The sequence below is a fragment of the Pollutimonas thiosulfatoxidans genome (assembly GCF_004022565.1).
Lineage (GTDB): Bacteria > Pseudomonadota > Gammaproteobacteria > Burkholderiales > Burkholderiaceae_B > Pusillimonas_D > Pusillimonas_D thiosulfatoxidans.
In genome coordinates this window covers 3,015,093-3,130,435 of the sequence record NZ_CP022987.1, presented here as the reverse complement: position 1 = coordinate 3,130,435, position 115,343 = coordinate 3,015,093, and the positions used below count along the sequence as shown (strand labels likewise).

The following is a 115,343-nucleotide window of genomic DNA, read 5'->3' as shown; positions in this document are numbered from 1 at the left end:
TGTTGAAGACATAGCCGTGACCCAAGCTTTCTCGTTCCTGGCTGTATAGGCGTAGCGCCTCCACACTCGCGTGCACAAACCAGCGAGACTCGGGCGACCAGTCCAGCGTGATTCGCGCCAAGTCCTTGATGCCGCCCACCTGCAAACTTTGAGACAGATAAGTGGGCTGATTGCGGCCGATGAAAATTGCCGGCCGGAAAGTGCCGTAGGGATTGATCTGCGCCATGAAGCTGACGGTATGGAAGGACTCCAGCGCCTTTCGATGGCCGACCGTCAAAGCAAGTTCACGCGCCGGCGTGATATCAGTCAGCGTCAGGTTCAAGCTGCGGTCATTGCGCGGCACCCATGCCAACTGTGTTGCATCCGTCGTCTCCTGGTGCTTGTTAAGGACTTCGAGGTCGGCACTGAGACGACTGGTGAGATTCATGCGGCCACTAATAGCTGTCGCCTGATACTCCAGCGGGTGGGTGGACACATGGGCGACATCCACACCCACAGCCTGGGGCGTCCGCATCAAAAGCTGCGTCAACTGGGCATGCCGCTCGTCGCTGTCGGGCGCGGCTTCAGCCAACTGATAAGCAATAGACTGAGCCTCCGGAATCCGGTCCATGGCGACCAGCGCGTTCAGCTTCGCCTGAGGCGAAAGACGATCGCTTTGAACCAGCTCGCCAACCACATCCCAGTTTCGACTTTCCGCTGCCAGGTACGCCTGCGTATCGATACGAGCGGGGTCATCAGCCTTATATTCCCGGGTCAGCCACGCGCGGGCCAGTTCGTTGTGACGGCCCGCCAAAGCCCAGTGCAGGATCAGCGCTTTCACTGCCACACGGTCGGTGACCGGTGCCCCGGCGTCGCGAAACACCTCGGTCGCGTTCATGGCGTCTGCCGGCTCTTCGGGCTGCATGACGACATCGAGCGGCGGCAAGCCGGGCAGATCGCCAAGCATGGATACTCGAACGGCCTGATCGTTCTTTGCGACGAGCTCTTCTTCCAGCAACTGGAAGACCATGGCTTTGTGATGATCGGCCAATGCAAACCGGGAGCCCAGTGTGGCTGCCGTTACACGCCGGCTTTCTGCCTCCTCGATTCCGCGCTGCAGGCGGTCTTCGTGCTGTGGCGCTGGCACTAAGGGTTCGCTTTGCAATGCCTTCCATGCTTCAAGACGCAATTTCTGGCCCAGGCCCGGACGCCCTGCGGACTCTTCAGCGTCAGCCAGCGCCGCAAGAATCACGGGGTTATGTCCGCTGCGCTCGGCCTCCCGACGCAAGTATTGCGAGGCTGCCGCGGCGTTGCCCAGGCGTAGTTCCCCGGCAGCATAGGGCCCCCAATACAAGGAGTTGCCTGCGGCATGTGCGCGAAATGCCATCAAGGCACTGCGCAGTTCGGGAATCGTCCCGTATGCCGACAACGCCCACAAATAGGCAAGCCGTATGTCATCGCTTGCATGGGGTAAGCGGGCTGCCTTGCGCATATCGCTAAAGGCAGCGTCCAGGTCGCCCTTTTTAATGTAGTAGCTGGCCCGCGCTATCAACATATCAGGCGTACTTTCCAATGCTGTGTGCTGCTCGGGTGTCAGTTCATCCAGCAAGAGCCCGACACGCGGCCATGCAGGACTTTGCGAATAAAAATACAGTGCTGACTGCAACGCGGCGGTCGCGCCGTTTTGGCGAAACTCGGCTTCTGCCGCCCTTCCCGCATCTACCGGGTAGTCCGCGTAGAAAAATGTGAGTTGGCGCAAATCATCCGTGGTCGCGCCCCCCGAAGAGATGAGTTGTCGGTGGGCAAAATGGGCCTCGTCGTCCAGATGAAGGTCGCGGGCCAGCCCTGCATACAGCCGCCAGTACGGAGCGTGCAAGGGATCCGGCCCCGCATGATCACGAACCCGCCGCAGGACCTCTATCGCCTCCTGCCTTTGGCCGCTACGCTGTTGGATTATGGCGATATGCATGGCGTACAAGGGGGCCTGCGGGTGCTCCGCCAAAAGCTCCCCATACGCATCCAAGGCTAAGTTGTCACGTCCGGCCCGTTCGGCCAACCCGGCATAAGCTTCCAACACTCTGGCGCGCTGCTTGCCCTGGGCATGGCCTTGCAGATACTGCAAGCCCTGATCAATCTGTCCCAGCTTTTCGTAAGTGGCAACCAGATCTTCCAGAAGCGCCTCGTCCGAGGGGTTGCGAGCGTAGGCACGCTTGGCTGCGGACAAATAGACAGTGGTGTTATTAGTCTGCCTGGCCATCACGGCTACCTTTTCCCAGGCGGTCTGCTCGCCCGATTCGAGCGCATACCGCAGCCAGTAGTGCAGCGCCTTCTCCGCCTTGCCGTTCCATTCAGACACCTGGGCGAGCCGCGGCAACCATATCGTAGGCGCCATGCCGCGCTTCAGGGCTAGCTCGGCAGTTGTCTCGGCCTCGTCCAACTGCCGGCTTTGAACCAGCGCTGTGAACGCAAGATCAAGGTCCGACTCCAGATTCTTCGGGTCGTCGTCGGAAGGCATGCTGCCCGGGTCCGACACCAATATGCGGCGCGGCTGTATGTCAGACCATTGAAGGGCGGAGCGAACAGGCAGCCCCTTGCCAGACCACACCGCGGCATATGCCCGCCATTCGCCCGATGAAGCGCGCTCGGCATGGGCCGGGCCGCCTGCCCCTGGCGCATTACCCTGGGCCCCCGCTGACCCTTTCTGCGTGGCTCCGATGAGCTCTCTTGCGTAGCCAGCCAAAAGATCTGCCCGCCCGGCCTGCCGCGCCAGGCCGATAAGGTAGCGCAGCGTCTCCAGGTCGCCGGCCAGCTCTTGCCTGTGCCGCTCTGCCGCAATGCAGGCCTGATTGACGTCGCCGGAGGCGACATAAGCCTGTAGACCTGCAATAAAGTACTTGCGCTTATCCGCCAGCTCACTGACCATCGCCTGCGCATCGAAATAGGCATCGGCTGCCTGCACATACTCGCCCCGCTGCAGCGCGGCCTCGGCAAGTTGAGCCTGCCACTGCACAGCATTGCCGCCATCCAGCTGTACCAGCTTTTGCAGCCATTGTTCCTGTAGCTTACCCGCCCCTGCCGCCTCCGCCCGTTGCGCCAGCCAGCTCAAGCCGGATACATCCCAGCCATCGTAGGCTGCAGCTTCTTCCAGTCGCTGGCGGAAGACCTCCATCGCGGCCGGGCGTTTTGGGTCATCCACCTGATGTTGATAGGCAATCTGCTCGGCGGCGGTCACGCGCAGCAGCAACAGGCGCGGTCTGTCGGCTTCCGGGCTGCTCTCAAGCAGCGCGTCGGCGATATCCAGAGCGGAGTTCCAGCGTGCCAGCTTCATGTAGCGGGCCAGTAGATCTTCTTGCGCCTGCCAGATAGCGTCCGGGCCTGTTTGGTCGGGGTGCAGAAACTCCCAGGCATGCATGAAGGCATCGGGCTGCTCTAGCTGCGCAGCCAGCTCCAGGACCTGCTCCCAGGCATGCGCGTCATTTTGTTCCCTGGCTGCCATCAACCAGTACCCTAAGGCTTTGTCGCGCTGATTTCGCCACAGGGCCAGTTCGGCAAGCCGAGGGGCCCATTGGCTGACAGGCTCGCCAGCCACCAGCGCCTGGCGTCCGGCCGCCTCGGCTTCGGCCAGCAGGCCGGTCTCCACAAAGGCTTGATACACCAGCTCGTACTCCGTGGGCGTATCGCGCTTGTCGAAAGCTTGGGGCCCGGTCACCGCGCTTATGTGATGTACGGCCGCGCCATCGGTATGTACGCCCATGGGGCGGCTGTACATCATATGGATGCGTGGCAGGACCTCGGCTTGCTGTGTCTGCCCCGCCACCCGCAGCAAGGCGCGCGCATAATAGGCAATCAGGTCGCGACGGTCAGCCTGTCGTGCCAGCACCAGCATATAGCGCAGGGTGGCTCTGTCCGCCTGTAGTTCGCCCAGATTGGCATGACCCAGTTCACAAGCCTGGTCCACCGCATTCGCTGCGACCAGCGTGTGCAAGGCACTCAAGAAGAAATGTCGCTGTCCATCAAGTGTCGTGCTGGCATGATATGCCGCGATATATGCCTTGGCCGCTTCTATCTCGCCGTTGCGCGCAAGCGCCGCCTGTGCCAGCTTTTCATGCCACTCCTGGGCATGGGCCGTGTCTGCCTCGGCGAGCTTGCCGTACAAGCGCTCGACGATTTGGTAGGCACCGACGTCCCGCGCTTTTTCTGCCAGGCTTGCCAGCGTTTCGACATCCCAGGTGTATTCAATTGCTTTTTCCAAGGCCAGCCTTACGTGTTTCAGCGCTTCGGCCCGGCGTGGGTCTGTTTGCGCATAGCCATAGGCCCACTGCTCGCTTGCTACGGCTTGCAAAAGCAAGGCCTGGCGGCGAGCGTCTTCATCACCGCCCATGCCTTGCAAGCGATCGGCGATCTGGAAGGCGGCATCCCATTGACCCAATTTAAGATGCTGAACAGCCAGTGCATTCAAATACATCGGCGTGTCGGGTCGCACGCGCAACAAACCTTCGAGATATGCCACCGACAATGCCGACGGCGGGGAAGCCGCAACCCGGCGGGACAGCGATTCCTCCGTCGGAAACGATGCCGCCAGGGCCAGCGTAATGCCGGCGCCCAGCAATGCGGTAAGCCAGACTGGGCACAGGTGAACTCGTTGTTTAGCCACAGTCGACCTCTACGGAGTGATAATTCACGGAAGGGGCGACATTGCCGCTGACGCTGATGCGGCGCAGCCCGCTCTTCAGAGGGGCCGACGTGTGCTGACCGTCAACCGCAACACGACAGTCCCTCGCGTTGGCCACCAGAATAAAAGGCTGGTAATAGCCGCCAAAGTCGAATCGCATGCTGTCGCCGACCCGAGAAAAATCCCGCACGAATCCCGATGCCGTATGGATATATGGCTGGGCGTTGCGATCCGGCGCCGACATGCTGAACTTCGCCTGGCGAGCCCCCATGTGGATGTACAAGCCGCCTGGGCCGGGCATATAGCCGGCAAGCCCCTGCGCCGCATCGATGTTGGGCACGGCGTTGCCGGGCCAGCGCAACTGACGCAGGTGGTCTCCCGTACGCACCAGCCAGGCATCGCCGTCACGCGCGACGACAGTCCGGCGCCACTCCAGCACTCGGCGTATGTAGTCGGACGTGTAGACGGGGACCACGGGCTGTTTGAGGGCCGAGTCGAACACCGCTCTGACCGCATCGAGCGCCGCCTTTTTGGTTGCGGAGTAAAAGTGGTAGTAAATATCCAACGCCTGGAAGCGGATGGGTGTGTCCGTCATCTCAAACGTTTCCAGTACGCGCTTGTAGCCGTAGAACGGGCCGGTCCAGTTGCCGGTATAGACGTTTTCATTCATGGTGGCCGCATAGATCTGGAATTCACCGGGATCAGGTCCATGAGCAATCCCGTAAGCGGAAATCTTCGTCCAGCTGGGTGCCTGGCGCGTAATGGTGGTGTCGCCGCCGTTCATGTTCAAGACGCCTGCCCGCGCCACGCGGCGCAATACCGAGGCCGACGGCATGGCATCGCCGGACCACAGGAAAACCTCTACTTTCTTTCCTGCCGGGGCGAGATGGCTATTGATATAGTCGATCGACCCGTCGACTTCGCGATTGACGTCCATCTCATAGCCCTCGATGGGCAGATTGAACGGGTAGCCATCATTGCCCGACAAACGGAAGCGTTCGTTAACCGGCTTGCGCGCTCCCAGATCACCATCGATTTCGGTCCAGAAAAAAGGATGAGAATAAGTATGGCTGGCGATCTCTACGTGGGGCAGGGAGAATATCTTCCTGGCCACGGGTTCAAGCTGTGACGACAGCGTTGGATAGACGCCTGTCTCACTGGTTTCACCTTCAATGACGGAGACCGTCATGGGGACCGGGTATCGCTTGAACACCCAGTCATAAAGAATCTGGCCACTGTATTGCTTAGTGGCTCCAGTGAACTCACCGCGAGAGGCAAAGCCATCACCGTCTACTTGCGTAAACATCAGGCGGCGTCCATTTTCCGAGGTCACATCGGGGACCGGCATGTCTGGCAAGGCCAAGGCCCTGCGGTAGAAATCCAATGGGTGCAAGGGCCAACGATATTGGTCTGCCGTATCCAGATGCATATGGTAAGGAGCCAGTGCAAACCCGCCCCATGGCGTCAGGCCGGCGACGTCGTATTGATGCTTTCCTACGCCCACACGTAACAAGGAGGTCGTTTCCGGCCCGGCTTCGATACCTACGATCGCACGCGGATCAGGCGCTGGCATCACTTCGAATCCGATGACCCCATCCTGAGAAATGACATGCGCACCCGTAGGCACTGTGGGGCGAGGCACGATCCTAAGCGACAATTGCCGCGCGGTGGGGCCATCCAATGCAAATCCAAACTGGCCCATGAACACCACCTTCGTGCCATTCCGTATCTGACTGAGGACCCACCGACGCCACGCCGTCGCGTTAGTGACCGAATTCTGCAGCGCTATGACGATGCCCGCATATCGATCGTTGTTGACCCGCAAGGGCAAACCCGCGTTTGCGTCGGCATAGTGCACGTCGTAGCCCAAATAGTTCAGTGGCATCGACATGGTGAATGCCCCTGTCGAGGTCTGCAAAGACTCGTCTTTTTCCAGGACCTGCACCATGAGTATTTTTCTGGGCATGACCTCGATATGCCCCACACCAATCGTATCGATGGCCGCGCTTGTCACATAGGGCGTCCAGCCATCCGCCTCGATCTGTTTGGCCCGCTCGCGGCGACATGCCCGATCGCCTTGAAAGCAATAATCCAGCGCGACGATCTGTAAGCCAGGGTGTCGATCCTGCAATACTTTCAGCGAGTCTCGCGCCGATTCTTTACTGGATAAACCTGCGGGGGTTCGCGCCGCTCCATACGCCGACGCCGAGGTATAGATGCTGTCCACGACTACAGCATCCAGCTCATCGGCAATCGCGCCTGCCAGGGCCAAATGATTGCGCAGGATGACGCTCGCTTCGGGGTAGGCTTGCTTGATGGCGGCGATGAGCTGACGCAACTGCTGGTTCGCGTCTTCGTTGGCTGCCCCCAGAGGCTGGCCGTCATCCACCAGAAAGCCGCGATATCCTTGTTTCCATAGTGGCGACACGACTCGTTGTATATAGTCGGGCGTCATCGCTGATGTGTCCACACGCAGGCGTGCCAGCCAGGTCGTCAGCGGAGCATCGGCCTGCGAAGGCGGGTTCGCACGGCCAGGATCAATCACCACCAGGTCGAAAGCACGGAGCTCGTCGACGGGAACATCACTTTGATAGTAAAGGGCAATATTGCTTCGCGTGGCTGACGAAGGGGCAATTTCAGCCTGTGTCGTCGGGGAACACACAAGGATGGCGGCGCAGCCGACTATCGTGGCCACGCCCCTTCTGCATTTGCTCCAAACGCCAGGCAACACTGATGCAACGCTGGCGCGCAGCGACAGAACCCCACATGTGGTACTCATTACCCCTTCCCTGTCGTCTTTTCCTGCCATCGAAGTTCGCGAGCACCGCCATTAAGGGCGGCTCGTTAACATCTGGCAACGCTTTGGATAATGATAGAGGGGCGGGTTACTAGACCACATATGACGAAAGGCGTAAAGCTACACAGCAAATGGCTTAGACCCTTTACTCGCTATTACAATTAGCAACGTGCCCAACAGATAACGCCATGAAGACGATCGCAATCTCCATCCTGCTGTCTACCCTTATCGCCTCGCCGTCCTTGGCCGTCGAGTACCACACCATCAGAAGCTCGACGGGACAAACGATATTCGAAGCACGCTTTTTCGATCCGGGAGACGGGCCCTTCGATATCGACGATGGCACACCTCAATCTTCTTCGTGGGCTTGGCGACCGGAGTTGAAACCCGAAATAGTTAATGGGCTGATCTATTGGGCAGAGGTCATACAATCGAAAGCAGTGGACGGAAATCCGACCATAATAAATATCGGTACGGACGACGAGCCGGACAACGCTTTTGGCGGGTCGCCGCTCGCCAACGGCGGCTTGGGACCGCGGACGCTATTGCAGCACAGCCTGCAAGGTCTGGACATAGACCCCGGTGATCTGAATGCTGGTTCTCACGGCGTTTTCGGCTTGGGTGACGCCACCTATCTCCCGTCTCGGCTCACGCAAATTCCGCTGTCTGGCCACGACGATCTATTTTCCACAACCATCCACGAACTCGCGCACGGCTTGGGCGCCACCAGCGGGGCCGAAGACTCTGCCGGAGCATTTACGCCCCGGTTTGGCACTATTTTGGCCGGCTGGGGCCCCTTGATGGTAGATGACAATGGCAACCCTGCCCGCCCAGGCCAAGCCGTCTGGTGCACTGGCTGTAATAACCAAGCCGACGCTGCCCCATTTGACGTAATGAGCGACCAAGGCCTGCTGGTGGGGCGCAACATTTCCGAGGTACTCGACGGAGGCCTTCCTGGCGTTCCTATCAAAATGCGCTACGAGATTGGTGACTACACGGCTGTAGATGACAACAATATGAGCCACATCGAGCTCAAAAACAGCGTCATGAGCCACCAGAATTATCGCAACTACAAAGTCTTCATGGAGGCGGAACTGGCTGTGCTGCAAGACTTGGGCTACACAATTGATCGCCGTAATTTCTTTGGGCGCTCGGTCTATGGCAGCGGTTTGGACATTCTGAATAATGACGGGTTTTTCGCGCGTGATGGCGAAGGCAGCCAATACCTGCATGGGCAGTACAACAAATCGTCTCTGGGGTTGGGGCTTCACGTTTACGGCAGCCATAATCGCGTGCGGCAAGCAGCCGATTTACTGGCTGCGGGCGCCGGAGGCGCAGGGATACGGGTGGATGGCGAGGGCAACACTATTGTTATTGAGCCCGGGACGAGAGTGCATGCAAATGGGCAGGACGGCCAAGGCGTCATGTTCACTTACGGCAGGAACCACGTGCTCGTTCACCGCGGCGACGTGGAGGCTTTGGGCGCAAGAGGCGTTGGGCTACGCTTTGATTTTGGTTCGAATGGACTCGGAGACGCCAAAGAGTATCGCGGATCGTATATACGTACGCTTAGCGGTGTCCCCGCCGCATTGCTGCCCGAACTTGACGGGCCGCTTGCCGACCTGGCGGACATTACCGGCAGAGTAGCAGGACGCGAAGCGGCCATTTACATTTCCGACAATGCTTACGTCGGCAGCATCAATATCATGCGGGGCGCCAAACTCGAGGGCGACATCGTTTCTGACTACGCGCAAACCGATGGGGCGGGCGACCGGCGCCTGACCACCATCTCTTTCGGGCAACGCGCCGATAAGCAGGGGCGGGCCACCGGCGTCGCGGATCCGGGCTTCAAGCTTGCACATGTCGGCAGCATCCGGGGCAAGGAGAATCTGACCTTGTCTTTCGACGGCGGTGAAACCAGCTTGAATGGCACGCACCAAGTCTATGGCGCGCTGCTCAACCCTGGTGCAAAGCTCTCAGGAAATTCCACCTTCGACATGACAGCAGGCAGTCTGTTCACTAACCACGGCACGCTGGCACCCGGTAACTCCATTGGGACCATCACCGTTAACGGCGATTACATGCAAACGTCTTCCGGACGGTTGATGATAGAGTTCGCTGCCAATGGGGATCACGATGTTTTCGCCGTAACCGGTAACGCCGCTCTTGCTGGCGCACTGACGCTTGCGCCAATGGCGGACTGGTACAGCAGCGCGTGGTCCACAGCGACGAATGACGTGGTTCAAGCCGTTGCACAAACTGGTGGCTTCGATAGCGTAACCCTCGCACGAACTTCACCAACGATAGGTTTCAGTGCTGTGCCGCTGGGCGGACACCGCTACATATTGGCAAGCAGTCGCTCCGAGAATGCGTACAGCCAGTATGGCCAGGACGCGAATGGGTGGGCCGCCGGTCAGGCGCTGCAGCGGCTTGCAGATCATGGACCGGTAGCCGCACAGTCTTTCTTCCGGGCGCTGGACTTCTCGGCACTAAATGGCAGTGAAGTCACCCAGGCCTTGAGTCTAGTGTCGCCGGCGAGCTACAGCGCTGGCCTTGCAGCATCGCTGCAGCGCGAGCGCGACGCAATGAGTACAGCGCTGCTAGGTTTCGGCCAGGCTGTGCGCACTGGCGGCTCAGCATGGAAAGGATACGCCGTCGCGTTTGGCGGTAAGGGCAAGCAAGACGCCCGCAGTTCCACCGTGGGTTACGATGCCGCTACTTATGGCCTGGTCATCGGCAGCGGCCGGCGCCTGGGTAGCCGATCGGATACATCCATGGCCCTCCATCTGGATATCGCCGATCAGTCCGTAAATCTGAAGTCCCCGCAGTGGGGCAAGGGCAAAAGCACCGCCTTCGGTGTCGGAGCACACCTGCAATACCAAGCTAATGAATTCGCTGGCCCGTACGCCTATGGAGGCATTCGATTCGGCATAGAGCAAGGCTCCATGGACCGCACAGTGGCGGTCGGCGACTACTACGCAGCCCACTCCGCTGACTGGACTGGCCATAGCATGTCGGCACATACCGGCCTGGGCTATCGCTGGCGTCTAAGTCCGGCCTGGTCGGCAGGCCCCTTCATGTCATTTAACTATGCCAACGTCTTCCGTCCTGGCGTGAATGAGTCAGGTCCCCCTGCCACCCGCCTGCATCTGGATAGTCAGCGGATGGACGCGCTGCGCTCCAGCATTGGCATGGACGGCAGCATGACGGTCCCATCCCGGCATGGCAAAGTGACGGCCCATGTTCGAATTGGCTGGGAGCATGAGTGGATGGGGCGCGATGTAACGCAGAACGCGGCGTTTGCGGTATGGCCTGCAGCCTCTTTCGAGACTACCAACGCCGTACTGCCCCGCAATAGCGCGAGTTTGCGTGCAGGGCTGAATTGGCAGCGCAGCGCCCGCTACACCGTAGGCGCCGAGCTTGGTGGTCTATGGGGCAGTGGGTACAAGGCGCTGCAAGGTCAGTTGTCGATGCGCTGGACTTTCTGAACGTTGCCTACTCGCCCTCAGCGCTCAAGCGCCTCCAGCAGCTGATCGACATTTTCCTGCAGGCTGTTTAGTCCGGCACCATCCAGCATGTACCAGTTATACGGGTCCAAATACACGATACGTCCATTTTTACCGGCAGCCGTCTTTTCCACCTGCGCATCGTCCAGCAGTTGTTTTGCTGACAACGCGTTGCGGCCTAAGCTGGCATCGCGGTCTATCACGTAAATCCAGTCGGGGTTAAGCGCTTGCAGCGATCCCGCGGTTAAGGCCACGCCTTTGCCGGCCGGGAAGACCGTCATGGCGGGCACGACACCAAAATCATTGAACAAGACACCAAACCGTGAATCAGGACCTTGCGAAATCAATTTGCCGCCTGTCGTAAAGACCAGCAATCCCTTGCCCGCCTTTGCCGTTTTGGTCTGTAATCTTTTCACCGAGGTGTTCAGCCTTTCAAGCAAGGGCTCGGCCACATCCTGCTTGCCATACAGCGACGCCAACGTACGGGTCCTTTGCATGACGCTGTCCACCAGGTTCCGCTGATCAAAAGCCAAGTTGATGGACGGCGCAATCTCGGCCACTGCGGGATAGGCTTTTGTCGACCGTCGACCTGCAATGATCAGGTCCGGTTCAAGGGCGCGTATCGCATCCAGATCAGGTTCGAACATTGAGCCGACTTTGGTGACGCTATCTGGACCGTAATGCGAAAGCGCCCCCGAGAAGCGTCCACCCGGAACCCCTGCAACCGGCACTTTCAGTGCATTCATGACGTCCAGCAATGCCAGGTCAAGCACCACAGTTTTCTGTGGATTGGTCCGCACGTCCGTCTGACCACCTGCATGCGTGACCGACACTGTGGCTGCTTGAGCAACAAGCGCTGTTGCGGCAGACACAAGCGTCGCCGCTACGATGATCTTCAGCTTTTGTCTGAAAGGCCCAAATACACGTTTACTGTTCACACTCTGCCCCGTACCCATGCCAGCCAGATGCCGGCATAACGAAGCGCAATTTACCATTAATTGCGTATGATTATCATTCACCCCCCCCCGCTTTCAGAGCAGGCCCCGGCAATTGGTCATTCCCGGCACTCTGGACGGGACCTACCCTGTTCTTTTTCCGCGCGTGCCAAGCAGGCCGCGAGGGCCAGACAGGCAAAAATAGTCACGGCATAGTCGGTCGTAAGCCGATCCATCAGCATGCCAAAGAACGGCGCCCCCGCAGTTTGACCGATAGCTATAGTCAGAAAGCCGATCGTCAGGCCTGTGGCGGGCCGATCGGGTAGTGCCATGACTCCCCAGATCAAATAGACGCCGGTAAGCATAATGTAGGCAGCACCAAATAGAATGCCACCGCACAGTGCCAGGGCGGTTGTGCCGCCGACACCGACCAGAAGGACACCCGCCGCCATTGTCGTCAGAAAGATGCGATGGATCCGGTCAAGTCCATATCGAGCAGTTAGAGTCCCTGCGCCCGCACCCACGATACCGGCGGCCCCAATACCCATCCAGAGTAGCCCCACGGCTGTGCTGTTCCAGGCGTCTCGAGCCGTAACGAGCTGCCCTCCAAAGGACCAGACCGCCGTGCTGGCGGAGCCCATCAGGAAAGAGGCAAACATCAGCCGCCTGAGCACACCGTTGAATGGTGGAATGCCGCCTTTACTTTTCGTGGTGCTCCTGATGTTCGCCGGTATGCTGAACGCTGCGGCTAATGCGAGGCCAACAGCGGCGGCGGCAAAGCCGGCGTACGCAAGGCGCCATTGATCTCCCATCATCAGTGCCACGGGCCCCGAAAGCACCACGCCGGCGCCTGTCCCTGCATTAATAGCCGTATTGGTGGCACCCTGTCGGCTCGACCGCACGACTACGGACACAGCAGCGGCCATGGGGGGCGAAGCCAAGCCGGTGCTTGATCCAGCCAGCATGACCGCGACCGCAAGCCATGTTGCTGAAGGTGCTGAGGCGATACCAGCCATGCCGCCCGCCGCGACCAGTGCCGCACCGACGGCAACTGGGCGGGCACCAACCCGTTCTGTGAGATAGGCCGACAGAACAATAGCGATGCAGTATCCCAGGAAAGCTCCAGCCGAGATCACGCCGCTGAGGGTGGAAGACAGGCTCAGCTCCGCGTCGATCTGCGGCAAAAACAGCCCGAAAGCGAATCGGGCAAATCCGTAGCAGACCGCGATCAGGGTGAATCCCGTTGCGCCCAGGCACAGGCTTGGGGTCATAATTGTGGCCGCTCAACACGTGCCGTAGCCGCAAAGTCGCAGATATCACTCCACATTGCCCACACTCATGCCCGTCCAGTGCGCAGCAAACGCCCACATGTCCGCTGTCTCCTGTATCGCCTTATCAGTCGGCTTGCCGGCACCGTGACCGGCACGCGTTTCGACGCGCAACAGGTGTGGTCGAGCGCCAAGATCGCAGGCCTGTAGCGTGGCAACATACTTGAAAGAATGGGCCGGAACGACGCGATCGTCGGCGTCGGCCGTGGTGACCAGGATGGCCGGATAGCGGGTACCGGACCGGATATTGTGCAAGGGCGAGTAAGCGAGAAGGTTCCGAAAATCTGCCTCGACATCCGGACGCCCAAACTCCTGTGTCCAAAGCTGCCCACCGGTGTAGCGCTCGAACCGCAGCATGTCCAGGACGCCGACACTGGCAATAGCTGCCGCGAACAGGTCGGGCCGCTGATTGACGACCGCTCCGATCAACAGCCCGCCGTTGGATTCGCCCTGAATGGCCAGCCCGTCCGGCGATGTAATGCCTTCGCGCTTCAGGAATTCGCCGGCGGTGATGAAGTCATCGAAGGAGTTCTGCTTCTTCTGTCCGCGCCCGGCATCGTGCCAAGCCTTTCCGTATTCTCCGCCACCACGAATGTTCGCGACGGCGTAGACGCCGCCTTGCTCGACCCATGCCATTGCGGCAGGCGAGTAGAAGGGAACCATGGAAATGCCAAAACCGCCATAGGCCGTGAGCATGGTTGGCGCGGGAGCCGACACATCGGCGCGTCGGACGATAAAGATCGGCACCCGCGTGCCGTCCCTGGACGCGTAGAAGCGCTGCTCCACCAAAATATTGCCCAGGTCGGTCGCCACCTTCGGCTCCGCCCAGGGTGTTCTAAAATTGGTAGCAACGTCGTAGCGATAGATGCTGGCAGGCACGTCGTGGCTGGTAAAAACAAAGAAGGCCTCATCATCGTTCGGCCGACCGTGGAAAGCGCCGGCACTACCGACCCCGGGCAACTCGACGACGCCGTCCGGCTTTCCGTCGATCTTGTAGCGCTCGACCTCGGTCTTTGCGTCGTGCATGTAAGAGACAATGAGACGATTACCTATGAGCGCAGCGAACTTCAGTACCCTATCGTGTCGCTCCGCGATAAGCTCTGCGAACACCGCCACGGGCCCGGCCAAGTCTGTCGTCACGACCCTGCCGCGCTCTGCGCCTTGCTGCGTCGACAGGAAGAATTTTGTGCCGATATTTCCAGCAAGCAGCCAAGCGTGGTCGAAGGTATCGACCATGGTCTTGATGGGCCAGCCGGGATTGCTCAGATCGGCTATCGCCAATGCGTTGCCTCCCGTTAGGGCTGTAGAGTAGATAACAGCGTATCGTCCATCTGCAGTGACCTCGACCGTATGGATCAGCGGTACCTCTGCTTCCGATGCATAAACAAGCCGGTCTTCGGCCTGCTCCGTTCCAAGCTTGTGGAAGTAGACCGCATGCCCGAGAACCGGCGCCACGAATGCGGCGTCCGATTCCGGCTCGGGATTGCGCGAGTAGAAAAAGCCCGAGCTATCCTTCGCCCAAGCGATACTCGTGAAGCGCGCCCGCTTGATCTCGTCGTTCAGGATCGTGCCACTGTCGACTTCAAGAACGCGGATCCGGCGCCAGTCCGTGCCACCTTCCTGGATTGCATAGGCCAGATAGGAACCGTCTTTCGACGGCGCCCATTCGGCCAGAGCGATGGTGCCATCTGCCGACCATGCCTTCGGATCGATGACAACACGATCCAAGCCATACACACCCTCGCGGAGGACCAGGACGGCTTGATTTTCAAGCCCAGAATTTCGCGTAAAGAAGTAGCGCTCACCTCGCTTTTCCGGCGTGGTCAGGCGCTCGTGATCGAACAGCGCAGTGAGGCGTACCCGAAAGACATCCCGTCCTGGCAGCCCGGCCAAATAGGAAGCGGATATTCCATTTTGCGCATCGACCCAGTCGGAAACAGCGGGGTCGCGGCGAATATCGTTCTCCAACCAACGATAGGGGTCGGCGACTTTCTGGCCGAAATATACGTCGGCTACATCTACTTGAACTGTTTGTGGATAGATCATTGAGGGCTACGGCTACGGCGGCAACGGAATGAACTCTTCATCATCCGCATCGGGCAGCTTCATCCTTCCCGCCCTCCAGTCAGATGCCGCCTGCTCGAGCCGGTCTTTCGATGAAGACACGAAGTTCCAGTAAAGAAACCGTTCTCCAACTGGCTCTCCGCCAAGAACCATAACTGCGGAGCGTTCCAGGGCCCGCAAGCTCGAAGCGGTGGCGTCAAGCACCAGCATCCTGCCAGCCTCGTAACGGCTACCTTCGAACTCCACCGCACCGGTCGCGATGTAGATCGCGCGTTCCTTGTGTCCACCTGGAATCTCGGCGGTCGCGCCAGGCGCCATGTCCAGATGGGCATAGAAAAGCGGCGAATGCGTTTCAACGCCGGCCGTCAGACCGTAGGCGCTGCCAGCGATTAGCTGTCCGTTCACACCAGCATCGCTCCATGTCGGCAGTTCGCTTGCTGAGTGATGAGAGAAGGACGGCGCGATTTCCTCCAGTTCAGTCGGTAGGGCGACCCAAGCCTGGATGCCATGCAGCTGATCTCCCTGCGTCCGTGCGCGCTCGAAACGTTCGCTATGCGTGATGCCGCGTCCAGCGGTCATCCAGTTCACTTCCTGCGGCCGGACCACCTGCTCGTAGCCGAGGCTGTCACGATGCATGATCTCGCCGGAGAACAGGTAGGTCACCGTTGCAAGACCGATATGCGGATGGGGCCGAATGTCCATGCTCCGATCGACGCCAGGCGCCAGATCGAGTGGCCCCATATGGTCGAAAAAGATGAACGGACCAACCATGCGCCGCTTTGCAAACGGCAGCACACGGCCAACTTCCATGCCGCCACCCAGGTTGCGACGCCGCTGTTCAATAACTTCGATCATGACGTCAGCCTGCGCTACTTGGTACCGGCGTGTTAAGCAGTTGCTGTTCCCACAGGTAGGCGATGCCGCTGCCAGCGGCATGCTGCTTCAGGATTTCGGTCAGCTCGGCAACATGCTCGAGCCGCGCCCAGTCGCGCTGCCATTCGGCGGCCACAGCCAGCCACGTCATCACGTTGGCACCGGCGGCAATCATGCGCTGGATGGCGACTTCGTGGGCCTCGACCGAAACACCGCCCGAGGCATCGGTCACCACCGTGACATCCCAGCCTTCGCCCAGCGCCTGGATTGCCGGCAAGGCAACGCATACCTCGGTCCAGAGCCCTGCAATAATCAATTGCTTGCGGCCCGTCGCCTTGACGGCGTCCACGACCTTCTTATCTTCCCAGGTATTGATGAAAGTCCGGTCGATCACCTCTTGGCCGGGGAACACGTCGGTGATCTGGGGGAAGATCACACCGCCTCGTTCAGCGATGACGCTGGTCAGGATAGTTGGCACGCCGAACGCTTTGGCGGACTTGGCCAAAGCGGTCGAATTGTTGACGACTGTCTGCGGATCGTGGCTGTTCAGGTTCGTGAGCTGGTAAGGCTGGTGGTCGATCAAAACGAGTACGGAGTCTTCGGGACGAAGAAGCGAATTGAGGCCATTACGAAAGGTCATGGTATTTCCTTTAATGGAGTTATGAGGCTGGGTTGTGTTCACTACGTGACCTGGCCGCCGTCAACGTTCAGGATGGCGCCGGTGATGTGCTTCGCGGCGGGGCTCGCGAAAAACGCCACTGCGGCCGCCACGTCTTCAGGTTCGCCAAAACGACCGAGCGGCGTGAGTGAACGCTGCCAGTCGGCGAATTCGCCATTGGCGGGGTTCGACTCGGTGTTCGTCGATCCCGGCTGTATCAGGTTTACCGTGACGTCTCGCGGCCCAAGCTCACGCGCGAGCCCCCGGGTAAATGACTGCAGTGCCGACTTCGTCATGTAGTAGACCGAGCCGGGCTCACCGCCGATACGATCGGCACCCGCCGACCCGATAGTGATGACGCGTCCGCCGGCCTGCAGGTGAGGTATGGCGGACTGCGCCGCCAGGATAGGGGCGCGCACGTTCACCTGTAGCATGGTGTCGATCTCATCGACGCTGATATCCGCGATGAGGTTGTATAGCGCTACGGCGGCATTATTCACAAGGATGTCGAGCCCGCCCAGCGTGCCAACCGCTACGGTGACCGAACGCTTTATGGCTGCGGGGTCGGCGTTGTCGGCCTGGATGGCGACGGCCTTGCGACCCTTTGCCTCGATCGCCTTGACGACCTCGGCGGCACGGTCGGCTGATCCTGCGTAAGTGATCGCCACGTCTGCACCTTTATCGGCCAGCCCCACAGCGATTGCCGCCCCGATCCCGCGCGATCCACCCGTGACGAGCGCCCGTTTTCCGATCAGATCTTTCATGTCTTGTTCTCCCGCCCTAGTGGGCATCCGTTAGCTTTGTAGCGATTTGAGCAACATGCCCCCGCGATGGGTTGAATCACGCTGTTGCCTGATGGTGGTATCACTATCTCGGAAATGACTATCCAATGATTGGACAGGCTTGCTGTTATGGAAGATTCATGCGATCCAGACGCCACGTCCGATGCCGCAGCACGCGACCATACCTACGTCCCATGAAAGCAGGCCTGTCCAATCCACGGGCGGCTGCTTTCGGTCACTATCGACGCGAGCATGCCCTATGGGAGATATAAGGTGACCGACACAAAATTCATGAAAACACGCTACGGATTTCGACAGCTTGGTGACGTTGAAGTCTTCTACCGTGAAGCAGGGCCAAGCGATGCACCGGTAATCCTGCTATTGCACGGCTTCCCATCTGCCAGCCATATGTTTCGCGACTTGATTCCGCTGCTGGCCGACCGTTTTCGGCTCATCGCACCGGACCTGCCCGGTTTTGGGCAAACCAAGTCGCCCCCACGCAGAACCTTCAACTACACCTTCGATGGCATTGCCGATGTGATCGAGGCTTTTACCGATGCCATGTTGCTCGACCGATACGCACTCTATATCTTTGACTATGGTGCGCCAGTAGGGCTCCGTCTGGCGACCCGTCATCCCGAGCGGGTGTCTGCCATCATTTCCCAGAATGGCAATGCCTATGTCGAGGGCTTCAGCGACAAATGGGGGCCCTGGGAAGCCTATTGGCGCGACCCCAGCGCAGCAAACCGGGAAGCCTGTCGACCATCGCTTGCTCCGGATACGATCCGCAACTGGCAATATGGCACCGGGGCCAACCCGCGGCGCTTGTCGCCCGACGGCTACGAGCTGGACATCGCTTACATGGCTCGACCGGGCGCGCAAGATATCCAGCTGGATCTAATTCTGGACTACCGCAGCAACGTCGAGCTCTATCCTTCCTTCCAGTCATACTTTCGCGAATATCGCCCGCCGTTGCTTGCTGTGTGGGGGCGCCATGATCCAGCGTTTCTGCCTGCCGGCGCTTATGCTTATCAGCGAGATCTTCCAGATGCGCAGATCCATTTGCTGGACACCGGCCATTTCGCGCTGGAGACACATGCACAAGAGATAGCCACGTTAATCCGCGCCTTCCTTTGCCGCACTGATTAGTTCAGGCAGCCCATCCAGGCCATTGACAATAGCGTGCGGCGCGGCACCCAGCTCTTCGAATGTGTTGTTATGCCGGTTAACCCAGCACACCGTGAAGCCAAAGTGACGCGCACCCGATGCATCCCATGCATTGGAGGACACAAAAAGAATCTGCTGGGGCAATAGCCCAAGCGCCTGGGAGGCGAGCGCATAGACCCGCGGGTCCGGCTTGAAAACTCCGACCCGCTCTACGCTGATCAGATGCGCAAAATGCTTCTGCAGCCCCGAGTTCTTGACGACACTATCAATTGAGAAAACCGATCCGTTTGAGAGGATCGCCAACGGTAATCCCAAGCCATTCAATTGCTGCAAGGTAGCAGGCACTTCGGGATACGGCGTCAGCTTCAGATAAGCATCACACAGTCGGGCGCAAGCCGCCTGATCGAGCTTAAGGTTCAGGTGCCGACAAGTGTAGACAAGCGCATCACGGGTGGCTTGCTCGAATGAAACATACTGTCCCATCAAGCTGCGCAACCAGGTATATTCCAGTTGCTTCTGCCGCCACATGGTGCTGATGTGGCTACCTTGGCCGGGATACACAGCATCGCACTGCTGAACGACCGAGTGGACGTCGTAAAGCGTGCCGTAAAGATCAAAGACAATAGCTTTAGTATTCGACATTAAATATTCCTTCAAAGAATCAGCGGCGCGCCTATTCTTTGGGGACGGGACCCCGCATCGACGCCACTTCGTCCGCCTTAACGGCACCAGGGTAATCATTACCGAAATGAGTGCGGATATAACCCACTACTGCGGCAATTTCCTCGTCCGCGAGTATTCCGTTGAACCACGGCATTGCACCCTGGCCGTTCAGCACAACATAGATCGGGTAGCCGGGTGCGATAAGTCTTGGGTTCTCCGCCAGTGCCGGGTAACGCCCCGCGCCTTCCGCACCCTTACCGCCCACCATATGGCAGGCCATGCAATATTGACGATAAACATCTTCCCCGGTAAGTGCCGGCGGATCACCCGCAGCCTGGACGCCGTCCATCCATACAAGACAGGTCAGGCCAACGATCAACGAGCGAAAGAAAGTCGTGAATGCTTGTTTCATGATCAAGCCTCCTGTGCACGTTGATGAAGCTGGGTAATCGCATCAAGCGAAGATAACAGCGCACCTTCCATCCAGCCCGGCATATACGAGACGTGATCACCCGCCAGCGCGATACGGCCATCCAGTGTTGCAAGCGTCTTGTAATGCATCTGGCGCTTATCTTCCGTCCAGCGCGCCCGGCACCCCAGCATCCAGGGAACACGATGCCAGGCCACCGATGCGCCACTAAGATACTCTTTGCGGTATTGAGGATGAATCTTTTCTCCCTGACTTAATGCCGCTTCAATACGCTCTTCTGGCGTCATGCGCGTCAGATTCAGACTGCCCTTCACGCCTGTTGTATAAGCCGACAGCAAGACAGCCGGCCCATCAGACATAAAACGATCACTCGGATACGAGATGAGTTCGATTTCCTGATTGGTGACCGACGTACCCCCATAAATGGCGTCGTCCTCTTCCCAGAAACGACGGCGAAATTCCAGGGCAACCTTGGTATACGAGCTATAAGGCACGGCGCGGATGGCTGACAGCATCGCCTGAGATGCCTGCACCGGCATCTGTCCCAGAACCGTCAGCGGTAATGTGCAAATACACCAGTCTGCGCTGACCTGTGTTGCCTTGCCATCCTGGGTGTCCTCATAGGTGACGCTAACTTGCCTTTCAGTCTGATCAATACGAGTCACGCGGGCGTTATAGCGAACAGGCAAATCCGGCAGGGCTCGCATGAAACCCCGGCTGATCTGGTCCATTCCTCCGACCGGCTGGAACATCGTTGGCTGCGCGTTGTAAACGAGCTGTGAGTTCAACCGCTGCCATACGGTAGGATGCAAGAGATCGTGCAGATCCAGAAGCGGCCCGGGCGTCGGCGGGCCCACCCGGCCACCACCTGGCATTTGATCGTAGCCGCGGCGCACCGCCGTGTGCAGGCTGGAACGATAGCGGTAATCCGCATCAAGCAGCCCCCAGCCTTGCAGGGCTTGCAGCAACTGGTCGCGCTCATCGGCCCCCATCGGCAAATCCATCTGGTTTTCGTTGACAGCCTTGGCCAGCAATTCGGTCAGATTGCCTTGCATATCCGACCACACTTCCCGGAGACGCTGCGGCTTGCCGCCGAAAGCCTCTGTGCTGTGCAGATAAGCGTTGTGGTTGAACTGATTGAAGGCTTCCAGTGGGACGCCCAGTGCTTTGCAATAATGCAGTACGGCTCGATGATGATGAGGAATACGCCAAGGGCCCGGGTTGAAATAGTTGCCTTCGGCAAACGCAATTTTTTGCGTGGCACCACCCAGTTCCGTATAAACGTCGCCGTTACGCAGGGTCCAGTTTCGTCCTCCTGGACGATTCTGATACTCTAGTATTTCGACCTCATAGCCGCTCTTGCGTAATTCGTAGGCGGCCAATAGTCCGGCCAACCCTGCCCCAAGAATCAGCACCCGGGCACCGGGCTTGGCGGGGGACAAGACGGGAGGGCCAGGAAATGGCGACTCCTGTGCATGCCCCAGTGCCGTCATGGCGTGATACATGGCTGTGGCACCGGCCGTCAGGCCAATCGCTTTTAATAGTTCTCGACGCGTTAGTGACGTGCTTATCGGCATGCTGGCTATTCCCCCGGTTATACAAGGTAGACGACACCCTGACTAGCCGCAGCCTAGCAGAGTGTCCTCGACAAAGCCAGGGACCGCCCACGCGGCTCATTCGGGCTAACATTACCGCTTATGGCTACAACACCTTTGCCCCTACTTGTAGAAGAACTCAGCTCCGAAGCCTTCGCTCCTTACGGGACGGTATGGGGACGGCCATATGGCGACGACAAGCCAGCCTTCACGGCCCCTGCAACCGATTTTTGGCATCAAGATTTTTTCGATTGCGGCGATCAAGGCGAGCCCGAAGTACTGTGGGTCAACTATCGAAAGAACGACAGAATCGTCAGCTCGCTGGAAGTGCACTGGCTAACGGAACAAGCCATCGTCCCCTTAGGTTCCCATGGGGTGATCCACATCGTTGCCTTAACCGACGCATCCGGTCCCCGGCCGGATCTTGCCACCTTGAAGGCATTTCACATCCCCCCAGGTAAAGGCATCTCTATGCACACGGGCTGTTGGCACGCGACGCAAGTTGCCGACGGCCAAGTAAGCTGCTTGATGCTCACGCGCGGATCGACAACTGCCGAACTGGTTGCGTACCTTGAACAGGGTGCACCAGCGATCGAAAGCGCAATGCACACCCTGCCTCAAACGTATTTGCTGCAGATCTGAATCGATCACTCCACCGTCACGCTCTTGGCCAAATTCCTTGGCTTATCAACATCGGTGCCGCGCGCGACCGCCGTGTGATACGCCAGCAACTGCAGCGGTATCGTGTGCAGAATAGGCGAGAGCTTGCCGTAGTTTTCAGGCATGCGAATCACATGTATGCCGTCACTATTGACGATCTTGGTGTCGGCGTCGGCAAACACATATAGCTCGCCCCCGCGCGCATGCACCTCCTGCATATTGGATTTCAGCTTCTCCAACAACTCGTCATGCGGCGCAATGGTGACCACGGGCATAGCCTCTGTCACCAGGGCCAGCGGGCCGTGCTTCAGTTCGCCGGCCGGGTAGGCCTCGGCGTGGATATAACTGATTTCCTTCAGCTTCAAGGCGCCTTCCAGCGCAATCGGATAATGCATGCCGCGGCCCAGGAACAGCGCGTGTTCCTTGCTGGCGTAGCGATCTGCCCAGGCCATGATCTGTGGCTCCAGCGCCAGCACGGCGGCGATTGCGACCGGCAAGTGGCGCAGCGACTTCAGCATGTCGGCCTCGCGCTCCTCGCTAAGCTTGCCCTTCACTTGCGCCAATGCCATGGTCAACAGGAAAAGCGCCGTCAGCTGCGTCGTGAATGCTTTGGTCGACGCGACACCGATCTCGACGCCGGCACGCGTGATGTAATTCAGCTTGCACTCGCGCACCATGGCACTGGTCGCCACGTTGCAGATCGTGAGCGTGTGCTGCATGCCCAGGCCACGCGCGTGCTTCAGGGCTGCCAGCGTATCTGCGGTTTCGCCGGATTGCGAGATCGTCACGACCAGGGTGCGCGGATTGGGCACACTGTCGCGATAGCGATATTCGCTGGCGATTTCCACGTTTACTGGAATCTTGGCGATGGACTCTATCCAGTAGCGCGCGGTCAGTCCCGCGTAATAACTGGTGCCGCAAGCCAGGATCAACACATTATCGATCTCTTTGAAGACCTTGTAGGCGCCGTCACCAAACAGCTCAGGCGTGATGCTTTCGATGTCTTGCAGCGTGTCGCTGACCGCCCGGGGTTGTTCGAAGATTTCCTTTTGCATGTAGTGGCGATAGGGGCCAAGTTCCGCAGCACCCGTGTGCACATGTACGGTATGCACTTCTCTTTCCACGGGTCTGCCATCCATGTCAACCACCCAGATACGCCCCAACTGTAGGTCGACCACGTCGCCATCTTCCAAATAAACGATCTGGTCGGTGGTGCCGGCCAGGGCCAGGGCGTCGGATGCCAGGAAATTCTCGTTGACGCCGCGGCCCACCACCAGGGGCGAGCCATGCCTTGCGCCGACTACGCGGTGGGGCTCGTCGCCACAAAATACGGCGATGGCGTAGGCTCCGGTGAGCCGGCGCGTGGCCTGCTGCACAGCTTCAAAAAGGTCGCCGGCATACAAATGGTCGACCAGGTGGGCCACGACCTCGGTATCGGTCTGGCTTTCAAAAACATAGCCGGCCGCCTGCAGCTCACTGCGCAAGTCATCGTGATTTTCGATAATGCCGTTATGCACCAGTGCGATGCGCGCGGAGCCTTTGCTTTGCCCCGAAAAATGCGGGTGCGCATTATGCGTGGCCGGCGCGCCGTGCGTGGCCCAGCGGGTGTGCGCGATACCGGTAAAACCGTCAATGGCGTCCTTTTCGACCTGAGCCTGCAACTCTGCAACGCGCTCGGTACTGCGGGCGCGGCGCAACTGACCATCGGCATGCACGGCAATACCGCAGGAGTCGTAACCGCGATACTCCAGGCGTTTGAGGCCCTCAAGAAGAATAGGGACGATATCCCGCTGCGCCACGGCGCCGACAATGCCACACATAGACTTGCTCCAATATTTGGTCTGATGTGCTATTGTGCGCAAGAATAGACGAAATAAGATTTCTTAATCTGCGCTTTTCCGCTCTATTATTTCTGTATCAAAACATCACGCAATATTCTTTCTTAAAAGTAGCAATCACGTAATTTATGGACAACATCCTGGCGCTGGACGACCTCGATCTGCGCATTCTTGAACAACTGCAAGCCAACAGCGCGCTGACGAACCAGGATTTGGCCGAACGCGTCCACGCCTCCGCCCCAACATGCTTGCGTCGGGTACGCCGCCTGACCGAGACCGGCGTCATCGAAAAGCAGGTGGCCATCCTGAGTCCCGAGAAGCTGGGCAGTCGGCTGACCGCCATCATCGAAATCACCCTGGATGTTCAAACAGCCGAACAGCTCGATGCGTTCGAGGCCGGCATCGTGACAGAGGCCGCCATCTTGCAGTGCTATCGGGTTACGCCCGGCCCTGACTTCATCCTTGTTGCGCAAGTGGCCGACATGCCGGCCTACCACGCCTTGGCACATCGAGCCTTTACCTCCAAGGCGAATGTACGCAATGTGCGCAGTTTCTTTTCGGTGCACCGCGCCAAGTTCGAGACGCGTATTCCGCTTAGCGACTAGGGGATTTGTTCAGAGCCCCGCGTATACGTTCAGATACCGTGCCCCCATGACGACAGCGTCATGTTCCTGGCGCACATAGTCGCGTGCAACCTCTATCATGCTGGCGCGCATCACGCGATCAGACAGCACGCGGTCCATCGCCATGGCCATGGCGACGTGATCGCCCACCGGGCACAATAGCCCGCGTCCGTCCGCAAGAATCTCGCTCAGCCCCCCGGTGTCGGTCGCGACGACGGGAACACCATACTGAAATGCATCCAATACGCTCGTGCCCAATGCTTCGTGACGCGAACTGAGCACGAAGCCATCCATCAGGCGGTATAGGTCTTCAATACCTTCCTGGAATCCGGTAAAGAGATACTGCTCTTCCAAGCCCAGTTCCCGCACCAGGGACCGCGCCTGCGATTCACTGTCGCCTCCCGCACCCAGGTGCAGAAAAACGAAGTCGTCCCGCCGGCGGCTTAGCTCGTGTACCGCCCGAATCAGTGTGCAGGGGTCCTTCTCTTTCGTCATGGCGGCCGCAGTGGCAAGCACCAGCCTGCCCCGCAGATTCCAGGCTTGCGAGAATGACTGCAAATGATCGGCATCCAAAGGGCGCGGCTGTATGGCGCTGGGAATCACCTGCGTGCTCACCCCCAGACGCTCAGGCTCTTGCGCCGCAGCCTGGCTGATGGCCACCATCAGGTCCACTTTGCGCCACTTCCAGGCGGTGCGCGCCTCGCGCTTGGCTGGGACGGGGAAAGCAGTGCGCCGTGTAAACACCACGGGCGCTGATAGATAAGGCTTCAGCAGCGCCAACCAGGTCAGCATATTGGCTGTTTGAGCGTGCAAGATGTCGTAAGCGCTGCGCTTGCGCAGCAAAAACGCCGCCACCCCCATTGCATTGCCGAACTCGTGTACGACAAAGCCAGCGGCGCGCGCGCGCAAAGCCAGTTCGCCACCGCGACGGGCCAGCAACGCGACTTCATGGCCGGCCGCTCGGAATTGCTCCATGCACAACAGGGTTTGCCTTTCTCCGCCACGCCATCCACGCTCGAAATTCAATTGCAGAATATTCATAGGGGCAGACTATAGGTCCAGATCGGGTACCGGGCTGCGATGCCGCGCTACGTTGATGCCCATGGCCACCAAAGCGCAAACAATCGAGGCAGACACCCCGATCACGGCGCCGTTGGCAGGACTGATGTTGAAGGCCACGGCAACCAGCGCCGTACCGAAACTCTGCCCGAAGACACGCGTTGTGGCCTGCATGCCCCCGGCCGCCCCGCTCCGATGCCGGGGCGCGCCCGCCAGCAGGGCCCGATTATTCGGGGTCTGGAAGAAACCGAAACCCACGCCGCCCAGCAGCATGAAACCCATCAGGGCAAAGAAGGCGGCCGTGGCGGGCAATAGCAGCAGGCCCAACATTCCAACGGCCATGCCGCCCGCGCCAATTCCGCAAAGCAGCGCTATCGAATACCGGCCCGACAATATGCCGGCCACCGGCGCCATGCCAGCCACACCCAGCGACCACGCACCCAGCAACACGCCAACTTCAGCGTACGAATACTGCAAGGTGTGGGTGAAATAGAAAGGCAACGCCACAAATGCCGACATCTGGGCGGCGAACGAGAACGCCGACGCGCCGACCGCATAAGCGATGGGTTTGATGCGCAGCAAGTCCACGGGAAAAACCGGCGCCACCTGGTCGCGAGAGCGGCGCAGCAGCACCCAAGCCGCCAACGCCGCCAGGATGAAACACAAGGCAGCCCTGGCCGGATCCTTGACGATCGCATCCAGGCCAATAATAGACAGGCCGAACAGGGGCACACTAAGCAGGCAACCTATCCAGTCGAAGCGACCGCGGTTACGGGGCACATCGGGAAAAAAACGCGCACCGAAGTAGGTGGCCAAGCCTATGGGTATGTTGACCAGGAACACCCACTGCCACGAGGCCAGCTCCAGGATAAAAGCCCCCACGGTGGGGCCCAGCACGGCCATCAAGCCCACGGTCATGGCATTGAGGCTTAGCCCCATGCCCAGCTTGTTCAGCGGATAAATATTGCGTACCAGGCCGCCGAACAAACACATCATCATGGCCGACCCCAGTCCTTGCGTCATGCGCGACAAGGTCAGCCAGGTCAGAGAGGTGGACGCCGCGGAAGAGAGCGACGCCAGCAGGAACAAGCCCATGCCCCATAGGAACATCCGCCTGAATCCGATGCGCTCGGCAACGGCAGACAGCGGCAGCAGCGAGACAACCACCGTCAGGTTATAGGCGATCACCACCCAAACGACCGCAGCCGGACGAATGCCCAGGGACTGTGCAATGGCCGGTAGCGCCACATTGACCATGCTGGAGTCCAGCACAGTAACGGTAATGGCCAGCAGCAGTGTCAGCGTCGCCCAGTGTCGCCGGGGCGCCTGCAGCCCATCTGCAGGCGCCCCGGATTTACGTGTGGAATCCTGAGCCCCCGGTGTCGTCATCAGGACTTCTTGACTGGCCGCTTCCAGTTCTCGATCGTCTTTTGCGTCGAACGGGACAGGGTCAACTGGCCGGCGGGCGCATCCCGGGACAAGGTCGTGCCCGCGCCCAGCGTAGCGCCCTTGCCCACGCGCACCGGCGCTACCAACTGGCTATCTGATCCGATGAACGCGTCGTCCTCAATAATGGTCTGGAACTTGTTGACGCCGTCGTAGTTGCAAGTGATGGTGCCCGCGCCGATGTTCACGCGCTCGCCTATCTGGGCATCGCCGATATAGGCCAGGTGATTGGCCTTGGAACCCTTGCCCAGCACGCTTTTCTTGATTTCAACGAAGTTGCCTACATGAGCATGCGGGCCGATGTCGGCGCCGGGCCGCAGCCGCGCATAAGGGCCGATGCGTGCCTGGTCCGCGACGCGCGCCTGTTCGACATGGCTGAAGGCCTCGACCTGGGTGCCGGGGCCGATGACGGCATCGGTAATGACGCAATGCGGGCCGATGCGTACGCCGTCGGCCAGCTCGACCCTGCCCTGAAACACGCAGCCCACATCAATAAAGACGTCGCGACCGCATTGCAGGCTGCCGCGCAAATCGAACCGGGCAGGATCGGCCAGCGTTACGCCTTGTTCGAGCAGGCGACGGGCCTGTTCGGCTTGCCAGTGGCGCTCCAGTTGCGCTTGCTGCACACGGCTGTTAACGCCCAAGGTCTCCCAGGGCTGCTCGGGGTGGGCGGCATGCACACCCACGCCGTCCTGGACCGCCAGGCCAACGATATCGGTCAGATAATATTCGCCCTGGGCGTTGTCATTGCGGATGCGTTGCAACCAGTCTTTAAGCTTGGCCGTAGGCGCAGCCAGGATGCCGGTGTTGACCTCCCTGATGGCGTGCTCTGCCTCGCTGGCGTCTTTATGCTCGACAATGCGCACGATATCGCCTTGCTGGTTACGCACTATGCGCCCGTAGCCAGTGGCATCGGCGAGCTCTTCGGTCAATACCGCCAGACCGCCGGCACGAGCCTCGAGCAAGCGCGCCAAGGTAGCTGACTGAACCAGCGGCACATCGCCATACAGCACCAGCGTAACGTCGTCCGCGTTCTGGTTTTCCACCAGCAGCGCGGCGGCCTGCTGCACGGCATGACCCGTACCCTGCTGCGGACTTTGCAAGGCAAACGCCAGGTCTTCCTGGGCCGAGAACGCCTCGCGTACTCGGTCCGCTCCGTGCCCAACCACCACCACAATGCGGTCCGGTTCGAGCAGGCGCGCATTGTCCAGCACATGAGCCAGCATGGGTTTGCCGGCCAGCGGATGCAGCACTTTGGGCAGATCGGATTGCATGCGCTTGCCCAGGCCGGCAGCGAGAATAACAACGTTCAACATAGCGTAAGAGGCGTGAGACAGGAAACGATCAGGATACCGCGAAACCGGCTATTTGGCGCCCGAGCCGCGGGTACTGGCGCGCTTGCGGGCCGCTGCCTTCTTGGTGGCCGTTTTGCGGGGGGCTGAACCTGTCGTTGACTTGCGGGCAGCTTTGCGCGGCGCGTCGCTTGATGCCGCGGAAGATTCGGCATTGTGCAAGGTGGCCGTGGTGGCAGCGGCCAGCGTGTCGAACTGCTTCTGCAGCATGTCCCACCACCCCTGTGCTGCGGCGGAAGCCTGCGCTGCAGCCGCATCGGCCGGGGCCGACGCGTCGGCTTCTTGCTGCGCTTCCGTCTGCGGTTTGCCGGCAGGCGGTTTAGCAGCCGGCGCCTCGCCTTCGGGATGAAGGCCCAACACGACGTCCAGCGGTGAGCGGCCTTCAGGGTGCTGGCCGGCCTGGGCCGCCGTCGACATGAATGATTTGAGGGTAGCGATAGTGGACCGCTGAACCTCCATCCCCTGTATGGTGCTGGATAGCATGGACAGGTTAAGTCGGAGCCAGTTTTCCACTGCCCTGAGGTCGGCAATTCGCCGATCGAGCTCTTCGAGCGACATGGGGGTGGCCATGGCCGCCTGCTCGAGCCCAGAGGTCGCTGCCAGCCCTTGCCATGCCTGACGCATCATTTCCATGCTGGCCATGATGGGGTTTTGCGCCATGTCGCCGCTTTGTCCAAAGCCTGGCAGCACAAAGGGATTAGGTTTTTGGGTAGCCATAACAACTCCTTGAAGGCGTTCATTAAGTACAGGCTGACGGCAGTGCGGCTGCGGCCGTTTGCATAGCTTAAACCGAAGCACAACAACCCGCCAGCCGACCTATGCCGGCGACTTCTGCGTTATTTGCCTCTTCAAGCCATCCAGCACCACCAGCTCGGCTTCGCGCGTAAACGCGCCTTGCAGCACCATGTCCCAAAGCTCGGCTATGGGCACCAGCCGAATCTCACTGACTTCGCCGTCAAGATTCGTTGGCTGTACCGATTCGTCGAGCACGCAATCGCTGACCAGTACATCCTCGACCTGATAACCCTCGGGCAAACGGCGATGCATGCGCAAAATGATATGCAGCGGCGTACGGGCCGCGATGTCTTGTTCGACCAGGCCCGCCTCTTCGTTACTTTCTCGTATCAAGGAGACATCCAGGCTTTCACCCGAACAAGCCAAACCACCGACCAGCGTATCCCACATATCGGGATCCGACGATTTGCTGGCGGCACGACGTGCAATCCATAGCCGCCCGTCAGGCGACCATGCATTAAGGTGCACGGCTTTGGTCAATAGCCCCAAGGGCCGCATGGCGGCCCGTTCGATGACAGCAAGGCGCCGGCCTTCGCCGAACACATCCAGAAGTTCATTGCGCCAGCCTCGCAGGCATCCGGTATCTTTCAGCGCATCGGCAAGACGCGCCAGGACGGCATTAAGGGACAGGCGATCGCGCGGCGCGGCGCTGATATGCACGGCCTCGGCTTCAATGTGGACGCCAGGCAGGCCACTTAAGTGACTGGTGGCCTTGGAAGTGATCCAGCCGGCCACTCGCCCATTGACCGTCAAGGGCCGCGAACCGGCGGGAGGCAACTGCTGAATACGCTTGAAAAGCTGTCGATACCGCGCTTCCAGGGCAGGCATCAACGTGCGTGCGTGTGCATCGTTCATCGGGCAATTGTAGTGTAAGCAGGGCGGCCATCGCAGGCTCTTCCAGCAAGCCCAACATACGCTTGTGTGGACGTCAACCCACGGTCGGCGCTAGTTCGCTATAATTCTGCAGTCATTTAAGTAAATTCGAGCAGGTAGCATCGCAGCACCATTTTAAGCCTGCCGTCCAATAATTGTGTGCCCCCACTATCGTCTTTGATCGGATCCTTTGATCAAGATCAACCTTAGGCATGGGCACGTCGTATTTCGAGGTCAGCATGAAGAAGTTGAGAGGGTTACTGGGCACCGGCGCATTGCTTATGGCGGGCGTTGCTGGTGCGCAGGTCAAGGATATGCCCGGAGGCCCCAGAGTCAATCAGCTCAACCTCCACGAAGGGGTTACTGAAATCGCACGCGATATTATGTGGGTGCACTGGATGATGCTTATCATCTGTCTCATCATATTCGTGGGCGTGTTCGGGGTGATGTTCTACTCCATCTTCATGCACCGAAAGTCACGCGGCGCGGTGCCGGCCAAGTTCCATGAGCACGTCGGCATCGAAATCGCCTGGACGGTCATACCGTTCATTATCGTGATCGGGATGGCCTTGCCGGCAACGCGCACTGTCGTCGCCATGAAAGACACCTCCAGTGCCGACCTGACCGTCAAGGTGACGGGTTATCAGTGGAAGTGGGGCTACGAATACCTGGATGGCCCGGCGCAAGGCGTCAACTTCCTGTCCAACCTTTCAACTCCGCAATCTCAAATCACCGGCAACGAGCCCAAGTCCAACACCTACCTGATGGAAGTGGACAAGCCGCTGGTTGTGCCGGTCGACAAGAAAGTGCGCATCGTGCTGACTGCCAACGACGTCATCCACTCGTGGATGGTGCCTGAATTCGGCGTCAAGCAAGATGCGATGCCCGGCTTCCTGCGCGACACCTGGTTCCGTGCCGAAAAAATCGGCACCTACCGCGGACAGTGCGCCGAGCTATGCGGCAAGGATCACGCTTTCATGCCCATCGTCGTTGACGTGGTTTCCCAAGAGGACTACGACAAATGGGCTGCCGAGCAGGCACAAGGCCTGTCGGCGGCTGCCGACGATCCCAACAAGGAATGGACCAAGGATGAACTGGTCGCCCGCGGCAACGAAGTCTATACGGCCAATTGCGTAGCCTGTCACCAGGCTCAGGGCCAGGGCATACCAGGCACCTTCGCGGCGCTGGACGGTGGACCTATCGTCGTCGGCCCCATGAAGGAGCAAATCCTTACTGTGCTGAACGGTCATCCGGGCACCGCCATGGCGGCCTTCCGCGACCAACTGAACGACGTCGAGATCGCTTCCGTCATCACTTACACGCGCAATGCCTGGGGCAATGCCGGCAAGGGGGAAGACCCGGTTGTTCAACCCTCCGATGTCAAAGCCTTGCGCTAAGCCCGGCGCGCGTGTAAAACAAACTTGAACGTTTATTACCGGGCTGCTCCATAGAGCGACCCGGTTCAGTAGGAAGGAGTCCACCATGAGCAGTGTTACTGCCGATCACGTCCCGGCCAGCACCGGACACGACGACCACGACCACCGGCCACACGGCTGGCGTCGGTGGTTGTTTGCCACCAACCACAAAGACATCGGTACGATGTACCTGCTGTTTTCGTTCTGCATGCTGCTGGAAGGCGGCGTGCTGGCCTTGTTGCTGCGCACCGAGCTTTTCTCGCCCGGCTTGCAGTTCTTCCAGCCAGAACTATTCAACCAGTTCACCACCATGCATGGCCTGATCATGATTTTCGGCGCCATCATGCCGGCATTCGTGGGCTTCGCCAACTGGATGATTCCGCTGCAGATCGGCGCGTCCGACATGGCTTTTGCGCGCATGAACAACTTCAGCTTCTGGCTGTTGCCCATCGGCGCCATCCTGTTCACGGTCTCGTTCTTCGTGCCGGGCGGCGCCAATGCCGCCGGCTGGACGATGTACGCGCCGCTGTCCCTGCAAATGGGCCCCGGCATGGACTTCACCATTTTCGCGGTTCACATCCTGGGCGCCTCGTCCATCATGGGCGCGATCAACATCATCGTCACGGTGCTCAATATGCGCGCACCTGGCATGACTATGATGAAAATGCCCTTGTTCTGCTGGACCTGGCTCATCACGGCTTACCTGCTCATCGCGATCATGCCGGTGTTGGCTGCCGCAGTCACCATGCTGCTTACCGACCGCCACTTCGGCACCGGCTTCTTCAACGCAGCAGCCGGCGGTGACCCCGTCCTTTATCAGCACGTGTTCTGGTTCTTTGGCCACCCCGAAGTCTACGTCATGATTCTTCCGGCGTTCGGCATCGTCTCGGCAGTGGTACCGGCATTCTCCCGCAAGCCGCTGTTTGGTTATGCCTCCATGGTTTATGCCACGGCCGCCATTGCCATCCTGTCATTCCTGGTGTGGGCGCACCACATGTTCGCCACCGGCATGCCAGTGACTGGACAGCTGTACTTCATGTACGCCACCATGCTTATCTCCATTCCGACCGGGGTGAAGGTGTTCAACTGGGTGGCCACCATGTGGCGCGGCTCGCTCACATTTGAAACCCCCATGCTTTACGCCATCGGGTTCATTTTCGTGTTCACCATTGGCGGCTTTACCGGCTTGATCGTTGCCATCGCGCCTATCGACATCGCGGTGCACGATACCTACTACATCATTGCCCACTTCCACTACGTGATGGTGGCCGGCTCGCTGTTTGCCATGTATTCGGGCGCCTACTACTGGTTGCCCAAATGGACGGGCCGCATGTACGACGAGCGCCTCGGCAAGTGGCACTTCTGGATGAGCATGATTTCCTTCAATATCACGTTCTTCCCGATGCACTTCCTGGGCCTGGCCGGCATGCCGCGTCGTTATGCGGACTACTCCGCCCAGTTCACCAACTTCAACGAGATTGCAACCATAGGCGCGTTCTGGTTCGGCTTCTCGCAGCTGATCTTCCTGTGGCTGGCTGTTAAAGCCTGGAGGGGCCACGGTGCTCCGGCTCCTGCCAAACCCTGGGAAGGTGCGACCGGCCTGGAATGGACTGTACCCTCGCCGGCCCCCTTCCATACCTTTGTAACGCCGCCAGTCGTCAAGTAAGGTCCGAACATGACACCCGAGCAACGCCGGAAAAATCGCAACACAGCCATCGCCCTGGTCATCGTCGTCATCTTGATCATGGTGTGGGCATTTTCCAAGGGCGGTGCTTTGGGTGGCTGATACATGACCAAAAGCATTAAAGATTCATCACGCCGCAAGCTGAATTTTTTTCAGACGCTGCGTGCGGTAGGCTGGGGATTTTTCGGCGTACGCAAGGGCAAGGGTTACTCGGACGACTCGTCCAACCTGAACCCTGTGCACCTGATCATCGCGGGCATCCTGGCTACTATCGTGTTCGTTGTAGGACTGGTACTGGTTGCCGGATGGTTCGTAGGCAAATTGACCTAATTATTCTTAATTCAAACATTCGCAGGAGAACACCATGAGTGCAAGTCACTTGGCTCAGGGCAAAGAGGCACCTTACTATTACGTGCCCGCCGACTCAGTCCACCCGGTACGCGCAAGCCTGAGCTTGCTGGCTACCTTGCTGGGCGCCGCACTATGGATCAACGATTACAGCTTCGGCTTCTATCTGTTCCTCGTCGGCATCCTGTGCCTCTTTATTGTGCTCTACGGCTGGTTCGGCGACGCCATACGCGAATCCGAAGAAGGCATCAACAGCGTCAGGGTGGATCACTCCTATCGCTGGAGCATGGCCTGGTTCATTTTTTCGGAAGTGATGTTCTTCAGTGCTTTCTTTGGCTCGCTCTGGTATGCCCGCGAAATCACCACGCCTACGCTTAGCAACCTCGAGCACCAGGCATTGCTGTGGCCCAACTTCGCAGGCACCTGGCCCAACTTCGGCCCTGCCGGCGTGGTCGAGTCCTTCAAGACGGTAGGCCCCTTCTGGCTACCCACGATCAACACCGCGCTGCTGCTGACTTCCGGCCTTACCCTCACGATCTCGCACCACGCGCTGCGCGCGAACAATCGCGGCAAGACCATCTTCTGGCTGGCCGCCACCGTGTTCCTGGGCTTTGCCTTCGTGCTGTGCCAGGCTTACGAATACATGCATGCTTATGCCGACCTGAATCTGCGCTTCGACTCGGGTGCTTATGGCTCGCTGTTCTACATGCTTACCGGATTTCATGGCTTCCACGTTATTTTGGGCGCCACCTTCCTGACCGTTATTTTGTTCCGCCTGCTCAAGGGTCACTTCACGGCAGATCAGCACTTCGGCTTTGAAGGCGCCGCCTGGTACTGGCACTTTGTGGACGTCGTCTGGCTGGGCTTGTACTTGTTCGTATACTGGTTCTAAAGCTTGGGCCCCTAACGGCCACCACGTAAAAAAGGCTGGCCCTGCCGGCCTTTTTTCTGCCTCTTTACTGGGTGGGAATACCAGTGCTTTGTATCCAGCCCATATGGTGGGCAAACAGCACGAACAGGAACAGGACAATCGATAGCCCTATGCGCACCGTCAGCGCATTCACAGTGCGATTCGTACCGCCCTTGTCACGCATCAGATAGACAAGCGCAGAGGCTAGGCTTCCCAGTATGCCCAGGAACGCCAGGATTACGATAAAGCGCATAGCGGCCTCCGGTTAAACCTGAATTATTGCAGACATGGCACATCCTCACACGTTTTATCGCACGCTCGCCGCCCTGATCCTGTTGGGCGCCTTGGCAGCGGTGTGTGTGTCGCTGGGCAACTGGCAGCTGGGCCGGGCAGCCCAGCGTGATGCCATCAAGACGGCCATCGACAGCGGACGCAGCCAGGCCCCCGTGTCGCTGCGCGGCGACACACCGGCTGCAGCCCTGGTTCCGTGGCGGCCCGCTCAAGCGACCGGCATCTGGCGCCCCGAACTGACGGTCTTGCTGCAAAACCGCAACCATCAAGGGCGGCCCGGCTATTGGGTTGCCACGCCCTTGATGCTGGATGATGCTTCTTCAACTGCCGTACTGGTGTTGCGCGGCTGGCTGCCACGCGAGGCGGCTCTGGGGGCATCGCAAGCGGCCTTGCCCGAAATTCCGGAAGTGCACGGCCAGACCACGGTAGCCGGAGAATTGTTTGAACATGTCCCGCGGCTGCTTGAGCTCTGGTCCTGGTCGGATGAGGGCGTCGGCCAACTGCCTGCACGGGTCCCGGACGCCGAAGGCGGCATTCCCGTTGTACAGAACCTTGCCATTTCCGCTTATGCCGGGGCAACGGGCTTAAAATTCATGCCGACCGTCTTGGCCCAGACTGGACCCGCCTCCGGCAGCGCCGGACAGAACGATCCACTAGTACGCGAATGGCCCGAGCCGGCACTCGACTCGGATAAGAACCGCGGCTATGCCCTGCAGTGGTTCGGTTTTGCCACCATCGCGGCCATCGCCTGGCTAATCGTTCTTTGGCGCGCCATTCGACGCCGCATCAGCGCGTCGAAAACCCTTTAAGGAATCATCGTGGTCAGCAATAACCCCAACACAACGCCTCCTGCACGCAAGCAACGCCCGATGTGGCCGCTGTACCTCATCGTGCTGGTTTGTTTCGCGCCCGTCGTTTTTGCCTTGCTTGCCTATTATGTGCCGTCCCTGGGTTTGCGCCCGCAGGAGATGACGAACTACGGCACGCTGGTCGAACCCCAACGCCCCATGCCAGAGGCCAGCGCGCTGCCCCTCACAACCCGCGACGGCAAGCCGTTTGATCTGTCCAGCCTGAAAGGCCAGTGGCTGCTGGTTACCGCCGACAGCGGCGCCTGCGATGAGGCCTGCGTAAAGAAGCTGTTCATCCTGCGCAATTCTCACGCCAGCCAGGGCAAGAACGTGGAACGCCTGGCACGCGTGTGGTTCCTGACGGATGACGAACCCATCCCCGAACAAATTCTGGAGGCCTATCGCGGCTACAACATGCTGCGCGCCGATCCCGAACAGCTCGCCGCCTTCCTGGCGCCCAAGGCGGGACCCGCCGAGCGCCAGGCTGCATTGACCGCCCCGATGTGGGTCATCGACCCGCTGGGCAACCTGATGATGGAGTTTCCCGCTGATGCGGATCCTATCTCTGTACGCGACGATATCCGCAAGCTGCTGAAGGCCTCGCGCATAGGCTGATCTGAATGACTGAACAACTACGCAAGCGCTACCGGAAGCTGGTCTTTCTTACCTGGTTCCTGACTCTGGATCTGATCATGTTCGGCGCATTCGTGCGCTTGACCGACTCGGGCCTGGGTTGCCCCGATTGGCCCGGTTGCTACGGCAAGGTGACGCCCCTGGGCGCCAGCGGACACATCGAGCAGGCATTGGAATCCATGCCTTATGGCGCCGTGAGCTTTTCCAAGGCCTGGATCGAAATGATCCACCGCTACGTGGGTTCCATACTGGGCATGATGATCATCGGGATCGTTTATCTGGCCTGGCGATATCGTCGCGAGCTGGGGCAAACGCCACGGCTGGCCGTGGTGACCTTGATCGCGGTTTGCGTGCAAGGCGCTTTCGGCGCCTGGACAGTCACTCACCAGCTGATGCCCATCATCGTGACGACCCATTTGCTGGGCGGCATGCTGTTGCTGGCCTTGATGACCTGGCTGGCGGCGCGCGAGAAATCGCATCTCCCGATCAGCCCCGCAGCGCAGCGCTGGCGCCCCTGGATGGCGGGCGGGATTGCGCTGCTGTTCGTTCAGATTGCGCTGGGCGGCTGGGTAAGCACCAATTATGCCGCTTTGGCCTGCATGGACTTTCCCACCTGCCATGGCCAGTGGCTGCCCGAGATGGATTTTGAAGGTGGCTATTCGCTGTTTCGTGGGCTGGGCGTGCTGCCATCGGGCGAGATGATCTCGCAGCATGCGCTGACCGCTATCCATTGGGTACACCGCAACTTCGCGTTTATTGTGTTTGCCTATCTGGCCGCCCTGGCGTGGCAGATGATGTCAGAACCGGGCCTGCGCGGCCCGGCCAGGTTGGTACTGCTGTTGCTGTTTGCCCAACTGGCAACCGGACTGACGACTATCTTCTTCCAGTGGCCCCTGCTGATCGCCGTCCTGCATAACGGCGGCGCTGCCGGCCTGGTGCTGGCCAGCGTCACCCTGCTGGTTCGCCTATCGCGTGCCCAAGGGGCTAAAATACCAACATGACTACCGCAACCGCCCCCACCCAACCTTTATTGCGACAGTATCTTGTCCTGACCAAGCCACGCGTCACGCAACTGGCGGTGTTCTGTGCAGTAATTGGCATGTTCCTGGCCAGCCCTGGCTTGCCTGACTGGCGCCCGGTCATCGCTGGCACTATCGGCATCTGGCTGATGGCGGCAGCGGCCTTTGCCGTCAACTGCCTGATCGAACAGGAAATCGACGCTCGCATGCTGCGCACCGCCAGGCGCGCTACCGCTCGCGGCACGATCAGCAACATGCAGGTCATACTGCTGTCGGGCGTGCTGGGCGGCCTGGGTATGGTGGTTCTGTACAACTTGGTCAATCCGCTGACCATGTGGCTTACCTTCGCGACTTTCGTCGGTTACGCCATCATCTATACGATGGTGCTCAAGCCGCTTACGCCGCAAAACATTGTTATCGGCGGCCTGTCCGGCGCCATGCCGCCCGCTCTGGGTTGGGCCGCGGTGGCCAATTCGGTCCCGGCCGAAGCCTGGCTGCTGGTCCTGATCATATTCATCTGGACGCCACCTCATTTCTGGGCGCTGGCCTTGTATCGCAACACCGATTACGCCAAGTCCGGCTTGCCCATGCTGCCTGTTACCCACGGCAAACAATTCACCCGCCTGCATATCCTGCTATACAGCTTTGTGCTGTTCGCAGCCACCCTGCTGCCTTATGTGGTCCGCATGAGCGGCCTGTTTTACCTGGTGTCGGCGGTAGTGCTCAGCGGCCTTTTCGTGATGTATGCCTGGCGTTTGTACAAAGCCTATTCGGACGAGCTCTCCCGCAAGCTGTTCCGATTCTCCATTCTTTATTTGTCGCTGCTCTTTGCGGCCTTGCTCCTCGATCACTGGATCAGACTGCTCTGATCCTCCTACGGAAGTCTCATGTTTGTGTATTCCAGTAAACGCCGCGCCCTGCTTGCCCTGACTGGCGCCATCGGCGTAACAGGCCTGTTGGCCGCCTGCGGCAAGAAGGACGTGCAGTTCAAGGGGTCGGACATCAGCGGCACCAAGCTAGGCCAAGACATGGCCATGCAAGATGGCTCGGGCCAGGTGCGCACACTGGCCGACTACCAGGGCAAGGTGGCTGTCATTTTCTTCGGCTTCACACAGTGCCCCGACGTTTGCCCCACGGCCATGGCAGAGCTTTCGCAAGCCATGACGCTGTTGGGCGACGACGCCCAAAAGGTGCAGGTCATCATGATCAGCGTAGACCCAGCGCGCGACACGCCGGAAGTGCTGTCCGCCTACGTCCAGGCTTTCAACCCCAGCTTCGTCGGCCTGACCGGCACGCCCGAGCAATTAAGTACCACAGCCAAGTCTTTCAAAACCTATTACGCCAAGTCCGCCGGGGCAACGCCAGAGCAGTACAGCATGGACCACGCCTCGTCTTTCTATATTCTTGACCAGCAAGGCGAAGCGCGCGTACTGGCCAGCGGCAACTCCTCCGCGCAAGACATCGCTCACGACATCCGCCAGCTTCTATAACCCGTGACACACCGCGGCACTTGGTTCTTCGTGTTGATGGCGGCCGCCATCCTGATGGTGACAATGGGGGCCCGGCAGTCGCTGGGTCTGTTCATGTTCCCCCTGAACGAGCACACCGGCCTGGGCATTGCCAGCATCAGCTTTGCCATGGCGATCGGGCAGTTTGTCTGGGGCGCTGTGCAGCCGGTATTTGGCGCCGTGGCGGACCGCTGGGGTCCGGGGCGCGTGATTGTGCTGGGCGCCGTGATGCTGGCCGCGGGCTGCGTGATGACCACCCAGGTCACCAGCGAATTTGGGCTGATTTTCGCTCTGGGCTTGCTAAGCGCTGCCGGAGCTGGGGCCGGAAGCTTCTCCATACTTATCGGCGCCACCGCCCAGCGCATTCCAGCAGAGCGCCGTTCGTTTGCCGGGGGCGTCATCAATGCCGGTGGCAGCATGGGACAGTTTGTGTTTGCCCCGCTGAACCAGGCCGTGATGTCCGCCTTCGGGTGGATGCACGCCATGTGGATGATGGCGGTGCTGGCGTTGACTACCGCGCCCATGGCTTGGTGGCTCCGTGGCAACAAGCACAAGCCTGTCCACCATGACGACGCCATACCCGGCTTGTCGCTGCGCGGGCAACTGAAAATTGCCTCGCGCAATCGCAGCTACTGGTGCTTGCATGCAGGGTTCTTCACTTGCGGCTTTCATATCGCGTTTCTGGTCACCCACATGCCGGGCGAGGTCAATTTATGCGGTTTGAGCGCCAACGTGGCGTCGACCTCGCTGGCCATCATCGGCCTGGCCAATGTCATGGGCAGCCTGGCCGCCGGGGCGTTCGGTACGCGCGTACGCATGAAGATGATACTTTTTTGGATGTATGCATCCCGCGCCGTCGCAATACTTATCTACATGGCTGCACCGAAAGAGCCATGGACCTTCTATATATTTGCTGCTGCGCTGGGCGCCACCTGGCTGGCAACCGTGCCGCCGACCGCCGGCCTTACCGCCAAAATCTTCGGCACGCGCTATCTCGCAACGCTTTTTGGCCTGACGCTGCTCAGTCACCAGATCGGCGGCTTCTTCGGGGCATGGCTGGGCGGCGTAGCCCTCGTGTCGTTCGGCAGTTATGAGTGGATCTGGTGGGCGGACGCAGCCCTGGCGGTTGCTGCCGCCCTGGTCAATCTGCCCATCCAGGAAACCAGGCCGATACGGCAGCCGGCCATGGCATAAGCGCGGGGCATAAAAAATGGGACACCTTGGTAGGTGTCCCATAGAACATCCGCTTCAATAGGGAGGGGAAGAGGAGAAGCCGAAGCGGACGGAGACGAATGGCTCGCGCATCGCTATGCAAACCCATTGTCTATGCTGTTTAGTCACATCGTATGCAAATAAGTTCGCCGGCCACGCCACGGATATGTAATAGTTCTTTTCCGCCGCGCGGCGATGGCGCTATTCGGTAAGCGCCAACCTGAGCTTCTTGAACGCTGCGGACTCGATCTGCCGAATTCGCTCTGCCGACACGCCGAATTCAGCTGCGAGCTCGTGCAAAGTGGCACCGCCTTCGTCTTGCAGCCAGCGCGCCTGCACAATGCGGCGCGAGCGTGGATCCAGCGATGTCAGGGCGTCTTCCAGCCCCGTGCCCTGCAAGTCATCGTACGCACGGCGTTCGAGCACCCGCGATGGCTCTTGTTGGCCGTCGTCCGACAGGTAGGATATAGGGGCGAAGCTGTCATCGTCGTCGTCGCCGCTGTTTTCCAGGGCCATCTCGCGGCCGGACATCCGCACTTCCATCTCGCTGACGTCTTGGGGCCGCACGTTAAGCTCGCGCGCAATCTCGTTGACCTGATCGGGATCTAGCGTTTGGCCGTCGGGCCGCATGCGGCGCAGGTTGAAAAACAGCTTGCGCTGCGCCTTGGTGGTGGCCACCTTGACCATCCGCCAGTTGCGCACGATGTACTCGTGAATTTCGGCCTTGATCCAGTGGACGGCAAACGACACCAGCCGTACGCCGCGCTCGGGGTCGAAGCGCTTGACGGCCTTCATCAGGCCGATATTGCCCTCTTGGATAAGGTCGGCGTGCGCCAGACCGTAGCCCAGATACTGGCGGGCTATGGAAACCACCAGGCGTAGGTGAGACGTAATGAGTTGACGGGCGGCGTCAAGGTCGGACTCGTCGCGCAGACGTTTGCCCAGCGCAGTTTCTTCTTCCTGCGTAAGCATGGGCAGGCGGTTTACCGCGCTGATGTACGCTTCGATCGTACCTAAGGCACCCGGATTCGAAATCGCCATGGCCAACTGATTGCTGGTCAGGGTCAAAGAATGCGAATTATGGGTCATCGGATAAGCGATCCTCTTGAATAGCGGATGGTAAGTAAGTTTAGCACTCTGAACAGCGGAGTGCTAATACCAAAAGTAGCTGAGCAAGTAACTGTATATTGGACTGCCTCAGCGGCGCTAAGTTCCTGCCCTGTCAGCAAGTGTCGAGCCGCAGACGGCTGGCCGGCCCATGGCGACATCAAGTAATGATGGCGCGCAGCATATCGACCAACCGATCAGCATGGTCGGCATCCAGCTTGGACAATACGCGGCGCTGATGCTCCATGGCGCGGTCGCACAGGCCGCTGATGAGGCGCGCACCCTTGGGGGTAATCGTTACCAGCGTCTGCCTGCGGTCGGCCCGGGACGTCCGCATACGGATGTAGCCCTGGCTTTCCAGACGCGGCAAGACCTTGCTTAGCGTTGGTTGCTTGGTAACGGCCAGCTCGGCCAGGGTACCCACAGTTTCGCCTTCGCCCTCAATCAGGCTGCCCAGCACTCGCCATTCGGTCACGGTAAGGCCGGCCTTGCGCACTTCCACGTGGAATTCGGCTGAGATACGGTGGCTGGCCTGGGCCAGCACGGAAGCAAGATAACGGTGTACGAAGCGGGTGGGTTCGCCGGACTGCATCAACCAATTCCTTTCAAGAGCGCCTCCAGCAGCCATCCGCGGCTATCGGCCCGATGCCCGATATAGTAGCCGGAAACCACCGTAAACATCGCTACCCCCAGGCCTAATAGTGGTAATTACTTATACCCAAGCAACTGTTATATCTATTAAATTTCACTTTTATATGAATATTCATATTTTAGCTCTGCAGCAGAAGCTTTAGGCTTCAAGATAGACGGCCGGGAGGCACCATGGCGGAACGCTCGTTCAAGAAAGAAGTACAGCAATTGCGCATCGGCGCGGGCGAAGAGTTCCGCGGCGAAGGCATTCTGGCGGTTACCAAGGCGCTGTTGCAATGCGGCGTCGGCTACGTTGCGGGCTACCAAGGCTCGCCCATATCGCACTTGATGGACGTTCTGGCCGACGCGCAAGAAATCCTCGACGAACTGGGCGTGCACTTCGAAGCCAGCGCGTCCGAGGCCACGGCCGCCGCAACGCTGGCCGCCTCGGTGATGTACCCCATACGCGGTGCGGTCACCTGGAAGTCCACAGTGGGCACCAATGTTGCCTCTGACGCCCTGGCCAACCTGGCATCGGGCGGCGTGACAGGCGGCGCGCTGATCGTGGTGGGGGAAGACTACGGCGAGGGTTCCTCCATCATGCAGGAACGCACGCATGCTTTCGCCATGAAATCGCAAATCTGGCTGCTGGACCCTCGACCCAATTTGGAAAGCATGGTGAAAGCGGTGGAGGACGGCTTCCAGTTGTCTGAAGCCAGCAACACTCCGGTGATACTGCAGTTGCGCATACGGGGCTGCCATGTGCATGGCCGCTTCATCGCCAAAGACAATAAGCGTCCGCCGCTCAGCCTCGGCCAGGCGCTGGACAACCCCGTGCGGGACACCAGCCGCATTGTCCTGCCGCCCGCCTCTTTCCAGCACGAGCATGAAAAAATACAGGCGCGCTGGCCGGCAGCCATTAAATACATCAAAGAAAACAAGCTGAATGAACTCTTTGACGGTGAGCACGGCGAACTCGGCCTGATTCTGCAAGGCGGTCTGTACAACGGCGTGATCCGCGCGCTCCAGCTATTGGGGCTGGCTGATACTTTCGGCAACAGCCGCATACCGCTGTATGTCATGAACGTGACCTACCCGGTTGTGGATGACGAGATCCGATCATTTTGCGAGCACAAGAAAGCGGTGCTGCTGATCGAAGAAGGGCAGCCAAATTACATAGAGCAAAACCTCAACACCATTTTGCGCCAGGCCGGCATGGATACCGCGCTGGCCGGCAAGGACGTATTGCCGCTGGCGGGCGAATACACCACTGCAGTGATCCGCGACGGCCTGCAGGCTTTCCTGAGCAAGCACAGCCCAGGCCTGCTGCATGAAGTGGCTGACGCGCCCGCCGCCAGCAAGCCCTTGATGAAAGAACAAGTGGTGCAGTTCCAGCGCAAGCCCACGGTGGTGCCGGCCCCCAGCCCCAGTCTGGCAAACGTTGTCCCCCCACGGCCGGCGGGCTTTTGCACTGGCTGTCCGGAGCGCCCCATCTTCGCCGCCTTGACCTTGGCGCAGGACAAGCTGGGTGAACACCACATCGCCTGCGACATCGGCTGCCATCTGTTTTCGATTCTGCCGCCATTCAACCTGGGCGCCACCACCATGGGATACGGCCTGGGCGCATCCAGCGCTGCGGCCTTTAACGTGCCCTCGTCCAAGCGTCCCATATCCATCATGGGCGATGGCGGCTTCTGGCATAACGGCTTGTCGTCGGGTATAGGCAATGCCGTCTTCAACAAATACGACGGCGTCATCATCATCGTGGACAACTACTATTCGGCGGCCACTGGCGGCCAGGATGTGCTTTCGTCCCGAGCCCGCAACGCCACGAAGTCCACGAACAACCCCATCGAGGCCGCGGTACGCGGTGTAGGCGTGAAATGGCTGCGCACGCTGGATCGCACCTACGACGTCGCCAAAGTGCAAGCCACCATAGAAGAAGCGCTGACCACCCCCGAGAAAGGCCCCAAGGTCATCATCGCGCAATCGGAATGCATGCTGAACAAGCAGCGCCGCACCAAACCGATATTCGCCCAGGCGGTCAAGTCCGGCAAGCGTGCGGTCAAGGAGCGTTTTGGCGTCGATCCCGATGTGTGCACGGGCGATCACGCCTGTATCCGGCTGTCCGGCTGTCCGTCGCTGTCAGTAAAAGAGAGCGAAGATCCCTTGAAGGAAGATCCTATCGCCTACGTCGACAACACCTGTGTGGGCTGCGGCAACTGCGGGGAAGTCGCGCACGCGGCGGTGCTGTGCCCATCCTTCTATCGTGCAGACATCATCCACAACCCCAACCGCTGGGATCTTCTCAAGGCCGGCATGCGGCGCAGCGTTATCGGCTTCCTGCAACGGCGGCGTCAGACGCAATTGGCGCGGCAGGCTTTGTAGGAGATGACCATGGATCCCATCAAAATCGCTATTCTCGCCATGGGCGGACAGGGCGGCGGGGTATTGGCCGACTGGATCGTCGATATGGCCGAGCATGCAGGCTGGTGGGCGCAGACCACCTCGGTGCCCGGCGTGGCACAACGCACTGGCGCGACCATTTATTATGTCGAGCTCTTGCCGGAAGATGCCATCAAGGCGGCGGGCCGTCCGCCCGTACTGGCCATGATGCCCACCCCGGGCGATGTCGACATTGTGTTGGCCGCTGAGCTGATGGAGGGAGGACGTGCAATACAGCGCGGCTTGGTAACGCCCGATCGCACCACCCTTATTTCCTCTTTGCACCGCAGCTATGCCATTAACGAAAAAGCCGCACACGGCAATGGTATTGCGGATCCGAACAAAGTCATCGAGGCCGGCAAACAGGCCGCGCGTCGGTTCTATTGCCTGGACCTGCAGGCGCTGGCCGACGAGGCCCGCAGCGTGATCAGCGCCAGCATGTTTGGCGCCCTGGCTGGCGCGTCGGTGCTGCCGTTCTCGCGCGAAGATTTCGAAAACACAATAAGACGTGCCGGCTTGGGGGTGGACGCCAGCCTGGATGCATTCTCGCGCGGGTGGCGCGCGGCCGAAACCGCCCCACCATCGCCTGCGCCTGTGGACCTGCAGCGTCCCATACCGGAGGTGCCGCTTACCGCCGCCAGCCCTCGTACCCAGCGCTTGCTGGACGAAGTCCGCGCACAGTTTCCGGTACAGGCGCAAGCCATGATGGTGGTTGGCTTGCGGCGAACACTGGACTTTCAGGATCTGCGCTACGCCGACCAGTACCTGGGCCACATGCGTGACATTCACCAGTTGGACCGGCAATTCGGCGGCGAAGCCAAGGCGTGGGCATTGACCTGTGCGGCAGCGCGCTATGTCGCCGTGGCCATGGCCTACGACGATGTCATACGCGTGGCAGACCTGAAAACCCGCGGCACTCGCGACGACAGGGTGCGCATGGAAGTGCAAGCCAAAGCCGATCAGCTGGTTTATGCCACCGAATACATGCACCCCCGGCTGGACGAGATCTGCGGCATCCTGCCTGCCAGGATGGGCCGCTACATCGAAAACTCTCCAAAGCTGCACCGCCTGCTCAACCCCCTTTTCCGCAAGGGCCGTTTCCTGAAGAGCGGCACGCTCAGCGGCTTCCTGATGCTTTATGCCTTGAGCGGGATGCGCCGTTTCCGGCGCGTTACGCTGCGCCATCAAGTCGAGTCGCAAAGCATGGCGCAGTGGCTCAAGCTGGTCTCCGACACCGCACACCACGACTACGACCTGGCCGTGGAAGTGGTGAACTGCCGACGGCTGGTGAAGGGCTATAGCGACACGCACGAACGCGGCAATAGCAAGTACCAGCGGCTGGGCCTGGCTGCCAGCCAGTTGCTCGGACGCCCCGATGCAGCCAGCCAGTTGCGCGTGCTGCGCGAGGCGGCATTGGCCGATACGCATGGCGACAAGCTGGACCTGCTGATGCGCGACATCGTCGCCTCACCTACCTGACCCAAGAACCAAGAGACCCAATGGCTGATCTACTCCTGAACATCGTCGACATCCAGGCCGTGGCGCCGGCCATCCGGTCCCTGACGCTTGCCAGCGCCAACGGCCAACCGCTACCGCCCTTCAGCGCCGGCGCCCACCTGAAAGTAAATATCCCCGGACTCACTGAGCCGCGCTGTTACTCGCTGGTTTGCCTAGACAACGACCTGGCCTCTTTCGACACCCCGCAACAATATCGGCTAGGCGTGCGGCTGGAAGACCCCAGCACCGGCGGCTCGCGCTACATGCATGGCCTGCAGGTCGGCGATACGCTGCAGGTGCAGGGACCGCGTAACGACTTTGCTCTGCATCAGGCGCAAGCCGACGAAGCCGCCATTGTGTTGATTGCCGGGGGCATAGGCATCACACCGATCGCTTCGATGGCTGCAGCACTGAAACACCAGGGCCGGGCCTTCCACTTGCATTACTACGGACGCAGCAAGAGCCAGATGGGCTTCATCGAAGCGCTCGCCATGCAGCATGGCACGCATTTATCCTTGCATGCCGATGACGATCCGGCTACACACTTGCCGCTAGCCCAACTGCTGGACCGCCATAAGCCGCAGCAACATCTATATGTATGCGGCCCCAAGGGCCTGATTGACGCCGTATTGCAAGAAGCACGCAGTCGCGAATGGCCCCAGGACCACCTGCATTTCGAACTTTTCGTCAATGCCACGCCCCAGCTTGGCGACCGCGCCTTTGAAATCGAGCTGCGCCAGTCCGGCCAGGTCCTGCAAGTGCCGGCCGACAAAACCATACTGGAGGTGCTCGAAGAGGCCGGCTGCGACCCCTTGTTCGACTGCCGCCGCGGCGAGTGTGGTGTCTGCCAGGTTGCCGTGCTGGCAGGTACGCCCGACCACCGTGATTACTACTTATCCGACGATGAGCGCGCCGCAAACGATGTCATGCAGATCTGCATTTCGCGCTCTCATTCCGACCGTCTTGTATTGGACCTTTGACCGACAGGTGCATCATGAGCTATCGCAATAATCCCGACGCCGTTGCAGCACTGATACGGCCCACCGAGGTACACAAGGACATCTTCATCAATGAAGAGCTTTTCGAGCTGGAGATGGAGCATTTGTTTGCCAACACCTGGGTCTATGTGGGGCACGCCAGTCAAGTGCCCAACGTGGGCGACTTCTACACCACCACCGTGGGCGACCAACCCGTGGTCATGGTCAGGCACACCGACAAGTCCATCAAGGTGCTGCATAACCGCTGCCCGCACAAGGGTGTGATGGTTGCTGGCGATGTTTGCGGCAACACCGGAAAGTTCTTCCGATGCCCCTACCATGCCTGGACATTCAAGACCGACGGCAAGCTGCTGTCCATCCCCCTTAAAAAAGGCTATGACCCCGAAGTATTCAATGAATGCGAAGCCAGCCAGGGCATGGCCGCCGTGACCGATGTGCACAATTACCGCGATTTTGTCTTCTGCCGTCTGAACCCGGAAGGCCTGTCCTTCGAGGAGTTCTTCGGTGAATCTCTATCGACCATAGACAACATGGTTGACCGATCGCCGGCCGGACAGCTCGAAGTGGCCGGCGGCGTGCTGCGCTATCTGCACGACTGCAACTGGAAAATGCTGGTCGACAACCAGACCGACACCTGCCATCCTATGGTGGCACACGAGTCATCGGCCGGGACGGCCGTGCGGGTCTGGGAAGAGGCGCCGGAGGGCACCCCCAAACCGATGGCGGTAGAACAGTTCGCGCCGTTTATTTCCCCCTACGAATTCTTCGAGGGCATGGGCATACGGGTATGGGAGAACGGGCACGGTCATACGGGGGTACATAACTCGATCCATGCTGCGTACTCTGAAGTTCCCGGCTACATGGAGGCCATGGAAGCCGCCTATGGCAAGGAGCGCGCCCACGAGATCCTGGCCAACACCCGGCACAACACCACCTATTTCCCCAACATCATGGTGAAGGGTCCGATTCAGACGCTGCGCATCTTCAAGCCGCTGTCGGCCCGGCAAACCCTGGTCGAATCCTGGACCTTCCGGCTCGTAGGCGCGCCCGACAAACTGCTGGAGCGCACGCTGATGTACAACCGCCTGATCAATGCGCCCACCTCGGTCGTCGGCCACGACGATCACGAGGTCTACGAGCGCTCACAACATGGCTTGCACAGCCGCGGTCGCGACTGGGTCAATGTGGCCCGTCTGTACGATCCCACCGAGCCCGGCCGCAAGAACGAAGTCGTCAATGGCACGAGCGAATGGCAGATGCGCAATCAGTATCAAGCCTGGGCTCGCTACATGACAGCCAGCATGAAGGAGTCCGCATGACCGCCTTTACCGATCAGCAGCTTAGCGACTTTGTCTACGATGAAGCACGCTTGCTTGATGAACAGCATTACGAGAAATGGCTGAATCTGTTCACCGATGACGCCTATTACTGGATGCCGCTTTCGCACGGACAAACCGACCCCTTGCTCGAAGGCTCATTGATGTATGAAGACAAACTGTTGCTGCGGGTGCGCATCGAGCGGCTTACCGGACAGCGCACGTATTCTCAGCAACCGAAAAGTCGTTCGCACCATCTGCTGCAGCGTCCCACCATCGAGGTCGATCACGCCTGGCATCAGCCGTCCCAGGGGAAATACACCATCAGGGCAGCCTTCCACTACATCGAAACGCGACTGGATCAACAAACCCTGTACGCGGGCTGGTCCACATTTCAGTTAATCGATGACAACGGCCAGTTGCGCATCAAGCAAAAGCGTGTGGACTTGGTCAATTGCGACTCGGCCATGCGCAGCATCCAGTTATTCATGTAAGGGAGCAGCCTTGTCCGCTACGGTTTATCAGACATTTTTGCAGGCCGTCCAGGCTTGGCCGGATCGGCCATTTCTATGCGTCATGCCAGAAACGGCGGAGATCTACGATATTGCCGCCGGCGAGATCTCTTATCAGCAGGCGCACGAGTCCATACTGGCCCTGAAGGCTGCGTACCAGCAAGCCGGCTATGGCCATGGCCACCGAGCCGGCCTGCTGCTGGAGAACCGCCCGTCCTTCCTGCTGCACTGGTTTGCCTTGAATGCACTGGGCGTATCGGTCGTGCCGATCAATGCCGAATTGCGCGCGGCAGAATTGGAATATCTCGTGGGTCACTCCGAGATCGCAGTCGCCATCGCCCTGCCCGAACGCCACGCCAGCCTGGCCAGTGCAGCCGCAGCAGCGGGGCGCCCCCTGGCCCTGATGGGCCCTGACGACCAGCCCCCCACCGCGCCTTTCGCCGCCGATCCGACCCTTGCAGCGCCTGGCAGTGACACCGAGTGCGCCCTGCTGTATACGTCAGGAACCACCGGCCGCCCCAAGGGTTGCATCCTGCCCAATCAATATTTTGTGCACGCCGGGCTATGGTATGCAAAGGCAGGCGGGTTGGCTGCCTTGCAAGCCGGTCGCGAGCGCATGCTTACCCCCTTGCCGCTGGTACACATGAATGCCATGGCCTATTCGGTCATGGCCATGGTCGTAACAGGCGGGTGCCTGATCGCGATCGATCGCTTCCATCCGTCGACCTGGTGGGACACCGTGCGCGATTCACAAGCCAGCGTGGTGCATTACCTGGGCGTGATGCCAGCCATCCTGATGAAGGCGCCCCCATCGATCGACGATCAGGCGCATGCCGTTCGCTTCGGCTTCGGTGCTGGAATAGATCGCGCCCTGCACCAGGCCTTCGAGCAACGTTTCGGCATCCCACTGCTCGAGGCCTGGGCCATGACTGAAACCGGAGCGGGCGCCGTCATCATCGCCAACAAAGAACCGCGCCACATCGGCACCAGTTGTTTCGGCAAGGAAGAAGACGACGTCCAGGTACGCCTGGTTAGCGACACGGGTGCGGAAGCCTTGCCGGGCGACCCCGGGGAGTTGCTGGTCCGCCACGCCGGGCCGGATCCCCGTTACGGCTTCTTTGCGGGTTACTTGAAAGACGAGGCTGCCACCCAGGAGGCCTGGCAAGGCGGCTGGTTTCACACCGGCGATATCGTTCGTCGCAACGAGCAAGGCCACCTGCAGTTCATCGACCGCAAGAAGAACGTCATCCGCCGTAGCGGCGAGAACATCGCCGCCGTCGAGGTCGAGAGCGTGCTGGGGCAGCACCCTGCCGTGAAGGCCGTTGCGGTGGCTGCGGTGCCCGATGCGGTCCGCGGTGATGAAGTCCTGGCCTGCATCGTTACGCAGCCCATGCCGACCGCAGCCGAGGCAGCCGCCCTGGCGCGCGACATCGTGTCCTGGACGCTGACCCGCCTGGCCTACTACAAAGCCCCTGGCTATATCGCTTTCGTCGACGCCTTGCCTCTTACGGCGACCAACAAGATCCAGCGTGGTGCACTGAAGACACTGGCGCATGGCCTGCCCGATACACCGCTGTGCATAGACACCCGCTCCCTGAAGAAACGCCAGGAGATCCCCGCATGACGCGCCGGCGCATGGGGTACGAAGGGATAGTCGCCACCGTGCCGGTATCCATACCCTATGTGCGCTACTCCATCGACAGCGCCCATTGGTGGCTTGGCAAGGCCTTGGGCGCGCTGCTGCAACAATCCGGTATCACCAAGGACCAGGTCGACGGTATGTGCGTGTCCAGTTTTACGCTGGCGCCGGACACCGCCGTGGGACTGGTGCAGCATCTGGGGATGTCGCCGCGCTGGCTGGACCATATCCCCATGGGCGGCGCCAGTGGCGTGGTAGCGCTGCGCCGCGCTGCGCGCGCCGTCCAGGCGGGCGACGCCGACATTGTGGCCTGCATCGCCGGCGATACGAATCATGTAGATTCTTTCCGCAACACCGTCAGCCAGTTCTCGCGCTTTGCCCAGGATGGCGTCTACCCATATGGCGCCGGCGGACCCAACGCCAGCTTTGCACTGCTTACACGCCACTACATGAATCAAACCGGCGCCACCCGAGAAGACTTCGGCAAGCTGTGTGTGGCACAACGTGATAACGCGCTGCGCTATCCCCACGCGCTGATGAAGAAGCCGCTGTCCTTGCAACAGTATCTGGAGTCGCGCCTGATTACCGATCCTATCCACTTGTTCGACTGCGTCATGCCCTGCGCGGGTGCTGACGGCTTCCTGGTGATGAACGAATCCCAGGCGCAAGACCTGGGTTTGCCTTACGTGCAACTGCTTTCCACCATTGAAAGGCATAATGCCTGGCCTGACGACCCGATACAGATCAGGGGCGGATGGGCCATGGACGTTGACGCCTTCTACGATCATGCGGGCGTGCAACCCGGCGATGTGGACTTCATGCAGGCCTACGACGACTATCCCGTCATCAACATGATGCAAATCGAAGATCTGGGCTTTTGCGAGAAGGGCGCTGCGGCGCAATTCGTGCGCGAGCACAGTTTTACCGTCGACGGCAGCTTTCCCTTCAATACCAACGGCGGCCAGTTGTCGGTGGGCCAGGCCGGTGCCTCCGGCGGGTATCTCGGGATGGTGGAGGCCTTGCGGCAATTGACCGATCAGGCCGGGGGCACACAAGTCAGCCAAGCTGATGTCGGCCTGGTCAGCGGCTTTGGCATGATCAATTACGACCGAGGCATCTGCACGGCCGCAGCTCTTCTGGCGCGGGGGGGCGTATGACCCAGGCACTACGCAAACCAGCGCGCAAGAACCCGGTCGCCCGAACGCGCCAACCCACACGGCCGCCCACCGCCCGCAGCCGGCGCGCCCAAGGTCTGACGGCCGCAGCCGCGCTGGGCCGCTTTGATCTGCAGGTTTGCCAGCAATGCAATGCCGTCCAGTACCCGCCACGCGAGCTCTGCACGCAGTGCCTGTCCGACGACTTGCGCTGGCAAGCCGTCGATCCGCTGGGCACACTGCTCGTAAGCACTACGCTGCACCACAGCAACGACTTGTTTTTCCGCGAGCGCCTGCCCTGGCGCATCGGTACCGTACGCATGAGCGCCGGCCCCTCGGTGCTGGCCCACGTCCATGGCGACTGTAATGACGGCGACACCGTGCGCCTGTCCTTGCGGCTGGACCGTAGCGGCCAGGCCGTCATGCTCGCTTTGCCCAAGGAGGCAACCCCCAATATGCAAGACGACAAGATACTGCGCGAAACTCACTGCGATCCCAAGTTCCGGCGCGTGCTGGTTACTGACGGCAAGTCGGCGATCGGGCTGGCAGTCATCCGCGCGTTGCTCGAGGCCGAAGTCGGCGCGGTGTTCGCCGGCGATGCTGAAACCTGGCGCAAAGTGCCGGCGTTTGACGCGCTATGCGGCGATGACCGGGTCCACGTGCAAGACTTGAATGTCAGCGACTCCGACTCCGTCGAACGCATCTCGCGTTCCATAGGCGGGAAAGTCGATATCGTTGTGAACACCGCCGGATACGAGCGCGATGGCGGCGTATTGTTCAGCCGCGACACGAACAAGGCGCGCGACGCGATGGATATCAACTGCCTGGGGCTGCTGCGCCTGGCCCAGCACTTCGGCCCCGGCATGGCGGCCCGCGCGGCCGACGGCGTCAATAATGCGGTCGCCTGGGTCAATGTGCTGTCTATCTATGCCCATATGAATCTCCCCTCGCGCGGGGTATGGTCGGCTTCGCAAGCAGCGGCGCTATCGGTCGCACAATGCTTGCGCAACGAATTCCTGCAGTCGGGCGTCCGCGTCATCAACGTATTTCCCGGGCCTGTCGACCACGAGTGGGAACAACTGACGCCCCCGCCTCGCGTTGCGCCGGCCGCGATAGCTGCGGCCATCGTGCGGGCCTTGCAGGAAGGCACCGAGGACGTCTATGTCGGCGACGTCGCCAAAGAATTCCTTGCCCGCCTGCGAGACAACCCCAAAGGGCTCGAGCGCGAGCTTCTGTAACCCCGGAGACACCATGACTAGCAAGGTCCTAACCCAATTCATGGCCGAACTGGTCTCAGGCCAGATCAAGATCGTCGATCTTACCGAGACCCTGACGCCCGATTTTCCCACCATTGTGCTGCCGCCGGAGTTCGGCCAAGCCTGGCCATTCCGCATCGAAGAGATTTCGCGTTACGACGAACGTGGCCCGGCCTGGTACTGGAACAACTTTTCCATGTCCGAGCACACCGGTACGCACTTTGACGCACCGGCGCACTGGATCAGCGGCAAAGACCAGCCCGACAACACGGTGGACACCATACCGCTGGAAGCCTTCATCGCCGAGGCATGCGTCATTGATTGCTCTGCTCAGTCGCGCGAGGATCCCGACTTCCTCTTGACCATACCCTTTGTTGAGCAATGGGAAGCCGAACACGGCCGCATCCCGGCACGGTCCTGGGTCTTCATGCGGACCGACTGGTCCAAGCGCCAGAAGCCCAACGACTATCTCAATATGCAGGAAGATGGTGCTCATTCGCCTGGCCCCGATGCCCAGGTCGTGCCATGGCTGATCAAGGAACGGGACGTCCACGGCTTCGGTACAGAGTCGGTTGGCACCGACACCGGACAGGCCCAGCACCTGGACCCACCATTCCCCTGCCACTATTTCATGCACGGCAACAACCGCTACGGCTTGCAGTGCATGACCAACCTGGATAAGTTGCCGCCCAAGGGCGCCGTCATTTTCTCGGCACCGCTGAAGATACGCAGCGGCTCGGGCAGCCCCTTGCGTGTACTGGCCCTGACGCCATGACCCGCCCCCATACCGCCATCGTCACGGGGGGAAGCGCCGGCATCGGCGCCGAAATCTGCCGGCAAATGCTGAATGCCGGCTACGAGGTGATCTCAATGGCGCGCCGTGCGCCAGACTTCACCCACGCCCGCCTGCATTCCGTCCTGGTCGATTTGCTGGACGCTGAAGCCACCGCACAAGCCAGCGCAGAGCTTGCGCGCCAGCACGAGGTAAGCCATGTCGTGCACAACGCCGGTGTCATCTGGCCGCATCTATTGCCCGAAGTCACGCTGCAAGAACTGCAAGGCCTGACCCAGATCCACTTGGGCGCCGCCATCTCCATCGTTCAGGCCGTGCTTCCGGCCATGGAGGCTGCGCAGTTTGGCCGCATCGTGCTGATGTCCTCGCGCGGCGCACTGGGCCTGCCTACCCGCACGGCTTATTCGGCCACCAAGGCAGGCATGATCGGCATGGCGCGCACGTGGGCGCTCGAGCTGGCCCCCAAAGGCATTACCGTCAACGTCGTCGCCCCCGGGCCAATACAAACCGACATGTTTTACGACGTCATTCCCGCCGGCAGCGAGCGCGAGCAAAACATCGCGCGCGGCATCCCGGTACAGCGGCTGGGACGCCCCGATGATGTGTCGCGCGCCGTGATGTACTTTGCCGATCCGGCCAATGGTTTCGTTACAGGACAGACCCTGTATGTTTGCGGAGGAGCAAGCGTCAGTTCAGTCACCATTTAGCGAATCTCGGTACGCTGTCTTTCTTGTTTACAAGTTGGCCGGCTCCCTTTAAGCTACTTGCTTTAAGCATCAAGCATCACCCACTATACCAACGGAGACAAACCCATGTTATTGAAAGCCCTTGCTGTATCTGCCGCCATATTCGCCGCAGTCGGCGTGGCGCCCAGCTATGCCCAGGTGAAGATTGGTGTCGTAACATCTTCCACCGGACCCACGGCATTGATAGGCATCCCGCAGCGCAACACCGTACCCCTGTTGCCCAAGAAGATCGGCGATCTCACCGTGGAATATGTTTCACTGGACGACGCCAGCGATCCGACGCAGTCCGTCACCAACTTCAAGAAGCTGATCACGGAAGAAAAGGTTGACGCCCTCATCGGGCCATCGGGTTCGCCCAATGCCATGGGTGTAATCCAATTCGCGGCCGAGTCCAGCACGCCCATGCTGGCGCCTGTCGGCACCGCAGCAGTCGTGCTGCCCATGACACCAGAAAAGAAATGGGTGTTCAAGACCACCCAGAATGACGACATTATCGCCAAGGCGCTGGTCAGCCACATGGCAAGCAACGGCATCAAGACGGCCGGCTTTATTGGCCTTAACGACGCCTACGGCGAGAACTGGCTGAAGGTCTTTACCGAGCTGGCTCAGAAAAACGACATCAAGATTGTCGCTGTCGAGCGCTACCAGCGTTCGGACCAATCCGTCACGGGCCAGGCACTTAAGGTACTGACCGCCAAGCCTGACGCCGTACTGGTCGCCGGTACCGGCTCTGCCGCCGTGCTGCCGCAAACCACGCTGGCCAAGCAAGGCTATAAGGGCCAGTTCTACCAAACCCACGGCGCAGCACTGCCGGCATTCCTGACCTTGGGCGGCAAACATGTCGAAGGCACCATCCTGGCAGCCAGCCTGATGCTGGTGTTGCCGGAAATCGCCGACACCAACCCATCCAAGAAAGTAGCCGAAGACTATATCGCCCAGTACACCAAGCGATTCGGCGAAAAGCCCGCAACCTTCGGCGCCAACGTTTACGACGCGGGCCTGCTGCTGGAGCAAGCCATTCCGCTGGCAGCCAAGGCGGCAAAGCCGGGCACCATAGAGTTCCGCACTGCCTTGCGTGACGCCCTGGAGCAAACCAAAGAGCTGGTCGCCACGCAAGGGGTCTACAACATGTCCGCGGACGACCACAGCGGCTTTGACGATCGCGGCCGCGAGCTGATCACCGTCAAGGACGGTCAGTGGCGGTTGGTTAAGTAAGAGAAGTACGCCGCCATTCGGTAGGCGACAGACCGAACCGCCGCCTGAAGGCATGACTGAAGGCGGCGGAGTCTGAGAACCCGTGCTGATACGCAAGTTCGCTGATCTGGCGGGTAGCGGGAAGATTCGCGAGCAGATCGCGACAGCGCTCGAGGCGGGCACCCAGTATGTAGTCGGCCGGTGTTACGCCCTGGTTCTCGAAAAGCTTATACAGATAGCGACGCGACACGCGAAAGCGCGCGGCGACAGCCGTAACGGAAAGCTCGGGATCGTGAAGGCTGTCGTCGATGTACTGGCGTATGTTTCGAAACTGAGCCTGCCGGACCTCATCCAGGCCGGACATGGTTTCAGCGCCGGATTGCTCGCATACGTTCAGCCCAATCATTTGCATGATGGACCTGGATATATCTCGGGTGGCTGCGGCTGAAAGGCCGGGGTTCTCGGCCAGGGCCAAGCGTAGCGTATCCATGGCAATGCGCGCACTGCCATGCCGCGCGCTGAAGCTGCGCGCTACCGCTCGTTGGAAGTAGGGCTCCCATACCGACATCTGTGAGGTCGATATCTGCAGCACCAGGAAATGCGCATTTTGTTCGACTGAGACTTCGTAAGGCCTGGTGGTGTCGTACAGCCCCCAGTCGCCGGGACCGAGCACGGCCGAACGTTGCTCTTGAGTGATCTCGCTACGGCCCGAGATTTGCAAAGTGGCCTTGTACACGCTTTCTTCGGCGCGGTCCGCCAGGCTGCGGGTGCGTCGTACCCGTTGAGCCGAAGTGACAAGTTCGGTAACTTGCAGACAGCCTACTGCATCGGTCGCCGCAGTATTGATAAAGGGGCCGCCATTGTTGGCGCTGACCTCAAGCGGAACAAAATACTCGCAGACGCCGTCCCGCCACAGGCTATGGCTGCTAAAGTGGCGTGGCAAAGTACGTAATAGCATGGGCGTCATACACCTTATGCCTTATAAAGCGGTCTTGTGCGAAGGCGTCAACCCAACTTAAAGCGACGCCTAACAACCTTTTATACCTAAAACACCTTGCTTATGCTATGGGTGAAAACCTGTAGGTCGAAAGGCCTTCAATTGCTGCCGAAAGTATAGGGTGCCAGTTCGTGTCCTTGTGCCTTCAGCTCTTCTGTGAGGCGCCGCCGCACTGGCGCCACATCGTCGAAGCGATAAGGGCGTACCGCGCCGACCTCGCTTGCTGTGAAGGCCTTGAAGTCGCGGGGCAACTGACCCGGGCTGTAAGTTGCAACCACCCAATTCAGCACGTTGGCCAACTCGGCATTGGTCAGCTGTGACTGCGCCGCCCCGGGCACCCTGATCATGTACTCGCGCCCCGCAGGCAAGCGGGTGAGCACTCCGATGGATTGGCGAAAGCTGGGCACGCCTCGTGATGGCGCACCCTTGCCGTCGAACCGGTGGCAACCTGCACATTGCAACATGTAGTCTTTGTAGGCCGCAGTGCTTTGCGCGTACGGCGCGGCTTGCGAAGGCGCCTGGTCGTTAGCGGACACGGTGGCGGCGGCGCCGCCCGTAAGGGTCAGCACCACCATCAGCAGGCGTCTTGCAAGCCATACCATTGCCATGCCTTGTCAGTTCTTCGCCAGCCCGACAATCACCGAGGTCGTGCAATGGAAGGTACTGTTTTCGTTGGCCATACACCAGTTGACATCATTGTGCAGGAAGAACTCGTAGCCGGGCCGCTCTCGGGTTTGTGACGAGCACAGACACCGGTTGCAGGCTGTCTTGCCGCAGCAATCATGATAGCTGACCAGATAGTCTTTGCCATCGTTGGGATTGTGACATGTGCCCACCCACGAAATGGGCGAGGGTGTTGTGCCTGGCGGGCAAGTCGTTGCCGTGCCGCCGCAGCACGAGCACAGGAAGCCATCCACCGCACAATAGCGCCAGTAATCGCACGACGCCAGTTCTTCGTCTGTCGCCTGTTCCAGGTCGGTCGACTTGCCGCCAGCACGGGCCACGGGCAAGACGGGCATGATGAAGGCGGAGCCGACCAGCACCTTGCCAATGGAACAAAGGACGCTGCGGCGCGATGAGGTCGTAGCCACCCTGCGAGCCATACGCTCTCCGAAATTATCCAGCCAACGCATTGACGTTCTCCTTGCGCGAAACTTGGGTTTCCTGAAGCGAGGCATTGGCCAGGTATTCCTGGGCCGACGCTACGCCGAGCTCTTTTGCCGTGAAGAGGCTTTCAAGCTGTTCTCGTGAATTGATCAAACCTTTGGCACGTACCACCCCCTGCTCATCAATCAGCACCGCATAGGGAAGCTTGCTGATCTGAAAGCCCATACCCAAAGCGGTAGACAGCAAGTAGGGGAATTGCTGCAGACCCGCCTGGCGATAAAAGGCCAGATGCTCAGGCATTTCGCCGTCGCTGGCCAGCATGACGTCGAGCCACGCCCTTTCGGTCGCCGCCACCGACTTCAGGATGGGCAGGAGCTTCTTGCATACTGGACAAGTGGGCGAAACAAAGAACAGAAGCTGACTGCGATCGCCCGGCACGCCAACTGTTTGCTTGCGACCCAATAGATCTGCAAGTTCGAATTGCGGCGCGGTATCACCGACCGCAGGCCCCTTGTCCATGGTTAGCGCGCCCATGGGCGCTACCCGCTCGTACAGCACGCCTATCTGTCGCGACAGGGCCAGAACGACCAGCACCAGGCAGAGCACCACGCCCCACAGCACCACGTTGGAAATCATCAAGGCACTCATGGTGTCTCCTTATGTTTTTTGAAAACGATTATGCGAATCGATGAGCTGGTTGAAGGAAAAATAAAGGCCCAGCACTGCCAGAGTCGCGCCAAAGAAGGTCAGTCCGTCCACCCAACCCAGAACGCGGCTCACGTCTGCCTGGCCCAGGAAGAGCGATAAGGCCATAGTGACCAAAAAGCCGTTGCGAGCGACCAGCCACCACGAGAGTCCGGCTCCTTGGTCACTAAAGCCGCCGCAGCCGCAATCGATATCCCGACGTCCTCGCAGCAAATTGATGGCCACGCCTGCCGTTGCTGCGATCAACAAGGCAACACCCAGGGCCGCCCCCGCATTGCGGCCAGCCGGAAGCAGCAGCAACACGCCTGCTGTGATCTCGGCAACTGGAAAAATGAATGCGAAGGCCGGCACCGCTTTCGAGGGCAACAAGGCATACGCCGCTACAGCGCCTTCGAAGTGAGCAAGATTACGCAGCTTTTCCAGGGCGCCCAGCAGTAGGATCCCCGACACGCTGGCCGCCGCCACATACAACAATATGGGATCCATGCTTAATTGCCTCCAGTGCCAGGATGGGGCTCGACCTGCAATGCCGCTTCGCCCGCCCCTTCTATGGTTCGCAAGTATTTAGGCTGCACGGCGCTGATATCGTATACGTTGACATTGCCGCCATCCAGCGTCAACAGTCGCGGATTCGGCCCCTGGGCTACTGACATCGATAAACCATCACGGCCGGGCTCACGTGCCACCCGCTTCTTGGTTTCCAGGTCATAAACCCAAATCTCGGCAGCCGGATTCTTATGCGAGCCTTCCTTGCCATCCGGATGCATGAATACATACATGCGCTTGTTTGCACGGTCGATGTCTATGACGTTGTAGCCGCCCGGTACCCAGCCCTGCGCCTTGTCCTCTTCATTAAGGAGCGACCATACCGGCTCGAGGCTGACGTTGTCACCACTGATATCGGCAGCGTATACGTTGCCATAGAAGGACACGAAGTACGCCTTGTCTTTCGTTAATCCGGGAGCGATGAAAATAGGGTCGTCCTGGACCGAGAACATCGGTTTGCTGCGCGACTGACGTGCCACTTCGCCCTTTTCATCCAGATCGATCGTCAGCAGTGCGCCGTCGCCGCAGATGGTCATGAAGCTACGTGGCTTGTTCGGTAGCGGTACCACGCTCCAGCATCCTGCCGTTGCCGTAATTTCGCTGGCAAACTTCTCGTTCGCTATATCCACCACGGTGATGGAGGTCGCGGGCGTGGCGTTTTGAAGCACGATGAACTTGCCATCGGTGGTTTGACGGAAAATGCCGCGGTAATTAAGGGCCTGGGCCCGCTTGGGCGGAATAATGATCTCCGTCTTGAAGGTCAAGGCAGAGGCATCCCATATTTCGACCACATCAGTACGCTTTCCCCGCGTGACACGCTCATGATATGTCGTCATGGTGTAGATGTTTTTCCCGTCCTTGGATACCTGCATGTGTCCGTTGTAGCTGGTCGGTATCATGCCCAGGAACTTGCCGGTCGCACCGTCAAAAATACTTAAGCGGCTTTCAGTCAAGTGCTGGAAGACGGAATCCATGACATAAACCCGCTGCGATGCGTCCGCAGGCAGATGGTGGCCGCCGGTCAGTTGTTCTACCGGCAAGTGCTGGGCTCCGGCCGGGCTGACCAGCGCCATCAATGCACACGCGGCCAGGCCGGGTAGGGCTTTACGTAGAATATTCATCAGGTAATCTCCTGCAAAAGATGCTGGTTCAGAACGCATACGCGTAGCGCAGCTGCACGCCACGCATGCGAGGGCCGTTCTCGACCTTCAAGTCGTGAATGTATTGCAGCTGGATCTGGTTCGCATCGTTGATCTGATATGTGGCCTCGAAAGCCAACTGATGATTTTTTGCGCGACTTACCAGCGTTTCACCGTTGATGGTTTCCCGGCCGCCGGTTTCATAGCGATAACGCATGCCGACATAGGTATTGGCCGTAATGTTCGTAGAGGCCAGGGCCATCAGCCGTATGGCTGGCGCCTTCTTCAAGGTTTGTCCGTAATAATTGTCGTTGTTGCCGTAGAACTCGAACTCTGCCACACCCTCAAGAAAGGTGGATTCTCCGAAACCCTGAACGAAGGCGAAATCCTGAATAGTCGTCCACCGATTCTTGCCAGGCGACACATCCGCATGCGAGCCATGATACCGACCCGTCGGAACTGTAATGAAGGGCTCCCAGGCAAACCAGGTTCGGCTCTCTTCATTGTTGTAAAACCAAAACGCCGCCCCGGCCTGGATATCCCCGAAACCGGAAAGCCTGTCATCGGGCACGCCGGGGATCTTGGCAGTGGTCCGGTAGGCGGGCGCGATCAATTCGTACTGCACCGTCGTGTTGCCTATCTTGCGAAACGCCATCGGACGGAACACAAAGGCCTGTACGTCAATTTCCGGCCCGCCGTCCAGACGATCGCCGCGATCATAAAAGCCATGACTGTTCAACGCCGCAAAGTAGGTGGCGATCACGTTGGTGCCAGCCGGCGCCGGTATCCAGTCTCGCGCACTGGGGTCGCCGGCGACGGCCGTACCCGACAACGCCAGCCCCACTGCCGCGATCAACGCTGCGGTCCCCGTTTTTATCATCTGCTTCATTGTTGTCTTCTCCATTTTTTGTTTTGTGTTCTAGCGTCCAGCGCCGTCAGCGCGCAGACGGGTATGCGATACAAACCGATTTCTTTTCCAGGTACATATCAATGGCGGCCCGTCCGTGTTCGCGCCCGATGCCCGACTGCTTGTAGCCCCCAAACGGCATATGCGGGTCAAGCATGTTGTGTGTGTTGACCCATACCGTGCCTGCTTGAAGCCGGGGTATCAGTTGGTTGACCCGCGTCAGGTCGTTGCTCCAGATGCTTGCTCCCAAACCAAACTGCGTGTCATTGGCCAGCGCCACCGCCTGGTCATCCGAGTCGAAGGAAGCAGCTACCACGACCGGGCCGAAGATCTCCTCGCGCGCAATTCTTGCGTCAGGACTTACATCAGCAAACACCGTCGGCCGCACAAAATAGCCTTCCCCATCGCCACGAGTACCACCGGCTACGACACGGGCGCCCTCTGCCTTGCCGATATCGATGTAATCCATCACGCGCTGAAAATGTCGGGCGGACACCATGGGACCTATCTGTGTGGCGGGATCAAAACCCGACCCCAGCTTCATCGCCGATGCCAGTTCAGCTACACCTGCAACGACTTTGTCGTAGATACCTTTCTGGACAAACAGACGCGAGCCGGCAGTACACACTTGGCCCTGATTGAAGAAGATCGCGCCGGCTGCTCCTTGCACGGCCATCTCAATATCGCAGTCGTCCAGTATGATCACGGGTGACTTGCCGCCCAACTCCAGCGAGACGCGTTTCATGTCATCCATTGCCTGGCGCCCGATCAACTTTCCCACTTCGGTCGAACCAGTAAAGGCGATTTTGTCTACGTCCGGATGGGCGACCAGCGCTGCGCCGGTCACTTCGCCACGTCCGGTAATCACGTTGATCACCCCAGGCGGAAAACCTGCTTCCAGCGCCAGCTCAGCCAGTCGGATGGCCGTCAACGGTGTTTCTTCGGCGGGTTTCAGTACGACGGTGCAGCCCGTTGCTACTGCGGGGGCGATCTTCCAAATCGCCATCAGTAGCGGAAAGTTCCAAGGCACAATGGCCGCAACAACGCCCACCGGCTCGGGTCGCGTGTAAGCCTGGTAGTTAACGCCAGGCGGAAAAGGAATCGACACATTAAGTGTTTCGCCGGATATCTTGGTTGCCCAGCCAGCCATATAGCGCAGCCACTGCGCTCCCGCCCCGACTTCCAGCCCGTGCGAAAGAAACAGCAATTTTCCGTTGTTCAGGGTTTCAAGACGAGCCAGCTCGTCTCCGTGTTGCTCGACCAGATCGGCCAATTTGAGCAGCAGACGCTCGCGCGCTACCGGGGGAAGGTCGCGCCACGCAGCGTTATTGAATGCTCGCCGGGCGGCGGCAACGGCCTCATCCACCTGAGCGGGGCCCGCCTCAAGCTGGCGTGCAATAACGGAGCCGGTGGCTGGGTCGTACACCGGCAGGCCTTGCCCAACGCCTGTCGTGTAGGGCTTGCCGTCGATGATCATGTGTTCGCGTATTGCGGACAACTCCGGACGATCTTGCACAGACGAAACAGACATGCGTGTTGCTCCTTACAGTTCAATGAAGAACAGGATAGCAACGAGAGGGCAAGGGGAATTGTCGGTTTGTGCACCCCGACATGTGAGTTTGCGCATTGCGACGAATACGCAGTGCGCTATGCCGGGGTTAATACTTGGTTTTTCGAGATCAGACGGCGCCTAGCCTTTCAGCGTGGAAGGCAATATGGTCTTTCATGAAGGTCGAGATGAAATAGTAGCCATGGTCGTAGCCCTCGTGCTTGCGCAAGATGAGCGGTTGCTGGGCTTGCGCGCAGGCCGCCACGAACGCCTCCGGCCGTAGCTGCTCTTCCAGGAAGCCGTCGGCCAGGCCCTGGTCTACCAATATGCCCTTGGGAAACGGATTTTGCGATTGCTCCATTAACAGCGAGGCATCGTAGTTGGCCCAGGCTTGCCGGTCCTTGCCCAGGTAAGCCGAAAAGGCCTTCTCGCCCCATGGACAGCGCGACGGCGTTGCTATGGGCGCAAAGGCCGATACCGATTCGAACAGCTTGGGATGTCGCTGAGCCAGCACCAATGCACCATGCCCACCCATGGAGTGTCCGGTGATACCCACGCAGGATGCGTTACCCGGCAGTGCGCTGGTGACGATAGCAAAGAGCTCTTGCGTGATGTAGCTTTCCATCCGGTAATGCTTGCTCCAGGGCGACTGGGTGGCATCCAGGTAAAAGCCGGCACCGGTGCCGAAGTCCCAGTCGTCATCTTCGCCTGGGCAACCTGCGCCGCGCGGGCTGGTGTCCGGCGCAACCAGCATCAGGCCGTACTGCGCGGCAAAGCGCTGGGCGCCCGCCTTGATCATGAAGGTTTCTTCCGTGCAGGTCAGCCCCGCCAGGAAAAACAATACCGGCACCGGGCCGTCTTGTGCCTGTGGCGGCAAATACACCGAGAAACGCATCGGCAAGCCGATAACGCTGGACTCGTGTCGATAATAGCGCTGCTCGCCATCGAAGCAACGATGCTGGCTAAGCAGCTCTAGAACTTCCTGCGACATTGAATCCTCCTTAGTACACCACGACGGATCGTATCGACTCGCCGCGCTTCATCAGTTCAAAGCCTTCGTTGATCTGGTCCAGCTTCAGCGTATGGGTGATCAGATCATCAATATTGATCTTGCCTTCCATATACCAGTCGACAATCTTGGGAACGTCTGTGCGGCCCCGTGCACCTCCAAAGGCCGACCCCTTCCACTCGCGGCCCGTTACCAACTGGAATGGGCGGGTGGAGATCTCTGCCCCGGCTTCGGCCACGCCGATGATGATGGACTGACCCCAACCCCGATGGCAGCATTCCAGCGCCTGGCGCATGACCTCGGTATTGCCTATGCACTCGAACGAATAATCGGCCCCACCGTCCGTCAACTGGATGATGTGGTCGACGACGTTCTCGACCTCCTTGGGGTTGACGAAATGCGTCATGCCGAACTGGCGGGCCATGGCTTCGCGCTCGGGGTTCAGGTCTACGCCTATGATCTTGTCGGCACCCACCATCTTGGCGCCCTGAATAACGTTCAGGCCGATACCGCCCAGACCAAATACCACCACATTGGCTCCGGCCTCGACCTTGGCGGTGTACAGCACCGCACCCAATCCGGTCGTGACACCGCAACCGATGTAGCAGACCTTGTCGAACGGGGCATCGCTGCGGATCTTGGCCAGTGCGATTTCCGGCACCACAATGTGATTGGAAAATGTCGAGGTGCCCATGTAGTGGTGCACCGGCTTGCCGCCCACCGTAAATCGCGAGGTGCCATCAGGCATCAGCCCCTTGCCTTGGGTGGCGCGTATTGCCGTGCACAAGTTGGTCTTGCGTGAAAGACAGGACTTGCACTGGCGGCACTCGGGTGTGTATAGCGGTATGACGTGGTCGCCGGCCTTGAGCGAGCTTACCCCCGCGCCGACCTCCAGCACGATGCCGGCGCCCTCGTGGCCCAGGATGGATGGGAAGATGCCCTCGGGATCGGCACCCGACAATGTGTAGTAATCAGTATGGCAAATGCCGGTGGCCTTGATTTCGACCAGGACCTCGCCCGCCTTGGGGCCCGCCAACTCGACTTCTTCTATGGTTAACGGAGCGCCCGCCTTCCAGGCTATTGCTGCTTTCGTTTTCATATACATCTCCTGAATACGGGTTGTCACGCTGGCCGCCTTACGCGAGCCTACCGGAAGATGTTAGCCGATATCAGTATTCCGATGCCTTGCCGGTCAGCGCCACGCCCGCACGTAACATGAAGTACGAGAATGCGTCGGCCCAGGCACCGAAGCGGCTGCGCTTTTGCAGCGCCTCAGCGGTCACGGGCGCACAATTGGACTGCATCTCCATCTCGAGCGCCTCGCGCAGTTCGCGGGCAAAGTCGACGTCCTCGATGTAGACATTGGCTTCTCGCGCCAACAAAAGGCTGAAGGGGTCCAGATTGGACGAGCCTACCATTGCGCAATTATCGATGACGGCCACTTTTGCGTGCAGATAACTGGGCTGGTATTCGTGAATCTCGATACCGTCGTCCAGCAGCTTGCAATACATGTAGCGGCAGGCCCGGTATTGCATCGGATACTCGGATCTGCCCTGCAGCAGCAGGCGTACACGTACTCCCCGGCGTGAGGCGTCCTCAAGCGCCTTGCGCAGGCGGCGGCCGGGAAAAAAATAGGCATTGGCGATCAGGATCTCGGACTGGGCCTGGGCCATCGTTGCCAGGTACACGTTCTCTATGGTCTGCCGATACCGCAGGTTATCGCGCAGCAGCAGCGCAGCACGCCGGCCGGGTTCGAAAGCAGGCAAGTGCTGCGCATAGAACTTCCTGCGTCTTTCTGCCACGTGCTTGATTCGCTGGTAGAAAGCAGCCCAGTCATCACGCCGCCGCCAGGCCATGCGCAGCCACAGCGCGCGCTGCGCCTTGATAACATCCGCGACGATAGGGCCCTGTACCCTGACGGCAAAGTCGAACCTGGGCCGCGGTCCGGCTCCGTCGTCGGGCACGTCTTCGTAGTCATCCAGGATATTGATGCCGCCTATGAACGCCACCTCGTTGTCCACCAAGGTGATCTTGCGATGCATCCGTCGTAGCCGCCGTAGCGTGAATCGCACGGCCCTCAGGCCCTTGGGCTCCGGACGATAGACGCGAGATTGCGCGCCCATGGCCGCAAGTCGCTGAACGATGTCGGCGCCGTGTTCTTGGCTGCCAAAGCCATCCAGGACCACGCGCACCTTCACGCCCCGCTCACAGGCCTTTTGCAGATGCTCCAGCACCAGCAAGCCTGTCTTGTCCAGGTTGAAAATATAGGTTTCCAGATGAACCAGCCGTCTGGCCTCGTCGATGGACTTGCACAGCGCGGGGAAAAAGTCTTCGCCGTTACGCAGCAGATCGATGCGATTGCCTTCGTGCCAGTTAAGTTTTACCTGACTAAAAGCCATGAGTGCTGTGTCCGCCTTTTAGGGCAGCTCCAACTCGGCGAAAAGCGGTGCGTGATCTGATATCTGGCGCCAGGGCAAGCCATGCATCACTCGCGCCTTGCGCACGGCAAATCCACGCTGGTAGATGCGGTCCAGCCGCAGCCATGGGAAGGCGGCCGGAAATGTGCGCGGCGGCGGTGTCATGCGCGCACCGCCATTGATGCCCAGCTCGTGCACCGTTTGTGCAAGCGGAGAGGGCTGCGTGCGCAAGGTATCGCGCAGGCGCTTGACCGAATTGCGCAGTAAGCGCGGCGACGTGTCACCATGGGGTGCCACGGCAAACACTTCGTACAAGCCCAGCTGCTGCACAAACAAGGGCGCCAAGCGGTTGTTCCAGTCGTTGAAATCGCCAGCTATCAACATGGGTTCCCCTTCCGGCACCATGCGTTTGATGCGATCAACCAATGCGGCTACCTGGCGCGAGCGCCCCCCCGCAAACAAGCCCAGGTGCACCACCAGGCAATGCACAGGCACATCCTTGATGTTGACCACCGCATGCAACAGCCCACGCTGCTCCATCTTGTGATCGGATATGTCCTGGTTCTCGTGGCTGAGTATGGGGTAGCGCGACAACAGCGCGTTACCGTGATCGGTGTGGGCGCGCACCGCGTTGCATCCATATGCCGCGTTCATGCACAGCGCGGCGCCCAGGGATTCGTGCTGGGCATCCAGGCTGATGCGCTGCTGGTTGCGGCCCTGCACCTCTTGCAAAAAAAGCAGGTCGGGACGCATGCCGTACAAACCCAGGCGCAAGTCAGAAAACGATTCACGGCTGCCCGTTGCCGAACGGCCTTTGTGAATGTTGTAGCTGACAACCCGTATAACCGACACTGACGTCCCCTGTAAGACCTACTGCTTCACCTCGGCACTGCGCAAGCGGATATGCAGTTCGCGCAGTTGCTTTTCGTCGACGGCGGAAGGCGCCTGGGTAAGCAGGCACTGCGCACGCTGCGTCTTGGGGAAGGCGATAACGTCGCGGATGGATTCCGCGCCGGCCATCATCGTGACCAAGCGGTCCAGGCCAAAAGCCACGCCACCGTGCGGCGGCGCGCCGTATTGCAATGCATCGAGCAGGAAGCCGAACTTGTTGCGGGCCTCTTCGGCGCCAATGTTCAGCGCACGAAACACCTTGCTTTGTACGTCGGCACGATGGATACGCACCGAACCCCCGCCCATCTCCCAGCCATTAAGAACCATATCATAGGCCTTGGCCAGCGCCCGGCTGGGATCGGTCTCGAGATAGTCTTCGTGGCCGTCTTTCGGGCTGGTAAACGGATGATGGGCGGCAAAGTAGCGCCCTTCCTCTTCGTCGTACTCGAACATCGGGAAGTCCACGACCCATAGCGGCTGCCAGCCGTCCTCGAAGAGGCCGTGCTCTCGACCGAACTCGCTATGGCCGATCTTCACGCGCAAGGCGCCTATGGCGTCGTTCACCACTTTTATCTTGTCTGCGCCAAAGAAGATGAGATCGCCCGATTGCGCACCGCAGCGGGCAATCATGGCGCGCAGCGCTTCCGGGTGTATGTTCTTGACGATAGGCGACTGCAGGCCTTCCGGGATGGACGCCGCGTCGTTGACCTTGATATAGGCCAGACCCCTGGCGCCATAGATGCCGACGAACTTGGTGTAGGCGTCGATCTCGCTGCGCGGCATGCCCGCACCGCCAGGCACACGCAATGCGACCACGCGGCTGGCTGGATCATTGGCCGGCGCCGAGAAGACCTTGAAATCCACGTCTTGCATCAGGTCGGCCACATCGACGAACTCGAGCTTGACGCGCAGATCGGGTTTGTCCGAGCCAAAACGCCGCATGGCTTCCTCCCATGTCATCGTGGGGAAGCTGTCGGGAAGCTGCACCTGCTGCACGGTGGCAAACACGTGCCGGATCATGCCTTCGAAAATCTCGCGAATCTGTTCTTCATTCAGGAAGGAGGTTTCGCAATCGATCTGGGTGAACTCGGGCTGGCGGTCGGCCCGCAAGTCTTCGTCCCGGAAACACTTCGTGATCTGGTAATAGCGGTCAAAGCCAGACACCATGAGCATCTGCTTGAATAGCTGTGGCGACTGCGGCAGTGCAAAGAATTCGCCCGCATTCACCCGCGAAGGCACGAGATAATCGCGCGCACCTTCGGGCGTGCTTTTGGTCAGCATCGGCGTTTCAATATCGATGAAGCCCAGGTTGTCCAGATACTTGCGCACCTCGATCGAGACGCGATAACGCAGCATCAGATTGCGCTGCATCTGCGGACGTCGCAAATCCAGAACGCGATGCGTCAGGCGCGTCGTTTCCGACAGGTTGTCGTCATCCAGCTGAAACGGCGGGGTGACCGAAGCGTTCAGCACTTCGATCTCGCGGCAAAGTATTTCTATTTCGCCGGACGCCAGTTCCGGATTGCCGGTGCCTTCCGGACGCAGCCGGACCAGGCCAGTGATGCGCACGCAATACTCGTTACGGATATCTTCCGCAGTGGCAAAGGCATCGACATTGTCCGGATCGACCACGATCTGGGCCAGACCCGCGCGATCACGCAAATCGATAAAGATGACACCGCCGTGGTCGCGACGTCGGTGGACCCAACCAAACAGTGTCACTGTCTGATCAAGATAGTCTTTGTTGACCTCGCCGGTATAGCAGGTACGCATCAAGGATTACTCCGTATAAAAATACTTTTGTTCAAATTCATGGCCGACCATCTTCGGAGCGACCGGCATCTTCTGCCCCGTCGATCTCGTGGGCGGCGTCGACCGCCGACATGGCTTCATGGTCGGCTTCCAGGGCCTTGACCGAGGCGGGTGCCACGACGCCCATGGAGACGATATAACGCAGCGCGGCGTCCACGCTCATGTCCAGCAACTGCACGTCCTCACGGGGCATCATCAGGAAGAAGCCGGAGGTGGGATTCGGCGTCGTGGGCACATACACACTGACGTAATCCGCCCCCAGCTTCTCGGCCACCTCGCCCGTGGGGGCGCCGGTAAGAAACGCGATGGTCCACGCACCCTGACGCGGATACTGCACCAGCACCGCCTCGCGGAAGGCCAGGCCGTCGGGCGCCAGGACAGTATCGCTGACCTGCTTGACGGAATTATAGATGGAGCGCACCAGCGGGATACGGCCCAACAGCTGTTCCCAGCGCTCGACCAGGGCGCGCCCAAGAAAATTTGCACCCAGCACACCGGTCAGCATCACCACGGCCAGCACCAGCAATAACTGGAAGCCCGGGATGCGAAAACCGAATAGCGACTGCGAGCTCAAGAAAACCGGCACCACGCTCTCGAGGGTGCCGATAAGCAAGGCTATCACCCAGACCGTAATGATCAAGGGTATCCAGATCAACAGTCCGGTAATGAAGTATCGCTTGAAGAAACGCATCTAGTCGCGAATACCGCCGATCACGGGGCGCTACCGCCGGACGATCCACCACTTGGGGCTGCCGGCGCGGTCGGCGCACTGGGCGCGGGAGCACTGGTGACAGCCGGCGCAGCGGGCGTGGGGGCTGCGGCGCCTTCGGTGGACGCGGCCGGCTGGGCCGCCTTGCCGCCGCCGTCACGAAAGTCGGTCACGTACCAGCCCGAACCTTTAAGCTGGAAGCCCGCAGCCGTGACTTGCTTTACATAGGTATTTTTGCCGCACTCAGGGCAGTCGGTAAGCACCGGGTCGGACATTTTCTGCAGCACGTCCTGCGTATGTTGGCAGGCGCTGCACTGATAGACGTAAATAGGCACAAGAAAATTCCAAAAAGGGATGTCTGAGGAACCATCGCTGACGGCCGCCCGCCGTGCAGACACGGCGAAAGACGCGGCCAGGCGCCAAAAACGGCTAATTTTAGCCGTTTTCGCCTTTCTGCATCGAATCGATCCTTAAAAGGGCGGGGGCAGCAGGAACATGAAGGCTGCCACCAACGTAGGGATGGCGGCCGAGATCAGCAGCTTCAGCGGCGAGATCGCCCCATCGGGGAAAAATCTTTTCAGAATCGAGAAGCCGGCAGGGTTGGGCGCATTGGCGATCACCGTCAGGCCGCCGCCCGTGACAGCGCCGGCCACCAGCATATAGCGCCACAGCTCGTCCGTGCCATCGACCAGCGAACCCAGATAGGTCAGGGCTGCGTTGTCCGTGAAAGCTGTCAGGACCGTGGCTCCCCAGAACAGCACTGTTGGCGACAGCCCAGCCAATAGATCCTGCAACCACCACTTTTGCAGCCCGCCCAACACCACCAGACCGGCCAGGAAAAAGCCGACCATGAGTCCCTCGCGGATCAGCAGAGGATTTTGGTGGCGCTTGTAAGCCTGGGCATAGCCGATGAACAGCATCATGAAGCCCAGGAAAATGATCGGATGATGAGCGGAAAGCACAACGCCAATGAGAAACAGGGTATGGATGGCAATGACGCTATACGGTACTGGAGGCCGCGTCTCTTCGATTGCTGGCTCGCCCCCTAGGGTGCCGTCCAACAGGTACTTGCGGCACAGGAACGTGAGCACGCCCGCGTTGATGATGACGGCGGCGGCGGCACGCCACCCGAAATGCGTCGCCATATAGGCGGAGTCCCATTGAAAGGTATGGGCAACCATCAATACGGGTGGTGCAGCATAGGCGGTCAATACGCCACCTATGGAAATGTTGACGAACAACACGCCCAGTGTCATGTACTTGAAGCCTGCCTGACCCGGCCGATGGAAATACGCGTCGCGCAACAGCAGCGCCGCCAGGGTCATGGCCGCCGGTTCGGTAATGAAGGACCCGGCGAGCGGCACGAAGGACATGGTCACGAAGAACATGGCCAGCTCGATGCGCATGGGTAAGCTGCGCGCCAGGCCCCGCACAAAGATATTGACCAGTTCGATGATGGGGCGGCTGGCGGCCACCACCATGATGACGAACACAAATGCCGGCTCGGTAAAGTTTCGGGTATCAACGTACTGCACGGTGTCACCCACGCCGGATATCAGCGCCATACAGGCCAACAGCACGCAAGCCCAGACACCGAACACGGCCTCGACTTCCGACAGCAAGTGCCACATGCCTGCGTGCGGCCCGCCCCGATTCGCCAAGCGGGCGAACACCGGTACAGAGAACGTATGCACAATGGCGATTGCAAAAAGCGCGGTCGCTAAATATTCGAGAAAACTGGTCATGCCTAAACCTTAATTATGCCCATGTGGCCTTGATAACACTGAGAAACTGCCCAACGAATTGTCGCACGACTGGGTCCACACGCCTTTAGTGCTGGCCAAGTATGAACCGCGCGCCCTTCTCCGCAATCATGATGGTGGGCGAATTTGTGTTGCCCGATGTGATGGTCGGCATGACGGAGGCATCAATGACACGCAAGCCTTCAATGCCATGCACGCGCAGCTGCGGATCCACCACCGCCATGGGGTCCACGCCCATCTTGCAGGTGCCGACCGGATGGAAAATCGTTGTGCCGATATCGCCTGCTGCTTTTTCGAGATCCTCCTGTGTCGCCAGGGCGGCTCCCGGTTTGTACTCTTCAGGCCGATAAGGGCTTAACGCCGGCTGCCCCATGATCTTGCGGGTCAGCCGAATGCTGTCGGCCGCGACTTGGCGATCTTCGGCGGTTTGCAGATAGTTGCACAGAATATGCGGGGCGTCTGCAGTGCTGGGCGAGGTAACCCGTACGTATCCGCGGCTGGAGGGGCGCAAATTGCATACCGACGCCGTGATGGCTGGAAAGGTGTGCAGACCCTCGCCGAACTTTTCCAGCGACAAGGGCTGGACGTGATATTCCAAATTGGCGCGCGCTTGTTGCGGGCTGGATCGCGCAAACGCGCCCAGCTGGGAAGGGGCCATCGTGAGAGGGCCGCGCTTTTGCGCAGCATATTGCAAGCCCATCAGGGCCTTACCCCACAACGAGGCGGTCATGGTGTTGAGGGTCTTGGCGCCATGGACCTTGTAGATCATGCGCAGTTGCAGGTGGTCCTGCAGGTTCTCGCCCACGCCAGGCAGATCGTGCACTACCGGGATGCCCAGCGACTGCAGCAGCGCCCCTGGTCCTACACCTGACACCTGCAGCAACTGCGCAGAACCAATGGCGCCGCTGGCCAGAACCACCTCGGCCCGGGCGGAGGCGTGGCGCTTGCGGCCTTCGTGTACAAATTCGATGCCTGTGGCGCGCCGGCCTTCAAAGCTGATACGCTGGGCATGGGCGTCGGTCAGCACCGTAAGATTGGGCCGCGTCGCAATCGGGTGCAAAAATGCTTTGGCGGAGGTCCAGCGCACGCCGCGCCGCTGGTTCACTTCGAAATACGCGCAGCCCTCGTTATCGCCGCGATTGAAGTCGTCGATGGAGGGGATGTCGGCCTGGCTGGCGGCCTGACGGAAAGCGTCCAGTATCTTCCAGGACAAGCGTTGCGGCTCTACGCGCCAACTGCCCGCCGCGCCATGAAACTCGCTGGGGCCGGCATGATGCTCTTCGACATCCTTGAAGACGGGCAGCACGTCATTCCAGCCCCAGCCCGTATTGCCCTGGGCCGCCCAACTGTCGTAGTCGGCCGCCTGCCCGCGCATGTAGATCATGCCGTTGATCGCCGAGCTACCGCCCAGCACCCGGCCGCGCGGATAGCCGAGAATACGATTGTTGATGCCGGGATCGGCCTGGGTGCTATAGCACCAATCGGTGCGAGCATTGCCGATGCAATACAGATAGCCCACCGGTATGTGTATCCAGCGCCAATTGTCGCGTCCGCCGGCCTCCAGTAGCAGCACTCTATGCTGGGGGTTTGCCGACAGGCGGTTGGCCAGCAGGCAGCCTGCAGACCCGGCGCCCACGACGATGTAGTCAAACTCCAGGGGGCCTGGGTCTGGTGATGCTGTCACCATGTTTGTTGTCTCCGTCTTTTTGTTGTGCGGGCCGATCGAACGCCGGTCCTGCCATCATTCTATTACGAGTCGTGTCGCCAGCCCACACTTTGTAGGCGCACTGCCCTTGCCGGCGCGTCAAGCCGCTGCAACGGTACCGGCAAGCGCGGCAAGCAACAGCATGATGCCTACTGCCATGTTTGAACGGAACAGCATGAAGTTCCGATCGGGTCGCGCCAGGCTGAAAACCCGCATTTGCCAGCTGAAATGAATGCCTATGGCGGCAATCACCAGGAAATACGGCCAATTCATCTGTATGGCCCAACCGCCGTAAATCCACAAGGCGATGGTGGCAATATAGAAACCGCTGATCCAGGCTTTTCCCTTGTCGGCAAACCGGAGGGCGGTAGAACGCAAGCCCAGCTTCTGGTCGTCATGCACATCCACATACGCATAGATGGAGTCATAGCCCACCTGCCACAACACTGCCCCCATCCACATCGCAACCGCCCCCAGCGGCACGGCATCGCGAGTATCGGACCAGGCCATCAACATGCCCCAATTAAATCCGATGCCCAACACGACCTGCGGCCAGTAGGTAAAGCGCTTGCACAATGGATACACGATAACAATAGGAAGCAGCGCCAGCGCCAGCCAGCGGCTGTAGGGGTTCAGGGCCAGCAACAACAAGGCACACACAAGCAGTTGGGCCAACACAAACCACAAGGCATTCTTTAGGCTGAGCTGACCACTGGTCAAGGGCCGAAACCGCGTACGCTCGACTTGCTTGTCGATGTCGCGGTCAAAAATATCGTTGAAGCAGCAACCTATCCCGCGCATCAGCAGCGCGCCCAGGGAAAAAACAATAATGCGCAACACAGTGGGCCAGCCGTCCGCGGCCTGCACCAATGCCGCCAGACAGGGCAACAGGGTCAACCAGGTACCGACTGGCCGGTCCAAGCGGCACAGCCGGGCATAAGGGCCCCACGACGGCGGCAGCCACCGAGCCACCCAGTCGTCCGCCGGACGCATATCGGACAGATCGGGCGTGTCGGCTGCCCGCGAGCCCAGCTTGGGATCTTGGTCTGAACGCGAGTTGATCATTCCCGCCCGGCTCAGCTTTCTTTGATCAAGGCGCCCAAAATGGCGATGCCCTCGCGGATCCGGGCCTCGGGAACCGTTACGAAGCTAAGCCGCAGGGTATTGGTCTGGGGATGGGCGCCGGCAAAGAAGGGGGCTCCTGGCACAAACGCCACATTGCGCGCAATGGCCCGAGCCAGAAGCTCGGTCCCGTCAATATGGGATGGCAGGGTCACCCAGATGAACATGCCGCCTTCAGGACGCGTCCAACTGACCGTTGCCGGAAAGTGCTCGTCCATGGCGTCCAGCATATAGCCGCACTGGGCTTTGTAGATGTCGCGCACCTTGGGCAGGTGCTCGGTCAGGAAACCGGTCTTGACGGTTTCGTAGACGGCCATCTGCGTCAAGGTCGCGGTGTGCAAGTCGGTGGCCTGTTTGATCTGCACCAGCTTGGAGATAATTGGACGGGGCGCAACGATATAGCCCAGGCGCAAACCGGGAGCAAGCACCTTCGAGAAAGAGCCCAGCCGTATGACGGTCGCGCCCACAGCGCGCCCCAGCCCGAGCAAGCCCGGTTGCGCCGTACCTGCATAGCGCAGGTCGCCATAGGGATCGTCTTCGATGATGGGAACCTGAAGCGCCGCGCAGCGCTCGACCAAGGCCTGACGGCGCTCCAGGCTAAGCGTCAGCCCGGTGGGATTCTGGAAGTTGGGCAGCACGTAGATAAAGCGAGCGCCGGCGGCGACGTCGTTGGTGAGGCCCGCTGGTATCAGCCCGCCATCGTCCGTCGGCACCGCCTGGTAGCTGGGCTCGAACAACGAAAAGGACTGGATGGCACCCAGGTAGCTGGGGGCTTCGACCAGGACCTTGCTGCCAGGATCTATAAACAGCTTGCCCAGCATATCGAGGGCTTGCTGTGAGCCGGAAACGATCAGGACTTCGTCGGCGTCGACGCTGGCACCCACCCGCTTGAGGTCTTCGGCAACCCACGCGCGCAAGGGCGCATAGCCTTCCGTCGGACCATACTGCAGGGCCGAGCGCCCGCTGTTCGCCAATACCGTGTCGTAGGCCTGATTGATGACGTCCACCGGGAAGCCATCAGGAGCCGGCAAACCGCCGGCAAAAGATATGATCTCCGGTCGCTCGGTAACTTTCAGGATCTCTCGAATCGTTGAACTGGTCAGTTGCTGCGCGCGCTGCGAAAAAGTATAAGGGAGGGTGTACGAATCCATGATCCAGAAAAAGCCCCGGTAAAGAACAAAAAGAATAATTTGTTAGATTACCAGAAGGCAGCCCAAAGAAGCGCTCCTTTCAGCTATCGCGGCGCTTGTCGCGACGCACTATCCGGATCAGCGTCCAAAATAGCGCTGCCGAGCACATCAGCCCGCCTGCAAACATGCCCACCACTATCCATTGACCGGTCGTCATGCCGTGTTCTCCTGTCTTGAAAATAAACCCCGGCGCCACTTCAGGCAGCCTGGTGTTGCTCTTGCTCTGCCACGATCCTCGCCTTGATTTTCTGTCGGAACTTCAATGGTCCCGAGTCCAGCGGCAGATGCATGGTGGATGGGCTCTTGTCCATGCCCGCCTGCACAGCCTCCAGAATGACCCGATCTTCCTGGAACGCATGCCGCACGTCCTCGGCGAACTGCTGCGACACGCTTTCGTCGTCAGGGCTGAAATTACGCATCTGGAACCAGAAGTAGCGCGTTGTCGTCGCGTCCACTGGCGTGAGGAAGTTATACGAGTCCATCAGGAAGACGTCGGGATGATAGGGCTCGTGATCGCTGCCCGTACCGGCGGGAGTAAAAATGGCCTTGATCAGTGCGTGCGCCGGCACCCGCATTTCGTAATGTTGCTTGCGATCGCAGCGACCACTGAACTTGACGAACTTGGCATAAAACGGCGCCACCTCCACATCGCGCATCCATCTGGACACCGTCACGCCGTCTTCGGACACTTGCGTCTTGAGCGGTAAGCCCACCAGGTCGGGGCTGCCAAAGGAAGATTGATGCACCCACGAAACATGTGATGGATCCAGCAGGTTGTCGGTCAGGTACAGATAATTGCATTTGACTGTCATGCCGTCGCCACGATTAAGGCCCCATGCAGGATCGCCCCAGTGTTCCACCTGCATGATGGTGCCGGGATCGGCCTGTGCCGGCTCGCCCATCCAGATCCATACCAGGCCATAGCGCTCGACTGTGGGATAACTGCGCACCACCGCCCGTTGCGGCGCGTGCACCAGGCCGGGCGCCCGGACGCAATTTCCGCTACAGTCAAAGGTCAGGCCGTGATACCCGCACTCTACGGTATCGTCCAGCAGGCGGCCCATGGACAGCGGCAATTTCCGATGCGGACAGGCATCGTGCAAGGCAACGACCTTGCCGGCGAGGCTGCGGTACATGACCACATCCTCGCCCAGGATCCGGGTGGGGTGCAATTGGCGGCCGATTTCATGGTCGTTGGCCGCCACGTACCAGGCATTTTTTAAAAACATGGGTACTCCGATGACTTCGCTATAGCTAAATCATAGTTCACTCGCAGCGGGGTATCCCGAGCCTACGCATTGGCGTGCCGCAGGCCGGCTGATTTATAATTCACGCCCCACTTTTTATGGCGGCATCCCGCATGCTGGCGACTTCGGCTCTTGACGATACCTTGATCGACACACTGGCCCAGCGCGGCTGGGTAGTTTCTGACGAACTGATTTCGCCGGAGCTTCATCACGGGCTACTGTCCAGCTGCCGGCAACACTGGGACGCCGGCGACTTCAAGCCGGCGGCCGTTGGGAAGGGCAAAGCCCTGGCGCGGCACCCGCGCATACGAAACGACTCAATTTACTGGATAGAAGCAGAGCAGGCCCAGGGGCCTGTGCGCCAGTTCCTGGACTGGACCGAGACACTGCGTGAACAGCTGAATCGTGAACTATTCGCCGGGCTGAAAAGCACTGAGTTCCATTTTGCGCGCTACCCTCAAGGCGGCGTCTACAAGAAGCATCTGGACCAGCACAAGGGACAGGCTCACCGCAGCATTTCCCTGGTGCTTTATCTGAACCAGACCTGGACAGACGACGACGGCGGCCAGCTTTGCCTATATGCCACCGACGACAATACGCGGGAACTTGCCCGCGTATTGCCGCAAGCCGGCCGTCTGGTCCTCTTTCGCAGCGACCTGGTGCCACACGCTGTGCTGCCGTGCAGCCAGACGCGCTGGAGTCTATCGGGCTGGTTCCGTACCGACGCAACCTTGCTGCCTGTCGCGCCCTTATGACTTCGACTTGTGTTCCGGCTTGCCTTTGCGCTTGGTGGACGCCAGCTCGTCCAGTTCTTTCTGGCTCATCGATTCATACATCGACTTGGATGCGCCCTTAAGGTCGCTGACCTTGGTCTCGCCCCGTTTGGCGGACAAGGCGGCACCGGCGGCTTTCTGCTGTGCTTGAGATTTGGCTGGCATGGTGCACCTCCTGATAATGATTATCCAGAGACTCTGTGCATCCAATTATTGGGCGTGGCGGGCAGGCTGACAAGATGCCCGCAGCCCCCATATGTAACCAAGCTAAGCCACGGGCGACGCATCCGGGTCGTAGCCCAGCCGTCGTGAAAGCCGCGCGCAGACGTCCGTCATGATGACCTTGATCTGTTCGATGCCCGGGCGAGGCGTGCCGTCTATCCGCGCAATGTGCGGGATATTGATGGCGGCTACCACATGCCCCCCCGCGCCGCGCACAGGGAAGGCAATATTCGTAATGCCTTGTATTTGTATGCTGGGCATGGACGCATAGCCCTTCTTGCGCACTTCGGTCAGCAACGCAAACAATTGGCCAGGGTCCATGGGCAATTCGCCTTCCACCCGGATATGCCCGCTTAACATGCGCGTACGCTCGACTTCGTCCTGATAAGCCAGCAGCACATGACCGGACGAGGTATCCGTCAATCCCATCACCACGCCCAGCTTCAAGCCGAAAGTCCAGCGCTCGGGGCTTTCTACCTGCGCGATGATAACGACGCGACCGTTCTGAAAAATAGACAAATGACAAGATTGACGGCTGCGTTCCGCCAGCTCATGCAGCATGGGCAAGGCCGCAGCGGTCAGGGACTTTAGCGGCGGTTGACGATGCGCCAATCTGAATAACTGCAAGGTGAGGGTGTAGCGGTCGTTCTGGTCCACCTGGATATAGCCGCGACGCTCCAGCGTTACGACCATACGAAAGATTTCGTTGACGTTGCGGCCCAGCGTCTGGCTGAGCTGGTTTAGCGTATAGCCTTCGGCGGTGTCGCTCAATGCCTCCAGAATATCCAGCCCCTTCTCCAGCGCTGGTGCCGCATATCGCACACCTTTCGTGCTCGGCACTGGGTCGGCGGCGTCCGCGTGATCCCTATCCGTCGTCGTCATTCATCCCTCATTTTCGGTGTTGTCGAGCAGATCTTAGCGCAATCTCCCCATATAAGAAATTGATTTTTACATAAGAAACCCGCAGCCGGAGTGGCCGTCACTGGGCACAAGTCGACGCGCCAGAGGGAAATCCCCTATGGAAACTGCAGCCCATACCCTGGAACATGCCATATTCATGGCGAGATACTGGCTCGCAGTCAGAAAATACATTTCACAGATAAAACCTCAGGCGCCTTTCAAAGGGCCACACTATCGCGTATCGGAGCAGCAATGGAAGGACGTTTAGCAGGCAAAACCGCCGTCATCACGGCCGCAGGCCAAGGCATAGGCCGAGCAACAGCAGAAAGATTTCTTGCCGAGGGTGCCACGGTAATCGCCACCGACCTCAATGAGTCGGCGCTTGCCGGCCTGGCTGGCGCAACGACCCGCCGCCTGGACGTCACCCGGCAAAACGATGTCATCGCGCTGGCACAAGAGGTCGGCCCCGTCGACATTCTGTTCAACTGTGCCGGCTATGTGCACGACGGCACCGTGCTGGACTGCGATCTGGATGCCTGGAATTTCTCGTTCAACCTGAATGTGCATGCCATGTATTACACGATACGGGCTTTCCTGCCGGGCATGCTCGATAAGCAGGGCGGCTCCATCATCAACATGTCGTCGGCCGCGTCTAGCATCAAAGGCGTGCCCAACCGGTTCGTGTATTCCACGACCAAGGCCGCCGTGATCGGCTTGACCAAATCCGTAGCCGCCGACTTCGTGAACCGCGGTATACGCTGCAATGCCATTTGTCCGGGCACGATCGAGTCGCCCTCACTGCAAGAGCGCATTGGATTGCAGGCACAAAAATACGGTAAGACACAACAGGAAATACAGGCCGCTTTTGTGGCGCGCCAGCCGGTCGGCCGGCTGGGCAAACCTGAAGAAATCGCTGCGCTGGCCGCCTACCTGGCGTCCGACGAGGCAGCCTTCACCACAGGCACGACACAAATCATCGACGGTGGCTGGTCCATCTAGCCTCCAGAAATAAAGAAGGAAATCATGAAACTACTACGTTATGGCAAACCGGGAAGCGAGAAGCCCGGCTGCATCGATGCACAAGGGCAGGTTCGCGACCTTTCCGGCAAAGTATCGGATATCGACAGCCGCACATTGGCACCTGACCAACTGCGCGCACTGCAGGGCATCGATATCGAGACCTTGCCCATCGTGGCGCAACCCGGTCGTATCGCCACTCCTTATGCCGGCCTGGGCAAGTTCATCTGCGTAGGGCTCAACTACAGCGATCATGCCGCCGAAACCGGTGCACAAGTACCCGACGAGCCTATTCTGTTCAACAAGTGGTCGCAACCGACCGGCGCCAACGACCCCGTGGTCCTGCCGCGCAACTCGGTCAAGTCCGATTGGGAAGTCGAGCTTGGCGTGGTCATTGGCACCAAGGCGCGCTATGTGTCCGAAGCCGACGCGCTGGCTCATGTAGCCGGCTACTGCGTGGTCAACGACGTGTCCGAGCGCGAATACCAGATGGAACGCGGCGGCACCTGGGACAAAGGTAAAGGCTGCGACACCTTCGGCCCCATCGGCCCCTGGCTGGTCACTGCCGACGAAGTCGGCGACCCGCAGAATTTGTCCATGTGGCTGGACGTCAATGGCAAGCGCTTCCAGAACGGCAGCACCAAGACCATGATCTTCAGCGTGGCTCATTTGGTCCATTACATCAGCCAGTTCACCACCCTGTATCCCGGCGACCTGATATCCACCGGTACACCACCCGGCGTTGGCTTGGGCCAGAAGCCTCCAGTGTTTCTGAAGGATGGTGACGTCATGCGACTGGGCATACAAGGGCTGGGCGAGCAGGAACAGAAAGTTCACGCCTGGAACGCCAGCCTGCTGGACTGAACCCACTAATCCTCTGGAGAGCACATGCCCGTCGCGGACCACACCAGCAGCCGTCTTCTGAAAAAAATCGCCGACGGCTTGTTCCGCTTGCTGACGGTGGCTATTGCGTTCAGCATGCTATTGATGCTGCTGCTGGTGTTCGGCAATGTTGTCATGCGCTACGTATTCAATTCGGGCATCAACATTTCCGAAGAAGTGGCCCGCATGTGTTTTGTGTGGCTGATTTTCATTGGCGCCGTGCTGGCTTTTCGCGCCAAGCAGCACCTCGCCATCAGCATGCTTATTACGCGGTTCTCACCCCGATGGCAAAAAATCGTACACGTGCTGCGCCAGTTGATCATTCTGACCGTACTCGGCCTGCTGATTGAAGGCGGCTGGGCCCAAACCGTTATTGGCCTGAGCACGGTAACGCCGGTTTCGGGTGTTCCCATTGCCGTCTTCAGCGGCGCCGTCTGGTTCTGCGCAACGGCCATGGCAGTAATGACGCTGATCGATCTCTGGATTGCCTTACGCACCCCCGCGACCGCTGAAAACACAGCGACCTTCATGACCTCGCTCGACTACATCGAAGACATCTGATCCCACAGGACGCGCGACACCGTTATGACTATATTGATCTTCGTTGGCGTTCTGCTTGGCTTCATGGCTTTCGGCGTGCCAATTGCCTTTGCCCTGCTGCTCAGCGCCATCGCGCTGATGTTCCACCTGTCGTTCTTCGACACGCAGATACTCGCGCAGAACATGTTGACCGGGGCCGACAGCTTCGCCCTGATGGCCGTGCCCCTGTTCATGCTGGCGGGCGAAGTCATGAATGCAGGCGGAATGTCCCGGCGGATGGTGCACCTGGCCACCACCTTCGTCGGGCATATCCATGGCGGCCTGGGCTATGTTGCCATTATGGCCAGCATCTTGCTTGCCGCCTTGTCCGGCTCGGCCGTTGCCGATGCGGCGGCCCTGGCGGCGATGCTGGTTCCCATGTTGCGTAGTCGCGGCTATGACATCAATAAGGCCACGGGGTTGATCGCCGCGGGCGGCATTGTTGCCCCGATTATCCCGCCTTCCATTTCTTTCATTATTTTTGGTGTCGCGGCCAACGTTTCGATCACGAAATTATTCATCGCCGGCATCGTCCCCGGGTTGCTAATGGGTTTGGTGCTGGTCCTGACCTGGTTTCTTGTGTCCAGAAGCTCGACCACCATGCAGTCCTCGGTCAAAGAGCCCTGGCCCATACGAGCCAAGGCTATGCGTGATTCCGCTTGGGCACTGTTCCTGCCGGTCATAATCATCGGCGGCCTGCGCGGAGGCATCTTCACGCCGACTGAAGCAGCGGCGGTCGCGGCCGTGTATGCGTTGTTCGTCAGCATGGTGATCTACAAAGAGATCACTTTCAAGAGCTTGTTCCCTCTCTTGGTGAACGCGGCCATGACTACCGCCGTAGTGATGTTCCTGGTAGCGGCGGCGCTCGTAACGTCCTATATGATTACCTTGGCGGATCTGCCCCGCGCCCTGATCGAGATGCTGGGCCCCTTGATCGACTCGCCCACGATGCTGATGTTCATGATCGTTATCTTGCTGACCCTGATAGGTACGGCAATGGATCTGACACCAACCATTCTTATTCTGGCGCCGGTGCTGATGCCGGTAATCAAGAAGGCCGGTATCGATCCGACCTATTTCGGAGTGATCTTCATCATGGTGGGTTGCACGGGGCTGTTGACGCCGCCGGTAGGCACTGTGCTGAACGTAGTGTGTAGCGTGGCCAAAATCAGGATGGAAGACATCATCAAGGGTGTGTGGCCATATGTTCTGGCGTATACGGGTCTGATTTGCGCCTTGGTGATCTTTCCGGAGATCGTTTTGGCTCCGCTGCGCTGGTTTTATTAACGTAGAAAAGAGGGTGAGACAACATGTCACGATTACTGAACACATTTAGCTTAAAACGCATAGCCATCGGCTTTACGGCGGCCGCCGCCCTTAGCCTGGCTTCTCATAGCGTCATGGCGCAAGACGTCCAGAAGCGCGTTATTCGCTTCGGTTACGGCCTGGCCGAGGAAAGCCCCACGGGCAAGGCTACGCGCTACTTTGCCGATAAGGTCAAAGAGCTTAGCGATGGCAAGCTTGACGTACGCACCTACGGCAATGGCTCCCTGGGTTCCGATGAGCAGATGCAGAACGCACTGATCGGCGGATCGCAAGAGATGACCTTTGTATCGACCGCACCATTGGCCGGGCTGGTCAAGGAGTTTGGCGTTTTCGACCTGCCCTTCCTGTTCGATAACGAGAAAGTCGCCGACTATGTCCTGGACGGTCCCGAAGGACGCAAGCTGCTGGACATGCTGAACGACAAGGGCCTGGTCGCCTTGCTGTACTGGGAAAACGGCTTCCGTAACATCACGAACTCGAACCGCGAGATCAAAGCCGCTTCCGATCTGGAAGGCATCAAGCTGCGCGTGATGCAAAACCAGGTTGCATTAAGCGTGTTCAATGGCCTGGGCGCCAACGCGATCCCCATGCCGTTTACTGAGCTCTTCACCGCACTGGAAACCAAAACCGTCGACGGCCAAGAGAACCCGCTAAGCACCATCCAGACCAGCAAGTTCTACGAGGTCCAGCCCTACCTGACCATTTCCAACCACGTCTACACACCGTTCGTGTTGCTGGCGTCGAAAAAATGGTGGGACAAGCTGTCGGCCGACGAGAAGAAAATCATCGAAACCGCTGCCAAGGACTCCCAGCAATATCAGCGCAAGATCAGCCGCGAAGCCAACGTGGAAGCACTTGCCTACCTGAAAGACCAGGGCGTGAAAGTATCGCAGTTCTCGACCGCAGAGAAAGAAGCCATCCGCGACAAACTTGAACCGATCCTGGCCGACCTGAAAGTGAAGATCGGCGCGCCAACCGTCGACGCCATCCTGGCTGAAGCCAAGAAAGGCGAATCGCAGTAATTGCCGCAGGGGCGCGTTATGGCCCCGTCGCTAAAAAGGCCCATGTCTGGATGACATGGGCCTTTTTTTGTGTAGCTGTCGTCCCCAGCAGGCACAGCCCTTGCAGGGATACGTCCCCACAGCCGCAATGAGACACCGACATGAACAGCCTATCGACCAAAGTATCGTCCCTCGCCGAAGACGCCACCTCCACCGTTCGAGAAGTCAAAGAGCTGGACGAACGCCGCCCGGACTTCCCGGGCGAACACTTGTTTGTACTGGCTGCCGGCTCGTTGTTGCTGCTGGCCGGTGCCAAAAGCCGGTCCATGCTGGGACGCGGCATCATGATGGGACTGGGCACGGCACTTATTGGCAGGGCCGCCACCGGCCGCGGCGGCGTCGCCAGGGTAGCCTCTGCGCTGACCAAGCTTCGTTAAGCACCGACAACGCCGAGGGCGATTCCCGGGCAATTACGCCTGAGCGCCCGCGATATCGACGACTACGCGGCCGCGGTAGGCCCGCATAGCGGTAGCGCAGTGAGCGTTGCTTAGAAGGGGATATCGTCGTCCATATCAGCCAGATTGGCTGCCGGCGATGCCGCAGGCGCGGCAGGACGACCCTGCGCAGGGCGCTGCGCACGTTGTTGCTGCTGCCCGGCGGGAGCCTGGTTGTAGTCACCGCCACCACCACCGCCGCCCGAGTCGCCGTCGCGACCACCCAGCATCTGCATTTGGTCGGCCACGATATCGGTGCTGTAGCGATCAGCGCCGGTGTCTTTGTCTTGCCATTTGCGCGTCTTTAGACGGCCTTCCACATAGACGGCACGGCCTTTCTTGAGGTATTCGCCGGCGATTTCGGCCAGGCGGTTATAGAACACCACGCGGTGCCATTCGGTTTCTTCGCGTTTTTCGCCCGTGGTCTTGTCTTTCCATTGCGACGTGGTGGCGATGGAAATGTTGCAGATGGCGGCACCGTCGGGGCTGTAGCGCACTTCGGGATCTCGCCCGAGGTTGCCGATGAGAATGACTTTGTTTACTGAGGCCATGACAATACCCTTACCTTAATGTTTGCATTGACGTCATTATCGACGATAAGCAAGCCCGCTACCAGTCTTCCAGTAGAAGCACGCTGAAGCAAATTGATCCACCTACGCCAACGGCTTGGACCCACGCGCGATCAGGAACCACACGAAAGCCAGCGCCGACGAAACCAGAAATACCGCGGCGGGACGTTGGGCCGAAGCCAGCAAACCGCCGGTAACGCCCCCCATGAAAACGCCCAGCGATTGCGCAGTGTTGTAGAAACCCAGGGCTAGGCCCTTGTACTCGGCGGGCGCCACGCGCGACACCAGAGATGGCTGCAAGGCCTCCAGAATATTGAATGCAATGAAAAAGCCAATCAGCAGGATGACGGTGCCCAGAAAGCTGTGGCGTGCCAGCGGCATCAGGGCCAGCACCACCACCAGTCCGGCCACGGCGACTTCCAGCGCGATTTTATGGGCGCGTCGCGTTTCGGTATAAAAGACGGCCGGCACCATCAGGACGAAAGACAGCAAGATGACGGGAAGATACACCTCCCACAGATTGGACGACGAGTAACCGCCCAAGGTCGCCAGCAGGCCGGGCGCCACGATGAACAACGCCATCAGGATGAAGTGCAGGCAAAACACACCGAAATTCAGGCGCAGCAAGTCCACATGCCCCAGCACGTCGCGCGGACGCGCCTGCACGATGGGCAGTTTGGCTTGGGGCACCGTGGGTACGACAAAGCAGGCAATCAGCAGGCATACAAAGCCCAACAGGCTGATCGCCCAGAACAAACCGGACAAGCCAAACTCGCCGACCAACATGGGCGACAGCACCAGGGACGCAGCGAAAGAAATACCGATGGACCCGCCCACCATGGCCATGGCTCGCGTACGCACCTCGGGTCGCGTGGCGTCCGCCACCCAGGCGGTGATGGCGGCCGAAACCGCGCCCAACCCCTGGATGATCCGGCCTGCAATAATCCAGTTGATATCCGAGGCAAGCGCGCACATCACACCGCCCGCAATGAACAGCAGCATGCCAAATACGATCACAGGGCGACGCCCGTAGCGATCCGAGGCCATACCCAGCGGAATCTGCATGAACGCCTGGGTGAGGCCGTAGGCGCCCAGGGCAAAGCCGACGCGGGCCGCGTCATTCCCGCCCGGTATGCTCAGCGCAGCGACGGCGAAAATCGGGGTCAACAGGAACAGGCCCAGCATGCGCGAGGCGAAAAGCAAGGCCAGCGTCACGCTGGCGCGGCGTTCCGTTGGCGTCAGCTTGAGCCGGGTTCGGGTAGGGGCATTCATAGAAACTCGATAGTAAATGGGCCTGCTGCGCGGCGCAGCGCCTTGTCGGCACACAGGCAGCCCAGCGCATCGAAAGAGGCAGCGCGTTATAGTAACAAGTTAGCCTCTGAAAGGTCTGAACTCTAAGCTTATGGAAGCGATACGCATCCGCGGCGCCCGAACGCACAATCTGAAGAATATTTCTGTCGACCTGCCACGCCACAAGATGGTGGTGGTAACCGGTCTGTCGGGCTCGGGCAAATCGTCGCTGGCCTTCGACACCCTGTACGCTGAAGGCCAGCGCCGCTACGTTGAAAGCCTGTCGGCGTATGCCCGCCAGTTCTTGCAACTGATGGACAAACCCGATGTCGATCTGATCGAGGGTCTGTCTCCCGCTATTTCCATCGAGCAGAAGTCCGCCGGCCACAACCCGCGCTCTACAGTAGGCACCATCACAGAAATACACGACTACTTGCGGCTGCTGTACGCACGCGTCGGTACGCCTTATTGCCCAGAGCACGGCCTGCCTTTGCAGGCGCAAAGCGTAAGCCAGATGGTCGATAAAGTTCTCAGTTGGCCCGCCGACACCCGGCTGGCCATCCTGGCACCGCTGGCTCGCTCGCGCAAGGGCAGCTTTGAAGATGAGTGCGCCAGCTTGCAGGCCCAGGGCTTTGTGCGGCTGCGGGTCAATGGCGAAATGGTGGCCATCGACGAACTCAGCCCGCTGAAGAAAACCGGCAAACACGATTTCGATGTGGTGGTCGACCGCCTGCGCGTCAAACCGGAAAGCCAGCAGCGGCTGGCGGAAAGCTTCGAGACGGCCCTGACTCTGGCCGACGGCCGCGTCATCGCCCTTAATATGGACACCGACGAAGAGCACGCGTTTTCCAGCCGCTATGCCTGTCCGGTGTGCCACCACAGCCTGACCGAGCTCGAGCCGCGCTTATTCAGCTTCAACAACCCGGTGGGAGCCTGCCCGGTGTGCGACGGCCTGGGTTGCGTGGACGTTTTCGATCCCAAACGCGTGGTGGCCTTCCCCAGCCTTAGCCTGGCCAGCGGTGCGGTCAATGGCTGGGACAGGCGCAATGCCTTCACGCATACCTTGCTGACCAGCCTGGCCGCTCATTACGATTTCGACATCGAGACCCCTTTCGAGGACCTTGCGCCCGAAATCCGGCAGCGCGTGCTCTACGGGTCGGATACGGAAGAAATCTCGTTTCTGTATCTCAACGAAAAAGGGCGCACCACCGTCAAGAAGCATCCTTTCGAAGGCATTATTCCCAACCTGGAGCGTCGCTGGCGCGAAACCGACTCCAGTGCCGTGCGTGAAGAACTGGGCAAGTACCGCCAGAGCAAGACCTGTCCGGAATGCGACGGCTCCCGCTTGCGGGCCGAGGCTCGCCATGTGTTGATCGGCGACGAACCGGGCGAAAGCCAGCGCCGTGGCCGCGCAATCTACGAAGTGGAAGCGCTGTCCTTGTCGGCCTGCCTGGCCTGGTTCCAGGCCCTGGAACTTACCGGCGCCAAGAAAGACATCGCCGAGCGCATCGTGCGCGAAATCGAAGCGCGGCTGCAGTTCCTGAACAACGTGGGACTGAACTATCTGTCGCTGGATCGCAGCGCCGACACCATTTCCGGTGGCGAGGCACAGCGCATAAGGCTGGCCAGCCAGATCGGGTCCGGTCTTACCGGGGTGATGTATGTGCTGGACGAACCTTCCATCGGCCTGCACCAGCGCGATAACGACAGGCTTATTCTCACGCTGCAACATCTGCGCGACCTGGGCAACAGCGTGATTGTGGTCGAGCATGACGAAGACATGATACGGTCGGCCGATTTTGTGCTGGACATGGGCCCCGGAGCCGGCGAGCATGGCGGACGCATCGTCGCACAAGGCACGCCCGAGGCCTTGATGGCCAACCCCGATTCACTGACCGGGCAATACCTTAGCGGGGTGCGCTCCATCGCCATACCCGCGCGCCGACCCGTCAGCGACGAACTGCACTGGCTCAAACTGAACGGCTGCCGCGGCAATAACCTCAAATCGGTCGATCTGGCCATACCGGCAGGCCGGCTGGTGTGCATTACCGGCGTATCGGGGTCGGGCAAGTCCACACTGATCAACGACACCCTGGCTACCGCTGTTGCGCAGCAGTTGCATCGCGCCCAGACCGAACCCGCCCCCTACGATAGCCTGGAAGGTCTGAGCCATTTCGACAAGATCATCAATGTCGATCAAAGCCCTATCGGCCGTACGCCGCGCAGCAATCCGGCGACCTATACCGGCATGTTCACTCCCATACGCGAGCTTTTTGCCGGCGTGCCTGAATCCCGTACACGAGGCTATGACCCAGGTCGGTTCTCCTTCAACGTCAAGGGCGGCCGCTGCGAGGCCTGCCAGGGTGACGGCGTAGTCAAAGTGGAGATGCATTTTCTGCCGGATATGTACGTGCCTTGCGATGTCTGCGAAGGCAAGCGCTACAACCGCGAAACGCTGGATATCCGCTATCGCGGCCGCAACGTCAGCGAAGTCCTGGACCTGACGGTCGAGCAGGCGCTTGATTACTTCGACGCCGTGCCGACGGTGTCGCGCAAGTTGCATACCTTGATGGACGTGGGCCTGTCGTATCTACGGCTGGGCCAAAGCGCGACCACGCTATCGGGCGGCGAAGCCCAGCGGGTCAAGCTGTCCCTTGAGTTGTCCAAACGCAGCACTGGCCGCACGCTTTACATTCTGGACGAGCCCACGACCGGGCTGCACTTCCAAGACATCGCTTTACTGCTTGAGGTCTTGCGCAAGCTGGTGGAAGGTGGCAACACCGTGGTGGTCATCGAGCACAATCTGGATGTCATCAAGACTGCCGACTGGGTCATCGACATGGGACCGGAAGGCGGTAACGGTGGCGGTCGCATCGTGGCTCAGGGTACGCCTGAAGATATTGCCGCCGCCTCTGCAAGCCACACCGGTAGCTATCTGAAGCCGCTGTTGCAAGCGTAGGCGCGGTCGGCGCCCGGTCCGTTCAGTCCATGCGGAACAGATGACCGTGCTCGCGGATGGCATAGCGGTCGGTCATGCCCGCGATGTAGTCGGCAATGGCACGGGCCTGCGCCGTATCGTCGCTGCGCCGGTACTCATCAGCCAGCAAGCGCGGCTCTTGCAGAAAGGCGCGGAAAAGATCGCGAACGATCGCCCTGGCCTTGGTCGTCATGCGCATGACGCGATAATGGCGGTATAGATTCTCGAGCAAAAATGCCTTCAAGGCATCGGCCTGCGCGCGCATGGCATCAGAAAACGCAGCCAGCGGCGGTGCGGCGCGCACCTCGTCCACTGAAGCGGGGCCATGCCTGCGTATATTGGCCAGCGTCGTTTCGGTCAGGTCTATGACCAGGGTATTGATCATGGCGCGTATGATCTCGGCCACCAGCCGGCGCTTTTCCAGTTGCGGATATAAGCGCTCTACTTGCGCTCGGTGACTGGCGAATATTTCCAGTGTCTGCAGTTGCTCGACCGTGATCAGGCCGGAACGAAGGCCGTCATCGATATCGTGATTGTTATAGGCGATCTCGTCAGCAAGATTGGCAATCTGCGCCTCCAGCGAAGGCTGTGCCCGCTTCAGGAACCGTTCGCCCACATCGCCCAGCAGGCGCGCATGCTTGACCGAACAGTGCTTCAGTATGCCTTCACGAGTTTCAAAGCACAGGTTCAAGCCGTTAAAGGCGGCGTAACGCTCTTCGAGCTCGTCCACGACGCGCAGGCTTTGCAAGTTATGTTCGAAGCCGCCCGCCTGCGGTGTCAGCTCGCGCATGCAGGCGTTAAGCTCATCCTGGCCGGCGTGCCCGAAAGGAGTATGGCCTAGGTCGTGCGCCAAAGAGATCGCCTCGGTCAGGTCTTCGTGCAAGCCCAAATTGCGCGCCAGGCTGCGGGCAATTTGGGCGACCTCTATGCTGTGCGTCAAGCGCGTACGAAACAGGTCTCCCTCGTGATTGATGAACACCTGAGTCTTGTACTCGAGCAAACGAAACGCATTGCTATGAATGATGCGGTCGCGGTCGCGCTGAAACTGATTGCGTCCGGTGGGCGGCGATTCAGCGTGCTGGCGGCCGCGGGACCGCGTCGGATCACAAGCGTAGGGGGCCAGGACTGACATGATCGCGCTCAGGCCGTCGCCGACGCCGTGTCGGGCTCCAACACCTTGCTCAACGCCTCCTGCGGCACGACCCCGACGCAAGCCTGGCCTATCTCGGGCAGCAGCACAAAACGCAGTTGACCCCCCTCGGTCTTCTTGTCCACTTGCATCAGCTCTATCCAGCGCTCGGTGCCCAGCTCTGGCGGATTTACGGGGCAGCCTATTTCTTGCACCAGCGTGCGGATGCGCCGCACGCTTTGCAGCGACAGGCCTTGCGTCAGCGCCGAAAGCTGTGCCGCTTGCACCATGCCGCAACCGACAGCTTCGCCATGCAGCCACTCGCCATAGCCCAACCCTGATTCAATGGCGTGCCCAAAGGTGTGCCCGAAGTTAAGAATGGCGCGCAAGCCGCTCTCGCGTTCATCCTGCGAGACCACCTGCGCCTTCAGTTCGCAGGAGCGCTGGATGGCGTAGGTGATGGCCTGCGGCTCTAGCGTACGCAGCCCAGCCACGTTGGCGACGCACCAGTCGAAAAACTTTGCGTCGATGATCATCCCGTATTTGATGACCTCTGCCAGCCCTGCGGATATCTCGCGAGCCGGAAGCGTGGTGAGCACATCGGTATCGATTTCAACCGCTATGGGCTGATAGAACGCACCTATCATGTTCTTGCCCAGGGGATGGTTGATGGCGGTCTTGCCGCCCACTGACGAGTCCACCTGCGCCAGCAAGGTCGTGGGCACTTGCACAAAGCGAATGCCGCGCATGTAGCTGGCAGCCGCAAAGCCGCACATATCGCCGATGACGCCGCCGCCCAGTGCAACTAATACGGCCTTGCGGTCCAGCCGGTTCTGCAGCAGAGCGTCAAAAATAAGATTAAGGGTTTGCCAGTCTTTGAAGGCTTCGCCATCGGGCAGCTCGATGAAGAACACTTGCTTGCCGGTGGCAGCCAGCGCGTCCCGCACACGGTCGCCATACAGCGCAGCCACCTTGGGGTTGGTCACCACCGCGATCGCCGTGGCGTCGGCGGGTATGCTCTCGGCCAGACGATCCAGGCGTCCCGCGCCTACGTGTATCGGATAGGCGCCGCCCGGCGTACTGACTTGCACTGTGGTCATGACTGCACCTCGTGTTGTTGCAATAAGGGAACAAGCGTGCGCAACACCTGCGGAACCGGCATGGTTCCTGTTTCGAAGATGAAGCTGGCCACGCTTTCGTACAGCGGCTCACGCTCGGCCAGCAGGGCTTGAAGCCGAGCTTGCGGATCGGGCGTCTGCAACAGGGGTCGATTGCGGTCGCGCGCAACACGCCTATAGAGCTCTTGAGGGCTGGCGCGCAAGTACACGACTACACCCCTATCCTTTAAAAAACGCCGGTTTTCCGGGGCGAGTATCGCTCCGCCGCCGGTCGCCAGTACAATGCCGCTACGTTGCGAACATTCATCAAGAAGAGCGGTCTCACGTTTACGGAAACCATCTTCGCCTTCAATTTCAAAAATCAAGGCCACGCGCACGCCGCAACGCGCTTCCAGCTCATGATCCAGATCGACGAATTCGCGCCCCAGCAGCCGGGCAAGGCTGCGTCCTATGGTAGTCTTTCCGGCACCCATCATGCCCACCAGAAATACGGGCAGATCGTGCGGTAAGGTAGCGCCTTCCGGCTCTTGATGGCCATGGCGGCCCGCATCTTCGGCGGCGGGCTCCAAAGGTAAAGAGTCATTCATTTGTGTATTATCCCACTTGCAACCCGAACACTCGCCGCTACACTGCATTACATGGTTACAGAAACCTGATGCGTAAATCATAGTCTGACTGCGGTTAGACTTAAAATCGCCCCTAATGAGTTCTTCTACCGATTCCCCCAAAAACAATACCGGCTCGTCCCGTTCGTGGATAGCCCGTTTTTTTATCAAGTCGGCGATCTTTGTCGCCGGGCTGGGGCTATGCGGCGCTCTGCTGGGCTCTTTGGCCCTGGCGCTTGCGTGGCCCAACTTGCCCGACCTGAGCGCCATGATCGATTACCGGCCCCGCGTACCTCTGCGCATCTATACGGCCGACAAAGTACTCATAGGCGAATTTGGCGAAGAGCGCCGGAACATCCTGCGCTTCAACGAGATCCCCGACGTCATGAAGTCGGCCATTTTATCAGCCGAAGACGACCGTTTTTATCAGCACGGCGGCATTGATTGGGCGGGCGTGGCGCGGGCTGTCGTCGCCAACATCACCCACATGTCCAAGACGCAGGGCGCCAGCACTATTACCATGCAGGTGGCGCGCAACTTCTACCTCAGCTCCGAAAAAACCTATACCCGCAAATTTTACGAACTGCTGCTTACCTTCAAGATTGAAGCCACACTTACGAAGGATCAGATTCTGGATCTGTACATGAACCAGATCTTCCTGGGCCATCGGGCCTACGGGTTTGCCGCGGCATCGCGCACCTATTTCGGCAAGCAGCTAAGCGACATCACGCCGGCCGAAGCAGCCATGCTGGCCGGCATACCGAAGGCTCCGTCGCGTTTCAACCCCATCGCGAACTTTGATCGCGCCAAATCGCGCCAGGCCTACGTGTTGGGGCGCATGCATGGCCTTGGCTACCTGACCGACGCCGAGTACCAGCAGGCGATGGCCCAGGAGATCGTCCTGAAATCCGCACCGGGCACGCCAGCGGGTGGCTATGCCATCCATGGCGAGTATGTGGCAGAGCTGGCGCGGCAACTGCTTTATGGCGTGTACCAAGACAACATCTATTCGCGCGGCTTCAACGTGTACACCACCGTTCATTCGGAAGACCAGGAAGCGGCTTACCAAGCTATACGGGACGGCATCCTGGACTACACGCGGCGGGCCCGCTTTACCGGCCCCGAAGAAACCATAGACCTGCCTGCGGGCATCGAACAAGACCCTGCCAGGCTGGACGCCTTGCTTGACGGGCTCCAGGAAAAACACCCCGACAACGGCGACCTGCTGACCGGAATCGTACTGGAAGCCAGCCCCACCAAGGTAACCGTCGCCCGCACCGCCAAACAGATTATCGAAATCACCGACAAGGGTGCCTTGCGTGTCGTGGCCCGAGGCCTCGTCAAAGGCGCCAAGGACGACGTACGCATAGAACGCGGCTCTGTGGTCTACGTGCACCAGACTGCAGATCACTGGGAGCTCATCAATCTACCCAGCGTACAGGCCGCTTTGGTGTCCCTGCGGCCGCAGGATGGCGCCATCCGGGCTCTGGTGGGCGGTTTCCACTTCGAGGACGGCAACTTCAACCGCGTAACGCAGGCCTGGCGTCAACCGGGATCCGCCTTCAAGCCCTTCATTTATGCGTCCGCCCTCGAGCGCGGCCTGACACCCGCCACACAAGTATCGGACGAACCCTTTGTGCTGACGGCCGCGCAAACCGGTTCCAAGGCCTGGACGCCCAAGAACTACGGCCAGAAGTACGAGCCCATGCTCACCATGCGACAAGGCCTGTACAAGTCCAAGAACATGGTTTCGATCCGCATCATGCAAGCGGTGGGGCCCAAGTACGTCCAGGACTACATCACACGTTTTGGTTTCGACCGCGAGCGTCAGCCGCCCGTGCTGCCGCTGGCGCTTGGCGCTGGCAGCGTTACCCCGCTGCAACTGGCTGGCGGATTCGCCGTGTTTGCCAATGGCGGCTACCGCGTACCGCCCTACCTGATCGATCATGTCACAGACAGCAGCGGCAAAGTCATCATGCGCGCCCAGCCCGTGGTGGCCGGCGATGCCGCCGCTCGGGCCGTCGATCCGCGCACCGTTTATGTCATGAACGATATGTTGCGTGGCGTTGCCACATACGGCACGGGTGCACGCGTACATCGCGAACTGAAGCGCAACGATGTGGGCGGCAAAACCGGCACGACCAACGACTCGCACGACGCCTGGTTCGCCGGCTACACACCCAAGCTGGTGGGCATAGCCTGGATGGGCTACGACCAGCCGCGTTCACTTGGCTCGGGCGAAACGGGTGGCGGCGCGGCCCTGCCCATCTGGCTCGACTATATGCGGGTCGCCCTGAAAGACCAAGCGGAGTCACCTCCGCCCCCCATGCCGGATGGCCTGGCAGTCGTGAATGGCGAGTTTTACTTTGACGAGTTTCCTCCCGGGCAAGCAGTTGCTCGGGTCGGACTGCCGTCGCCCAACGATGTGCCGCTGGACGGAGGCGGAATCGACGGCATAGGCGATCTGCTTAACCAGCTGACAGGTGGCAGCAGTACCCCGCGCCAGGCGCAACCCTCTTTTATTGAATTTTGACGGAGTCCCCATCATGCCAGCGACCGTGTTAGTTGATGCCCTGCGCCGTGCACGCCGCTATGCCGGGGCGGTGGTGGTGCTGTCTACACTGGCAGCCTGTGGGTATAAGGGGCCGCTGTACATGCCTCCGCCCCCGGACCCCGATGAGTCGCTGACCACGCCCCCGCAATCCATACCCGCCCCTTCCCCAGCCACGCCGACATCTAGCCCTCAATGACTGTTGCACCACACTTTCAATTTCAAGACGGCGTTCTCCATGCCGAAGATGTAGCCCTGGAGCAGCTTGCTCAGGAACACGGCACGCCCCTGTACGTCTATTCCCGGCAGGCCCTGCGCGACGCCTGGGAGGCCTACCGCATCGCTTCCGAAGGGCGCGATGTGCTGATCTGCTATGGCATGAAAGCCAATTCCAATCTGGCAGTCCTCGACGAATTCAGAAAGCTGGGCTCGGGCTTCGATATCGTCTCAGGCGGTGAGCTGGCGCGGGTGCTCGCCATAGGCGGCGATCCCTCCCGCATCGTCTTCTCCGGCGTGGGCAAGCAAGTGTGGGAAATGCAGGCCGCCCTTAACGCGGGCGTCAAGTGCTTTAACGTCGAGTCCGAGGCCGAGCTGCTGCGCCTGGCCGAAGTGGCCGACCAGTGCGGCAAGGTCGCACCGGTGTCGCTACGCGTCAACCCGGATGTCGATGCCCACACCCATCCTTATATTTCGACGGGGCTGAAAGAAAACAAGTTTGGCATCGCCATAGAGAACGCGCTGACGGTGTACCAGCGGGCCATGTCGTTTCCCAGCCTGCGGGTCGTCGGTGTAGATTGCCATATCGGCTCGCAAATAACCGAAGTCAGTCCCTACCTGGATGCGCTGGACAAGCTCATCGCGCTGATCAAGCAGTTGGCCGCCCACGGCATTCAACTAAAGCATATGGATCTGGGCGGCGGCATAGGCATACGCTATACCGACGAAACGCCCCTGACGCCCAAACAGCTGCTGGACGAGGTCTTCCTGGCCTTGCAAGCCCACGAACTGACACATCTTCAAATTGTGCTCGAGCCGGGACGCTCGCTGGTGGGCAACGCTGGCGTATTGCTTACACGGGTGGAATATCTGAAACACACCGAGGCACGCAACTTTGCCATTGTGGACGCGGCCATGAATGACCTGATCCGTCCCACTCTGTACGACGCCTGGCACAGCGTCGAGCCTGTGACGCCTCGCTCCGGCGGGCAACCGGCCCCTTCCTACGATATTGTCGGCCCCATATGCGAAAGCGGCGATTGGCTGGCCAAGGATCGGCAGCTTGACCTTCAACACGGCGATCTGCTGGCGATTATGTCGGCAGGAGCTTATGCTTTCACCATGTCAAGCCAGTACAACAGCCGCCCACGCGCCGCGGAGGTTATGGTGGACGGCGCCAAGGCCACCGTTGTACGCCCCCGCGAAGCCTTGGACAGCCTTTTCGACACTGAGTCCGTGCTGACCGACTAGCCACCGCCTGGCGGGCGTTGAAGCGCCCGCCATAAAGATTCGCTCAAGATGACCGTAAACCCTATAGCGTAACGACCCGCAGCAATGTGCTTATGTAACAGCCTCACGGTGTTTACAGAGTAAAAAGGTTGGCCATAAGTAGACGATGATGTTCCTAAAAAGATACTCCCACAGCACCGGCAAGCGGCTCAACATGTTGGCCGGTCGCGCGATATATTTTTTTTCGCTGTACGGGGTCCCTGCTTGCATCATCATTGCGTCCATACTGGCGCTAGCCACCTTAACTAACCGATACCCCGCCACGGAAGGCGCAGACCTGCCTTACCGCCTGCTTGCCGAAGACGGCACGCCCTACGAGCCCGCGCAGGCGCTGCAAGCACTGCAGGCACAGCAGCCCGTCATCGAATCCCAACCCGGGTCGCCTTCCTGGATACTGGCGACGGTACCTCGCATACCGCAGTTCGATGAATCCAGTGTGGACCTGCCATCGCGCCACACCCAAACGCTAAGTTGCTGGGACGCCGACACCATGCGTACTTTGGGAACGGCCAACCGCAACAACACCACCGGGTCCCTGCGCATGTCCAAGCAGGGTTTTGCCATCATGCTGGGCAACACCACGCTACCGATAACCATTCTGTGCCGGGCGACCTTCGCCGACACAGGCAGTCTGTCGCTGGAACACTGGTCCATACCCGAGCTTCGGCAATCCACCAGCCGCTTTGATCGGGGTGTGGGTTTGCTCGAAGGCGGCCTGCTGACCATTGCGGTCTTCATCCTGGTCATCGCCATTACCAACCGCGAGTGGGTCTACCTGCTGCTGGCAGCCTGGCTGGTGGGCAATCTGCGCTTGGGCGCCTACGCCATGGGCTGGGACACCCAGTGGCTGGGCCACAGCATTCCCCTGGAGTGGATGGAATTTATACGGCAGGTGACCATCGCTGCCTACTATCTCCTGACCTATACCCTGCTGACCCAGCTGTTCGCCAACCGGCGCACTGTAGCAAGCCCCCAGCTATTGCGCCTGGCGCAATGGGGAGGCTTGGCGCTGCTGGCGGGCGCGCTTTTGCTTCCTGAATCGCTTTTCCAGCCCTTGAAATGGACAGTTTGCGGATATGGCATCGTCCTGACAGCGTATTTGCTTGGCCGTATGGTGTATCAAACACGATCCCGCTTGTGGATGTGGCATATTGTGTCGCTGAGCATGGCGCTGTGCGTGATGCTCTCGGGCATCCTGATAGTCATCTTCGGGCGCACCGAATTTATCGACACGTTCAACGGTGTCGTTGCCCTGTTGCTCTCGAGCGTCATGATCGCCTTGGCTGTCGCGGAACGCATGCGCGAAGACCGGCATGAACGTACCCGGGCGCAGACCGAACTGGTCAGCAACTACGCCGTGACACCCATCGGTATGTTCACCCTGGACTCGGATGAGGTCTTCCAACGCGCCAATCCCGTGCTTGAGCAAATGCTCAATTTTTCGCTGACCGACAAAGCAGTGGTTCGATGGAGTGACTTCTTCGAAACCCAGGATTGGCAGAAGCTGTCGGAGATGACGCTGGCCGGAAATGAAGTCGAAATCAAGCGCCTGGATGCCGCCAGTCATCCGGATATGCCGCAGCACTTCGTGGTCCGCGCTGCCATGACCATGGGACGCATCGAGGGCTCGCTTCAAGACATCACAGCGCGTACCAAAACCATCAATCGTCTGCGCTTCCTGGCCGATAACGACCCGCTTACCGACGTGCTGAACCGTCGTGGTATCGAGAAAGCACTGGCAAGCTCGCTGGAAGCGCTGGAAGGCGGCAAGCCCTGCGCACTGGCTTACCTGGACCTGGACCACTTCAAGCGCATCAATGGCTTGTTCGGCCATACAGCCGGCGACGAAGTGCTGGTTCAGGTGTGCCAGCGCATCAAGGCCTCCCTGACCGGCAAGGAGCAGGTGGGCCGCATTGGCGGCGACGAATTCATCGTCTTGTTTCCTGATTGCAAGGCTGCCGAGGCACGCACCATCGCGCAAAAGATCATCGATGACCTGAACACGGCGGATTTCCTCATCAGTTCACGGTCTTTCAGGGTCAAAGGCGCGATAGGCGTAGTGGAAGTGAGCCAGGACATGGATGCCCAGGAAGCCATCTCGGCCGCCAGTCATGCCTGTCGTGAAGCCCGAAAGCAACAGCGCGACGTCGTCGTTTATGAGCAGGACTCTCAAGAACTGCTGGACCATACGGAAGAACTACGGCTGTTCAATCAGTTGGAAGGTGGCGATTCGCCACGCGGCCTGTATCTCGAGCTTCAGCCCATCATGTCGATGGCCGCGCCGCTTGCCTCGCTTAATTTCGAGGTGCTGTTACGCGTCAAGGACTCGGCCGGCATGCTGATTCCAGCCGGCAAGATCGTTTCGGCTGCGGAAGAGAGTGGCACCATCACCATCATCGACAAGTGGGTGTTTTCGGCCACGCTGGAATGGCTGGAGAAGCACGAGAAGCGACTGAGCAAAACGCAATTTGTCAGCATCAACCTCAGCGGAGTCTCGCTCAACGACAATAAGTTTGTTGAAGCGTTTTTCGCCAATCTGGGTCGTTATAAGCACCTTACCAAGCGTCTGTGTGTCGAAATCACTGAAGGCGTGGCCCTGCAGAATCTGGACAGAACCCGCCAGTTCATGGGGCGTTTGCAAGCCATGGGCGTACGCATTGCCCTCGATGATTTCGGCGCGGGTTATACCTCTTTCTCATACTTGAAAGAACTGCGCGCCGACGTGATCAAAATAGACGGCACCCTGATCCGTGATATGCTGGCAAACAAGAGCAGCATTGCCATTGTCCGCACCATTATCGAACTGGCGCGTAATTTGGGCATGGAAAGCATCGCCGAATGGGTGGAAGACGCTCCGACTCTGGAAGCACTCAGACGCATGGGCGTCGATCACGTTCAAGGCTATGTGATTTCCAAGGCGCGTCCGCCCGTGGATATTCTGAACGCCAGGTCATTGGCCGACCTTGTGGTATCGGACAAAGTAAGGGAATTCATCCTCGACACCCATCCGGATCAGGACTAAGCCTCAGAAGGCTAGCCATGGGCCCGCCACCGCGCTGCCCTGGTCAATTGAAGGTGTTCTTCGTGTTGGCGAGCGTACGATCAATGTCGATGCGGTTGCGGGCCGGCGTGGGCTTGCGTCGCTTTTCCTGGTACATGCGCTCGTCGGCCAGATGCACGGTCTTTTTAAGCGAGCCGGCTTCCGACATCAGCGCCATGCCGATTGATATTTTGATGTCGACCTGGGCCAGGGCTTGCTTGAGTCGGCCCAGCAAGGCCGCAGCCATGTCAGGCGTGGCATGCTGCACGACCACGCCGAACTCGTCGCCGCCCAGGCGGCCTACGGCGTCGGTGGCGCGCAACACCGAGGATATGGTCTGGGCAGTACGGCGCAACAGGTCGTCGCCAGCCGCGTGGCCGCGAGTGTCATTGACCACCTTCAGGAAATCGAGATCGAGCACCACAATAGCGGCGTCATCGTCGGTGCGTTGGGATTGGGTTGCGATTTGGGACAAGCGGTCCACCCATCCCGCCCGGTTAAGCACACCAGTAAGCGGATCGATGAAGGCGTCGCGCTGCATGGCAACCACCATTTTTTCAGCGGCACGCAGCTCTTTGCGCAAAGCTACTGTAAAAGCCATTGCCGTCAGGCAAAGGAACAGTTTGGGTGCACCCAGAAGCAGCACGGCACCTGGTTCGTCGTGACTGAAACCCAATACGCGGCCCACATGGATGCCGTCGGGGTCCTTGAGGTTGGCCATGATGAGATAGCACGGCGAACCTGCGCGAGGCTTTTCGCCGAACATCGGCATCTCGTCGGGCATAACGCGCCGATAATAGAAGCGGTCTATACACGAGGCATCGCCCCAGCCGTTATCCAGCAGGTCAAAGGTGTGGTCGGCGGGCACTTCGGTGAAGACCCCTTGTGCCACGACGATGTTCCAGTTTGCTTGCTCTTGCCAGCTTATGAGCCAGCCGGAAGTCGGCAAGAACAACTGTAGTACCTTGAGCTGTGCGCCAAGGGCTTCGCTGGCCAAGATGTTCGCGCGGGCCTCGAAGCCCGGGCTTTCGTTGTTTACCGACATGTCTATAGGGTGGGCCGAGGGGGTACCTTGGTGACGCACTATTCAACGCATGACGGCCGCCGCAGTGCTTGACATTAAATTTACCGTTACCCTAACAGCAGTCTTCTTTTACATTTAGACCCAAGTAAGCACGCCATTGTATCAACCTCTGTCAACAAAGGGTATGGCTGAAACAATTATGGGCGCTCTCGCGCCCATGCTACTGCCCCGCCGGTTCCGGGATTTACAGCTCTCCGTACGAGTGCAGCCCCGACAAGAACATGTTCACGCCCAGGAAAGCGAAGCTGGTAACCAGCAAGCCGGCCAGCGCCCAGTAGGCTGCCATGGTGCCACGCAGGCCTTTCATCAAACGCATGTGCAGCCAGGCAGCGTAGTTCAGCCAGACGATCAGTGCCCAGGTCTCTTTGGGGTCCCACTGCCAATAGGTGCCCCAGGCATCCGCCGCCCATAGCGCACCAAGAATGGTCGCGACCGTAAAGAAGGCAAAGCCCACGGCTATCGCCCTATACATGATGTCGTCGAGGATCTCGAGCGAAGGCAAGGCTTGGGCGATGCGACCACGCAGCGCAAGTATGGAGCCCACAATCAGCGCACCGACGCCAAAATAAATCATCCATGTGGGAGAGAGTTCGCGCGAGCCGAACATCATGGGCTCGGCGCAAAGCACTGCACCCAGCAGGAAGAGTGGTATCAGTTTGGCGATAGAGCGGGTTTCGCCGTTTTCCTTGATGAGATAGGCAAACCCCACCATCGCCGCCAGAGAGAACGTACCGTAGCCTATGAAATTGGCCGGCACGTGCAGCTTCATCCACCAGCTTTTAAGTGCGGGTACCAGCGGCTGGATTTGAAAGGCATCCCGTGTAAACGTGTACCACAGCAAGAAGACAACGGCCGAGCTGATAACCAGCAGCACAAAACCGCCCAAGGCCCGGGTTGCGTAGCGCCGCTCGTAATACAGGTAGAACATAGCGGTAATGAGGGCAAACAGCACGAAGACTTCGTATAGATTGCTAACGGGAATATGCCCGATGTCCGGCCCCAGCAGATGGCCCTCGCGCCAACGCACCAGCAAGCCGGTAACACCCGCATAAACGGCGCTCCAGGTCAGTACCGTGCCCATCCATGCCGCCGTCTTGCTGAAGATGCCTATCCAGTAGCAGACCATGGCAAGCACAAACAAGGAGCACATCCACAGGATGGCGGACTGGGACGAAAACAAGTACTTCAGGAAGAAGACCGTTTCGGCCCGAGCCAGGTCACCCTGTGCGAGACCACCCCCGTCGCTATACAACCAAATGGCGAAGATGGCGGTGGCGCCGCTGGCGATCATCAGGGTGCGCAAGGGCCGCCACAGCCAGGCCAACCAGCTTAGGCCTACTACCGTGCCGCCCAGTATCATCTTCTCGTAGTAGTCCATGCTGTCGGCGTAGGCGGTCAGCACATAGGCAGCGCCTGCGGCGAGCAGCAAGAAAAAGACGAGGTCCGTCCAGTCGGGCTTGCCGCGTTGACCGCGCGCGTCGCCACTGGCCGTCATGGACTCCTGCCACATCGGCGTTGTGGACTGAATGATGGACTCGGACATAGCAAACCTCGTTACGTGGTAAGGCGGGTAAACGCCTCTTTGAAGCGATCGAACTCGTGGTTGAAGTCGAGCGTACGCCGCTGTGATGTCATGGCCGCCAGTAGCTCGCTTCCGCCATCGCGTGACTTGATCCAGATCCATACCCGCCGGTCGCGAATATAGAACATGGAAAATACGCCGATGACCAGGAACAGACAGCCCAGGTAAACCGTATTCTTTCCAGGGCTGCGCGCCACCTGAAAGACACTGGCCTGCACATGATCGAAACCCTTGATCGTCATGAACACCGGCGAAGGGTAGTCGGGCAGGTTGGCCAGCGCCAGCAAGGACAGCTGTATCCACTGGTCGGCCTGTTGCCCCGCCAAGCCAGTGTGTTCGACCGGCGCAAGCCCGGAACGTTCCCGCACGATATCGCGCAGCTCGGTTAACGTCAGTTGGATCATGGGAACCGCAAAGCCCAGTACTTTTTCACGATCTTGCTCGGGTACTTTTCCGATAATGCCGTCAAAGCCCGCCTTGTAGAAAGTGAGAAGCGCGCCCTCAGCCGCTTTCTCCAACAAAGGAGTCTGGAGCTCGCCACTGGCATTCTTCTGGGCGAACCGCGCGGCAGCCTGGCTGACCAGTACCGGATCTTCCAGTGCCGCGCGCAATGTCATGAACTCTACTACGGAATGATTGGCGTCGGCCGGAATCCTGATATAGCGGTAAGGTTGTGCCGCCGATTCGCGCACACCTGCCAGGAACACCGGACTGCCATCCAGAACGATAGGCAGCATGTAGTTGGTGTACTCGTGCGCCTGTCCGTCGCTGCCGACGATCCGATACTGCACACTGGGCCCTACGTTGACCAGGTTCTCGTTTTTGGCGCCCGTGGCGCTTCCGGTGACGGCCGCGACATGCTCTATCATGGCTTTGGGTTGGGGTTCGGTCCCGTCGGCCATGTTCTCTACGTTGATGACACGCAACTCGGTGAACTCGACCTGCACGGCCTCATGCTGACCGTTAAGCGGTTCGATGCGGGCATCCTTGCCCACACCGGTATTGATCTCGAAAGGCGTCGTGTTGGGCCCGGCCAAAGGATAGCCAACGACTTCCAGGGTACTGCCGCCATCGTCGAAGCTCGACTGATAAACCGTCACGCCCTTATAGCGCAGCGGCTCGTTCACTTCGATGGTCTGCGTGAACGACTCGCCCGTCTGGGGATCGGTGATCTCGACATCGCTCTTGAAGCTGCTGGGCATGCCCGTGGAGTAATAATCGATCAGGAAGCGATCAAGCTTGAGCGTGAACGGCAAGGGCTGCACGAGCACCCCTTCGCCCACGCTGATGATGCCGCTGCTGCTGCTCGCGCCTTCCGGCACCAGCATATTGGCGCGAAAACTGGGGTTGCGGGCCGATAACAGGCCCGACTCGGGCACTTCGGAGATCAGCATGTTTTCGGTAATGGGCTGCTTGTCGGCCAGCCACACTTGCAGGCGTACCGGCAGTTCGCTGTCCAGCAATCCGCCTATGCAAATAATGACGATGGCTGCATGGGCAAATATATAGCCCAGCCGATTGGCGCTGCCCTTCTTGGCCGCCAGCATCATGCCGTCGCCTTCGTGGCGCACCTTGTATTTATAGCCCTGCGAGCCCAGCCATTGCTGCATGCGCGCCAGGCTTTGTTCCGGGGTGGCATCGACAGTGGCTTCGACACGGTGATGAAATGACCGCAGGCTGCTGGCACGCACATATTCGCGAAACGACCGCGCATCGCGCATCATCTTGGGGGCGTTGCGTATCAGGCAAATACTGGTCGAAACCACCAGGAAAGCCATGATGATCAGGAACCACCAGCTATTGTAGATATGCCAGATGGAAAATTTGTCGAAGAGCTCGAACCAGAATGGCCCGAACTGATCGACGTAGTTCGAGGCAGGCTGATTTTGCTGCAGTACCGTTCCGATCAGGCTGGCCACGCAAATGAACATCAGCAAACTGACCGCGAACCGCATGGAGCCCAGTAGTTCGAAGATGTCCGCGCCGATACGGCGGGTGGTGGTAGAGTGATTCACGGAAGTAGACTTCACAAAAAAGGGGATGCCCAAGAGCGTCCCCTGCATTTTAGACCGGTTGCCGCCCGGGTGCCGTCCAGCCGTGCCTTAATTAGCGCAAGCCGGCAGCGTAATCAGCAACGGCGGCGATATCGGAGTCGGACATGCGATCGGCAATGTCGTGCATGATGGGACCGTTGCCGCGATCGCCGCTGCGGAACAATTTGAGCTGGTCGGCAATATAGCTGGGATGCTGACCTGCCAGACGAGGGAAGGTACTGGGCACGCCCGCACCGTTGGGTGCATGGCAACCTGCACAGGCCGGGACATTGCGCTCTGGCAGACCGCCGCGCCAGATGTGCTGGCCGCGGTCCATGGTGGCTTCGTTGGTTGCCGTTGCAGCGGTGTCAAAGTCAAGCTTCTGCAAGGCCAGGTAATACGCGATGTTTTGCTTGTCTTCCAGCGTAAGCGCTGTGGCAAACGGCGTCATGATCGAGTTGGCGCCACCTGCGGCACGCCGGGCAGGGGGAGTTTGATCGTCTTTGGCAGTGAAGTCGACCAATTGCTTCACGGTGTACTCGTGGGGCATGCCAGCAAGATTGGGATTCATTGGAATCGTGCTGTTGCCGGCTGCGCCATGACAACTGGCACAGGCCAGGATGCCGCGGGCGGCGTCGCCATTGGCGTATAGCTGCTCGCCTTTGGCGGCATCAGGCTTGGCGACGGCTACGTCGGCAGCGTACGCCATTGAAACTGCGGAAGACGCCAGCAGTACGCTGCTGACAACTGCGATTCTGGAAAGCATACGCTTCATGAAGACCTCGACGATCGGAACGCGATCAGGTGCCTTAAACACCACGATAATAAACGCCACTTTCGCCTAAAACCGGGCTCAAGGAAAATGACGCAACTGTTTCAAACCTGCGATTATACAATAGCGGTTGAATTAAACCTCTAGGTAACCCTGTGTCCATCCTGCATCGCGCCTCCTTTACCGTTTCCGCGGCCCGCCTCGATCAACTGCCGGAGCCCACAACGGCCGAGGTCTGCTTCGTCGGGCGCTCGAACTCTGGCAAGTCATCCGCCATCAATGTGCTCACCAATCAGCGTCGGCTGGCCTTTTCCAGCAAGACGCCCGGGCGCACACGGCTGATCAACCTGTTCGGCATCCCCGACCCCTTGAAGCCCGGTGCCCATCTGGGCTTTCTGGTCGATTTGCCCGGCTACGGCTACGCTTCGGTCGCCCGCGAATCGCGCGAAGAATGGGCCGATGTGCTGGGCGGCTACCTGCGCGACCGGGCCTCGCTGGCCGGCATCGTCTTGCTGATCGATATCCGGCGCGGCGTGACCGATCTGGACCGCCGCCTGGCCGACTGGATTGCGCCTACGGGCCGGCCCGTGCTGGCCCTGTTGACCAAAGCCGATAAGTTTCCTTATGGCCAACGCATACGTGCGGTGGCTGACGTCAGGAAGCAACTGGCGGACATCGGCGCCTTGAACGCCCTGCCTTTCTCGGCCACCCACCGCCTGGGCCTGGATGACGCCGCTGCCCAAATTGAAAACTGGATTTCTCCAAAGGTTGTTCCATGACTACGCATATTGTTTCCGCCGACTTTCCCGCCGCCCGACCCCGACGCAATCGCCGCGACGAGTTCTCGCGGCGCCTGGTGCGCGAAAACGTTCTGACCACCCAAGACTTGATCTATCCGGTCTTCGTACGCGACGGCCAAGGCGTACGCGAGCCCGTCCCTTCCATGCCCGGTGTCGTGCGCTACTCGCCCGACACCCTGCTGGCGGCTGCGGAAGAATGCGTGTCGCTGGGCATTCCCGTCATGGCGCTGTTCCCGGTGATCGAGCCATCGCTCAAGACCCCCGACGGCATCGAAGCCGCCAACCCCGACGGCCTGGTGCCACAAGTCGTCGCCTCTTTGAAACAGCGCTTTCCCGAGCTGGGCATATTGACTGATGTCGCACTGGACCCTTACACCAGCCACGGGCAGGACGGCGTCATCGACGAGAACGGCTATGTATTGAACGAGCCCACGGTCGACATCCTCACCCGCCAGGCACTGGTGCAGGCCCAGGCCGGCGTAGACATCGTCGCGCCCAGCGACATGATGGACGGCCGCATAGGCACCATCCGGCAAGCATTGGAAGCCCAGCAACACATCTATACGCGCATCATGGCCTATTCCGCCAAGTACGCCAGCGCCTTCTATGGCCCCTTCCGCGACGCCGTGGGCTCTGCCGCCAACCTGGGCAAGTCCGATAAATTCACCTATCAGATGGACCCGGCCAACCGCAACGAAGCCCTGCGCGAAGTAGCCGCCGACATCCGGGAGGGCGCCGACATGGTGATGGTAAAACCCGGCATGCCCTATCTGGACATCCTGCGCGACGTCAAGAACGCCTTCGGGATGCCGACATACGCTTATCAGGTCAGCGGCGAGTACGCGATGATCAAGGCAGCCTCAGCTAACGGATGGCTGGATCACGACAAGGTAATGATGGAGTCGCTGCTGGCCTTCAAACGTGCTGGGGGCGACGGCGTCCTGACCTATTTTGCTGTAGCAGCGGCTAAGTTGCTTAAAGAACGGGCGTAGGTGTTCTTGCGGCGGGCGATGCTTACCTAAGACGCTGCCGGGCTGGTGGGGCAGGGGTGGCTGCCAACGGTGCCGGTTCGGCGCCCTGCGCGCCGAACATCGCATCGCCTTGCTCGTCCGGCCCTGCGGCCTTCCTTCGCCTACGGCTCGCTCGGCCCCAAATGGCATCCACCCCTGCCCCACCAGCCCAACAGCTGCATCCTGTGTAAACGAACGGCCTGGCGCCGGCGGTAGTACGGGGCTTGTTCTTTATGTGGAAGGCGCCGAAGGGAACGTCGTGGCTACGTTTGTAAAGCCAGCGCTGGGCCGGCCGCTACCAGAATTGAGAGAAGGGATCAGCGCGCTCGCCCTCTGCGGCCCGCCTGCCGGGCCACTCCAGGCATCGAAGCTAGTATTGCGTTGCAAACACCCTCATGACAGATCAGCCCAAATGCCAAAATTTCGCCCGCAGGGGGCGAAATTTTGGCGGCGTGTAAGCCTCTTCTCCAACGAACGGTGGCGCTTAAACATGCCAAGCACGCTGACCGACCCAGCGACCGTAGCTTAGCCATTATGCAGTGAGGCAGGCGCTGTGGGCCGGGTTGCGGACTTTGGGGCCGAGCGAGCCGTAGGCGAAGGTAGCCCGAACGGGCGGACGAGCAAGGCGACGCGCTGTTCGGCGCGCAGGGCGCCGAACCGGCACCGTGTCCGGCAACCCGGCCCACAGCGCCTGCCTCACGTGTTTAACGATCAACGCCCGCTTAAAACCGCAGCAAGCACGTCGCTAAAATCGCCAGCATTCTGAAAGCCCACAACACGCGCCCCGTCAATCAGCCGACCTTCTGCATCAAAGAAAACAATCCCCGGCGGCCCAAACAACCTGAAGCGCTTCAGCAATTCCCGATCAGCCTCGGTATTGTTCGTCACGTCCGCCTGCACAAGCAGCATCTGCGACATCTGCCCGGCAACGGTTGGCTCGCTGAAAGTAAAGCGTTCCATCTCGATGCACGACACACACCAGTCAGCGTAGAAATCTAGCATCACGGGACGCGTCGTGCTGGCCAGCAACTGGTCCAGCTCTTGTACCGAACTGACTTGAGTAAAGCGGGCGCGCACTTCGGCTGGATCGCCGGCTATGGCAGCACCCGTGGCGTTCAGCCCCGCATTCGCTCCACTACCTTGTATCGCCGGCATCATCAAAGGCGCCAGGGGCCGCAGCAAGTCGCGGCTACCTGCCGCAACACCAACCACCAGTGCGGTGGCCCACACTGCCAGCAGCACGCCCAAAGCCTTGGCTAGATAACGAGATGTGCCGCCCGAAGCGCCTATGGCTTCGAAGGCACCCAGCATTGCAGCGCTCCATAACGCCAGGACGGCCCAGCCCAGCATGACGATCCATGTCGGCAATATGGAATTGACCATCCACCAGGCCGTGGCCAGCAGCAGGATGCCGAACAGGCGTTTGACGCCTTCCATCCATGGGCCTGCCTTGGGCAGCAGCAAGCCCGATGTAGCGCCCACAACCAGCAGCAGCAGGCCCTCGCCCCAGGCTAGCGCGAACAAGGCAGTACCGCCCAGGACGACGTCGCCGGTTTGGGAAATGAAAAGCAGCACACCGGCCAATGGAGCGGCTATGCATGGCCCAACGATCAAGGCCGAGACCATGCCCATGACAAACACGCCGCCATAGCGGCCGCCGGGTATACGCGCCATCCAGGCGTTCAAGGCAGACTGCATGCCGACTGGAGCCTGCACCGTGAAGACGTCGAACATCGCCAGCGCCAGGAGCGCCAGCAGCACTGCAAACAAGGCCAGCACCCATGGCGTCTGCAGCCAAATCGCCATGCTGGCGCCGATAAGGCCGGCGGCGATACCCAGGGCGGTGTAGACCAGAGACATCCCCAGCACGAAAGTGGCGGCCAAAGTGAACCCGCGCATACGCGAGGGCTTGCCGGCCCCGGCCTTATCGCCGGCGAGGACGGCAAGCAGGATGGGCACCATCGGCAGCACGCAGGGAGTGAACGACAGCAACAGACCCAGCAACAAGCAAAGCAGGATCACCTGCAGCCAGCCTGCGTCGGCCAGGTAATCGGCAAACCCGACATCGCTGAGCTTGAGCGCCTGCCCCAGCCCCGCATCCCCGGACTGGGCCGCAGACGCAGCCACCCTGGCAGCGTCCTGCGAACGTGGTTCCGGCACGCTGGCGACCACACCCTGGCCGGTGGCGGCATAGCCGTCGCCGGTAGGCGTCAACGTAATATGGCGTGTCATGGGCGGATAGCACAGGCCGGCATCCGCACAGCCCTGACCAGTAATGGCCAGGGTCAGGGGTTGGGCGTCGCCCCGTGCCAGACGCAGCCGCATGGTGACCGCGTGGTAATAGACCTCCATCTCTTTGTCGAAGGTCGGATCATAAGTGACAACACCCGCCGGAAAGACCAGCTCGCCCAGCACGGGGCTAGCCGTTTCGGGGGCGGCAGCCACCTCGAAACGCTCGCGGTACATATAGTATTTGGGGGCGATCTTGTAATGAATGCTTAGCTCGTCGGGTGCCGTCATCGCCGCCGACATCACAAATGCCAGGTCCGGGTCCAGGAACTCTTCGTCGGCAAAAGCGGTACCCACTTGTAGCGACAACGCGGCCAGCAATGCGGCGGTCAGAACCATCAAGGATCTAAGCAAGGCGAACACCGCCATGGCACGCGTTCTCTTGCCCGCCGGCCATCCATACTGCATTCAATTCCCTTTAATACGTTCTAGCGGACACCGTAGTGCGCGCCCTAAGCCTCACCAGGCGTCACTTGCATGCGCACCCACTCGATATAGCTTGCTGACCCGCCCACTGCCGGCAACACCAGCATCTCGGGCACCTCGTAGGGATGCAGTTGCGCAAGTTTTTCCATGACCGCTGGTGCCCGTGCGGCCGTCGTCTTGATGGTGATGGGGATTTCGTCGGCACCTTCCAGGCTGCCTTGCCACATATACATGGACAGTCCCGCAGGCCCCAGGTTCACACAAGCCGCGTAATGCTCTTCGACCAGTATATGAGCGATGCGCTTTGCCAGCATGAGATCCGGCGCATTGGATAGAATCAGCACCACATCGCAGGCGTCGGTAATGGGCGCTGCTTGCGATCGGCTGGCGGTGGAGTCGGTATCGGGAGTGGCGTCGCTCATGGGCTTCCATACAATGGCTGGGCGTACCTCATTTTACCGCTATAGAACCTTGCCCAAAAAAAACGGACCCGAAGGTCCGCTTTCAGGCTAAGCCCAGCTTGCTGCTTACTCGGCTTCGGCTTCGACTTCAACTTCAGGACGGTCAACCAGCTCCATGAATGCCATCGGAGCGTTGTCGCCTTGACGGAAACCCATTTTCAATACACGGGTATAACCGCCGTTGCGCTCTTTGTAGCGCGGGCCGATCTCGCCAAACAACTTCACAACCGCATCGCGGTCGCGCAGGCGGGCGAAAGCCAGGCGCTTGTTGGCCAGGGTAGGCTCTTTGCCCAGCGTGATCAGCGGCTCGACGACGCGGCGCAGCTCTTTTGCTTTGGGCAGGGTGGTTTTGATGGCTTCGTGCGTAAGCAACGAAACAGCCATGTTGCGGAACATGGCAAGACGGTGACTGCTGGTGCGATTTAATTTACGCAGGCCACTACGGTGACGCATGATAATTCCTTTGAATCTGATTAAACGGAAGACAATCTTCCGTTGGTTAACCGGCTCTTCTATCAGCTAGGCTGCGGGCCGGGTGGGTGCAACATAAAACAACTTGAATATTACGGACGTTCCAGACCCAGGGGCGGCCAGTTCTCGAGCTTCATGCCCAAGGTCAAACCGCGTGCGGCCAGAACTTCCTTGATTTCGTTGAGCGACTTGCGACCCAGGTTAGGCGTCTTGAGCAACTCGTTCTCGGTGCGCTGGATCAGGTCGCCGATGTAGTAGATGTTCTCGGCCTTCAGGCAGTTGGCCGAACGAACGGTAAGCTCCAGATCGTCCACAGGGCGCAACAGCACCGGGTCGATTTGCGGAGCACCGCGCGTTGGGGCGCTGTCGTATGCGTCGCCTGCGCCTTCAAGGGCGGCAAACACCGAAATCTGGTCCATCAGGATGCGGGCCGATTGGCGCACCGCTTCTTCAGGCGAAATGACACCGTTGGTTTCGATGTCCAGCACCAGCTTGTCCAGGTCGGTACGCTGTTCAACACGAGCGCTTTCTACGGCATAGCTGACACGACGCACGGGGCTGTAGGAGGCGTCCAGCAAAATGCGACCTATGGTATGGGTGCGATCGTCAGACAAGGCGCGCACGTTGCCTGGCACATAGCCGCGGCCTTGCTCTACCTTGATCTGCATTTCCAGCTTGCCCGCTTCAGTCAGCGTAGCAATAAGGTGATCGGGATTGATGATTTCCACGTCGTGCGGCAGTTCGATGTCGCTTGCCAGCACCACACCCTGGCCTTGCTTGCGCAGCACCAGTGTGACTTCTTCGCGATTGTGCAGCTTGAACACCACACCCTTCAGGTTCAGCAGCACGTCGACGACGTCTTCGCGCACGCCGGCTATCGTGGAGTACTCGTGAACGACGCCAGTCATTTGCACTTCAGTGGGCGCATAGCCGTTCATGGACGACAGCAGGATGCGACGCAGTGCGTTACCCAGCGTGTGACCATAGCCGCGCTCGAAAGGCTCCATCACGACTTTGGCGTGATTCTTGCCTACGGGTTCGACTTCGATAGAACGGGGCTTCAAAAAACCTTGTGACGACATGATTGTTCCTTTTCAATACCCTCGGCTCGTTACACCGATAAGGCTGACGAACTAGCCGGCGATCGGCCGGCGGATTTCATCGCAAAGCCCACTTTCCGGCCTGGACCGGACAGTGGGCTGTTGCGACCTAACGCAATACTGCAAACAGCATTAGCGCGAATACAATTCCACAACCATGGACTCGTTGACATCGCGAGCGACATCAGCGCGGTCAGGAACCTGCTTGAACGTGCCGGTAAGCTTGTTGGTGTCGACTTCGACCCACTGTGGCAAGCCCTGGCCGGTAGCCAGGTCAAGCGCTTCACGGATACGCAGTTGCGATTTCGCCTTTTCACGAATCGAAACGACGTCGCCAGCCTTGACCAGCATGGAAGCGATATCGGCCGTGTGGCCGTTCAGTTCGATCGAGCGGTGGTTGACCAACTGGCGTGCCTCGGCGCGCGTCGAGCCAAAGCCCATGCGATACACGACGTTGTCCAGACGCGATTCCAACAGTTGAATCAGGGTCTCGCCTGTGTTGCCACGGCGACGCTCGGCTTCAACAAAGTACTTGTGGAATTGCTTTTCCAATACGCCGTACATGCGCTTGAGCTTTTGCTTCTCGCGCAGCTGCAGGCCAAAGTCGGAGGTGCGTGCACCCGAGGTGCGACCGTGCTGACCAGGCTTGGACTCGAGTTTGCACTTCGAGTCGAGCGAGCGGCGTGCGCTCTTTAAAAACAAATCCGTACCCTCGCGACGCGAGAGCTTGCATTTAGGTCCAATATAACGTGCCAAGATGCTTCCCCTTAGATGCGACGACGCTTGGGCGGACGGCAGCCATTATGCGGCACCGGCGTGATGTCTGAAATGCTGGAAATTTTGATACCCAGTGCATTCAGTGCACGCACGGACGACTCGCGGCCAGGACCGGGGCCCTTGATGCGAACTTCCAATGTCTTGATACCGTATTCCAGCGCGATGCGCCCGGCCGACTCGGCTGCAACCTGAGCAGCGAACGGCGTCGACTTGCGCGAGCCCTTGAAACCCGCACCACCCGATGTCGCCCACGACAAGGCATTGCCCTGGCGATCGGTGATGGTGATGATGGTGTTATTGAAGGACGCATGAACGTGCGCAATGCCGTCCGATACGCTCTTCTTGACTTTTTTGCGTACGCGCGATGCGCCGCTGGTGGATGCTTTCGCCATCTTCTATCCTCGATTATTTCTTCAGAGAAGCAGCAGCGCGACGCGGCCCTTTACGGGTGCGGGCGTTGGTACGGGTGCGTTGACCACGTACAGGCAGGCCACGCTTGTGGCGCATGCCCCGGTAAGTTCCCAGATCGATCAGACGCTTGATCGACAGTTGTACTTCGCGACGCAAATCACCTTCTACCGTGAACACGCCAACGTGTTCGCGGATACGCTCGAGTTCGGCGTCAGTCAGATCTTTCACTTTCTTGGAAAGCTCGATACCGGATGCTTCGCAAATCTTGCGAGCCCGGGTACGACCAATACCAAAAATCGCGGTAAGTCCGATTTCGGCGTGTTGATGCGGCGGAATGTTGATGCCAGCAATACGGGCCATGACTGTTCCTTGTTAATTCCGTTACGCCTGGCGTTAGCCCTGGCGTTGCTTATGACGTGGGTCGGTGCAAATAACACGCACCACGCCGTGACGTTTAATGATCTTGCAGTGGCGGCAGATCCGCTTTACCGATGCCATTACCTTCATGGTTGACTCCTAGTTTCCTTTAACCGGCCGCTTATTTAGAGCGGAAGACAATTCTGGCCCTGGACAGGTCATAGGGCGTGAGCTCCACTGTGACCTTGTCACCCGGCAGAATCCGGATGTAATGCATACGCATCTTGCCCGAGATGTGGCCTAACACCACGTGGCCATTTTCCAGCTTGACGCGAAAAGTTGCGTTGGGGAGGTTTTCTACGACCTCTCCTTGCATTTGTATGACGTCGTCTTTTGCCATTCTCGTTACCGCATTGGCATTCCCGCACCCTTGAAGTTCGCCTTCTTGAGCAGCGAGTCGTACTGGTGTGACATCAGGTAAGCCTGCGCCTGTGCCATGAAGTCCATGGTCACCACCACGATAATTAACAGAGAAGTGCCACCAAAATAAAACGGTACATTCCAGCGTGCCTGCATCAGCTCGGGCAATAAGCACACCAGCGTGATGTAGATGGCGCCTGCCAGGGTAAGCCGCATCAGGATCTTGTCGACGTAACGCGACGTTTGCTCACCTGGCCGGATACCCGGAACGAACGCACCGCTCTTTTTCAGGTTATCTGCTGTTTCTCGACTGTTGAACACCAATGCCGTATAGAAAAAGCAAAAGAAGATGATAAGAGCCGCGTACAACGTAATGTACAGGGGCTGGCCCGGCGACAGCGCTGCCGCAAGATCACCCAACCAACGCATGTCGGGATTGCTGGAGAACCAGCTGGTAACCGTTGCGGGCAGCAAGATGATCGACGAAGCGAAAATGGGCGGAATCACACCGGACATGTTCAGCTTCAGCGGCAAATGCGAGCTTTGACCGCCATAGACCTTGTTGCCAACCTGGCGCTTCGCGTAATTGACGGTAATACGACGCTGTCCGCGTTCAACGAACACGACAAAGTACGTTACCGCAATGACCAGCAGGAAGATGAAGATCGCGGAAAGTATCGACATCGCGTCGGTACGAACCAGATCGAGCATCCCGGCCAGCGCACTGGGCAGACCCGCCACAATGCCTGCGAAAATCAGGATGGATATCCCATTGCCCAGCCCACGTTCGGTAATCTGTTCGCCCAGCCACATAATGAATATGGTGCCGGTAACCAGGGTTACCACTGTCGTGAACCGGAACAACATGCCCGGATCGATGGCCAGGCCTGGCTGCGATTCCAGCGCGACCGAAATGCCTACCGCCTGGATCAACGCAAGGAACACCGTGCCGTAGCGCGTGTACTGCGTGATCTTGCGGCGACCGGACTCGCCTTCTTTCTTGATCGCTTCAAGCGTGGGCACCACCACAGCCATCAACTGCATAATGATGGATGCGGAAATGTAGGGCATGATACCCAGTGCGAACACCGAGAACCGCTCCAGGGCGCCGCCCGAAAACATGTTGAACAGACCCAGGATACCGCTTTGGTTCTGTTGGAACATTTCGGCCAAGGCGTCCGGATTGATGCCGGGCACAGGAATGTGGGTTCCTAACCGATAGACCACCAGGGCGAGAACCAGGAACACAATACGGCGTTTCAAGTCGCCGTACTTGGATCCCGATTTACTCTGTGCCTGCGCTTTAGCCACCGTTGCCCCTTAAGCCAGCGAGCCGCCAGCGGCTTCGATTGCAGCCTTTGCGCCAGCAGTCGCAGCGATCCCTTTCAGGATGACCTTGCGCGAGAGCTCGCCAGACTTGATGACCTTGGCGTAACGGACGGCCTGGCCCACGATGCCCGCTTGCTTGAGCACCTGGACGTCGATTTCGTCGACGGGCAGACGCTGAAGGTCGGACAAACGGATTTCAGCCGACAAATGCTGGTTCATGGCGGTAAAGCCACGCTTGGGCAGGCGACGCTGCAAAGGCATTTGACCGCCTTCAAAGCCAACCTTGTGGAAGCCGCCGGTACGCGACTTCTGACCCTTGTGACCACGGCCGGCTGTTTTGCCAAAGCCTGAGCCTATGCCGCGCCCGACACGGCGGCGGGCGCGTTTGCTGCCCTCGGCCGGTTGTAGCGTATTGAGTTGAGTTTCTGACATCCCGATTCCTTTCAGGCTTCCGAGACGGTGACGAGGTAATCCACTTTACGGATCATCCCACGCACCTCGGGTGTATCGACCAACACGCGGCTGCTGTTGATTCGGCGCAAGCCCAGACCGCGAACGGTCGCGCGGTGGGATTCCTTGGTGCCGATAACGGAGCGCACGAGAGTAACTTTAATTTCTTTCTGTGCCATGACTTACCCCAGAATATCTTCTACCGACTTGCCGCGCTTGGCAGCGATTTCGGCAGGAGTCGAGCAGGCACGCAAGCCGTTCAGCGTTGCGCGGACCAGATTGTAGGGATTGCTTGAGCCCAGGCTTTTGGCAACCACGTTACGTACGCCCATTACTTCGAAAATAGCGCGCATCGGGCCGCCGGCGATAACGCCAGTACCTTCAGCTGCAGGCGAAATAAGGACGCTGGAGGCGCCATGCTTGCCAACAACAGTGTGGTGCAGGGTGCCGTTTTTAAGGGCGACCTTCACCAGACCACGGCGAGCCTGTTCCATTGCTTTCTGTACAGCGACCGGCACTTCGCGGGCCTTGCCCTTGCCCATGCCGATACGGCCATCGCCATCGCCAACCACGGTCAGCGCTGCAAAGCTCATGGTGCGACCACCCTTGACCACTTTGCTGACGCGATTGACCGCTATCATTTTTTCACGCAGGCCGTCGTCGCTTTCTTTCTCGGCGGCTTGCCTGCCTTGTGCTTTAGCCATTTGACAATTCCTTGCTTAGAACTTCAAGCCGGCTTCACGCGCGGCGTCGGCCAGCGCTTTCACGCGGCCATGATAACGGAAGCCCGAACGATCAAATGCAACCAGCTCGATACCGGCAGCCTTTGCTTTTTCGGCTACGCGCTTGCCTACCAGGCCTGCGGCAGCAGCATTGCCGCCGTTGGCGTTCTGGCTGGCCAGCTCTTTGCGCACTTCTGGCTCGAGCGTGGAAGCGCTGACGAGCACACGATCGCCTTCCGGCGAAATGATGTTCGCGTATATATGCAGATTCGAGCGGTATACCGAGAGGCGATGTACACGCAGCTCGGAGATTTTCCGACGAGTCGAAACTGCACGACGCAAACGGGAGATTTTCTTGTCCATAATTCGTCCTTGCCTGCGCGCTTATTTTTTCTTGGTTTCTTTCATGATGACGCGTTCACCGGCGTAACGCACGCCCTTGCCCTTGTAGGGTTCGGGTTCGCGATAGGCGCGGATTTCAGCAGCCACTTGACCAACAACCTGCTTGTTGGAACCCTTGATGACGATCTCGGTCTGAGTGGGGCACTCGACCTTGATGCCCGCTGGCATGCTGTGAACGATGTCATGCGAGAAACCAAGCTGCAACTTCAGGGCGTCGCCCTGGACTTGCGCACGGAAACCTACGCCCACCAGATTAAGCCGACGCTCGAAGCCCGTGCTGACGCCGGTAACCATATTGGCAACCAGGGCGCGCATCGTGCCCGACATGGCCTTGGCCTGGCGGGAATCGTTGGCAACGTCAAACGTTAGTTGGCCGTCTTCCTGGCGAACCAGCACATCAGTG

105 protein-coding genes (2 of these 105 cut by a window edge) are annotated in these 115,343 nt (G+C 59.5%); 39 read left to right on the top strand and 66 right to left on the bottom strand.

The genetic code is table 11. The annotated features are described in order from the left end of the window. Together CKA81_RS15170 and CKA81_RS15165 are read right to left on the bottom strand one after the other, a co-directional pair. On the bottom strand, window positions 1-4,633 hold the 5' portion of the coding sequence (locus CKA81_RS15170; RefSeq protein WP_128356045.1) for a tetratricopeptide repeat protein. It extends 416 nt beyond the left edge of the window; the window shows 4,633 of its 5,049 coding nt (coding positions 1-4,633); its start codon is at window positions 4,631-4,633; its stop codon lies off the left edge, out of view. Further along, window positions 4,626-7,430 (bottom strand): sugar ABC transporter, encoded by a 2,805-nt coding sequence (locus CKA81_RS15165; RefSeq protein ID WP_128356044.1) that lies wholly within the window; start codon window positions 7,428-7,430, stop codon window positions 4,626-4,628. The genes CKA81_RS15170 and CKA81_RS15165 overlap by 8 nt, the downstream gene beginning before the upstream one ends. Window positions 7,431-7,636: 206 nt before the next feature. Between CKA81_RS15165 and CKA81_RS15160 the strand changes: the two genes are divergently transcribed. Then, window positions 7,637-10,936, top strand: coding sequence for an autotransporter family protein (locus CKA81_RS15160; protein WP_128356043.1), 3,300 nt, complete (start codon window positions 7,637-7,639; stop codon window positions 10,934-10,936). Window positions 10,937-10,953: 17 nt separating this feature from the next. On the opposite strand, the gene CKA81_RS15155 is transcribed toward CKA81_RS15160, so the two are convergent. From CKA81_RS15155 to CKA81_RS15130, 6 genes are all read right to left on the bottom strand, one after another. Continuing rightward, window positions 10,954-11,892: a siderophore ABC transporter substrate-binding protein gene (locus tag CKA81_RS15155; RefSeq protein ID WP_164878420.1), complete on the bottom strand. Its 939-nt coding sequence runs from the start codon at window positions 11,890-11,892 to the stop codon at window positions 10,954-10,956. Between the two features lie 116 nt (window positions 11,893-12,008). Then, window positions 12,009-13,160 (bottom strand): MFS transporter, encoded by a 1,152-nt coding sequence (locus CKA81_RS15150; protein ID WP_128356041.1) that lies wholly within the window; start codon window positions 13,158-13,160, stop codon window positions 12,009-12,011. Window positions 13,161-13,205: 45 nt separating this feature from the next. Next, a complete protein-coding gene (locus CKA81_RS15145) occupies window positions 13,206-15,263 on the bottom strand; it encodes a prolyl oligopeptidase family serine peptidase (RefSeq protein ID WP_128356040.1) in 2,058 nt (685 codons plus the stop codon). Window positions 15,264-15,275: 12 nt separating this feature from the next. Next, window positions 15,276-16,136 carry a pirin family protein gene (locus CKA81_RS15140; protein WP_128356039.1) on the bottom strand — a complete coding sequence of 287 codons (861 nt, stop codon included), beginning with the start codon at window positions 16,134-16,136 and terminating at the stop codon, window positions 15,276-15,278. Window positions 16,137-16,140: 4 nt separating this feature from the next. Further along, complete coding sequence (locus CKA81_RS15135; protein WP_128356038.1) at window positions 16,141-16,794, bottom strand: hydrolase; 654 nt, start codon at window positions 16,792-16,794, stop codon at window positions 16,141-16,143. A gap of 41 nt (window positions 16,795-16,835) precedes the next feature. Beyond that, complete coding sequence (locus CKA81_RS15130) at window positions 16,836-17,576, bottom strand: SDR family NAD(P)-dependent oxidoreductase (RefSeq protein WP_128356037.1); 741 nt, start codon at window positions 17,574-17,576, stop codon at window positions 16,836-16,838. A gap of 309 nt (window positions 17,577-17,885) precedes the next feature. On the opposite strand from CKA81_RS15130, the gene CKA81_RS15125 reads away from it, so the two are divergent. Further along, on the top strand, window positions 17,886-18,743 hold the full coding sequence (locus CKA81_RS15125; RefSeq protein ID WP_128356851.1) for an alpha/beta fold hydrolase: 858 nt from the start codon (window positions 17,886-17,888) through the stop codon (window positions 18,741-18,743). Here CKA81_RS15125 and CKA81_RS15120 read toward each other — a convergent pair. The 3 genes from CKA81_RS15120 to CKA81_RS15110 are packed head-to-tail and all read right to left on the bottom strand — an operon-like array spanning window position 18,711 to window position 21,431. Continuing rightward, a complete protein-coding gene (locus CKA81_RS15120; RefSeq protein ID WP_128356036.1) occupies window positions 18,711-19,403 on the bottom strand; it encodes a haloacid dehalogenase type II in 693 nt (230 codons plus the stop codon). The two genes, CKA81_RS15125 and CKA81_RS15120, sit on opposite strands and share 33 nt — an antisense overlap. 31 nt (window positions 19,404-19,434) lie before the next feature. Continuing rightward, the gene (locus CKA81_RS15115) at window positions 19,435-19,836 is read right to left on the bottom strand and encodes a c-type cytochrome (protein WP_128356035.1); all 402 of its coding nucleotides are present in this window, start codon (window positions 19,834-19,836) and stop codon (window positions 19,435-19,437) included. Between the two features lie 2 nt (window positions 19,837-19,838). Next, complete coding sequence (locus CKA81_RS15110; RefSeq protein WP_128356034.1) at window positions 19,839-21,431, bottom strand: flavin monoamine oxidase family protein; 1,593 nt, start codon at window positions 21,429-21,431, stop codon at window positions 19,839-19,841. Window positions 21,432-21,551: 120 nt separating this feature from the next. Between CKA81_RS15110 and CKA81_RS15105 the strand changes: the two genes are divergently transcribed. After that, window positions 21,552-22,091: an ureidoglycolate lyase gene (locus CKA81_RS15105; protein ID WP_128356033.1), complete on the top strand. Its 540-nt coding sequence runs from the start codon at window positions 21,552-21,554 to the stop codon at window positions 22,089-22,091. Window positions 22,092-22,096: 5 nt separating this feature from the next. Here the strand turns inward: CKA81_RS15105 and glmS are convergent, their stop codons facing one another. Further along, window positions 22,097-23,929 carry a glutamine--fructose-6-phosphate transaminase (isomerizing) gene (gene glmS, locus CKA81_RS15100; protein WP_128356032.1) on the bottom strand — a complete coding sequence of 611 codons (1,833 nt, stop codon included), beginning with the start codon at window positions 23,927-23,929 and terminating at the stop codon, window positions 22,097-22,099. A gap of 146 nt (window positions 23,930-24,075) precedes the next feature. On the opposite strand from glmS, the gene CKA81_RS15095 reads away from it, so the two are divergent. Beyond that, entirely contained in the window at window positions 24,076-24,552 is a 477-nt protein-coding gene (locus tag CKA81_RS15095; protein ID WP_128356031.1) for an Lrp/AsnC family transcriptional regulator, read from the top strand. Window positions 24,553-24,561: 9 nt separating this feature from the next. Here the strand turns inward: CKA81_RS15095 and CKA81_RS15090 are convergent, their stop codons facing one another. From CKA81_RS15090 to CKA81_RS15070, 5 genes are all read right to left on the bottom strand, one after another. After that, window positions 24,562-25,611 (bottom strand): glycosyltransferase family 4 protein, encoded by a 1,050-nt coding sequence (locus tag CKA81_RS15090; protein WP_128356030.1) that lies wholly within the window; start codon window positions 25,609-25,611, stop codon window positions 24,562-24,564. A 9-nt stretch (window positions 25,612-25,620) separates the two neighbouring features. Then, window positions 25,621-27,018, bottom strand: coding sequence for an MFS transporter (locus CKA81_RS15085; RefSeq protein WP_128356029.1), 1,398 nt, complete (start codon window positions 27,016-27,018; stop codon window positions 25,621-25,623). Beyond that, window positions 27,018-28,391: a bifunctional UDP-N-acetylglucosamine diphosphorylase/glucosamine-1-phosphate N-acetyltransferase GlmU gene (gene glmU, locus CKA81_RS15080; protein ID WP_128356028.1), complete on the bottom strand. Its 1,374-nt coding sequence runs from the start codon at window positions 28,389-28,391 to the stop codon at window positions 27,018-27,020. The genes CKA81_RS15085 and glmU overlap by 1 nt, the downstream gene beginning before the upstream one ends. A gap of 48 nt (window positions 28,392-28,439) precedes the next feature. Further along, a complete protein-coding gene (locus CKA81_RS15075; protein ID WP_128356027.1) occupies window positions 28,440-29,144 on the bottom strand; it encodes a PhaM family polyhydroxyalkanoate granule multifunctional regulatory protein in 705 nt (234 codons plus the stop codon). Between the two features lie 99 nt (window positions 29,145-29,243). Further along, window positions 29,244-30,077, bottom strand: a complete 834-nt coding sequence (locus CKA81_RS15070; RefSeq protein ID WP_128356026.1) for an NUDIX hydrolase — start codon at window positions 30,075-30,077, stop codon at window positions 29,244-29,246. Between the two features lie 257 nt (window positions 30,078-30,334). Here CKA81_RS15070 and coxB point away from each other — a divergent pair, with 257 nt between their 5' ends. The 4 genes from coxB (at window position 30,335) to CKA81_RS15050 (ending at window position 34,434) form a co-directional block, all read left to right on the top strand. Beyond that, a complete protein-coding gene (coxB, locus tag CKA81_RS15065) occupies window positions 30,335-31,492 on the top strand; it encodes a cytochrome c oxidase subunit II (RefSeq protein WP_128356025.1) in 1,158 nt (385 codons plus the stop codon). 85 nt (window positions 31,493-31,577) lie between these two features. Then, window positions 31,578-33,176, top strand: coding sequence for a cytochrome c oxidase subunit I (gene ctaD / locus CKA81_RS15060; protein WP_128356024.1), 1,599 nt, complete (start codon window positions 31,578-31,580; stop codon window positions 33,174-33,176). 123 nt (window positions 33,177-33,299) lie between these two features. Continuing rightward, window positions 33,300-33,524, top strand: a complete 225-nt coding sequence (locus tag CKA81_RS15055; protein ID WP_128356023.1) for a DUF2970 domain-containing protein — start codon at window positions 33,300-33,302, stop codon at window positions 33,522-33,524. Between the two features lie 34 nt (window positions 33,525-33,558). Then, on the top strand, window positions 33,559-34,434 hold the full coding sequence (locus tag CKA81_RS15050) for a cytochrome c oxidase subunit 3 (protein WP_128356022.1): 876 nt from the start codon (window positions 33,559-33,561) through the stop codon (window positions 34,432-34,434). Between the two features lie 64 nt (window positions 34,435-34,498). Here the strand turns inward: CKA81_RS15050 and CKA81_RS15045 are convergent, their stop codons facing one another. Further along, entirely contained in the window at window positions 34,499-34,705 is a 207-nt protein-coding gene (locus CKA81_RS15045) for a twin transmembrane helix small protein (RefSeq protein ID WP_128356021.1), read from the bottom strand. Between the two features lie 34 nt (window positions 34,706-34,739). Here CKA81_RS15045 and CKA81_RS15040 point away from each other — a divergent pair, with 34 nt between their 5' ends. From CKA81_RS15040 to CKA81_RS15015, 6 genes are read left to right on the top strand one after another with little or no spacing between them, the layout of a single operon-like run. Further along, on the top strand, window positions 34,740-35,552 hold the full coding sequence (locus CKA81_RS15040) for an SURF1 family protein (RefSeq protein ID WP_128356020.1): 813 nt from the start codon (window positions 34,740-34,742) through the stop codon (window positions 35,550-35,552). Between the two features lie 60 nt (window positions 35,553-35,612). Continuing rightward, window positions 35,613-36,206, top strand: coding sequence for an SCO family protein (locus CKA81_RS15035; protein WP_128356849.1), 594 nt, complete (start codon window positions 35,613-35,615; stop codon window positions 36,204-36,206). Window positions 36,207-36,211: 5 nt separating this feature from the next. Continuing rightward, window positions 36,212-37,225 carry a COX15/CtaA family protein gene (locus CKA81_RS15030; protein WP_128356019.1) on the top strand — a complete coding sequence of 338 codons (1,014 nt, stop codon included), beginning with the start codon at window positions 36,212-36,214 and terminating at the stop codon, window positions 37,223-37,225. Next, window positions 37,222-38,112, top strand: coding sequence for a heme o synthase (gene cyoE / locus CKA81_RS15025; RefSeq protein ID WP_128356018.1), 891 nt, complete (start codon window positions 37,222-37,224; stop codon window positions 38,110-38,112). Before CKA81_RS15030 ends, cyoE begins: the two co-directional genes overlap by 4 nt. 18 nt (window positions 38,113-38,130) lie before the next feature. Beyond that, window positions 38,131-38,733, top strand: coding sequence for an SCO family protein (locus tag CKA81_RS15020; protein WP_128356017.1), 603 nt, complete (start codon window positions 38,131-38,133; stop codon window positions 38,731-38,733). A 36-nt stretch (window positions 38,734-38,769) separates the two neighbouring features. Then, complete coding sequence (locus tag CKA81_RS15015; RefSeq protein ID WP_128356847.1) at window positions 38,770-39,945, top strand: MFS transporter; 1,176 nt, start codon at window positions 38,770-38,772, stop codon at window positions 39,943-39,945. A gap of 219 nt (window positions 39,946-40,164) precedes the next feature. On the opposite strand, the gene rpoH is transcribed toward CKA81_RS15015, so the two are convergent. Further along, window positions 40,165-41,052: an RNA polymerase sigma factor RpoH gene (rpoH, locus tag CKA81_RS15010; protein ID WP_128356016.1), complete on the bottom strand. Its 888-nt coding sequence runs from the start codon at window positions 41,050-41,052 to the stop codon at window positions 40,165-40,167. Between the two features lie 178 nt (window positions 41,053-41,230). Continuing rightward, complete coding sequence (locus tag CKA81_RS15005) at window positions 41,231-41,662, bottom strand: MarR family winged helix-turn-helix transcriptional regulator (RefSeq protein WP_228255735.1); 432 nt, start codon at window positions 41,660-41,662, stop codon at window positions 41,231-41,233. A 230-nt stretch (window positions 41,663-41,892) separates the two neighbouring features. On the opposite strand from CKA81_RS15005, the gene CKA81_RS15000 reads away from it, so the two are divergent. The 11 genes from CKA81_RS15000 to CKA81_RS14950 all read left to right on the top strand — a co-directional run bounded on the left by CKA81_RS15000 (window position 41,893) and on the right by CKA81_RS14950 (window position 55,271). Continuing rightward, window positions 41,893-44,088: an indolepyruvate ferredoxin oxidoreductase subunit alpha gene (locus CKA81_RS15000; RefSeq protein ID WP_128356014.1), complete on the top strand. Its 2,196-nt coding sequence runs from the start codon at window positions 41,893-41,895 to the stop codon at window positions 44,086-44,088. A gap of 3 nt (window positions 44,089-44,091) precedes the next feature. Beyond that, window positions 44,092-45,624, top strand: coding sequence for an indolepyruvate oxidoreductase subunit beta family protein (locus CKA81_RS14995; RefSeq protein WP_128356013.1), 1,533 nt, complete (start codon window positions 44,092-44,094; stop codon window positions 45,622-45,624). Window positions 45,625-45,644: 20 nt separating this feature from the next. Then, on the top strand, window positions 45,645-46,622 hold the full coding sequence (locus CKA81_RS14990) for a PDR/VanB family oxidoreductase (RefSeq protein ID WP_128356012.1): 978 nt from the start codon (window positions 45,645-45,647) through the stop codon (window positions 46,620-46,622). 11 nt (window positions 46,623-46,633) lie between these two features. Next, a complete protein-coding gene (locus tag CKA81_RS14985; protein ID WP_128356844.1) occupies window positions 46,634-47,959 on the top strand; it encodes an aromatic ring-hydroxylating dioxygenase subunit alpha in 1,326 nt (441 codons plus the stop codon). Beyond that, window positions 47,956-48,450: an aromatic-ring-hydroxylating dioxygenase subunit beta gene (locus CKA81_RS14980; protein ID WP_128356011.1), complete on the top strand. Its 495-nt coding sequence runs from the start codon at window positions 47,956-47,958 to the stop codon at window positions 48,448-48,450. Before CKA81_RS14985 ends, CKA81_RS14980 begins: the two co-directional genes overlap by 4 nt. A 10-nt stretch (window positions 48,451-48,460) precedes the next feature. Then, window positions 48,461-50,092: an AMP-binding protein gene (locus CKA81_RS14975; protein ID WP_228255734.1), complete on the top strand. Its 1,632-nt coding sequence runs from the start codon at window positions 48,461-48,463 to the stop codon at window positions 50,090-50,092. Further along, window positions 50,089-51,264: a thiolase family protein gene (locus CKA81_RS14970; protein ID WP_128356009.1), complete on the top strand. Its 1,176-nt coding sequence runs from the start codon at window positions 50,089-50,091 to the stop codon at window positions 51,262-51,264. Before CKA81_RS14975 ends, CKA81_RS14970 begins: the two co-directional genes overlap by 4 nt. Next, on the top strand, window positions 51,261-52,499 hold the full coding sequence (locus CKA81_RS14965) for an SDR family NAD(P)-dependent oxidoreductase (protein WP_128356008.1): 1,239 nt from the start codon (window positions 51,261-51,263) through the stop codon (window positions 52,497-52,499). The genes CKA81_RS14970 and CKA81_RS14965 overlap by 4 nt, the downstream gene beginning before the upstream one ends. A gap of 13 nt (window positions 52,500-52,512) precedes the next feature. Continuing rightward, window positions 52,513-53,292, top strand: a complete 780-nt coding sequence (locus tag CKA81_RS14960; RefSeq protein ID WP_128356007.1) for a cyclase family protein — start codon at window positions 52,513-52,515, stop codon at window positions 53,290-53,292. Continuing rightward, the gene (locus CKA81_RS14955; protein WP_128356006.1) at window positions 53,289-54,017 is read left to right on the top strand and encodes an SDR family oxidoreductase; all 729 of its coding nucleotides are present in this window, start codon (window positions 53,289-53,291) and stop codon (window positions 54,015-54,017) included. Before CKA81_RS14960 ends, CKA81_RS14955 begins: the two co-directional genes overlap by 4 nt. A gap of 105 nt (window positions 54,018-54,122) precedes the next feature. After that, entirely contained in the window at window positions 54,123-55,271 is a 1,149-nt protein-coding gene (locus tag CKA81_RS14950; RefSeq protein ID WP_128356005.1) for an ABC transporter substrate-binding protein, read from the top strand. On the opposite strand, the gene CKA81_RS14945 is transcribed toward CKA81_RS14950, so the two are convergent. The 20 genes from CKA81_RS14945 to CKA81_RS14850 form a co-directional block, all read right to left on the bottom strand. After that, a complete protein-coding gene (locus tag CKA81_RS14945; protein ID WP_128356004.1) occupies window positions 55,264-56,217 on the bottom strand; it encodes a helix-turn-helix domain-containing protein in 954 nt (317 codons plus the stop codon). The two genes, CKA81_RS14950 and CKA81_RS14945, sit on opposite strands and share 8 nt — an antisense overlap. 128 nt (window positions 56,218-56,345) lie before the next feature. Next, on the bottom strand, window positions 56,346-56,855 hold the full coding sequence (locus CKA81_RS14940) for a c-type cytochrome (RefSeq protein WP_128356003.1): 510 nt from the start codon (window positions 56,853-56,855) through the stop codon (window positions 56,346-56,348). Between the two features lie 6 nt (window positions 56,856-56,861). Then, entirely contained in the window at window positions 56,862-57,380 is a 519-nt protein-coding gene (locus CKA81_RS14935; RefSeq protein WP_128356002.1) for a methylamine dehydrogenase light chain, read from the bottom strand. Further along, window positions 57,364-58,002 carry a methylamine dehydrogenase accessory protein MauD gene (gene mauD, locus CKA81_RS14930; RefSeq protein WP_128356001.1) on the bottom strand — a complete coding sequence of 213 codons (639 nt, stop codon included), beginning with the start codon at window positions 58,000-58,002 and terminating at the stop codon, window positions 57,364-57,366. The genes CKA81_RS14935 and mauD overlap by 17 nt, the downstream gene beginning before the upstream one ends. Before the next feature lie 9 nt (window positions 58,003-58,011). Continuing rightward, on the bottom strand, window positions 58,012-58,545 hold the full coding sequence (locus CKA81_RS14925; protein WP_128356000.1) for a MauE/DoxX family redox-associated membrane protein: 534 nt from the start codon (window positions 58,543-58,545) through the stop codon (window positions 58,012-58,014). A gap of 2 nt (window positions 58,546-58,547) precedes the next feature. Next, on the bottom strand, window positions 58,548-59,726 hold the full coding sequence (locus tag CKA81_RS14920) for an amine dehydrogenase large subunit (RefSeq protein WP_128355999.1): 1,179 nt from the start codon (window positions 59,724-59,726) through the stop codon (window positions 58,548-58,550). 28 nt (window positions 59,727-59,754) lie between these two features. Next, window positions 59,755-60,633: a transporter gene (locus CKA81_RS14915; protein ID WP_128355998.1), complete on the bottom strand. Its 879-nt coding sequence runs from the start codon at window positions 60,631-60,633 to the stop codon at window positions 59,755-59,757. A 46-nt stretch (window positions 60,634-60,679) separates the two neighbouring features. Beyond that, window positions 60,680-62,182, bottom strand: coding sequence for an aldehyde dehydrogenase family protein (locus CKA81_RS14910; RefSeq protein ID WP_128355997.1), 1,503 nt, complete (start codon window positions 62,180-62,182; stop codon window positions 60,680-60,682). A gap of 148 nt (window positions 62,183-62,330) precedes the next feature. After that, on the bottom strand, window positions 62,331-63,191 hold the full coding sequence (fghA, locus tag CKA81_RS14905; RefSeq protein WP_128355996.1) for an S-formylglutathione hydrolase: 861 nt from the start codon (window positions 63,189-63,191) through the stop codon (window positions 62,331-62,333). A 10-nt stretch (window positions 63,192-63,201) separates the two neighbouring features. Next, the gene (locus tag CKA81_RS14900; protein WP_128355995.1) at window positions 63,202-64,308 is read right to left on the bottom strand and encodes an S-(hydroxymethyl)glutathione dehydrogenase/class III alcohol dehydrogenase; all 1,107 of its coding nucleotides are present in this window, start codon (window positions 64,306-64,308) and stop codon (window positions 63,202-63,204) included. 70 nt (window positions 64,309-64,378) lie between these two features. Next, window positions 64,379-65,608, bottom strand: a complete 1,230-nt coding sequence (gene clsB, locus CKA81_RS14895; RefSeq protein WP_128355994.1) for a cardiolipin synthase ClsB — start codon at window positions 65,606-65,608, stop codon at window positions 64,379-64,381. An 18-nt stretch (window positions 65,609-65,626) separates the two neighbouring features. Continuing rightward, entirely contained in the window at window positions 65,627-66,478 is an 852-nt protein-coding gene (locus tag CKA81_RS14890) for an endonuclease/exonuclease/phosphatase family protein (protein WP_128355993.1), read from the bottom strand. Window positions 66,479-66,496: 18 nt separating this feature from the next. Continuing rightward, window positions 66,497-68,290 (bottom strand): aspartate--tRNA ligase, encoded by a 1,794-nt coding sequence (gene aspS, locus CKA81_RS14885; RefSeq protein ID WP_128356842.1) that lies wholly within the window; start codon window positions 68,288-68,290, stop codon window positions 66,497-66,499. 37 nt (window positions 68,291-68,327) lie between these two features. Then, window positions 68,328-69,020 (bottom strand): DUF502 domain-containing protein, encoded by a 693-nt coding sequence (locus CKA81_RS14880; RefSeq protein ID WP_128355992.1) that lies wholly within the window; start codon window positions 69,018-69,020, stop codon window positions 68,328-68,330. Window positions 69,021-69,040: 20 nt separating this feature from the next. Beyond that, window positions 69,041-69,373 carry an FmdB family zinc ribbon protein gene (locus CKA81_RS14875; RefSeq protein ID WP_128355991.1) on the bottom strand — a complete coding sequence of 111 codons (333 nt, stop codon included), beginning with the start codon at window positions 69,371-69,373 and terminating at the stop codon, window positions 69,041-69,043. Between the two features lie 135 nt (window positions 69,374-69,508). Continuing rightward, window positions 69,509-70,783, bottom strand: coding sequence for a putative Na+/H+ antiporter (locus tag CKA81_RS14870; protein ID WP_128355990.1), 1,275 nt, complete (start codon window positions 70,781-70,783; stop codon window positions 69,509-69,511). 85 nt (window positions 70,784-70,868) lie between these two features. After that, window positions 70,869-72,488: a GMC family oxidoreductase gene (locus CKA81_RS14865; RefSeq protein WP_128355989.1), complete on the bottom strand. Its 1,620-nt coding sequence runs from the start codon at window positions 72,486-72,488 to the stop codon at window positions 70,869-70,871. 117 nt (window positions 72,489-72,605) lie between these two features. Continuing rightward, window positions 72,606-73,571, bottom strand: coding sequence for a 4-hydroxybenzoate octaprenyltransferase (gene ubiA, locus CKA81_RS14860; protein WP_128355988.1), 966 nt, complete (start codon window positions 73,569-73,571; stop codon window positions 72,606-72,608). 11 nt (window positions 73,572-73,582) lie between these two features. Further along, entirely contained in the window at window positions 73,583-74,779 is a 1,197-nt protein-coding gene (locus tag CKA81_RS14855; protein ID WP_128355987.1) for an aminotransferase-like domain-containing protein, read from the bottom strand. A gap of 236 nt (window positions 74,780-75,015) precedes the next feature. Continuing rightward, on the bottom strand, window positions 75,016-76,047 hold the full coding sequence (locus tag CKA81_RS14850) for an aromatic ring-hydroxylating dioxygenase subunit alpha (RefSeq protein ID WP_128355986.1): 1,032 nt from the start codon (window positions 76,045-76,047) through the stop codon (window positions 75,016-75,018). 131 nt (window positions 76,048-76,178) lie between these two features. On the opposite strand from CKA81_RS14850, the gene CKA81_RS14845 reads away from it, so the two are divergent. Further along, window positions 76,179-76,820 (top strand): 2OG-Fe(II) oxygenase, encoded by a 642-nt coding sequence (locus CKA81_RS14845; protein WP_128355985.1) that lies wholly within the window; start codon window positions 76,179-76,181, stop codon window positions 76,818-76,820. Here the strand turns inward: CKA81_RS14845 and CKA81_RS14840 are convergent. Continuing rightward, a complete protein-coding gene (locus CKA81_RS14840; RefSeq protein ID WP_128355984.1) occupies window positions 76,815-77,003 on the bottom strand; it encodes a DUF3008 family protein in 189 nt (62 codons plus the stop codon). The genes CKA81_RS14845 and CKA81_RS14840 overlap by 6 nt on opposite strands. Before the next feature lie 102 nt (window positions 77,004-77,105). Next, complete coding sequence (locus tag CKA81_RS14835) at window positions 77,106-77,942, bottom strand: IclR family transcriptional regulator (RefSeq protein ID WP_128355983.1); 837 nt, start codon at window positions 77,940-77,942, stop codon at window positions 77,106-77,108. Between the two features lie 270 nt (window positions 77,943-78,212). Here CKA81_RS14835 and CKA81_RS14830 point away from each other — a divergent pair, with 270 nt between their 5' ends. From CKA81_RS14830 to CKA81_RS14805, 6 genes are all read left to right on the top strand, one after another. Beyond that, entirely contained in the window at window positions 78,213-78,959 is a 747-nt protein-coding gene (locus CKA81_RS14830; RefSeq protein ID WP_128355982.1) for an SDR family oxidoreductase, read from the top strand. 24 nt (window positions 78,960-78,983) lie between these two features. After that, window positions 78,984-79,841 carry a fumarylacetoacetate hydrolase family protein gene (locus CKA81_RS14825; RefSeq protein WP_128355981.1) on the top strand — a complete coding sequence of 286 codons (858 nt, stop codon included), beginning with the start codon at window positions 78,984-78,986 and terminating at the stop codon, window positions 79,839-79,841. Window positions 79,842-79,865: 24 nt separating this feature from the next. After that, on the top strand, window positions 79,866-80,420 hold the full coding sequence (locus tag CKA81_RS14820; RefSeq protein WP_228255733.1) for a TRAP transporter small permease: 555 nt from the start codon (window positions 79,866-79,868) through the stop codon (window positions 80,418-80,420). A 24-nt stretch (window positions 80,421-80,444) separates the two neighbouring features. After that, window positions 80,445-81,725 carry a TRAP transporter large permease subunit gene (locus CKA81_RS14815; protein WP_128355980.1) on the top strand — a complete coding sequence of 427 codons (1,281 nt, stop codon included), beginning with the start codon at window positions 80,445-80,447 and terminating at the stop codon, window positions 81,723-81,725. Window positions 81,726-81,748: 23 nt separating this feature from the next. After that, a complete protein-coding gene (locus tag CKA81_RS14810; RefSeq protein ID WP_128355979.1) occupies window positions 81,749-82,786 on the top strand; it encodes a TRAP transporter substrate-binding protein in 1,038 nt (345 codons plus the stop codon). A 140-nt stretch (window positions 82,787-82,926) separates the two neighbouring features. Further along, complete coding sequence (locus CKA81_RS14805; protein WP_128355978.1) at window positions 82,927-83,202, top strand: hypothetical protein; 276 nt, start codon at window positions 82,927-82,929, stop codon at window positions 83,200-83,202. Between the two features lie 110 nt (window positions 83,203-83,312). Here the strand turns inward: CKA81_RS14805 and ssb are convergent, their stop codons facing one another. Further along, complete coding sequence (ssb, locus tag CKA81_RS14800; protein WP_128355977.1) at window positions 83,313-83,810, bottom strand: single-stranded DNA-binding protein; 498 nt, start codon at window positions 83,808-83,810, stop codon at window positions 83,313-83,315. A gap of 102 nt (window positions 83,811-83,912) precedes the next feature. Beyond that, window positions 83,913-85,100: an MFS transporter gene (locus tag CKA81_RS14795; protein ID WP_128355976.1), complete on the bottom strand. Its 1,188-nt coding sequence runs from the start codon at window positions 85,098-85,100 to the stop codon at window positions 83,913-83,915. Between the two features lie 130 nt (window positions 85,101-85,230). Between CKA81_RS14795 and uvrA the strand changes: the two genes are divergently transcribed. Further along, window positions 85,231-88,077, top strand: coding sequence for an excinuclease ABC subunit UvrA (gene uvrA / locus CKA81_RS14790; protein ID WP_128355975.1), 2,847 nt, complete (start codon window positions 85,231-85,233; stop codon window positions 88,075-88,077). A 22-nt stretch (window positions 88,078-88,099) separates the two neighbouring features. Here uvrA and CKA81_RS14785 read toward each other — a convergent pair whose 3' ends face one another. The 3 genes from CKA81_RS14785 to CKA81_RS14775 are packed head-to-tail and all read right to left on the bottom strand — an operon-like array spanning window position 88,100 to window position 90,929. Beyond that, a complete protein-coding gene (locus tag CKA81_RS14785; protein ID WP_128355974.1) occupies window positions 88,100-89,227 on the bottom strand; it encodes a deoxyguanosinetriphosphate triphosphohydrolase in 1,128 nt (375 codons plus the stop codon). 8 nt (window positions 89,228-89,235) lie between these two features. Beyond that, window positions 89,236-90,324 (bottom strand): 3-dehydroquinate synthase, encoded by a 1,089-nt coding sequence (aroB, locus tag CKA81_RS14780; RefSeq protein ID WP_128355973.1) that lies wholly within the window; start codon window positions 90,322-90,324, stop codon window positions 89,236-89,238. Continuing rightward, window positions 90,321-90,929 carry a shikimate kinase gene (locus CKA81_RS14775; protein ID WP_128355972.1) on the bottom strand — a complete coding sequence of 203 codons (609 nt, stop codon included), beginning with the start codon at window positions 90,927-90,929 and terminating at the stop codon, window positions 90,321-90,323. Before CKA81_RS14775 ends, aroB begins: the two co-directional genes overlap by 4 nt. A gap of 115 nt (window positions 90,930-91,044) precedes the next feature. Here CKA81_RS14775 and CKA81_RS14770 point away from each other — a divergent pair, with 115 nt between their 5' ends. The 4 genes from CKA81_RS14770 (at window position 91,045) to CKA81_RS14755 (ending at window position 98,026) form a co-directional block, all read left to right on the top strand. Beyond that, window positions 91,045-93,480 carry a penicillin-binding protein 1A gene (locus CKA81_RS14770; protein ID WP_128355971.1) on the top strand — a complete coding sequence of 812 codons (2,436 nt, stop codon included), beginning with the start codon at window positions 91,045-91,047 and terminating at the stop codon, window positions 93,478-93,480. Between the two features lie 13 nt (window positions 93,481-93,493). Further along, on the top strand, window positions 93,494-93,697 hold the full coding sequence (gene lptM, locus CKA81_RS14765) for an LPS translocon maturation chaperone LptM (protein ID WP_128355970.1): 204 nt from the start codon (window positions 93,494-93,496) through the stop codon (window positions 93,695-93,697). Continuing rightward, complete coding sequence (gene lysA / locus CKA81_RS14760; RefSeq protein WP_128355969.1) at window positions 93,694-94,965, top strand: diaminopimelate decarboxylase; 1,272 nt, start codon at window positions 93,694-93,696, stop codon at window positions 94,963-94,965. The genes lptM and lysA overlap by 4 nt, the downstream gene beginning before the upstream one ends. Window positions 94,966-95,158: 193 nt before the next feature. Next, the gene (locus CKA81_RS14755) at window positions 95,159-98,026 is read left to right on the top strand and encodes a putative bifunctional diguanylate cyclase/phosphodiesterase (protein WP_164878419.1); all 2,868 of its coding nucleotides are present in this window, start codon (window positions 95,159-95,161) and stop codon (window positions 98,024-98,026) included. 43 nt (window positions 98,027-98,069) lie between these two features. On the opposite strand, the gene CKA81_RS14750 is transcribed toward CKA81_RS14755, so the two are convergent. From CKA81_RS14750 to CKA81_RS14735, 4 genes are all read right to left on the bottom strand, one after another. Beyond that, entirely contained in the window at window positions 98,070-99,089 is a 1,020-nt protein-coding gene (locus tag CKA81_RS14750) for a GGDEF domain-containing protein (protein WP_128355967.1), read from the bottom strand. Between the two features lie 223 nt (window positions 99,090-99,312). Beyond that, entirely contained in the window at window positions 99,313-100,671 is a 1,359-nt protein-coding gene (gene ccsB, locus CKA81_RS14745; protein WP_164878418.1) for a c-type cytochrome biogenesis protein CcsB, read from the bottom strand. Between the two features lie 11 nt (window positions 100,672-100,682). Next, window positions 100,683-102,773, bottom strand: a complete 2,091-nt coding sequence (locus tag CKA81_RS14740; protein ID WP_394342517.1) for a cytochrome c biogenesis protein ResB — start codon at window positions 102,771-102,773, stop codon at window positions 100,683-100,685. A gap of 43 nt (window positions 102,774-102,816) precedes the next feature. Further along, entirely contained in the window at window positions 102,817-103,518 is a 702-nt protein-coding gene (locus CKA81_RS14735; RefSeq protein WP_128355966.1) for a c-type cytochrome, read from the bottom strand. Window positions 103,519-103,670: 152 nt separating this feature from the next. On the opposite strand from CKA81_RS14735, the gene yihA reads away from it, so the two are divergent. Then, on the top strand, window positions 103,671-104,294 hold the full coding sequence (gene yihA, locus CKA81_RS14730; protein ID WP_128355965.1) for a ribosome biogenesis GTP-binding protein YihA/YsxC: 624 nt from the start codon (window positions 103,671-103,673) through the stop codon (window positions 104,292-104,294). After that, window positions 104,291-105,307 (top strand): porphobilinogen synthase, encoded by a 1,017-nt coding sequence (gene hemB, locus CKA81_RS14725; RefSeq protein WP_128355964.1) that lies wholly within the window; start codon window positions 104,291-104,293, stop codon window positions 105,305-105,307. The genes yihA and hemB overlap by 4 nt, the downstream gene beginning before the upstream one ends. A gap of 729 nt (window positions 105,308-106,036) precedes the next feature. On the opposite strand, the gene dsbD is transcribed toward hemB, so the two are convergent. The 15 genes from dsbD to rplF all read right to left on the bottom strand — a co-directional run. Then, entirely contained in the window at window positions 106,037-108,022 is a 1,986-nt protein-coding gene (gene dsbD, locus CKA81_RS14720; RefSeq protein ID WP_128355963.1) for a protein-disulfide reductase DsbD, read from the bottom strand. 44 nt (window positions 108,023-108,066) lie between these two features. Further along, on the bottom strand, window positions 108,067-108,354 hold the full coding sequence (cutA, locus tag CKA81_RS14715) for a divalent-cation tolerance protein CutA (protein WP_237183425.1): 288 nt from the start codon (window positions 108,352-108,354) through the stop codon (window positions 108,067-108,069). A 213-nt stretch (window positions 108,355-108,567) separates the two neighbouring features. Continuing rightward, window positions 108,568-108,954, bottom strand: coding sequence for a 50S ribosomal protein L17 (rplQ, locus tag CKA81_RS14710; RefSeq protein WP_128355961.1), 387 nt, complete (start codon window positions 108,952-108,954; stop codon window positions 108,568-108,570). A 110-nt stretch (window positions 108,955-109,064) separates the two neighbouring features. Next, a complete protein-coding gene (locus CKA81_RS14705; RefSeq protein ID WP_128355960.1) occupies window positions 109,065-110,054 on the bottom strand; it encodes a DNA-directed RNA polymerase subunit alpha in 990 nt (329 codons plus the stop codon). A gap of 150 nt (window positions 110,055-110,204) precedes the next feature. Then, a complete protein-coding gene (gene rpsD, locus CKA81_RS14700; protein ID WP_128355959.1) occupies window positions 110,205-110,828 on the bottom strand; it encodes a 30S ribosomal protein S4 in 624 nt (207 codons plus the stop codon). An 11-nt stretch (window positions 110,829-110,839) separates the two neighbouring features. Next, complete coding sequence (gene rpsK, locus CKA81_RS14695; protein WP_128355958.1) at window positions 110,840-111,241, bottom strand: 30S ribosomal protein S11; 402 nt, start codon at window positions 111,239-111,241, stop codon at window positions 110,840-110,842. A 13-nt stretch (window positions 111,242-111,254) separates the two neighbouring features. Continuing rightward, on the bottom strand, window positions 111,255-111,620 hold the full coding sequence (rpsM, locus tag CKA81_RS14690) for a 30S ribosomal protein S13 (RefSeq protein WP_073104496.1): 366 nt from the start codon (window positions 111,618-111,620) through the stop codon (window positions 111,255-111,257). A gap of 33 nt (window positions 111,621-111,653) precedes the next feature. Further along, window positions 111,654-111,767: a 50S ribosomal protein L36 gene (rpmJ, locus tag CKA81_RS14685; protein WP_026349781.1), complete on the bottom strand. Its 114-nt coding sequence runs from the start codon at window positions 111,765-111,767 to the stop codon at window positions 111,654-111,656. A 31-nt stretch (window positions 111,768-111,798) separates the two neighbouring features. After that, window positions 111,799-112,017 carry a translation initiation factor IF-1 gene (gene infA / locus CKA81_RS14680; RefSeq protein ID WP_014752489.1) on the bottom strand — a complete coding sequence of 73 codons (219 nt, stop codon included), beginning with the start codon at window positions 112,015-112,017 and terminating at the stop codon, window positions 111,799-111,801. 5 nt (window positions 112,018-112,022) lie between these two features. Then, window positions 112,023-113,348: a preprotein translocase subunit SecY gene (secY, locus tag CKA81_RS14675; RefSeq protein WP_128355957.1), complete on the bottom strand. Its 1,326-nt coding sequence runs from the start codon at window positions 113,346-113,348 to the stop codon at window positions 112,023-112,025. Between the two features lie 9 nt (window positions 113,349-113,357). Beyond that, window positions 113,358-113,798 carry a 50S ribosomal protein L15 gene (gene rplO / locus CKA81_RS14670; RefSeq protein WP_128355956.1) on the bottom strand — a complete coding sequence of 147 codons (441 nt, stop codon included), beginning with the start codon at window positions 113,796-113,798 and terminating at the stop codon, window positions 113,358-113,360. An 11-nt stretch (window positions 113,799-113,809) separates the two neighbouring features. Next, window positions 113,810-113,995 carry a 50S ribosomal protein L30 gene (gene rpmD, locus CKA81_RS14665; protein WP_128355955.1) on the bottom strand — a complete coding sequence of 62 codons (186 nt, stop codon included), beginning with the start codon at window positions 113,993-113,995 and terminating at the stop codon, window positions 113,810-113,812. A 3-nt stretch (window positions 113,996-113,998) separates the two neighbouring features. Beyond that, the gene (rpsE, locus tag CKA81_RS14660; RefSeq protein ID WP_128355954.1) at window positions 113,999-114,520 is read right to left on the bottom strand and encodes a 30S ribosomal protein S5; all 522 of its coding nucleotides are present in this window, start codon (window positions 114,518-114,520) and stop codon (window positions 113,999-114,001) included. A gap of 15 nt (window positions 114,521-114,535) precedes the next feature. Continuing rightward, complete coding sequence (gene rplR / locus CKA81_RS14655) at window positions 114,536-114,901, bottom strand: 50S ribosomal protein L18 (RefSeq protein WP_128355953.1); 366 nt, start codon at window positions 114,899-114,901, stop codon at window positions 114,536-114,538. Window positions 114,902-114,922: 21 nt separating this feature from the next. Further along, window positions 114,923-115,343 carry the 3' portion of a 50S ribosomal protein L6 gene (gene rplF, locus CKA81_RS14650; protein WP_128355952.1) on the bottom strand. Its footprint extends 113 nt past the window's final position, so 421 of the gene's 534 nt are visible here — the last part of the coding sequence; the start codon falls outside the window, past its right edge; the stop codon is at window positions 114,923-114,925.

Bases quoted from the DNA above. Each gene is read 5' to 3' on its own strand.
- CKA81_RS14910 (WP_128355997.1), bottom strand. From the start codon at position 62,182: ATGTCTGTTTCGTCTGTGCAAGATCGTCCGGAGTTGTCCGCAATACGC.
- CKA81_RS14775 (WP_128355972.1), bottom strand. From the start codon at position 90,929: ATGAATGACTCTTTACCTTTGGAGCCCGCCGCCGAAGATGCGGGCCGC.
- CKA81_RS14915 (WP_128355998.1), bottom strand. From the start codon at position 60,633: ATGAAGCAGATGATAAAAACGGGGACCGCAGCGTTGATCGCGGCAGTG.
- rplQ (WP_128355961.1), bottom strand. From the start codon at position 108,954: ATGCGTCACCGTAGTGGCCTGCGTAAATTAAATCGCACCAGCAGTCAC.
- CKA81_RS14925 (WP_128356000.1), bottom strand. From the start codon at position 58,545: ATGGATCCCATATTGTTGTATGTGGCGGCGGCCAGCGTGTCGGGGATC.
- CKA81_RS15165 (WP_128356044.1), bottom strand. From the start codon at position 7,430: ATGAGTACCACATGTGGGGTTCTGTCGCTGCGCGCCAGCGTTGCATCA.
- CKA81_RS14815 (WP_128355980.1), top strand. From the start codon at position 80,445: ATGACTATATTGATCTTCGTTGGCGTTCTGCTTGGCTTCATGGCTTTC.
- aspS (WP_128356842.1), bottom strand. From the start codon at position 68,290: ATGCGTACCTGCTATACCGGCGAGGTCAACAAAGACTATCTTGATCAG.
- CKA81_RS15070 (WP_128356026.1), bottom strand. From the start codon at position 30,077: ATGAACGATGCACACGCACGCACGTTGATGCCTGCCCTGGAAGCGCGG.
- CKA81_RS15000 (WP_128356014.1), top strand. From the start codon at position 41,893: ATGGCGGAACGCTCGTTCAAGAAAGAAGTACAGCAATTGCGCATCGGC.
- CKA81_RS15085 (WP_128356029.1), bottom strand. From the start codon at position 27,018: ATGACGACACCGGGGGCTCAGGATTCCACACGTAAATCCGGGGCGCCT.
- CKA81_RS14970 (WP_128356009.1), top strand. From the start codon at position 50,089: ATGACGCGCCGGCGCATGGGGTACGAAGGGATAGTCGCCACCGTGCCG.
- CKA81_RS14880 (WP_128355992.1), bottom strand. From the start codon at position 69,020: ATGCGTTTCTTCAAGCGATACTTCATTACCGGACTGTTGATCTGGATA.
- lysA (WP_128355969.1), top strand. From the start codon at position 93,694: ATGACTGTTGCACCACACTTTCAATTTCAAGACGGCGTTCTCCATGCC.
- rpsK (WP_128355958.1), bottom strand. From the start codon at position 111,241: ATGGCGAAAGCATCCACCAGCGGCGCATCGCGCGTACGCAAAAAAGTC.
- CKA81_RS15050 (WP_128356022.1), top strand. From the start codon at position 33,559: ATGAGTGCAAGTCACTTGGCTCAGGGCAAAGAGGCACCTTACTATTAC.
- CKA81_RS14740 (WP_394342517.1), bottom strand. From the start codon at position 102,773: ATGCAGGGGACGCTCTTGGGCATCCCCTTTTTTGTGAAGTCTACTTCC.
- CKA81_RS15055 (WP_128356023.1), top strand. From the start codon at position 33,300: ATGACCAAAAGCATTAAAGATTCATCACGCCGCAAGCTGAATTTTTTT.
- CKA81_RS14920 (WP_128355999.1), bottom strand. From the start codon at position 59,726: ATGAATATTCTACGTAAAGCCCTACCCGGCCTGGCCGCGTGTGCATTG.
- mauD (WP_128356001.1), bottom strand. From the start codon at position 58,002: ATGAGTGCCTTGATGATTTCCAACGTGGTGCTGTGGGGCGTGGTGCTC.
- rpsM (WP_073104496.1), bottom strand. From the start codon at position 111,620: ATGGCCCGTATTGCTGGCATCAACATTCCGCCGCATCAACACGCCGAA.
- glmU (WP_128356028.1), bottom strand. From the start codon at position 28,391: ATGTTGAACGTTGTTATTCTCGCTGCCGGCCTGGGCAAGCGCATGCAA.
- coxB (WP_128356025.1), top strand. From the start codon at position 30,335: ATGAAGAAGTTGAGAGGGTTACTGGGCACCGGCGCATTGCTTATGGCG.
- CKA81_RS14870 (WP_128355990.1), bottom strand. From the start codon at position 70,783: ATGACCAGTTTTCTCGAATATTTAGCGACCGCGCTTTTTGCAATCGCC.
- cyoE (WP_128356018.1), top strand. From the start codon at position 37,222: ATGACTACCGCAACCGCCCCCACCCAACCTTTATTGCGACAGTATCTT.
- CKA81_RS15075 (WP_128356027.1), bottom strand. From the start codon at position 29,144: ATGGCTACCCAAAAACCTAATCCCTTTGTGCTGCCAGGCTTTGGACAA.
- CKA81_RS15145 (WP_128356040.1), bottom strand. From the start codon at position 15,263: ATGATCTATCCACAAACAGTTCAAGTAGATGTAGCCGACGTATATTTC.
- CKA81_RS15120 (WP_128356036.1), bottom strand. From the start codon at position 19,403: ATGTCGAATACTAAAGCTATTGTCTTTGATCTTTACGGCACGCTTTAC.
- CKA81_RS15020 (WP_128356017.1), top strand. From the start codon at position 38,131: ATGTTTGTGTATTCCAGTAAACGCCGCGCCCTGCTTGCCCTGACTGGC.
- CKA81_RS15125 (WP_128356851.1), top strand. From the start codon at position 17,886: ATGAAAACACGCTACGGATTTCGACAGCTTGGTGACGTTGAAGTCTTC.
- clsB (WP_128355994.1), bottom strand. From the start codon at position 65,608: ATGGCTTTTAGTCAGGTAAAACTTAACTGGCACGAAGGCAATCGCATC.
- CKA81_RS14865 (WP_128355989.1), bottom strand. From the start codon at position 72,488: ATGGTGACAGCATCACCAGACCCAGGCCCCCTGGAGTTTGACTACATC.
- ctaD (WP_128356024.1), top strand. From the start codon at position 31,578: ATGAGCAGTGTTACTGCCGATCACGTCCCGGCCAGCACCGGACACGAC.
- CKA81_RS14855 (WP_128355987.1), bottom strand. From the start codon at position 74,779: ATGGATTCGTACACCCTCCCTTATACTTTTTCGCAGCGCGCGCAGCAA.
- uvrA (WP_128355975.1), top strand. From the start codon at position 85,231: ATGGAAGCGATACGCATCCGCGGCGCCCGAACGCACAATCTGAAGAAT.
- rpoH (WP_128356016.1), bottom strand. From the start codon at position 41,052: ATGACCCATAATTCGCATTCTTTGACCCTGACCAGCAATCAGTTGGCC.
- rplR (WP_128355953.1), bottom strand. From the start codon at position 114,901: ATGGACAAGAAAATCTCCCGTTTGCGTCGTGCAGTTTCGACTCGTCGG.
- CKA81_RS14990 (WP_128356012.1), top strand. From the start codon at position 45,645: ATGGCTGATCTACTCCTGAACATCGTCGACATCCAGGCCGTGGCGCCG.
- CKA81_RS14750 (WP_128355967.1), bottom strand. From the start codon at position 99,089: ATGTCGGTAAACAACGAAAGCCCGGGCTTCGAGGCCCGCGCGAACATC.
- CKA81_RS15130 (WP_128356037.1), bottom strand. From the start codon at position 17,576: ATGAAAGATCTGATCGGAAAACGGGCGCTCGTCACGGGTGGATCGCGC.
- rpmD (WP_128355955.1), bottom strand. From the start codon at position 113,995: ATGGCACAGAAAGAAATTAAAGTTACTCTCGTGCGCTCCGTTATCGGC.
- fghA (WP_128355996.1), bottom strand. From the start codon at position 63,191: ATGTCGCAGGAAGTTCTAGAGCTGCTTAGCCAGCATCGTTGCTTCGAT.
- CKA81_RS14955 (WP_128356006.1), top strand. From the start codon at position 53,289: ATGACCCGCCCCCATACCGCCATCGTCACGGGGGGAAGCGCCGGCATC.
- CKA81_RS15095 (WP_128356031.1), top strand. From the start codon at position 24,076: ATGGACAACATCCTGGCGCTGGACGACCTCGATCTGCGCATTCTTGAA.
- ssb (WP_128355977.1), bottom strand. From the start codon at position 83,810: ATGGCCTCAGTAAACAAAGTCATTCTCATCGGCAACCTCGGGCGAGAT.
- CKA81_RS15160 (WP_128356043.1), top strand. From the start codon at position 7,637: ATGAAGACGATCGCAATCTCCATCCTGCTGTCTACCCTTATCGCCTCG.
- CKA81_RS15110 (WP_128356034.1), bottom strand. From the start codon at position 21,431: ATGCCGATAAGCACGTCACTAACGCGTCGAGAACTATTAAAAGCGATT.
- ccsB (WP_164878418.1), bottom strand. From the start codon at position 100,671: ATGTCCGAGTCCATCATTCAGTCCACAACGCCGATGTGGCAGGAGTCC.
- ubiA (WP_128355988.1), bottom strand. From the start codon at position 73,571: ATGATCAACTCGCGTTCAGACCAAGATCCCAAGCTGGGCTCGCGGGCA.
- CKA81_RS14785 (WP_128355974.1), bottom strand. From the start codon at position 89,227: ATGTCAGTCCTGGCCCCCTACGCTTGTGATCCGACGCGGTCCCGCGGC.
- CKA81_RS14795 (WP_128355976.1), bottom strand. From the start codon at position 85,100: ATGAATGCCCCTACCCGAACCCGGCTCAAGCTGACGCCAACGGAACGC.
- CKA81_RS14820 (WP_228255733.1), top strand. From the start codon at position 79,866: ATGCCCGTCGCGGACCACACCAGCAGCCGTCTTCTGAAAAAAATCGCC.
- CKA81_RS15090 (WP_128356030.1), bottom strand. From the start codon at position 25,611: ATGAATATTCTGCAATTGAATTTCGAGCGTGGATGGCGTGGCGGAGAA.
- cutA (WP_237183425.1), bottom strand. From the start codon at position 108,354: ATGCTGGCAAAGCGCATCGCTCATATACTGGTCGAAGAGCATTACGCG.
- dsbD (WP_128355963.1), bottom strand. From the start codon at position 108,022: ATGCAGTATGGATGGCCGGCGGGCAAGAGAACGCGTGCCATGGCGGTG.
- CKA81_RS15150 (WP_128356041.1), bottom strand. From the start codon at position 13,160: ATGACCCCAAGCCTGTGCCTGGGCGCAACGGGATTCACCCTGATCGCG.
- CKA81_RS14835 (WP_128355983.1), bottom strand. From the start codon at position 77,942: ATGACGACGACGGATAGGGATCACGCGGACGCCGCCGACCCAGTGCCG.
- CKA81_RS14770 (WP_128355971.1), top strand. From the start codon at position 91,045: ATGAGTTCTTCTACCGATTCCCCCAAAAACAATACCGGCTCGTCCCGT.
- CKA81_RS14825 (WP_128355981.1), top strand. From the start codon at position 78,984: ATGAAACTACTACGTTATGGCAAACCGGGAAGCGAGAAGCCCGGCTGC.
- rplO (WP_128355956.1), bottom strand. From the start codon at position 113,798: ATGTCAGAAACTCAACTCAATACGCTACAACCGGCCGAGGGCAGCAAA.
- CKA81_RS14995 (WP_128356013.1), top strand. From the start codon at position 44,092: ATGACCATGGATCCCATCAAAATCGCTATTCTCGCCATGGGCGGACAG.
- CKA81_RS14900 (WP_128355995.1), bottom strand. From the start codon at position 64,308: ATGAAAACGAAAGCAGCAATAGCCTGGAAGGCGGGCGCTCCGTTAACC.
- CKA81_RS14950 (WP_128356005.1), top strand. From the start codon at position 54,123: ATGTTATTGAAAGCCCTTGCTGTATCTGCCGCCATATTCGCCGCAGTC.
- infA (WP_014752489.1), bottom strand. From the start codon at position 112,017: ATGGCAAAAGACGACGTCATACAAATGCAAGGAGAGGTCGTAGAAAAC.
- rpmJ (WP_026349781.1), bottom strand. From the start codon at position 111,767: ATGAAGGTAATGGCATCGGTAAAGCGGATCTGCCGCCACTGCAAGATC.
- lptM (WP_128355970.1), top strand. From the start codon at position 93,494: ATGCCAGCGACCGTGTTAGTTGATGCCCTGCGCCGTGCACGCCGCTAT.
- CKA81_RS14845 (WP_128355985.1), top strand. From the start codon at position 76,179: ATGCTGGCGACTTCGGCTCTTGACGATACCTTGATCGACACACTGGCC.
- CKA81_RS15030 (WP_128356019.1), top strand. From the start codon at position 36,212: ATGACTGAACAACTACGCAAGCGCTACCGGAAGCTGGTCTTTCTTACC.
- hemB (WP_128355964.1), top strand. From the start codon at position 104,291: ATGACTACGCATATTGTTTCCGCCGACTTTCCCGCCGCCCGACCCCGA.
- CKA81_RS14805 (WP_128355978.1), top strand. From the start codon at position 82,927: ATGAACAGCCTATCGACCAAAGTATCGTCCCTCGCCGAAGACGCCACC.
- CKA81_RS15015 (WP_128356847.1), top strand. From the start codon at position 38,770: ATGGCGGCCGCCATCCTGATGGTGACAATGGGGGCCCGGCAGTCGCTG.
- CKA81_RS14945 (WP_128356004.1), bottom strand. From the start codon at position 56,217: ATGACGCCCATGCTATTACGTACTTTGCCACGCCACTTTAGCAGCCAT.
- CKA81_RS14830 (WP_128355982.1), top strand. From the start codon at position 78,213: ATGGAAGGACGTTTAGCAGGCAAAACCGCCGTCATCACGGCCGCAGGC.
- CKA81_RS14960 (WP_128356007.1), top strand. From the start codon at position 52,513: ATGACTAGCAAGGTCCTAACCCAATTCATGGCCGAACTGGTCTCAGGC.
- CKA81_RS15040 (WP_128356020.1), top strand. From the start codon at position 34,740: ATGGCACATCCTCACACGTTTTATCGCACGCTCGCCGCCCTGATCCTG.
- CKA81_RS14935 (WP_128356002.1), bottom strand. From the start codon at position 57,380: ATGCGTTGGCTGGATAATTTCGGAGAGCGTATGGCTCGCAGGGTGGCT.
- CKA81_RS15035 (WP_128356849.1), top strand. From the start codon at position 35,613: ATGTGGCCGCTGTACCTCATCGTGCTGGTTTGTTTCGCGCCCGTCGTT.
- CKA81_RS15115 (WP_128356035.1), bottom strand. From the start codon at position 19,836: ATGAAACAAGCATTCACGACTTTCTTTCGCTCGTTGATCGTTGGCCTG.
- CKA81_RS15140 (WP_128356039.1), bottom strand. From the start codon at position 16,136: ATGATCGAAGTTATTGAACAGCGGCGTCGCAACCTGGGTGGCGGCATG.
- CKA81_RS15135 (WP_128356038.1), bottom strand. From the start codon at position 16,794: ATGACCTTTCGTAATGGCCTCAATTCGCTTCTTCGTCCCGAAGACTCC.
- CKA81_RS14735 (WP_128355966.1), bottom strand. From the start codon at position 103,518: ATGAAGCGTATGCTTTCCAGAATCGCAGTTGTCAGCAGCGTACTGCTG.
- CKA81_RS14940 (WP_128356003.1), bottom strand. From the start codon at position 56,855: ATGGCAATGGTATGGCTTGCAAGACGCCTGCTGATGGTGGTGCTGACC.
- CKA81_RS14705 (WP_128355960.1), bottom strand. From the start codon at position 110,054: ATGTCGTCACAAGGTTTTTTGAAGCCCCGTTCTATCGAAGTCGAACCC.
- aroB (WP_128355973.1), bottom strand. From the start codon at position 90,324: ATGACCACAGTGCAAGTCAGTACGCCGGGCGGCGCCTATCCGATACAC.
- CKA81_RS14850 (WP_128355986.1), bottom strand. From the start codon at position 76,047: ATGTTTTTAAAAAATGCCTGGTACGTGGCGGCCAACGACCATGAAATC.
- rpsE (WP_128355954.1), bottom strand. From the start codon at position 114,520: ATGGCTAAAGCACAAGGCAGGCAAGCCGCCGAGAAAGAAAGCGACGAC.
- CKA81_RS15105 (WP_128356033.1), top strand. From the start codon at position 21,552: ATGGCTACAACACCTTTGCCCCTACTTGTAGAAGAACTCAGCTCCGAA.
- CKA81_RS14810 (WP_128355979.1), top strand. From the start codon at position 81,749: ATGTCACGATTACTGAACACATTTAGCTTAAAACGCATAGCCATCGGC.
- CKA81_RS14840 (WP_128355984.1), bottom strand. From the start codon at position 77,003: ATGCCAGCCAAATCTCAAGCACAGCAGAAAGCCGCCGGTGCCGCCTTG.
- CKA81_RS14755 (WP_164878419.1), top strand. From the start codon at position 95,159: ATGTTGGCCGGTCGCGCGATATATTTTTTTTCGCTGTACGGGGTCCCT.
- CKA81_RS14980 (WP_128356011.1), top strand. From the start codon at position 47,956: ATGACCGCCTTTACCGATCAGCAGCTTAGCGACTTTGTCTACGATGAA.
- CKA81_RS14965 (WP_128356008.1), top strand. From the start codon at position 51,261: ATGACCCAGGCACTACGCAAACCAGCGCGCAAGAACCCGGTCGCCCGA.
- CKA81_RS15045 (WP_128356021.1), bottom strand. From the start codon at position 34,705: ATGCGCTTTATCGTAATCCTGGCGTTCCTGGGCATACTGGGAAGCCTA.
- glmS (WP_128356032.1), bottom strand. From the start codon at position 23,929: ATGTGTGGCATTGTCGGCGCCGTGGCGCAGCGGGATATCGTCCCTATT.
- CKA81_RS15005 (WP_228255735.1), bottom strand. From the start codon at position 41,662: ATGCAGTCCGGCGAACCCACCCGCTTCGTACACCGTTATCTTGCTTCC.